This is a genomic window from Bacillus sp. FSL R5-0712 (assembly GCF_038593285.1).
Lineage (GTDB): Bacteria > Bacillota > Bacilli > Bacillales > Bacillaceae > Bacillus > Bacillus safensis.
On record NZ_CP151981.1, the window covers coordinates 1,553,282 to 1,668,624 of the forward strand.

Here is a 115,343-nt window from a genome sequence, read left to right on the forward strand (position 1 = left end):
CTAACAGATGACCATTCACTTGTAAATGAGCTTGTGAAAACAGGTGAAATTTCTAAAGAGGATGCAGAATATCATCCAAGAAAAAATGTGCTTACGAAAGCATTAGGAACAGATAAACACGTTCAAATCGATGCACATACCTTTGAAGTGGACCCAGGAGATCAAATCCTGCTTTGCTCAGATGGTTTATCAAATAAAGTAGAAGAAGAGAATTTGATTCATATTTTAAACCAAACGACCGCACCAGATGAAAAAGTAACAGCATTAATCCAAACAGCGAATGACAACGGCGGTGAAGATAACATTACAGCAGTATTGTTAGAAATCTCCTCCCAGCCAGAGGAGGGTGACAGCAAGTGTTGATCGGAAAACGGATCAGCGGCCGTTATCAGATTCTTCGCGTCATAGGCGGAGGCGGAATGGCAAACGTTTATTTGGCGGAGGATATGATTTTAGATCGCGAAGTCGCGATTAAAATTTTGCGCTTTGACTTTGCAAGCGATGATGATTTTATTAGACGTTTCCGGCGCGAGGCGCAGTCAGCCGCAAGTTTAGATCATTCAAATATTGTCAGCATCTACGATGTAGGGGAAGAAGATGACATTTATTATATTGTCATGGAATATGTCGAGGGGATGACGCTGAAAGAATACATACATGCCAATGGCCCGCTTCATCCGAAAGAAGCCGTTCGCATTATGGAGCAAGTGGTTGCGGCAATGGAAGAAGCCCATGCAAAGCAGCTCGTCCACCGGGACATTAAGCCTCACAATATATTAATAGACAACATGGGGAATATTAAAGTCACTGATTTTGGGATTGCCATTGCACTCAGCTCAGCGACCATCACCCACACAAATTCGGTTCTAGGATCGGTGCACTATTTGTCTCCAGAGCAAGCCCGCGGAGGTCTTGCGACGAAAAAGTCAGACATCTATTCACTTGGAATTGTGCTCTATGAACTCATTTCTGGACGCATGCCATTTGAAGGGGAATCAGCTGTCAGTGTTGCGCTGAAGCATTTGCAATCAGAGCCGCCATCTGTAAGAAGGTGGAATCCTTCTGTTCCACAAAGCGTGGAAAACATCATTTTAAAGGCAATGGCCAAAGATCCATTTTATCGATATGAAGATGCATCTGAAATGCAAAAAGATCTGCAAACTGCTTTCGACCCTTCAAGACTAAAAGAAAAACGCTTTGTCATTGAAGAGGATCATGAAGCAACGAAAGCGATCCCAATCATTCAAGATCATCAAGTCGATCAAGACAATGAAAAAACAGCTGTCCATCCGGTGCAAAAACCGAAGAAAAAAGAGAAACAAAAGCCGAAAAAGAAACGAAAAAAATGGCCTTGGGTTGTGGCATCCATCCTGTTTATTCTAACTGCTGCGACCATTTTAGCCATCACTGTGTTTCCCGGACTGCTCTTTCCAAAAGATGTTGAGGTCTCTGATGTATCTGGCATGACGATTGAAAAAGCAGAGGACACCTTGAAGAAAGCCGGCTTTACCGTTGCCTCTGAACCAATTGAGATCGCTGATGAAAAAATTGAAAAAGGGCTTGTCGTCAAAACAGACCCGAAAATCGGCACAAAGGTAAAAGAAGGAACCGAGATTCAGCTTTACCAAAGTACTGGCAAAGAAAAGACCGAATTACCTGATGTAACAGGTGAAAAGGTCGATAAAGCAAAAGAATTATTAGAGAAAAAAGGGTTTAAGCAAGTTGTTGTAGAGGAAGTAAATGATAATGACACCGAATCTGGGATTGTCATGGAACAGAAACCTTCAGCGAGTACTGAGCTTGTGGCAGCAGATGAAGAAGTGACGTTGACGGTCAGCATAGGTCCTGCCGATATTACTTTGCGGGATTTAACGACATATAGTAAACAGGCTGCATCGAATTATTTAGAGGATAACGGATTAAAGCTTGATGAAAAAGAAGCGTATTCTGATGATGTACCAAAAGGTGAGGTCATGAAGCAGGAGCCAGGAGCAGGTACTGCTGTGAAACCAGGGGATACGGTTAAGATCACCTTCTCACTCGGACCGAAGAAAAAACCGGCTAAAACGGTAACTGAGAAGATTGCCATCCCGTATGAGCCAGTCACTGAAGGGCAAGAGATGACCGTTCAGATTTCCATTGACGATGCTGAGCATAGCATTTCTGATTCATATGAAACCTTTAACATCACTGCACCAACTGAACGGACCATTAAATTTAAGATTGAACCAGGTCAAAAAGGGTACTATCAAGTGACGGTTGATGATAAAGTCGTAAGCTCTAAAACAATCGAATACCCTGACGATGAATAAAGGAGGGACTTTATGCCTGAGGGCAAAATTATTAAAGCATTAAGCGGATTTTATTATGTGCTCGATGAGTCTCTAGAAAGTGGAAAAGTGATTCAGTGCAGAGCGAGAGGCATTTTTCGAAAAAACAAAATCACACCTCTAGTTGGAGATTATGTCGTATATCAAGCGGATAACGATAAAGAAGGCTATTTATTAGAAGTAAAAGAGCGGACAAACGAACTTGTTCGTCCGCCTATTAGTAACGTCGATCAAGCGGTGCTCGTTTTCTCTGCGACAGAACCGACCTTTAGCACATCGCTTTTAGACAGATTTTTAGTGCTGGTGGAAGCAAATGATATTAAGCCGATAATCTGTATCACAAAAATGGACTTATTGAAAACAGATGAAGAGCGTGAAAGTATTCAAGGCTATGCAGAGGACTATCGGCAAATTGGATATGATGTTCATGTAACATCCACGATCGAGGGAGACGGAATTGAAAAGCTGACCCCGCATTTTCACAATAAAATCACTGTATTTGCCGGTCAGTCTGGTGTAGGTAAGTCCTCTCTTTTAAATGCGATGAGTCCTGATTTGGCGCTGAAAACCAATGATATTTCCTCTCATCTTGGAAGGGGGAAGCATACGACAAGACATGTCGAACTCATTCGTACAGCAGAAGGGCTCATTGCAGATACACCTGGCTTTAGCTCGCTCGAATTTACCGGCATTGAAGCGGAAGATTTAGGCCTTTACTTTTTAGAAATCAAAGAGCGGAGTGCAGATTGTAAGTTTAGAGGCTGTCTGCACGTGAAAGAGCCTGGCTGTGCGGTAAAAGGCGCGGTCGAACAAGAGCAAATCAGAGCGTATCGCTATCAGCATTATTTAGAGTTTTTAACTGAAATCAAAGACAGAAAGCCGAGGTACTAACTCATGGTTTATATTGCCCCTTCCATTTTATCAGCAGATTTCGCCAATTTGGAGAAAGATATCCGTGATGTGGAACAAGGCGGAGCAGATTACATTCATATCGACGTGATGGACGGCCATTTTGTACCGAATATTACATTTGGTCCGAATGTTGTGGAAGCAATCAGACCGCATACAAAGCTGCCGCTCGATGTTCACTTAATGATTGAGCAGCCAGACCGGTATATTCCTGCATTCGCAAAAGCAGGTGCTGATATTATTTCTGTCCATGTAGAAGCTTGTCCGCACTTGCACCGCACGATACAGCACATAAAAGAACAAGGTGTAAAAGCAGGTGTCGTCTTGAACCCGCACACTCCTGTTTCTCAGATTGAGCATGTATTAGAGGATGTAGACCTTGTCTTATTCATGACGGTGAATCCTGGTTTTGGCGGACAGGCGTTCATTCCCTCTGTCCTCACGAAGGTAAAAGAAGTGAAGACCCTTAGCGAACAAAAGGGCTTATCAGACTTACTCATAGAAATAGACGGCGGTGTCAATGTAGAGACTGCAAAGAGCTGTAAAGAGGCGGGCGCTAACTTACTTGTGGCCGGCTCAGCGGTATACGGTAAAAACAACCGTGCAGCCGCCATTCAGGCCATTCGAGAAGCGTAAAAAAAGGAACCAAAGTCACTCTGATCTTTGGTTCTTTTTACATGGAGAGGAGCGTATATCATGCACATACATATCGTAGCCGGCGGTCCTTTTGAATACATCCCGCCCCTTGAACGGGAAGCATCGCAGGACGATATTCTCTGGGTCGGTGTAGACCGGGGGACGCTTTTTTTACTAGAGCACGGCATCATGCCTGCCAAGGCTTTTGGTGATTTTGACAGTGTGACAGAAGAAGAGCTTTGTGAGCTGAAGAAGAAATTGCCTGCCTTGAATGTATTTCAGGCTGAAAAGGATGAAACCGATTTAGAGCTTGCGCTGAACTGGGCCATGCGCCAGCACCCAGCGCATATTCACATCTACGGCATTACAGGAGGAAGGGCTGATCACTTTCTAGGAAATATTCACCTTCTATATCAAGGCATTCAGCACAAGCAGAACATCACTCTTGTAGATAAGCAAAATATCATTCAAATGTTTGGACCTGGTACATACGAAATAAAAGAAGACCCTGATAAAAAATATGTGTCGTTTCTGCCCTTTGGTACATCGGTTGAAAAGCTGACATTAAAAGGTTTCAAATATCCTCTGAAAAATTGTCATATTGAGCCTGGTTCCACACTATGTATTAGTAACGAACTCATCCACTCAAATGGTACTTTTTCTTTTCATGAAGGCATATTAATAATGGTAAGAAGCAAAGATTGACCAACCTATCAATGTGGATGGCTGATTAAGCTCAATTGTGCTGCAAGCGGTACTTTTAGGAGGGGGACAAAATGAAATTTTATACAATCAAACTGCCTAGATTTCTTGGCGGCATTGTCCGTGCGATGCTTGGTTCATTTAAAAAAGATTAATGAGTAATCTCCTTTATTTCCACATAAAAACGCCTGCTACAGTTTATTGTAGCAGGCGTTTACTCTTGCTTATACACGCTCAACTTTACCAGATTTCAAAGCTCGAGCTGATACATATACTCTTTTAGGCTTACCGTCCACTAGAATACGAACTTTTTGAAGGTTCGCGCCCCATGTACGTTTTGTAGAGTTCATTGCGTGAGAACGGTTGTTCCCAGCTTTTGTTTTTCTGCCTGTAATAACGCATTTACGTGCCATTTGTTTCCCTCCTAACTGCGAAAACATCATCATATTCTTCATATACGTACTTAGAGATGCCTCAAGATACTTTAATAATTTACCACAGCTTCAAGGGGTTTGCAAGGATTGTTTACTCCTCTTTCAAGAAAAATACCTTGACATCTTGATAAAAAATCAAGGCTATAGTATAAGTAGGATTGGGTCGGATTGAATGATTTCTTTTAAAAAGAAGGGTCTTATAGTAAAATAGTGATAACTCAGGGCAATTTCTCAAAAAGGGGGAACCAATGTGTCCATTGAACTTAGAACGAAATACGGACAAATTGATATATCAAATGAAGTCATTGCAATGGTGGCAGGAGGCGCTGCGATCGATTGCTATGGTATTGTTGGCATGGCGTCCAAAAATCAAATCAAGGACGGCTTGACGGATATTCTCCGCAAAGAGAACTTCAGCCGGGGTGTTCTTGTGCGTCAAAAAGAAGACCGCATTCATATTGATATGTACATCATCGTCAGCTACGGTACAAAAATATCAGAAGTCGCACATAATGTTCAAACGAAAGTCAAATACACGATTCATCACACAATTGGACTTTCTGTTGACTCGGTCAACATTTATGTACAAGGAGTAAAAGTTACGAACCCGTAGTAAGGAGGAAATATATTGTCTATTAGAAATCTTGATGGCCGCTCATTTGCAAAAATGATTCTTGCAGGTGCTCACCATCTTTCTCAAAACGCACAAATTGTTGATGCGTTAAATGTTTTTCCAGTGCCAGATGGAGACACGGGGACAAATATGAATTTGTCGATGACTTCAGGGGCAAAAGCAGTTGAAGAAACAAATACCGATCATATTGGGAAGGTCGGCGTGGCCCTCTCGAAAGGGTTATTGATGGGCGCAAGAGGAAACTCAGGCGTGATCCTGTCACAGCTCTTCAGAGGTTTCAGTAAACATATTGAACAAAAAGAAACGATTGATGCAAAAGAATTTGCTCTTGCCTTACAGGCGGGTGTTGATACAGCATATAAAGCCGTGATGAAACCGATTGAAGGAACGATCTTAACAGTTGCAAAGGATGCAGCAAAGAAAGCGGTTGCTGTTTCAGCAGCAGAGGATCAAATTGACCGCGTTTTAGAGTTAACGATTGAGGAAGCAAGAGCATCACTTGATCGAACGCCAGATCTGCTTCCTGTCTTAAAAGAAGTGGGTGTTGTCGATAGTGGAGGTAAAGGACTTCTATGCGTATATGAAGGTTTCCTTGCTTCATTAAGAGGAGAAGAGCTTCCTCCTAAAGCGGCTTCTTTACCTACGCTAAAAGAACTCGTTAGTGCTGAGCATCATAAAAGTGCGCAAAGCCATATGAACACAGAAGATATCGAATTTGGCTACTGTACTGAATTTATGGTGAAATTTGAAGAAGACAAACAGTCCTTTGATGAGAATGCCTTCAGAGAAGACTTAAGTGAATTCGGAGATTCACTTCTTGTGGTGTCTGACGATACACTGGCGAAAGTTCATATTCATGCAGAGCAGCCAGGAGATGTCTTATCCTATGCACAGCGCTACGGCAGCTTAATTAATATGAAAATAGAAAACATGAGAGAGCAGCATAGCTCAATCGTGAACGAAGAAAGAGAACATGTGCCTGCTGCACCAAAAGCACCTGCTGCTGAAAAACAGCGCTTTGGCGTCGTCAGTGTCGCAATGGGGGAAGGAATTGCTGACTTGTTCAAAAGCATCGGAGCTTCCGTCGTCATTGAAGGCGGACAGACGATGAATCCGAGCACAGAAGACATTGTCACAGCAATAGAAAGCGTACATGCCGAAACCGTCTTTATCTTACCTAATAATTCTAATATTGTCATGGCAGCTAAACAGGCGGCAACTGTCTCAAACCGTGAGGTCGTTGTCATTCCGACGAAGACCGTTCCTCAAGGAATGTCGGCACTTCTTTCTCTCAATGAAGCAGCTTCAAATGAAGACAACGAAAGAGCGATGCTAGAAGCGATTGACCATGTGAAAAGCGGGCAAATTACCTTTGCAGTGAGAGATACTCAAATTGATGGCATCGACATTGCCAAAGGTGACTATATGGGTCTGTTCAACGGAAAAATCACGTTAACAGCGAAAAATCAATTAGATGCAGCAAAAGAACTTCTCACCAAAATGGTGTCAGAAGATGATGAGATCGTCACAATCATTAAAGGGGAAGATGCACCATCTGATGAGCTGGATGCACTGCAAGCCTTTATTGAAGAAACATTTGAAGATGTAGAAGTTGAAGTCCACGATGGAAAACAGCCGCTTTATTCATATATTTTGGCGGTTGAATAACGAAAGAAGGGCAAATAAAGCCCTTCTTCTTCTTTTGCAATTTTTTACTAGCCATTCCACGGTGAAATGAGTTGCGGGAAACGAATGAATCCATTAGTCTAAAGAAAGAACCAAACCATACGCGAGTGGTGATGAGAGGGGAAGACCTATGAAATTTAGAAGTGTGTTTGATATTATTGGACCTGTCATGATTGGGCCATCAAGTTCGCACACAGCGGGTGCGGCTCGTATAGGGAGAGTAGCTCGCAGCTTATTTGGAAGAGAACCGAAGCGAATTGTCGTTTCATTTTATGGTTCTTTTAAAGATACGTATAAAGGACACGGTACAGATGTCGCCATTATTGGCGGTGTTCTTGACTTTGATACATTTGATGAACGAATCAAAACAGCGATCGATATTGCAAAAAGCAAAGAGATCGACATTGAATTTAAAGAAGAAGAGGCGGTGCCGGCGCATCCGAATACAGCAAAAGTAGAGATTTCAGATGCGAACGGAAGCCTTGAATTAATCGGGATTTCCATCGGCGGAGGGAAAATAGAAATAACAGAATTAAATGGCTTTGAGCTCAGGCTTTCAGGGAATCATCCTGCCATTCTTGTGGTTCATAACGATCGCTACGGGACGATTGCGGCAGTTGCTAATGTCCTAGCGAAATTCGCCATCAACATCGGTCATATGGAAGTGGCGCGTAAAGATGTCGGGCAAGAGGCACTGATGACGATTGAAGTTGATCAAAATATTGACCCAGCTGTCCTATCAGAGCTTGAAACGCTGCCAAACATTATTCAAGTCACACAAATTGCAGAGTAACAACAAGGAGGTTATGAATGATGTTTAAAAACGTCAAAGAACTCGTGCAGCTAACAGAAGAACGGAATACCTCCATTTCAGAGATTATGATTGTGCAAGAAATGGAAGTGACAGGGAAGTCACGTGAAGAAATTTTCTCGCAGATGTACCGCAACCTAGAAGTGATGGAGCAGGCCGTTGAAAACGGGCTGAAGGGTGTGAAATCATTATCAGGCTTAACAGGCGGAGATGCAGTCAAACTTCAAGCCTATATCGCCTCAGGCAAAACGCTGTCTGGTCATACGATATTAGATGCTGTCAGTAAGGCTGTTGCAACAAATGAAGTCAATGCCGCAATGGGAACCATTTGTGCCACGCCTACAGCAGGCTCAGCAGGTGTTGTACCAGGTACGTTATTTGCAGTAAAAGAAACATTAAAGCCAACAAAGGAACAAATGGTCAGATTCCTATTTACTTCTGGCGCATTTGGTTTTGTTGTGGCCAATAACGCTAGCATTTCCGGTGCAGCAGGCGGTTGTCAGGCAGAGGTAGGTTCTGCATCAGGTATGGCGGCAGCAGCGATTGTCGAAATGGCAGGCGGGACACCGCAGCAATCTGCAGAAGCGATGGCGATTACACTGAAAAATATGCTTGGACTTGTTTGTGATCCAGTAGCGGGACTTGTCGAGGTACCGTGCGTGAAACGAAATGCAATGGGTGCATCTAACGCTATGATCGCAGCAGACATGGCTCTTGCTGGCATCACAAGCCGAATCCCTTGTGATGAAGTCATTGATGCGATGTACAAAATCGGTCAAACGATGCCAACAGCTCTTCGCGAAACTGCACAAGGCGGTCTCGCTGCGACACCGACAGCAAGAGAGCTTGAAAAGAAGATTTTCGGAGGTGTGACCTCATCTCGTGATACAGAAACTGCAAGATAATGTCTCTGTCCTGAAGGGGATTGGAGAGGAAACCGAAAAAACACTCAATGAACTTGGAATCTACACAGTAGCCGATTTACTCGGCTACTTTCCTTATCGATATGACGACTATGAGCTTCGTAACTTAGAAGAAGTCAAACATGACGAACGTGTCACAGTTGAAGGAAAAGTACATAGTGAGCCCGTTCTCACCTATTATGGAAAAAAACGAAGCAGGCTGACATTCAGGCTGCTTGTCGGGCGTTTTCTCATTACAGTGATTTGTTTCAATCGCCCGTATTTAAAACGAAGCCTTGTGTTAGGTGATACAGTTTCCGTTACAGGAAAATGGGATAAAAACCGTCAATCTATCATGGTGCAGGAATTTAAAAAAGGGACGCACGAGCAAGATGGCAGTATAGAGCCCGTTTATTCAGTAAAAGAAAATGTGACCGTGAAAATGATGAGGCGCTTTGTAAAGCAGGCCTTGTCACTTTATGCAGACAAAGCGGAAGATCCATTGCCAAAGCAGCTTGTCTCTGCCTATAAACTCATGTCCTATCAGGAAGCATTAAAAGCCATTCATCTTCCAGAAACAAGGGACTCGCTCAAGCAAGCAAGACGCCGTTTTGTGTACGAGGAATTTCTCATTTTTCAGCTGAAGATGCAGGCGATTAGAAAGAAAGAACGAGAGAGAACATCAGGCATCCAGCATCCGTTTTCCAAAGAGGCTGTTTTTGAGTTTGTTAACAGCCTGCCATTTCCGCTGACGAAGGCACAATCAAGAGTACTTGATGAAATCATGTCGGACATGGCGTCTCCATATCGAATGAACCGGCTGCTTCAAGGAGATGTAGGTTCAGGGAAAACAGCTGTTGCAGCCATTGCGCTTTATGCCGCTCATTTATCAGGTTTTCAAGGTGCATTAATGGTCCCAACAGAAATTTTGGCAGAGCAGCATGCCGATTCACTTTACCAGCTGTTTGAAAAATGGGGGCTGAATATCGCCCTTTTGACAAGCTCTGTGAAAGGAAAAAGACGCAGAGAATTGCTTGAACGTTTAAAAGAAGGCGAGATTGACATATTAGTCGGCACGCACGCCCTCATTCAAGACGAAGTCGAATTTCAGCAGCTCGGTCTTGTCATCACAGATGAACAGCACCGGTTTGGCGTAGAGCAGCGGAAAAAACTGCGAAGTAAAGGGCAGGACCCAGATGTCTTGTTTATGACGGCCACACCTATTCCGCGAACACTTGCGATCACTGTCTTTGGAGAAATGGACGTATCCGTCATTGATGAATTGCCAGCTGGCAGAAAACAAATCGAAACGTATTGGGTGAAGCATGACATGCTTGAGAGAATTCTTGCATTTGTGGATAAAGAGCTGAGAAAAGGCAGACAGGCATATATCATTTGTCCGCTCATTGAAGAATCAGACAAGCTTGATGTGCAAAATGCGCTTGATGTCCATAGCATGCTCACTGAGGCATACCGCGGCAAGTGGTCAATCGGCTTAATGCACGGGAAGCTGGCGAGTGATGAAAAAGATCAGGTCATGAGAGCCTTTACCGCAAATGAAGTGCAAATTCTCGTTTCAACCACAGTTGTTGAAGTCGGGGTCAACGTGCCGAATGCAACCATCATGGTCATTTATGATGCAGACCGTTTCGGACTGTCTCAGCTTCATCAGTTAAGAGGCCGGGTCGGACGAGGAGAGCATCAATCATTTTGTATTTTAATGGCTGATCCGAAGTCAGAAACGGGGAAAGAGCGGATGCGGATCATGTCCGAAACAACCGATGGCTTTGAGCTGTCTGAAAAGGACTTAGAACTAAGAGGACCCGGCGATTTCTTCGGTAAAAAACAAAGCGGGATGCCAGAATTTAAGGTAGCAGATATGGTTCACGACTATAGAGCGCTGGAAACGGCTAGAAAAGATGCAGCAGATCTTGTCCAATCGGACGCCTTTTGGACTGATCCCGAATACAAAGAACTCCGGCAAACGCTGATAGACAGCGGTGTGCTGGGAGGAGATAAATTAAGCTGATCAAATGCTGGAGGAATTTTCTTGTCTTTTTGAAACAAGGATTGATTTATCATCTATGAGATTATATACTACTATTAGTACCTAGTCATAAATGTACGGATGGTGTCTGCATATGAAACTAAATAAAAAAGAACGTCAAAAGCTTCTCCAGCAAACGATCAGCTCGACTCCATTCATTACTGATGAAGAATTGGCAAGTAAATTCGGTGTCAGCATACAAACGGTTCGTCTTGATCGTTTAGAGCTGTCGATCCCTGAATTACGCGAAAGAATTAAGCATGTGGCCGAAAAGACATTAGAGGATGAAGTAAAGTCACTTCCACTGGATGAAGTAATTGGAGAAATGATTGATGTAGAGCTTGATGATCAAGCCATTTCCATTTTAGAAGTGAGAAAAGAGCATGTATTCAGCCGAAACCAAATTGCCAGGGGACATCATCTCTTCGCCCAGGCAAATTCGCTGGCAGTTGCCGTCATTGACGATGAACTGGCTTTGACAGCAAAAGCGAATATCAGGTTTACAAGGCAGGTGAAACAAGGCGAAAGAGTCGTCTCTAAAGCCAAAGTAGCCTCACATGATAAAGAAAAAGGAAGAACCGTAGTTGAAGTAAACAGCTATGTTGGTGAGGAAGTTGTCTTCTCAGGTGACTTCGTCATGTATCGCTCAAAACAAAAGTAAAAGGTGGCACGTAATATGAGAATTGCAGTCGATGCAATGGGGGGAGATCATGCCCCTAAAGCCATTATTGACGGTGTGCAAAAAAGCTTAACAGCATTTTCAGATATCGAGATTATACTTGTCGGCGATGAAAACAAAATCAAACCATACATAACAAACAACGACCGCATCACGATTTTAGATGCAAAAGAAGTCATTGAACCGACAGATGAACCAGTGCGTGCAGTCAGACGTAAAAAGGATTCATCTATGGTGAAAATGGCGCAGGAAGTGTCTGAAGGACGAGCAGATGCCTGCATCTCAGCAGGAAATACTGGCGCCCTCATGACAGCGGGACTGTTTATCGTAGGCAGAATTGCCGGTATTGACAGACCAGCCCTTGCCCCAACTTTGCCAACACTGGATGGCAGCGGCTTCTTATTACTAGATGTTGGTGCCAACGTTGATGCTAAACCAGAACATCTCGTGCAATATGCCATGATGGGATCCATCTACGCAGAGCGTGTTTTCCCAAAGAGCAATCCGCGTGTTGGACTGTTAAATGTAGGAACAGAAGATAAAAAAGGCAACGATTTAACGAAAAAAACCTTTGAATTATTAAAAGCTTCCGACTTGAATTTCGTAGGAAATGTAGAGTCCCGTGACTTATTAGAAGGTGTTGCTGACGTTGTTGTCACAGATGGTTTCACAGGAAATATTGCGCTTAAAACAATTGAAGGCACAGCCCTTTCTGTTTTTAAAATGCTGAAAGAAACTTTAACATCCAGCTTCACAGCAAAAATAGCAGCAGGCATGATGAAGCCGAAATTGATGCAGATGAAATCTAAAATGGATTACTCCGAATATGGCGGTGCCGCTTTATTTGGTTTAAAGGCACCTGTTATTAAAGCGCACGGCTCTTCTGATGAAAATGCCATTTTCCATGCAATTCGTCAGGCGCGTGATATTGTAGAAAAAGATGTTTCAGCTATCATTCATCAAGAAGTCCAAAAAGAAACGACGAAAGAGTCTTAATTGGAGGTAAAGCAGCATGACTAAAATTGCATTTTTATTCCCTGGCCAAGGCTCTCAAAAAATTGGCATGGGAAAAGATTTATTTGACCAAGAAGCAGTATCTAAAGCTGTTTTTGAAGAAGCAGACAATACCCTCGGGTTTGACTTATCTTCTATGATTTTTGAAGGGGATGCAGAAGAACTGACGCTCACCTTTAACGCGCAGCCAGCTCTTTTAACGACAAGTATCGCCATCTTAAAGAAATTTGAAGAGAGCGGAATCAAAGCAGATTATGCAGCAGGACACAGTCTTGGTGAATACACTGCCCTCGTTGCAGCAGGCGCACTTTCGTTTAAAGATGCTGTTTATGCAGTCAGAAAGCGCGGAGAATTAATGAATGAAGCTGTTCCAGCAGGAGAAGGCGCCATGGCAGCAATTCTTGGCTTAGACAAAGCGGCACTTGAAGAAGTGACAAAAGAAGTGACAGAGAGCGGTCACCTTGTAGAGCTCGCTAACTTAAACTGTCCTGGTCAAATCGTGATCTCTGGTACAGCAAAAGGAGTAGAACTTGCTTCAGAGAAAGCGAAAGAAAAAGGCGCAAAACGTGCAATTGCCCTTGAAGTAAGCGGACCTTTCCATTCTGCATTAATGAAACCAGCCGCTGAAAAATTTACAGATGTTTTGTCAAAGCTGGATATTGCGGATGCCAAAACTCCGGTCATCTCAAACGTAACAGCAGACATCGTGACTTCTCGTGATGAAATTGAAACAAAGCTCATTGAACAACTGTATTCTCCAGTTCGTTTTGAAGAAAGTGTGGAACGCCTTATTGATTTAGGCGTCACAACATTTATTGAAATTGGTCCTGGCAAAGTGCTTTCAGGTCTTGTGAAAAAAGTGAATCGCCGCCTGACGACGATTTCCGTTTCAGATCAAGAAACAATTGAAGCAGCCATTCAAACACTCAAGGGGGATTCTTGATGCTTACAAATAAAACAGCCGTTGTAACAGGAGCATCACGCGGGATTGGCCGTTCCATCGCGATCGATCTAGCGAAAAGTGGTGCAAATGTTGTCGTGAACTATTCTGGAAACGAAGCAAAAGCAAATGAAGTCGTAGATGAAATCAAAGCACTCGGCCAGCAGGCATTTGCTGTGAAAGCTGATGTCTCAAATGCTGAAGAAGTACAATCCATGATGAAACAAGCAATTGATACCTTTGGTTCAATTGACATTCTTGTGAATAATGCAGGGATCACAAAGGACAATCTGCTCATGAGAATGAAAGAGAATGAATGGGATGATGTCATTAACATAAACTTAAAAGGTGTCTTTAACTGTACAAAAGCCGTGACACGTCAAATGATGAAGCAAAGAAGCGGAAGAATCATCAATTTGGCTTCAGTCGTTGGTGTGTGTGGAAACCCTGGACAAGCAAACTATGTTGCAGCAAAAGCTGGCGTCATCGGATTAACGAAAACAACAGCAAAAGAGCTGGCAACCCGTCATATTACTGTTAATGCAGTAGCACCAGGCTTTATTTCAACAGATATGACAGACAAGCTTGATGAAAATGTACAGACGGAAATGCTCAAGCAAATTCCGCTCGCACGCTTTGGTGCACCTGAAGATATTAGCAACGTCGTTGTCTTTTTAGCTTCAGAAGGAGCAGGTTATATTACAGGCCAAACCATCCAAGTAGATGGCGGAATGGTCATGTCCTAAGAAATATCAAAATTTCATTAGGTTTTCTCTAGTTTTTTAAAAACAATTCAACTATAATACTTTGAGGGGAGGTGAAAGGCAATGGCAGACGTATTAGAGCGTGTATCAAAAATTATTGTAGACCGCCTTGGCGTTGATGAGGCTGACGTGAAAATGGAAGCTTCATTTAAAGAAGATTTAGGCGCTGATTCCCTTGATGTAGTTGAGCTAGTTATGGAACTTGAAGATGAGTTCGATATGGAAATTTCTGACGAAGATGCTGAAAAAATTGCAACAGTCGGTGACGCTGTGAACTACATAAATAGCCAGCAATAAGCGTAACAAAGTCCCGTCTACTTTCGACGGGACTTTGAAAATTTATGTTAGTTTCAACACATTCAGCTGATCAATTGTCAGCCTTTTTCAGATGCTGGGAGCAATGTTTCCCTGCATGTAGAAAGAGAGACTCCATATAATCAGTATCCTTAAAGGCGATTACGCCTACCTGGAGGTTGCTATGCCAAAACAATATAAAGACAAACAGAAACAGAGCAAAAAACTAGAGCAATTTAGAGAATTCCAGCAGCGCATTTCTGTACACTTTAAAAATGAAAAGCTTCTATATCAAGCATTTACCCATTCCTCTTATGTGAATGAACACCGGAAAAAGCCATACGAGGATAATGAAAGACTTGAATTTTTAGGAGATGCTGTTTTAGAATTGACCATCTCTCAATTCTTATTTGCAAAATATCCAGCGATGAGCGAGGGAGATTTAACGAAACTAAGAGCGGCGATCGTATGTGAACCGTCACTTGTATCACTGGCACATGAGCTGTCCTTTGGAGACCTTGTTCTTTTAGGAAAAGGTGAAGAAATGACAGGCGGCAGAAAACGCCCAGCACTCTTAGCGGACGTATTCGAGGCGTTTATCGGCGCACTTTATTTAGATCAGGGGCTGGAGCCAGTTGAACGCTTCCTAGAAGCGTACGTCTATCCGAAAATTAACGATGGAGCATTCTCGCACGTCATGGACTTTAAAAGCCAGCTGCAAGAATTTGTACAGCGCGATGGAAAAGGTGTGCTTGAATATCGCATCCTGCATGAAAAAGGACCTGCACATAACCGGGAATTTGAAGCAAATGTTTCCCTTCGAGGTGAAGTGCTTGGAATTGGAAACGGACGCTCTAAAAAAGAAGCAGAACAGCACGCTGCACAGGAAGCACTTGCTAAATTGCAGAAACATCATATGAACCAATAAAATCCCCCTCGTTATTCAGGGGGATTTCACTCTGTTTTCCATCATCTTTTTTCACTTCATATGGTAAGATGATAGTACTTTAAATACATAAGGAGGATCACTCTCATGTTCCTCAAACGTTTAGACGTGATAGGATTCAAATCATTTGCACAGCGAGTGACCGTGGACTTTGTTAAAGGGGTCACAGCTGTTGTTGGACCAAACGGAAGCGGCAAAAGTAATATTACCGATGCCATCCGCTGGGTACTTGGAGAACAATCAGCGAAAAGCCTCCGCGGAGGAAAAATGGAAGATATCATTTTTGCAGGAAGTGACTCAAGAAAAAGAGTCAATCTAGCAGAGGTGACTTTAACGTTAGATAACGAAGATCACTTTTTACCGATCGATTTTCATGAAGTCAGTGTGACAAGAAGGGTTTATCGTTCAGGCGAAAGTGAATTTCTCATAAACAATCAATCTGTCCGCTTAAAGGATATTATTGATCTTTTCATGGATTCAGGTCTTGGAAAGGAAGCTTTTTCAATCATCAGTCAAGGAAAGGTAGAGGAAATTCTATCAAGCAAGGCAGAAGAGAGAAGAAGTATCTTTGAAGAAGCGGCTGGCGTTTTAAAATATAAAACAAGAAAGAAAAAAGCCGAGAATAAACTGTTTGAAACGCAGGACAACTTAAACCGAGTAGAAGATATTCTGCATGAACTAGAAGATCAAGTAGAACCATTAAGAATGCAAGCATCCATTGCAAAGGACTATTTGCAAAAAAAAGAAGAGCTTGAAAATGTCGAAATTGCCCTAACTGTCCATGACATCGAAGCACTTCATGAAAAATGGACAACACTTGGTGAAGCAGTCGAGCGCTTCAAACAAGATGAAATGAAGCAGTCTACAGATATCCAAGCAAAAGAAGCCAAAATTGAAGAGTCGAGAGACCGCATTCAAGCGCTTGACGAATCAATTAATGACCTGCAAGAAGTTCTTCTTTTCACAAGTGAAGAATTAGAAAAGCTTGAAGGAAAAAAAGAAGTGCTAAAAGAACGGAAAAAAAATGCGGCCGCAAACCAAGGACAGCTTGAAGAAACGCTCGTTCGCTTAACTGAAAAGCAGTCGCTGTTAACCGAAAAGATTGAGCAGCAGAAAATCACGCGGGACAGCCTGCAAAAAGAAGTGCACCAGCTAAAAGATGAAGTGAAAACAAAGCAGCATCAACTGTCGCTTCATAGTGAAGATGTGGAAGGTCAAATTGAACAGCTGAAAAGCGATTATTTTGATCTGCTCAATGAACAGGCTTCCATCCGAAATGAACGTAAATTACTAGAAGAACAGCAGCGCCAGGCAGCGATGCAGCTAGAGCGGCTGACGCAAAATAACCAAAAACATATCGAAGAACGAGTGTCTGTCAAAGAAAAGAAAACAGAAGCTGAGCAGCAGCTTTCAGCACTGGAAGAAGACATTCTGGCTCAAGTCAAACGCTTTAGAGAAGCAGAACAAAAGCTTGAGCAAATGAGACGTCAATACGAGAAAAAAGAAACGGCTCTTTACCAAGCCTATCAATACGTACAGCAGGCAAAATCAAAAAAAGAAATGCTTGAATCCATGCAAGAAGACTTCTCAGGCTTTTTCCAAGGAGTGAAAGAGGTCTTAAAGGCAAAAGAACGGTTAGGCGGTATTCATGGTGCTATTGCAGAGCTGATTCAAACGGATCAGCAGTATGAGACAGCGATTGAAATTGCGCTGGGTGCAGCCACGCAGCACGTCGTTACAGAAAATGAAGCAGCTGCGAGACAAGCGATTGGATACTTAAAGCAGCACTCCTTTGGACGTGCAACCTTCCTGCCAATGAACGTGATCAAAGAAAGAACCATTCAGCTCAGAGATGTTCAAACAGCAGAGCAGCATGCTGCATTTATCGGCGTAGCGAGTCACCTCGTTTCCTTTGACGAAAAGTATCAAAAGGTGATTCAGAACTTGCTTGGAACTGTGCTGATCGTTAGAGACTTAAAAGGCGCCAATGAACTGGCGAAAATGCTTGGACATCGTTACCGCATCGTGACCCTTGATGGAGATGTCGTAAACCCCGGCGGTTCAATGACTGGTGGCGGCGTAAAGAAAAAGAACAACTCTCTTCTATCAAGAAACCGGGAGATCGAAACGTTAACAAAGCAGCTCGTTGAAATGGAAGAGAAAACAACGATCCTTGAAAAAGAAACAAAAGAAACGAAGCAACTAATCGGAGTAAACGAAAGCCAATTAAACGAACTGCGTCAGCGCGGCGAAACGCTTCGTGAAAAGCAGCAAGATCTCAAAGGGAAGCTATACGAACTGCAAGTTGCAGAAAAAAATATCAATGCTCATCTTGAGCTCTATGATCAAGAAAAAGAAGAGTTGCAGCAGCGTTCTACTGAACTCGCGGATAAGGACAAAAAGCAGGTCGCTCTTGAAACCTCTATAGGTGAAAAATTGACGGCTCTTGATCAAGAGATCAATACATTAACAAAGCGTAAGCAGACGCAAAGCTCAACGAAGGAAGCCATTTCAGCTGAATTAACAGAGCTGAAAATCTCGCTTGCCAAAAAAGAGCAGTCCTTAGCGAATGAACAAGAAAAGCTTTCGAGCTTAATGGCTGAATTAGAAGAAGCGGAACAGACGCTGATGGAAACAAAAGAAGATCTGTCACTCTTAACAAGTGAAATGTCATCTAGTTCAAGCGGAGCCGAACAGCTGGAAGAAGCGGCGAAAGAGAAGCTGGAAAACAAAAACAAAACAACCGCCCTCATTTCAGAGCGTCGTAAGCAGCGTCTCGCTCTTTCTGAAACATTAGAATTTGCTGAACGTGAGCTTAAAGAACAAAAACGTTTGTATAAGCAGCTCACCACAAGCTTAAAAGATGAAGAGATTAAGCTTGGCCGTATGGAAGTCGAGCTCGATAACCTGATCGCTTATTTGAACGATGAATATGCTCTTTCATTTGAAGGAGCAAAAGAGATGTATCAGTTGACGTTATCGCCAGATGAAGCAAGAAAACGAGTGAAGCTGATCAAACTAGCCATTGAAGAGCTTGGAACCGTAAACTTAGGCAGCATTGACGAGTATGAACGTGTGAATGAACGCTATCTCTTCTTAACAGAACAGCGAAATGATCTGACAGAAGCGAAAAATACATTATTCCAAGTCATCGAAGAAATGGATCAAGAGATGACAAAGCGTTTCTCTGAGACATTCTCTCAAATCCGCGGGCACTTTGAATCTGTTTTCCAAGCATTATTTGGCGGTGGAAGAGCAGATCTTAAGCTGACAGATCCAAATGATTTACTCAACTCTGGCGTTGATATTGTCGCGCAGCCGCCAGGGAAAAAACTGCAAAACTTAAGCCTTCTTTCAGGCGGAGAGAGAGCCTTAACAGCGATCGCTTTACTATTCTCTATTTTAAAAGTGAGACCTGTTCCATTCTGCGTGTTAGATGAGGTAGAAGCGGCACTTGATGAGGCAAATGTTTTCCGTTTTGCGCAATATTTAAAGAAATACAGCCAGGAAACACAGTTCATTGTCATTACGCACCGCAAGGGAACAATGGAAGAAGCCGATGTGCTCTACGGCGTGACCATGCAGGAATCAGGTGTTTCAAAGCTTGTATCTGTCAAACTAGAAGAAACGAAAGAGCTTGTCCAGTAATTAAAGGAGGTTTTTGAACCAATGAGCTTTTTTAAGAAATTAAAAGAAAAATTTACGCAGCAAACCGATTCAGTATCAGAAAAGTTTAAAGATGGACTCGAAAAAACGAGAAACTCCTTCCAAGGAAAAGTAAATGAACTGATTTCCCGCTACCGCAAAGTCGACGAAGACTTTTTTGAAGAGCTGGAAGAGGTTCTGATCGGCGCTGATGTCGGTTTCACAACTGTGATGGAACTGATTGATGAGCTGAAAAAAGAAGTGAAATTAAGAAACATTCAAGACCCAAGCGAAGTACAAGCGGTCATTTCTGAAAAACTGGTTGATATCTACAATAGCGGAGAGGAACAAATCTCTGCGCTGAACATTGAAGACGGGCGTTTGAATATCATTTTATTTGTAGGCGTCAACGGTGTTGGAAAAACAACGACGATCGGCAAGCTTGCAAACAAGCTGAAAAATGAAGGGAAATCCGTCATTTTAGCAGCAGGTGATACGTTCCGTGCCGGTGCCATCGAGCAGCTTGAAGTGTGGGGAGAACGTTCAGGTGTTCCTGTCGTCAAACAAACAGCAGGCTCTGATCCAGCAGCGGTGATCTATGATGCCGTTCAATCAGCAAAAGCGAAAAATGCGGATGTCCTCATCTGCGATACAGCAGGAAGACTTCAAAACAAAGTCAACTTGATGAAAGAGCTGGAGAAGGTCAAGAGAGTCATTGAGCGCGAGGTTCCAGATGCACCTCATGAAGTATTGCTCGCTCTTGATGCGACAACGGGTCAAAACGCGATGGCACAAGCCAAGGAATTCTCTAAAGCGACAAATGTCACAGGAATTGCTTTAACAAAGCTTGACGGTACTGCAAAAGGCGGAATTGTTCTTGCGATTCGAAATGAGCTGAACATTCCCGTGAAGCTTGTTGGTTTAGGTGAAAAGGTGGACGATCTGCAAGAGTTTGATGCAGAATCATATGTGTATGGATTATTCTCAGACGTAATTGATCAACAAGACTAACAAAAAAATGCCGGCGAAACTGCTGGCATTTTTATTTATACGCCGCTTCATGAAGTGACAAGATAAAAACTTGACACACAGAAGAGAACCGTGTAAACTTAGTTGATGTAAAGGGAATGAACTTAACAAAGGGGAGAGAGCCCATGACGCTTGAAAAAACAACGAGAATGAACTACTTGTTTGACTTCTATCAATCGTTGTTGACCGCAAAGCAAAAGAGCTACATGTCGCTTTACTACCTAGACGATTTTTCCCTCGGTGAAATTGCGGATGAATATGAAGTATCAAGGCAGGCTGTTTATGATAATATTAAACGGACTGAAGCGATGCTTGAACAATATGAAGAAAAGCTGCTCTTGTTTAAGAAATTTAAAGAGCGTAAAGAACTTCTCAAAAAAATGAGAGAGCTTGTAGCTGATTCTGCGCAAACAGAAGAAGCAGAAGCTTTAATTGAATCGCTTGAGAAATTAGATTAGGAGGCGGCACAGTATGGCATTTGAAGGATTAGCCGACCGACTGCAGCAGACGATTTCAAAAATCCGCGGCAAAGGAAAAGTGTCAGAGCAAGATGTAAAAGAAATGATGCGCGAGGTACGCCTTGCCCTTCTTGAAGCTGACGTCAATTTTAAAGTAGTCAAAGACTTTGTGAAAAAAGTAAGTGAGCGGGCAGTTGGACAAGAGGTCATGAAAAGCCTTACCCCTGGACAGCAGGTCATTAAAGTTGTAAAAGAAGAACTCACTGAATTAATGGGCGGAGAAGAGAGTAAGATCGCTGTAGCGAAAAAATCTCCGACCGTCATTATGATGGTTGGTCTTCAAGGGGCAGGTAAAACAACCACAACTGGGAAGCTAGCCAATTTACTTCGCAAAAAACATAATCGCAAGCCGATGATGGTGGCTGCTGATATTTACAGACCAGCAGCGATCCAGCAGCTTCAAACGCTTGGGAAACAGCTTGATATGCCGGTGTTTTCATTAGGTGATCAAGTCAGCCCTGTCGAAATTGCCAAACAGGCAATTGAAAAAGCGAAAGAAGAACACCATGATTATGTCATTTTAGATACAGCAGGACGTCTTCATATCGATGAAGAATTAATGGATGAACTTCAGAAAGTAAAAGAAGTAGCGAATCCAGAAGAAATTTTCCTAGTTGTTGACTCTATGACAGGTCAAGATGCGGTCAATGTCGCAAAAAGCTTTAATGAACAGCTTGGTTTAACGGGTGTCGTTCTCACAAAACTAGATGGTGATACAAGAGGCGGTGCAGCACTTTCTATTCGAGCTGTCACTAACACGCCTATTAAATTCGCTGCACTAGGAGAAAAGCTTGATGCGATTGAACCATTCCATCCAGAGCGGATGGCATCAAGAATTCTTGGCATGGGAGATGTGCTCACGCTGATTGAAAAAGCACAGGCAAACGTCGACCAAGATAAAGCGAAAGAGCTTGAGCAAAAAATGCGGACAATGAGCTTCACGCTCGATGATTTCCTCGAGCAGCTTGGCCAAGTTCGGAATATGGGTCCTCTTGATGAACTGATCCAAATGATGCCGGGAGCCGGTAAAATGAAAGGGCTCAAAAACGTCCAAGTAGACGAAAAGCAGCTCAATCATATTGAAGCGATCATTAAATCAATGACGACCAAGGAAAAAGAACAGCCAGAGGTCATCAATGCAAGCCGCAGAAAACGGATTGCAAAAGGAAGCGGAACATCTGTACAGGAAGTCAATCGCCTTTTAAAGCAATTTGATGAAATGAAAAAGATGATGAAGCAAATGACCAACATGTCCAAAGGAAAGAAAAAGGGCTTTAAATTACCATTTATGTAATTGGTTATACATGATAAAACCGTTGTTAAGAAAAAACACTTTACAAACCCTTTTATCATTGTTAATATACTATCTTGTTGAAATATTTTCGGAGGTGCTAGTAAAATGGCAGTAAAAATTCGTTTAAAACGTATGGGAGCAAAAAAATCTCCTTTCTATCGTATTGTTGTAGCAGATTCTCGTTCACCACGTGACGGTCGTTTCATCGAAACAGTTGGAACTTACAACCCAGTGGTATCACCAGCTGAGGTGAAAATCAACGAAGAATTAGCGCTTAAATGGCTTCAAAATGGTGCGAAACCATCTGATACAGTTCGCAACCTTTTCTCAAGCCAAGGAATTCTTGAAAAATTTCATAATGCGAAAAACAGCAAATAATGAATGAGCTGTCCTTGGAAGAATTGATTGTGTCCATCGTCGAGCCACTTGTTGATTTCCCAGAAGATATTCACGTATCTTCATTAGAAAAAGATGAACAGGTGATTTACACACTGTCTGTCAATGCTGAAGATACCGGAAAAGTGATCGGAAAGCAGGGACGTACAGCAAAAGCGATACGAACAGTCATTTTTGCAGCAAGTGCAGAGTCTTCTAAGAAAGTTCAACTTGAGATTGCTGACTAAAAAGGGAGAGGGCTTAGGACCTCCCCTTTTTTTACACGTTTAAATCTATTTATCGTTATACTGTAGAGGACAAATGCCTTCGGATAGGGGGACAAAAAGGAAGATGCAGATCATTCAACATGTCACCGTGATGCAAGTATTAACTGAAAGCAGTAAGGACAAACTGTTAACGACTTTTTTGGAGAAAAAAGAAAGACTAGAACGTGAATGCAATCAACTATATTTTCAACTAAAAAAACATGAAAAAGAACCACATCAGCAAGAAGCCATCCCTCAATTTCAAAAAGCGATCGATAAAAGGCAAGAGAAGATCCGGCAAATTGATTTTCAAGTAGAGCAGCTGCATATTTTGCCGCTTGGAAGTGAAATGAAAGAAACAGAAGTGGATGCATTGGTTGAAGTAAAAATAGGTGATAAATGGGATGACAAGATGCAAGATAATGTCATCGTCGTGAAAGACGGCACCATTGTGGAAATACGTCAGGGGTGATTGAGAACATGGAGCTAGAATGGTTGAATGTTGGAAAGATCGTCAATACACACGGAGTGCGCGGAGAAGTACGCGTCGTGTCAAAGACGGATTTCCCAGAAGAGCGCTACAAAAAGGGAAGCGTCCTCTATATTTTTAAGCAAGGTCAAAGCGAGCCGCTGAAAGTGACTGTCGCATCACATCGCCAGCACAAACAGTTTGATTTGCTCACATTTGAAGAAATCAACTCATTAAATGAAGCAGAGCATTTGAAAGAATCAATCTTAAAGGTAGAAAAAGAACATCTTGGGTCATTAGACGAAGGAGAATTTTATTTCCACCAAATCATTGGCTGTGAAGTATACGATGAAGAGGACAAGCTGATCGGCCAAATCAAAGAAATCCTTACGCCAGGGGCAAATGATGTGTGGGTGGTTGGAAGAAAAGGCAAAAAAGATGCCCTCATTCCATATATACCATCTGTCGTCAAAAAGATCGATATCTCATCCAAAACCGTACACATTGAAGTGATGGAAGGACTTATTGACGAATGAAAATCGATTTCTTAACCCTTTTTCCTGAAATGTTCGAAGGTGTACTTCACTCATCGATCTTAAAAAAAGCACAGGAGAAAGAAGCTGTCTCATTTCAAGTCGTCAATTTTAGAGAGTATTCGGATCATAAGCATAAAACAGTGGATGACTATCCGTATGGCGGCGGTGCTGGTATGGTACTGAAAGCGCAGCCCGTATTTGATGCGGTAGAAGATTTAACGAAAAAAGCAAGCACGAAACCCCGAATCATTCTTGTCTGTCCTCAAGGAGAAAGATATACACAAAAGAAAGCAGAAGAACTTGCAAAAGAAGAGCATCTTATGTTCATTTGCGGCCACTATGAAGGCTACGATGAGCGCATCAGGGAGCATCTTGTCACAGATGAGATCTCAATCGGAGATTTCGTCCTCACAGGCGGAGAGCTGCCAGCGATGATGATTGCAGACAGTGTGGTCAGGCTTTTGCCTCATGTGCTTGGAAAAGAAGCGTCTCACATCGAAGATTCATTCAGTACAGGTCTGCTTGAGCACCCGCACTATACAAGGCCAGCTGATTATAAAGGACTAAAAGTGCCGGACGTGCTTCTCTCTGGAAATCATGCCAAAATTGAAGAGTGGCGGCGCAAAGAATCCTTGAAGCGAACCTATACAAGAAGACCAGATTTGATCGATTCTTGCAAAACATTAACGGATGAAGAAAAAAGATGGCTTTGGCAGCTTCATAATGACTAGATTGTATTGCACACGGCATAGAGGTATGGTATGATACTACTTGTGACTTGGACGGCTTGCTGATCCAAGTTTGAAAACGATGTTCCGCTGCAATGAAGAAAGAGGACATGAGCATCTGTTGGAAGGAGTTGAAAACGATGCAACATTTGATTGAAGAAATCACAAAAGAACAATTACGCACTGATCTTCCTGCGTTCCGTCCTGGTGACACTTTACGTGTACACGTTAAAGTTGTCGAGGGTACTCGTGAGCGTATCCAGATCTTTGAAGGTGTTGTAATTAAGCGTCGTGGTGGTGGAATCAGCGAAACTTTCACAGTTCGTAAGATCTCTTACGGTGTAGGCGTTGAGCGTACATTCCCTGTACACACACCAAAAATCGCTAAGATCGAAGTTGTACGTCACGGTAAGGTACGTCGTGCGAAACTTTACTACCTACGTGAACTTCGCGGTAAAGCGGCTCGTATCAAAGAAATCAGACGATAATGATATCAAAGGAAAGAGCTTGTTACCTGTAACAGGCTCTTTTTTTGTACAATGTATAAAGATAATGGTAGAAGAAAGAAGGTGCACATATGACGATTCAATGGTTTCCAGGCCATATGGCAAAAGCAAGACGTGAAGTCACAGAAAAATTAAAGCTCATCGACATCGTATTTGAATTAACCGATGCAAGAATTCCGATGTCCTCTAGAAACCCAATGATCGAAGAAATCCTTCAAAACAAACCCAAAATCATGCTCTTAAACAAAGCAGATAAAGCAGATCCTCGTATGACAAAGGAGTGGCAGGCGCATTTTGAGCAGCAAGGCGTTCGGTCACTTGCCATTAACTCTGTCGATGGACAAGGGTTAAATCAGATCATCACGACTTCAAAAGAAATTTTAAAAGAAAAGTTCGACCGCATGAAAGCAAAAGGCGTCAAACCACGTGCCATTCGAGCACTGATTATCGGAATTCCCAACGTCGGCAAATCGACCTTAATCAATCGTTTAGCAAAAAAGAACATTGCCAAAACAGGAGACCGGCCTGGTATTACGACATCACAGCAATGGGTAAAGGTAGGGAAAGAACTAGAACTGCTCGATACCCCTGGAATCCTCTGGCCGAAGTTTGAAGATGAGCAAGTAGGACTCAGACTTGCGGTGACTGGAGCGATCAAAGATTCGATCATCAATTTACAGGATGTCGCTGTGTATGCACTTCGTTTTCTAGAAGAGAACTACCCAGAGCGATTAAAAAAACGCTATGACCTAGCGGAGATACCTGAAGATACGGTTGAGCTGTTTGATGCAATTGGCACTAAGCGCGGCTGTCTAATGAGCGGGGGATTCATAAACTATGACAAAACCACCGAAATCATTATTCGGGATATTCGAACAGAAAAATTTGGTCCCCTCACTTTTGAGAAGCCTGAAAGCTAAAAGACACGCAGCTCATGCGGGTCTTTATTTTTTGCGAAAAACTGCCGATATAAAGAAGGAGGCTGCGAAAAAGCCTATGTACACGGTGAAACAAATAAAAGAACTTATAGAAAAGCATGCAGGAGACGAGTCCTACATTCGCGAGCTTGTGAAAGATGATACGAGAAAAAGTGTCCACAAACTCGTAGAAAAGTGGCACAAAGAGAGAGAAAAGCAGCAAGCACTTCGCGCAGCATGGCATGACATGCTGCAATTTGAAAACAAAGCAAAGGCGCAGGGATACACATGTATTGCTGGAATAGATGAAGCAGGAAGAGGACCGCTTGCCGGCCCAGTTGTGGCAGCAGCCGTTATATTAAAGGAAGATACAGTCCTGCTCGGTTTAAACGACTCAAAGCAATTATCTGAGAAAAAAAGATTGGCTTATTATGATTTAATTCAAAAAGAAGCACTTGATATCGGAATCGGCATTGTTGATGCGGCTACGATTGATGAAATCAATATTTATGAAGCATCAAGACTGGCGATGGTAAGAGCTGTAGAGCAGTTAACTCATACACCTGATTATCTACTCATAGATGCCATGACACTCCCGCTTTCTACTCACCAAGAGAAGATCATCAAAGGAGATGCAAAAAGTGCATCCATTGCAGCAGGTGCATGTATTGCGAAGGTGACAAGGGATCAGATGATGGAAGAGTACGGGCGTAAGTATCCTGAGTATCAATTTGAAAAACATAAAGGGTACGGAACGAAAGAGCACCTGGCTGCGATTCAAACACATGGTGCTACCCCCATCCACCGGTTATCGTTTGCGCCAGTGAAATCTGTTATATCATAAATTTTAATCTAAGGAGGCTGCCTGTGATGACAAGAGTTGAGGACATACATACAGCACTGAATAGCCGGCTGAATACGGCCGAATCGGTTCCATTAAACACCGAAGGGAAGGATAATGTTCATCGGCTGATTCTCGGTAAAGTACTAAAAATGCTTGGAGATGATACAGCCCTTGTTCAAATAGGTTCAACGAAAATAAAAGCACAGCTGGCGGCTCAGCTTAAAGCAGACGCATTTTATTGGTTCCAATTTGAACAAGAGGGTGGAGGCAGCCTCAATAAACTAAGACCCGTTCAGCAATTTGATCAAGATCCTAAGACATTAAAGGATGCAGCAGCCAAACTATTAGAAGGTCTCTCACTGAAAAATGGGCTTGAAAACATGCTGACAGCTACAGCTTTTTTAAAGGAAAAGTCCGTCATCAACGAAGGAGAGTTAAAAACGGCAGTGAAGTGGATCGAACAGCTTCAAGGAGCTGATGTGAAGAAAGGGCTCCAGGCCCTCCTCTTTGCTTTAAAGAAAGATTTACCGATCCAGCAAGGGGTGCTTCAATCTATTTTAGCCGTAAAATCACCCTCTGCCCTTCATCAGGATATAACAGCGCTATTAAATCAATTAACACAGCTTCCGAAGCACACAGATGCCACACAGACACTTATACAAGCCGTTCGGTCAGTTGTAGATGCAGAGACAGCCGTCCATTCAGAAAAGCTCTTATCGGTCCTTCTAGCAGCGAGAGAAGGAGAGGCGAAGCAAGGTGGCAGTTTACCAGTAACGACTCAGCTCAATCCGTCTCAGCAAAAAGAAAATAGCCATGCCGCAATCGTTCAAGAGCGTCAGTCGTCCCAAGTTCTTCAGACAAACGTGCAGCAGTCAACAAGTCCAAAAGGGCTGCAAATCCCGCCTCAGCAAATTGAGCGGATACTGGCAAGTTTGATGAAACAAGGTGCAGACGGGCAGCAAGAACCTAACTTAAAACAGCTCACAGCATTGCTGCACGGGCTCCAGCAGGCAGGATCTCAGCCTGACGCAAAAGCAGCTGTGCTTCAAAAAGAGTTTCCTTTCCTGTCAAAAGCAGAGGCAAAAGCTTTGGCCCAGGTAGTGCAGCAGACAGAACCAACATTAAGTAATAAAACCGATGTGCTCGATTTACTTATGACGATGAAAAAGGCAATAGGTGTACGTGATGAAATTGGTATGCTGAAACTGCTTGAAAAAGGCAGCCAGGATGTCAAAAGTCAGGAGCTGCACCAATTAAAGCTCACCTTAAATGATGTGAGGCAGGCGGATTTACCAGAGCCCGTTAAAAAAGAAGTGGATCAATTGTTTCATAGATTGAATGGACAGTTATTTGTGCAGCAGGAGAACCAAACCGTCAGTCAAATGATGATTTCCTATCCGCTTTTCTCAAAACATAGTGTTCAAGATTTAACCTTTATTCTAAAAGGACATAAGAAAAAGGATGGCTCTATTGATATTTCTCAGTGCCGCCTTATGTTTTATTTAAACATGGAAAACCTTGAAGAAACCTTGATAGACTGTACGATTCAGCAAAAGGTCATGTCCATTACAGTCGAGACAGCCCATGAACTGCAAGGCACCATTAATCCAATGATTCCGGCTGTTCGAGAGAATTTAAATGCGCTAGGATACAGTTTAACGGGAATTACAGCAAAAAAGAGACAAGAGCCAGTAGAACCGTCTCAATTTCTAGATGAACACTTTCATAAAATCAGCGAGAAAGGGCTGGACTTACGAGTATGAAGGATTCAAAACCGCTTAGAAGAGCGGTCGCTCTGCATTACGATGAAGAAAAACAAAAGGCGCCAAAAGTCGTTGCAACAGGCAGCGGCTATGTGGCAGATCATATTATTGAAGAAGCCAAAAAGTCGGGAGTCCCAATCCAGGAAGACCGTAATCTAGTCGAACTCATGCGCCACTTAACATTAGATGAGGAGATCCCTGAAGCGTTATACGATACTGTAGCAGAAATTTTTTCGTTTATCTACAGGTTAGATCAAAAAATGAAAAAATAAGGTAAAATAAGTGATTTGGCTGAAAAATTTATATTTTTAATAAAATAAAAGTTTGAATGTTTAGAAGGATTTTACGATTTTACATAGAACCCTAGACATTCTCTTTTTTATTCTTTAAAATGAAAGCGCAGTCTATTTTATAATTTTTGTTTCTACATATGTTGGGAGGATGGGAAATGAATATCCATGAGTACCAAGGAAAAGAAATCCTAAGAAAATATGGGGTTTCAGTTCCAAATGGTAAAGTAGCATTTACACCTGATGAAGCAGTGAAAGCATCAGAAGAGCTAGGGAGCTCTGTATATGTCGTAAAAGCACAGATTCATGCAGGCGGCCGTGGTAAAGCAGGCGGGGTAAAAATTGCAAAAACGAAAGATGAAGTGAAAGGGTTTGCAGAGGAATTGCTCGGCAAGACACTTGTCACACATCAAACAGGGCCTGAAGGGCGCGAAATAAAACGCTTACTTATTGAAGAAGGCTGCGATATTCAAAAGGAATACTATGTTGGACTAGTTTTGGACAGAGCGACATCAAGAATTGTATTGATGGCATCTGAAGAAGGCGGTACTGAAATTGAAGAAGTAGCAGAAAAAACGCCAGAAAAAATCGTCAAAGTGGTCATCGATCCAGCGATTGGTCTGCAAGGCTATCAGGCGAGAGAAGTGGCATTTAAAATTAATATTCCAACAAAATTAGTTGGCCAAGCTGTTAAGTTTATGACAAGCCTTTACAATGCGTTTATTGAAAAAGATTGTTCAATTGCTGAGATTAATCCACTTGTTGTAACAGGCGATGGAAAAGTCATGGCACTTGATGCAAAATTAAACTTTGATAGCAATGCCTTATATAGACAAAAAGATATATTAGAATACCGTGACCTTGATGAAGAGGATCCAAAAGAAATTGAAGCATCTAAATATGACTTAAGCTACATTTCTTTAGATGGAAATATTGGCTGTATGGTCAATGGAGCAGGTCTTGCGATGTCTACAATGGATATCATCAAGCATTACGGCGGGGACCCTGCAAACTTCCTAGATGTTGGCGGCGGTGCAACAGCTGAAAAAGTAACGGAAGCATTTAAAATCATTTTATCTGATCAAAATGTCAAAGGGATTTTCGTGAACATTTTTGGCGGCATCATGAAATGTGATGTCATTGCAGAAGGTGTTGTTGAAGCGACGAAACAAGTCGGCTTAACATTACCACTTGTTGTACGTCTTGAAGGAACAAACGTTGAATTAGGGAAGAAAATCCTGAGTGATTCAGGCTTAAATATCACTTCTGCTGAGTCTATGGCTGACGGGGCAGAAAAGATTGTATCTTTAGTCAAGTAGAGCAGAAAGGCAGGGAACCTAAATGAGTGTATTTATTAATAAAAATACGAGAGTAATTGTTCAGGGGATTACCGGTTCAACCGCATTGTTCCATACAAAACAAATGATTGAGTACGGAACAAATATTGTTGGCGGTGTCACACCTGGAAAAGGTGGAACTGAAGTAGAAGGAGTTCCTGTATTTAATACTGTATCTGAAGCAGTTCAGACTACTGGAGCGAACGCTTCTGTTATCTATGTACCAGCACCATTTGCGGCAGATGCCATTTTAGAGGCTGTTGACGCAGAAGTCGATCTCGTCATTTGTATCACAGAACATATTCCAGTGCTTGACATGGTCAAAGTGAAACGGTATATGGAAGGGAAAAAGACAAGACTAGTTGGACCAAACTGCCCAGGTGTCATCACACCTGAAGAATGTAAAATTGGTATCATGCCTGGCTACATTCATAAAAAAGGTCATGTGGGTGTTGTTTCTCGTTCTGGAACGCTTACATATGAAGCGGTACATCAGCTTTCAGAAGCTGGCGTTGGTCAATCGACAGCTGTAGGAATCGGGGGGGACCCGGTAAATGGGACAAACTTTATTGATGTTTTAAAAGCATTCAATGAAGACCCTGAAACACATGCTGTAATAATGATCGGTGAAATCGGCGGTACGGCTGAAGAAGAAGCAGCTGAATGGGTAAAAGCAAATATGACTAAACCAGTCGTTGGCTTTATTGGCGGTAAAACGGCGCCTCCAGGAAAACGTATGGGACATGCTGGTGCTATTATTTCTGGTGGTAAAGGAACAGCTGATGAAAAAGTAAAAACAATGCGTGAATGTGGAATTGAAGTGGCAGAAACACCATCTGTCATGGGAGAAACGTTGATTAAAGTATTAAAAGAGAAGAATCTCTTCGAAGCTTGTAAAACGCATTAATGACACAAGAAGACTTGTTCTTTGACAAGTCTTCTTCTTTCTATCTTAAACTGGAGGAATGGTATGTACAACGTGTCCGAAAGAATGATTTTTCACCGCTTAAAAGGCCTCATCTCACCCTCATTATTAACAAAATGGTGGAAAGTCGATCCTGAACTATATATAAATGAAGAAACACATCATTTTAAACAGGATCGAGCATTACAAACGATCGACTTTACCCGCTTAAAACAAGCTGAAGAAAATGAATTCCCCATTTTTCAACACATCGTTCAAGCCTATTTAAAGCAAAACATTCACATGATTCCCATCACATCACCCTTATATCCCAGCACACTAAAAAATATTTATGATCCTCCCCCTGTGTTATTCCTAAAAGGAAACGTATTATATTTAAATGAAGAAAAAAGTTTAGGTGTAGTCGGCACGCGAGTTCCATCGTCTTATGGAGAAGCATGTGTGAAGAAAATTGTTGGTGAGCTTGTCAAGGAAGAGTGGATGATTGTCAGTGGTTTAGCTAAAGGAATCGATGGACTGGCACATAAAGAGTGCATCAGGAAAAAAGGGAAAACAATCGGCATTATAGCAGGCGGCTTTCAGCATGTATACCCAAAAGAACATGCACAAATGGCTCAATACATGGGCGAACATCATTTGCTTTTGTCAGAGCACCCGCCTTATGTCAAACCAGAAAAGTGGCATTTTCCAATGAGAAATCGTTTAATTAGTGCATTGACGAAAGGGACCATCGTGATTCAGTGCAAAGAAAAGAGCGGTTCTCTTATTACAGCCTATCAAGCGCTTGAGCAAGGCAAAGAAGTATTTGCGGTTGCTGGATCCATCTTTGATTCTAATTCCACAGGTCCGGCAAGACTCATTCAGCAGGGGGCAAAGCTTGTTCATTCCACAAAGGATATTTTAGAGGAATTCTCCTTCCACAGCGTTCAATATACTGAACTCTCATAAAAATATCGTTTGACAAAAGACATCGGAATATTTAATAATAGTGAGGATTTAAGTTTACACTTTGTTTTTCGTGTTTATAATGATGTTCATCATAAAGAATTTTTAATGATTGCCTGTTAGATAGGTGCAATTAACATAAATATGAATTGTGAAATGTATAAAGAGAGAACACCTCTTAAGGGGGATTTTGAGTATGGCTGATTATTTAGTCATCGTTGAGTCGCCAGCAAAGGCGAAAACGATTGAGCGTTATTTAGGAAAAAAGTATAAAGTAAAAGCTTCAATGGGGCACGTAAGGGATTTACCGAAAAGTCAGCTCGGTGTTGACACTGAGCATGACTTTGAACCGAGATATATTACGATTCGCGGGAAAGGCCCAGTTTTAAAAGAATTAAAAACAGCAGCGAAAAAAGCAAAGAAAGTCTATCTCGCAGCTGACCCCGATAGAGAGGGAGAAGCGATTGCTTGGCATTTAGCACACAGCCTTGACCTTGACCTCTCTTCTGACTGCCGCGTTGTTTTTAACGAGATTACAAAGGATGCGATTAAAGATTCCTTTAAGCATCCACGTATGATCAATATGGACTTAGTTGATGCGCAGCAGGCAAGACGGATATTAGATCGTCTCGTTGGGTATAAAATCAGTCCGATTTTATGGAAGAAAGTGAAAAAGGGCTTAAGTGCCGGACGTGTTCAATCAGTTGCACTCCGCCTGATTATTGATCGCGAGAATGAAATTAATGAATTTAAACCAGAAGAATACTGGACAATTGACGGTACATTCCTAAAAGGAAAAGAAAGCTTCGAAGCGAGTTTCTTTGGCCTCAATGGCAAAAAACATCCATTGAAAACAAAAGAAGATGTAAAAGAAATCCTTTCGAAATTAAAGGGAAGCAAATTCTCTGTAGAGAAAGTAACGAAAAAAGAGCGTAAACGTAATCCAGCTGTTCCGTTTACGACTTCTACTTTACAGCAGGAGGCTGCAAGAAAATTAAACTTCCGTGCGAAAAAGACAATGATGATTGCACAGCAATTATATGAAGGAATTGATCTTGGTAAAGAAGGTACAGTCGGTCTCATTACATATATGAGAACGGACTCAACACGTATTTCCAATACAGCGATTGAAGAAGTATCTGCCTTCATTGATCAGACGTACGGCAAGAATTTCTTAAACACAACAAAACGAACAGCTAAAAAGAATGAAAATGCACAAGATGCTCACGAAGCCATCCGCCCGACTTCGACGTTAAGAAAACCGGCAGATGTCAAGCACGTGCTAAGCCGCGATCAGCTTCGTCTGTACAAATTGATTTGGGAACGATTCGTGGCAAGCCAAATGGCGCCGGCTGTTCTTGATACAATGAGTGTGGACCTTGATCATAACGGTCTTACTTTCCGTGCGAATGGCAGTAAAGTAAAATTCCCTGGGTTTATGAAGGTTTATGTGGAAGGAAAGGACGACCAGCTAGAGGAAAAGGACAAAATGCTTCCTGATCTGAAAGAAGGGGACACAGTTCTTTCAAAAGATATCGAACCGGAACAGCACTTCACACAGCCGCCTCCGCGTTACACTGAGGCAAGATTGGTCAAAACACTTGAAGAGCTCGGTATAGGCCGTCCATCTACGTATGCACCAACATTAGATACAATTCAAAAGCGCGGCTATGTCGCACTTGATAATAAACGATTTACTCCGACAGAGCTTGGAGAGATTGTACTCAACTTAATCATTGAATTCTTCCCTGAAATCATTAACGTTGAATTTACAGCGAAAATGGAAAAGGAACTTGATAGTGTTGAAGAAGGTACGATCGAATGGGTTCGTATTATCGACAGCTTCTATCAAGACTTTGCAAAACGGGTAGAAAAAGCTGAAGCAGAGATGCAAGAAGTTGAGATTGAGCCGGAATACGCAGGTGTTGATTGTGAAGAGTGCGGACATCCGATGGTGTACAAAATGGGTAGATACGGCAAGTTCATGGCGTGCTCTAACTTTCCTGACTGCCGCAACACAAAACCAATTGTCAAAGATATCGGGGTCAAATGCCCGTCATGTCATGAAGGAAACATTGTTGAACGAAAATCGAAAAAACGCCGCATTTTTTACGGCTGTGATCGTTTTCCAGAGTGTGAATTCGTCTCTTGGGACAAACCAATTGAAAGAAAGTGTCCAAAATGCGAAAATATGCTTGTAGAGAAAAAGCTGAAAAAAGGCGTTCAAGTTCAATGTGTCAACTGTGATTATAAAGAGGAACAACAAAAATAGCGGTGAGCAGCCTTGTTCACCTGCTTTTTTATGTCATCAAACAGACCTTACGAAATAGGAGAGTTGTACAATGAGTCAATTTGTAAATGTGATCGGAGCCGGTTTAGCTGGAAGTGAAGCTGCATGGCAAATCGCTAAACGAGGGATTAAAGTCAATTTATATGAAATGAGACCTGTGAAACAAACGCCGGCTCACCACACAGATAAATTTGCGGAGCTTGTATGCAGCAACTCACTGCGTGCGAATGCTTTAACGAATGCAGTAGGTGTATTAAAGGAAGAAATGCGTCATTTAGATTCAGCTATTATCGCAGCAGCAGATGAAAGCTCAGTTCCTGCTGGCGGCGCGCTTGCAGTAGACCGTCATGAATTTGCAGCAAACGTGACAGACCGCGTGAAAAATCATCCGAATGTTACTGTCTTTCAAGAAGAAGTGCAAAGCATACCAGAAGGTCCGACAATTATCGCGACTGGCCCGCTGACATCAGAAGCACTTTCAAAAGAATTAAAATCGTTAACAGGAGAAGAATATCTCTATTTCTACGATGCAGCGGCACCTATTCTAGAGAAAGACAGCATTGATATGGATAAGGTGTACTTGAAATCACGCTATGACAAAGGAGAAGCCGCTTATTTAAACTGTCCAATGACAGAAGAAGAATTCGATCGTTTTTATGAGGCACTCATTTCTGCTGAAACTGTGCCATTAAAAGAATTTGAAAAAGAAATCTTCTTTGAAGGCTGTATGCCAATTGAAGTCATGGCGAAAAGAGGAAAGAAAACGATGCTGTTTGGTCCGATGAAGCCAGTAGGACTGGAAGATCCGAAAACAGGAAAAAGACCTTACGCTGTTGTTCAATTAAGACAGGATGATGCAGCAGGTACTTTATATAACATCGTTGGCTTCCAGACACATCTGAAGTGGGGCGATCAAAAGGAAGTATTCCGTTTGATTCCAGGCCTTGAAGAAGCAGAAATTGTTCGTTACGGCGTGATGCACCGTAATACATTTATTAACTCGCCAAGCCTTTTAAGACCGACTTATCAGTTTAAAAATAGAGATGACCTATTCTTTGCCGGACAAATGACAGGCGTTGAAGGGTATGTCGAGTCCGCAGCGTCCGGACTTGTGGCTGGCATTAACGCCGCTCGTTTTGTCAAAGGAGAAGAGCTTGTGACACTTCCTGAGGAGACGGCGATTGGCAGTATGGCTCACTACATCACATCGACAAACAAGAAAAGCTTCCAGCCGATGAATGCGAATTTTGGTTTGCTGAAAGATCTAGGTGTTCGAATTAAGAACAAACAAGAACGTTATGCAGAGTACGCTAAGCGCGCAATCGAAACTATTCAAACTATTTCGAAATCTCTGTAGTAAAACATTGCACGGAAAGCAAGATATGTGATACCATTTAAAAGCCTTAAAGAGGTGTAAAAATGACGAATAAACAGCGTCTTGTCCACTTATTCATTGAATATCTGCAAATTGAAAAAAACTATTCAGCTTTAACGATCTCAGGATATACAGAAGCCATTGAAGAGTTTGTCAGATTTATGAACATTCAAGGAATAGACGGTTTTGAAGAGGTATCCTATCAAGATACGAGAATTTATTTAACAGAAGCTTATGAAAAAGGCCTGACAAGAAGAACGATTAGTAAGAAAGTCTCTGCGCTTCGCAGCTTTTATAAATTTTTATTAAGAGAACAGCTTGTGAAAGAAAATCCTTTTTTACTCGTTAGCTTACCAAAGCAGGATAAGCGGATTCCTTCATTTTTGTATGAAGAGGAACTAAAAGAGCTTTTTACAGTTTCTGATGTCAGCACACCGCTTGGGCAAAGAAATCAAGCCATTTTAGAACTTCTTTATGCAACAGGTATGAGGGTCAGTGAGTTATGTTCATTAAAAGAATCTGATCTTGATTTATCGATGGATACAGTGCTTGTTCATGGGAAAGGCAGCAAGCAGCGGTATGTTCCTTTCGGGTCATATGCTCATGAAGCGCTCATTACTTATTTAGAGGATGGAAGGCAGAAGCTGAAATCTAAAGGGAAAGACCGCGCTGATACTCATGTGTTTTTGAATCAGCGCGGGACGCCTCTTACAGACCGAGGTGTACGATTCATTCTCACTGAATTAATGAAAAAGGCGTCAGGTACATTACATATCCATCCTCACATGTTAAGGCACACCTTTGCCACGCATCTCTTAAACGAGGGGGCGGATTTGAGAAGTGTTCAAGAACTTCTCGGTCATTCAAATTTATCATCTACACAGGTGTACACGCATGTATCAAAAGATTCTTTAAGAAACACGTACATGTCTCATCACCCAAGGGCTTTTAAACGATCCTAAAAGGAGGTTTTTTCATGTCATCATTTCATGCAACAACCATCTTTGCCGTTCAGCATAAAGGAAAAAGTGCAATGGCTGGCGACGGTCAAGTCACTTTCGGGCAGGCTGTCGTGATGAAACACACAGCAAAAAAAGTGCGCCGTCTTTTTGGAGGCAAGGTGCTTGCAGGTTTTGCAGGTTCAGTAGCCGATGCTTTTACACTCTTTGAAAAGTTTGAAACAAAGCTTGAAGAATATGGTGGTAATTTAAAGCGGGCAGCCGTAGAACTAGCGAAGGAATGGCGAAGTGACAAGATGCTAAGGCAGCTTGAGGCCATGCTCATCGTCATGAACAAAGAAAGCATCCTGCTTGTCTCTGGAACAGGAGAGGTCATCGAACCAGATGATGGGATTTTGGCCATTGGCTCAGGCGGCAACTATGCGCTTAGCGCCGGGAGAGCACTCAAAACCCATGCAGGTGATCATCTCTCAGCGAGAGAAATTGCAAAGGCCGCTCTTGAAACGGCCGGAGAAATCTGTGTCTACACGAACGATCAAATCACTTTAGAAGAGCTTGAATAGAAAGGACATGAGACGTATGGAGAAAAAGCCGTTCACCCCAAGAGAGATAGTTGAAAAGCTTGATCAATACATCATTGGTCAGCTTGATGCGAAAAAAGCAGTGGCGGTGGCTTTAAGAAACCGTTACAGAAGAAGTCTTTTGCATGATAAGCTAAAGGATGAAGTCGTTCCTAAAAACATTTTAATGATCGGTCCAACAGGTGTGGGGAAAACAGAAATTGCCCGCAGAATTGCTCGAATTTCTGGTGCGCCTTTTATTAAAGTGGAAGCGACGAAATTTACTGAAGTGGGTTATGTCGGCCGTGACGTAGAGTCCATGGTGAGAGATTTAGTTGAAACAGCGATTAGACTCGTCAAAGAAGAAAAGATGAAAGATGTTCAAGAGGAAGCAGAAAAACAAGCAAATAAACGTCTTGTTCATTTACTTGTTCCTGGCAAGAAAAAAAGCCAGTCTGTGAAAAATCCGTTTGAGATGCTGTTTGGCGGTTCTGATGAAGATGACCGTGATCGAGATCATTCAAATGAAGAAGTGGAACTCGAATCGACAAGAAAGCGAATCGCTCATCAGCTGGCGATGGGAGAACTTGAAGATCATTACGTTACGATTGAAGTAGAAGAACAGCAGCCTTCCATGTTTGATATGCTTCAAGGCTCGGGTATGGAGCAAATGGGTATGAACATGCAGGATGCGCTCGGCAATCTCATGCCTAAAAAGAAAAAACGCAGAAAGCTGACTGTCAGAGAAGCAAGAAAGGCGTTAACGGCTGAGGAAGCTTCAAAACTGATTGATATGGATGAAGTCAGTCAGGAAGCGGTCTACAAAGCAGAGCAGCAAGGAATTATTTTTATCGATGAAATCGACAAAATCGCCAAAAGCGGTGGTGCATCATCTGCAGATGTTTCTCGTGAAGGGGTTCAGCGTGATATTTTACCGATTGTAGAAGGTTCAACTGTGATGACAAAATATGGTGCCGTTAAAACTGATCATGTGCTGTTTGTTGCAGCAGGTGCATTTCATATGGCAAAACCATCAGATTTGATTCCAGAACTTCAGGGACGCTTCCCAATCCGTGTAGAATTAGATAAATTAAGTATAGAAGACTTTGTGAAAATCTTAACGGAACCAGATAATGCATTATTAAAGCAATATAAAGCTTTACTTGAAACAGAAGGTATATCTCTTGAATTTTCTGACGATGCTATTCATAAGATTGCCGAAGTGGCTTATCATGTCAATCAGGAGACAGATAACATCGGTGCAAGAAGGCTTCATACCATACTTGAGAAGCTGCTTGAAGAGCTTTCATTTGAGGCGCCTGATATTACGATGGAGACAGTGACCATTACACCTCAGTATGTCGAAGAGAAGCTAGGAAAGATTGCAAATAACAAAGATTTAAGTCAATTTATACTTTAACAAATGAATAAAGTAATCTAGGAGGATCATTATTATGGCGTTACTACAAAAAACAAGGATTATTAACTCAATGCTGCAAGATGCAGCGGGGAAACCAGTTAATTTCAAAGAAATGGCAGAAACACTGAGAGATGTCATTGATTCAAACATTTTCGTATTAAGCAGAAGAGGAAAGCTTCTTGGCTACTCCATTAATCAACAGATCGAAAATGCACGTATGAAAAAAATGCTTGAAGATCGTCAGTTCCCTGAAGAATATACAAAGAGTCTATTCAATGTCCCTGAAACGTCTTCAAACCTTGATATTAACAGTGAATATACAGCTTTTCCGATTGAAAACCGGGACTTATTCCAATCAGGTTTAACAACAATTGTTCCAATTATCGGCGGAGGAGATCGTTTAGGTACGTTAATCCTGTCCCGCTTACAAGATACATTCACAGATGATGATTTAATTCTTGCTGAATACGGGGCAACAGTTGTTGGAATGGAGATTCTTCGCGAGAAAGCAGAGGAAATCGAAGAAGAAGCAAGAAGTAAAGCGGTTGTTCAAATGGCGATTAGCTCTCTTTCCTACAGTGAGCTTGAAGCGATTGAGCACATTTTTGAAGAGCTGGATGGAAACGAAGGTCTTCTCGTTGCAAGTAAAATTGCAGACCGTGTAGGGATCACGCGCTCAGTGATCGTAAACGCCTTACGTAAGTTAGAAAGTGCAGGCGTGATTGAATCTCGTTCTCTTGGAATGAAGGGAACGTACATCAAAGTGTTAAACAACAAATTTTTAATTGAACTCGAAAATTTAAAATCTCATTAATCAAAAACCCTTTTTGGCCGAAATAAATGCTGAAAAGGGTTTTTTTATGTGAAAAAATGAGGATTTGTCCGAAAAATGTCACTCTTTTTTCCAAGAAACCCCTTACAAATCTGTAGTGCTTTGAATCTAGGCCTTTATACCTATTCGTAAAATAGATATATATTACGAGTTTTTTTTACATATACATCATAGACTTTAATCCTATTATTTCTTACAATGAACATATGGTTTTACAAATCTCGACATGATTAAATGGAATGAAATACATATGATTGGAGGTATATGGTTTTGGATATATTTTCTGGAACGATAAGCAACCTTGAGAATGCCTTGGGCAGAGCGAATGTTAAGCAAAAAGTCATAAGCAATAATATCGCAAATATAGACACACCGAACTACAAGTCGAAAAACGTCGCATTCCATGACATGCTAAATGATGCGTCAATCAAATTAGATGCTAAAAAAACATACCAAGGTCACATTGATTTTTCAAAAACAGGGTCTAATTATTCAGTTGTTTCGAGCAACCGTACTTCTTATCAAGAAAACGGAAATAATGTCGATATTGATCAAGAGATGAGTGAACTCGCTAAAAACCAAATTCAGTATAATGCGCTGGTGGAAAGAATGAGCGGGAAATTCAATTCTCTTAAAACAGTTTTGACAGGAGGTAAGTGATGTCGATTTTTTCAGGAGTGAACGCTTCGGCCTCAGCATTAACGGCACAGAGGCTCAGAATGGACGTTGTATCCTCAAACCTTGCAAATATGGATACAACAAGAGCTAAACAGGTTGATGGCAACTGGGAGCCTTATAGACGTAAGCTTGTCACATTACAGCCGTCAGGTGAATCGTTTTCATCTATATTGAACTCAAGTATGAATTCGAGCGGCAAATTAGGAAACGGCGTCAAAGTAACAAAGATTACTGAAGACGAAACTCCATTCAACCTTCAATATGATCCTACAAATCCCGATGCCAATGAAAATGGATATGTTCAAACACCAAATGTCGATCCATTAAAAGAAATGGTCGACCTCATCAGCAGCTCAAGATCATATGAAGCAAACGTGACTGCTCTAAATGCGAATAAAAGCATGCTGATGAAAGCTTTAGAAATAGGAAAGTAAGGTGAAAATAATTGGTTAATGCAATATCTCCTTTCCAGCTTCAAACTGCTCAGCAAGCAAGTGAATTGACGAATGCAACGCCCGTTCAGGCGGCTGCACCTAAAAGTCAAACGAATTTCTCTGATGTGCTGAAGAATTCCATTGAGGCATTAAATCAATCACAGCTGAAATCAGACCAGTATACAAATGCGCTTGCACAAGGAAAAGATGTCAATCTCGATGAAGTCATGATTGCTTCACAAAAAGCGAGTGTTACACTCACAGCTGCAACAGAGTTTCGAAATAAAGCAGTCGAAGCGTACCAAGAGATTATGAGAATGCAGATGTAGGAGGTGCTGGTGGACAAAAAAAGACTGAATGGAATGACCGGGGGTTAAGATGAATCGTACTTTAATGCAATTAAGAACAAAAACAGTTGAGTTTTGGCGAAATCGATCAAAATTACAAAAAATACTCATGATTGGCGGCGTTGCTGCCCTAGCAATCATTATTACGGTTGTTAGCATCTTTGCTTCTTCTGAAAAAATGGTTCCGCTCTTTAGAGACTTGTCTGAGGCAGAAGCTGGACAAATCAAACAGGAACTAGATGGCAAAAACGTTAAATCGGAACTTGCAAACAATGGAACAACGATTCTCGTTCCAGAAAAGCAAGCAGATTCTTTAAAAGTAACACTCGCATCTGAAGGGCTCCCTAAGACAGGCAACATTGATTATTCCTTCTTTGCAAACAATTCAGGCTTCGGTTTAACAGATAATGAATTTGATGTTCTGAAAGTAGACGCAACTCAGACAGAACTATCCAATCTGATCAACACGATTGATGGGATTAAAGATTCAAAAGTGATGATTAACCTGCCAAAAGATTCCGTTTTTGTTGGAGAAGAGCAAAGTAATGCATCAGCATCCATTGTGCTGCAAGTTGAGCCAGGCTACACGCTCACACCGCAGCAAGTAAAAGGCCTTTATCATCTTATTTCAAAAAGTGTGCCGAATTTAAAAACAGAAAACATTGTCATTATGGACCAAGATTCCAACTACTACGACTTAAACACCAGCTCCGATTCCTATGCAAGTGGAATGGATGCACAGCAGCAGAAAAAAGAGGAAATCGAAAAGAATCTTCAAAGAAAAATTCAGCAGCTGCTCGGAACAATGATGGGTCAAGATAAAGTAGCTGTATCGGTCACAACAGACATTGATTTTACTGAAGAAAAAAGAAAAGAAGACCTTGTAGAACCTGTTGATAAAGAAAACATGCAGGGAATTGCTGTCAGCGCTGAAAAGATTGCTGAAACTTATTCAGGTAATGGCGCAGCAGCTGGAGGCACCGCTGGAACAGGTGATGATGATGTCACAAATTATCAAGGTGCCGATGGAGCGAATGGAAGCGGAGATTACGAAAAGAGCGAAGATCGTATCAATTATGAAGTCAACCGCATTCATAAAGATATCAAAGAAAGTCCTTATAAAATCAGAGATGTTGGCATTCAAGCATTGGTCGAACCACCAACTGCAAACGATGTAAACTCTTTAACTGCTGAAAGACAAGATGATATCAAAAAGATTCTTTCAACGATCATTAGCACATCGATTGATAAAGAATACACAAATGGTCAAGCGCTCACTCAAGCAGACTTAGATAACAAAATCGTTTTATCTGTATCAAAATTAGACGGTAAACAGCAAACTGCGGCAGATAACCCTTCAAACAATATTCCAATCTGGGTTTATATTGTAGGCGGTGTGCTCCTACTTGCAATTATCGCTCTTATCATTCTTCTTGTACGCAAGCGTAGAAGAGATGAAGAAGAAGAGTTTGAGTTTGATGAACGTACACCAATTGATGTTCCTGATATCGATACTGAACCAGAAACAGAAGAAATGGTGAGAAAAAATCAGCTTGAAAAAATGGCAAAAGAAAAACCAGAAGACTTTGCTAAATTGCTACGCAGCTGGCTGTCCGAGGATTAGGAGGAATAAACATGTCGAGAAAAGATCCAAATCGACTAACAGGCAGACAAAAAGCAGCAATCCTAATGATTTCCTTAGGGCTAGACGTGTCAGCATCTGTATACAAACATCTGTCTGAAGACGAAATAGAAAAATTAACATTAGAAATTTCCAATGTACGAAGTGTAGATACTGCTAAAAAAGATGAAGTCATCGAAGAGTTTCACAGCATTGCCATCGCGCAGGACTACATATCGCAGGGCGGTCTTATGTACGCAAGACAAGTGCTTGAAAAAGCGCTTGGTGAGGATAAAGCGGACAGCATCTTAAACAGGCTGACATCCTCTCTTCAAGTGAAACCATTTGATTTTGCTCGAAAGGCTGAGCCAGAACAAATTTTAAACTTTATCCAGCATGAGCATCCACAAACGATTGCACTTATCCTTTCCTACCTGGATCCAGTGCAGGCTGGGCAAATTTTATCTGAGTTAGGCGAGGAAGTACAAACCGAGGTTGCGAGACGTATTGCCTTAATGGACCGCACATCTCCAGAGATCATCAATGAGGTGGAACGTATTCTTGAACAAAAGCTTTCTTCAACCTTTACGCAGGACTATACGCAAACGGGCGGAGTCGAAGCGGTTGTAGAAGTGCTAAATGGTGTAGACCGTGCTACTGAGAAGACCATTTTAGACACACTTGAAATTCAAGATCCAGAGCTTGCGGATGAAATTAAGAAACGTATGTTTGTCTTTGAAGATATTGTCACTCTTGACAGCAGAGCGATTCAGCGCGTCATCAGAGATGTTGAAAATGATGACTTATTGCTCGCACTCAAAGTGGCAAGCGAAGAGGTCAAAGAAATTGTCTTCCGTAACATGTCACAGCGTATGGTCGAAACATTCAAAGAAGAAATGGAGTTTATGGGGCCTGTCCGGCTTAGAGATGTCGAGGAAGCACAAACCCGTATTGTCAGCATCGTAAGACGACTTGAGGAAGCTGGAGAAATCGTCATAGCTCGAGGCGGAGGAGACGATATCATTGTCTAGGATTATCAAACATGAAACATCTGTTATTCCTGAACAAGGACGGCAAACGATTCCTTTACAGCAAGTACACTTTAAAAGAGAACATCACGAAGAAGAGCTTGTCAATGAAACCGAAGCATCGCAGCTAGTACTCAGTGATGCAGAAGATCAAGCGAGCCGCATATTAGAACAAGCAAACAGTGAGCTGGAAAAAACAATGGCTGAAATCAATCAGCGCCGGACTGAGTTTGAAGAAGAAAGAATGCAGCTCATTGAAGAAGCGAAACAAGCAGGTTATCAAGAAGGCTTCCAAAAGGGCGAAGCAGATGCGAATTTGCAGTACCAAGCTATTCTTGATCAAGCAAATGACATCGTTCGTCTTGCAAGGCAGGACTACGAAGAAAAAATTGAAAGCTCTGCTGAGCAAATTGTGGAACTCGCTTTTGAACTCGCCAAACGCGTTTGGAATGCAGCTGAGGACACGAAAGATCAATTTTTGGCTCTTGTGAAGCAGGTCATTTCAGAAGTGAAAGAATATGATGATATTTCCATCTATGTTGACCCTGAACATTACGAGCATGTGATGGAATATAAAGACGAATTGATTAGAATCCTTCAAAAGGATACACACCTTGCCATTTACTCGGATGAAAAAGCGCCAAAAGGAACTTGTTACGTAGAAACAAGTTTTGGAAAAGTGGAAGCGAGTGTTGATACCCAAATGAATCAGTTGAAAGAAAAATTATTAGAAGTCATTGATTCAGGTGATCACAAATGAAAATGGATGTGCTAAAAGAAACGATTGAAACCGCTGATCCTTATAAACGATTTGGTAAAGTCAATCGAGTGGTTGGGCTGATGATTGAATCTAAGGGACCGGAGAGTTCGATCGGTGATGTATGTCTCATTCATAAAAAAGGGAGCAAGCACCATCCGATAAAAGCAGAGGTCGTAGGGTTTAGAGATGAAAACATTCTGCTCATGCCTTATGTAGAAGCATCCAATATTTCACCAGGAAGTCTTGTTGAAGCGACGGGTGAGTCGCTGAAGGTCAAAGTTGGGACTGGATTAATTGGTGAAGTCGTTGATGCCTTCGGTGATCCGCTTGATGGCAGTATGCTTCCAAAAGGACTTGCACCTGTTTCGACAGATCAGTCACCCCCAAATCCAATGGACAGACCGCCTATTCGAGAAAAGATGGGTGTCGGTGTTAGAGTCATTGACAGTCTGCTCACAGTTGGCACTGGTCAAAGGATCGGGATTTTTGCCGGAAGCGGTGTTGGAAAAAGTACCTTAATGGGGATGATTGCAAAGCAGACAGAAGCAGACCTGAATGTCATTGCTCTTGTTGGAGAGCGTGGCCGTGAAGTTCGTGAGTTTATTGAAAAGGATTTAGGTGCTGAAGGACTGAAGCGATCCATTGTTGTCGTTGCAACTTCTGACCAGCCTGCACTGACGAGACTGAAAGCTGCGTATACAGCAACAGCTATTGCGGAGTATTTCAGGGACAGAGGCAAAAATGTCATGTTCATGATGGATTCTGTTACAAGGGTCGCCATGGCGCAAAGGGAAATAGGACTCGCAACTGGCGAGCCGCCAACAACAAAAGGATATACACCTTCAGTGTTCGCTATACTGCCAAAATTGCTCGAACGAACTGGGACAAATCAGCTTGGTTCGATCACAGCGTTTTACACAGTGCTTGTTGATGGGGACGATATGAACGAGCCCATCGCTGATACAGTGAGGGGGATCCTGGATGGTCACATTGTACTTGATCGTGCTTTAGCCAACAAAGGACAATTTCCCGCTGTTAATATTTTGAAAAGTATCAGCCGTGTCATGAGCAATATCGCAAGTCATGATCACAAGGAAGCGGCTAACCGGTTCCGCCAGCTTTTATCCACTTATCAAAACGCTGAAGACCTCATTAATATTGGAGCATATAAAAAAGGCTCCTCCAAAGATATTGATGAGGCCATGCAGGCTTACCCTCACCTGATTTCTTTTTTGAAGCAGGATGTAGAAGAGGCTGTATCTATTGAAGACAGTGTGAGTTTATTGCTCAGTTTGATGAATAGAGAGGATTGACAAAAACAGTGAGATATCAATACAAATTTCAAAAGCTCTTAGAACTGAAAGAAAGTGAAAAAGACAAGTCACTCGCAGCATACCAACAATCCGTTTCGGCATTTGAGCAAGTTGCTGAAAAACTCTATGAAAATATGAGTAAAAAAGAGCTAATGGAAAAAAGCAAAGAAGAAAAGCTGAGAAGTGGAATGAGTGTTCAAGAAATGCGTCATTACCAGCAATTTGTGACCAACTTAGATAACACCATCCAGCATTATCAGCAGCTTGTGATCATGAAACGCCATCAAATGAATGAAAAACAATCTGATTTAACTGAAAAAAACATTGAGTTTAAAAAGTTTGAAAAAATGAAAGAAAAGCAATTTGAAAAGTTCTCCCTTGAACATAAGGCAATTGAAATGAAAGAAATGGATGATATCTCTATCAGCCAATTCATGTTTCAAGGACATTAGGAGTCGAGATGAATGCCTAAGAAGGAAAAAACGAAGGAATCAGGCGGCGGGAAATTTCAATGGATCTTGTTTATTGTCATCATCCCATTGATTGTGCTTGTGATTGTCACTGGCACGATCCTTTATATGGCAGGTTTTGATCTAAAAAAACCGCTCCAAAACATTCCGGTGATTAGCAGCTTAGTTGGTTCAGATGACACCTCAAAAACGTCATCTTCACCTAATGATCAAAGCGATGCAGAGTTGAAAGAACTGAAAAAGACCATTAAAGAGCAAAAAAATGAACTCGAAATTGCACAAAAAGATTTGAAAACAAGTGATGAAGAGATTAAAAGACTGAATCAAAAAATCAACTCACTTGAAAAAACATCTGAAAATGATGCAAAGAATACGTCAGCCAATGACAGTTCATCGAATAACAGCTCATCAAATAACACGTCAGATAATAACTCGGCAGGGACGTCCTCTGATGCAGCGGCATCCTCTAATCAGCAGACAAAAGGAAAGGTCGCCAGCATTTATGAAAGCATGGACTCAGGAAAATCCGCCAAAATTTTATCAGAATTAAGTGATAAAGAGGCGTTAAAAATTCTTGAAGAGCTGAGCAAAAATAAACTGACAGACATATTAGCAAAACTGACACCTCAGAAGGCAGCAACGTTTACAAAAGAGCTTGCCAAAAAAGAAGAAAGTGAAAATGGGGGTGGACAATAAGTGAAGCTATTGGATATTGGAGCCTTACAGCAATCTTCTCAAGGTCTTTCAGGGCTAAAAGGAGACGGCGCCGCATCTGCACGAGGTTTGTTTAAACAATTGCTTAGCGGAGCAGGCGCTCAAAGCGGTCCTGTTCATGCTGAGACAGCCGATGCAGCCTCTCTTTCTATCAATGATGCGATGCAAATTGTTGAAAAATGGATGCAATCACCTGAAGAAGGAATGAGCGCAGACCTACTAAGTGCGCTTCAAACACTACAAGGTCAAACGCTTGAATCATCCGATCTCAAATCACTTGAAGAATTATTTCAAAAAATGGAATCTTCCATTTACGGTGATCAAGCGGAAAAGCCAGGTTCTGAACATAGTGAACAGCTCATACAAGTCCACTTCTTCATCTATCAATTGCTCAATCAACAGCCGCTCAGCTTTGATGCGAAACTTGTGCAGGATATTGAAGGAAAAGGTCAAGACTTTATCCACTTTCTTTCGAAAAACGGGGTAGATGAAAAACTCATTCAGCAAGTAAAAGAGCAGTTCTTCTCGCAGGGATCAACGCCAAAGCTGAATTCGATGACTCAAAGTGAGCTAAAGCACTTTAATCAGTTAATCGACCATATGATGGCGAATGCGAAAGGGTCTGACAAAGAGTGGAAAATTTCACTTGGAGAGTTGAAAGAGCTAATCTCTCCAAAACAAGAATCTACACTCGCTTCTCCGGCAAAAGGGAATGCATCTCTTGAGTGGCTCATCAAAAAAGAAGTCGTGAAAGGACAAAGCGCTGCTGCACCAGCTTCTGAAAAAATAATGACCCATACACTTTTGCCAGGTCATAAGCAGTTTTTCCAACTGCAGTCAGCGGCTCCTGTTCAGCAGACACAAACGACTGATGAGAAGCCGGGAACAGTTGATCAGCAAATTCTAAACACGTGGAAGCAAATGAAATTCACGCCGTTTGGCAATTCAAGCGGACGCTTCACCGTTCGATTAAATCCAGAAAATCTTGGATTCATTACCATTCAGCTAACGAAGCAAAACGGTATGTATGCGAGTAAAATTACAGCCTCGACGCAAGCAGCGAAAGAGCTGTTAGAGCATCATCTGCCGCAGCTCAAGCAGGCACTTCCGAATATGTCGGTTCAAGTGGACCGTTTCCATATACCGCTTCAATCAAATGAGCAGCCGTTATTTGGACAACAATTTAACGAAGAAAACAAGCAGCAGCAGTCAAAAGGGCAGAATTCCCAGCAGACTGATGAACAGGAAGCAGAATTCCAAGATGTACTGGATGCTCTTGTTGGGTCAGATGAAGAAGAGGAGGAGATCTAATGGCAACAGTTGATGCTACGAATAGAACAGCCGCACAAGCAGACACTTCTTCAAAAACAGAAAAGAAAACAGATACGCTTGGCAAAGATCAATTCTTGAAAATTTTGCTCACGCAGCTTCAAAACCAAGATCCGACAAACCCACTTGATGACCGTGAGTTTGTCACTCAGCTTGCGACATTTTCATCTTTAGAACAGCAAACCAATATGAACGATTCGATCACCAAACTGAATCAGCTCATGTCTACATTTGTTGCACACCAAGATCCGTTTACGACGTATGTAGGCTGGATTGGTAAAGAAGTATCGGGCAAATTGGATGATAAAGAGATATCGGGCACTGTGAAATCTGTTAAAAACATAGACAATGAATACTTACTTGTTTTAGAAGATGGTACGAAAATCAGCCCTTGGGATGTTACAGCAGTTGGAGAAAAAACGAAGTAATTCGAGGAGGAAAATAAATGTTACGCTCACTTTACTCAGGAATTAGCGGAATGAAAAACTTCCAAACAAAATTAGATGTGGTAGCCAATAACGTAGCCAACGTCAATACACACGGATACAAAAAAAGCCGTATCACGTTTAAAGATATGGTCAGTCAAACCATTTCAAGCTCAGGTGGACCAACGAACAACTCTGGTTCAATTAACTCAAAACAAGTTGGTTTAGGATCATCTTTAGCTTCTATTGATAAAGTCATGTCACCGGGATCTTCTCAAAATACAGATGAACCTTACGACTTCTATATCAATGGAGATGGATTTTTCCGTATTGAAAGTCAAGGAGAAGTTCTTTATACAAGAACCGGGAACTTTAGACGTGATTCGGAGGGAAATTTAACGACTACTGACGGAAATTACCTTCTCGGAATGGATGGACAAAAAATAACGATCCCAGATGGCATTTCAAGTGTAAGTGTTGGTCCAGATGGAACAATTTCGGTTGTTGAAAACAACGTATCTAGAAATGTTGGACAGATTTCACTCGTATCTTTCAGTAACGCAGGAGGATTAGACAAAGTTGGTGACAACCTTTACCGCCAAACGTTAAGTTCAGGTGCACCAAGTAACCCTATCGTACCTGGTCAAGAAGGAACTGGCGTGATCCAAACAGGTAAACTAGAAATGTCAAACGTTGATTTAACAGATGAGTTTACCGAAATGATTATCGCGCAGCGCGGATTCCAATCGAATGCAAAGACGATCACAACATCTGATGAAATTCTGCAAGAGCTTGTGAATCTGAAACGATAGGAGGTAGGGGGAGCGGATGCTCGCTTCTCTGCTTAATATGATTGAAGTGACAAGATTAAATGGCAAAGGATTTATGCTGAACGCTCTCCATATCGAGCAAATCGAAAGTTTTCCAGACACGACCATTACTTTGGCCAATGGAAAGAAATTCGTTGTGAAAGAAGATGAAGAGCAGCTTCAAGAGAAAATCATTTCTTTCTACAGAAAAATCCAAGTCATTTCATTGAATCAAGGAATAGAGGAGTTTGAATGAAGAAGAAATTAGTCGTAGTAATGCTAATCATGATTATTGCCATCGTCGGAATTGGAGCAGGCATCTTTTTTCTGCTGAATGGGTCAGACGAAGCAAAAGCCGAAAAAGAGCCAACAGCAGATGAAGTTGTAAAAGCTTCTGTTGAAATTCCTGAGATTATCACCAATTTAAAATCTGAAGGAAATGCTGTCAAACTTGTCCTGAATATTGAAACGGACTCTGAAAAAGCAAAATCAGAGCTTGAGAAAAGAAGTTTCCAAGTAAAAGATGCTGTCATCGACATTTTATCAGACACGAATGCAGATGAACTTGATGGCAAAAAAGGCAGAGAACATTTTAAAACACAAGTCAAAAACAAAGTGAATAACTATTTGCAAGATGGCAAGGTGAAAGAAGTATATATAACCTCCTTTAATCTGCAATAGAGGCGATTAATTAACGCGATGGAGGTGAAGAAATGTCAGGAGAAGTGCTTTCCCAGAATGAGATCGACGCATTATTATCCGCCATCTCAACAGGCGAAATGGATGCAGAAGAGCTGAAAAAAGAGGAAACGACGAAAAAAGTGAAGGTGTATGACTTTAAACGTGCACTGCGCTTTTCAAAAGACCAGATTCGAAGTTTAACTAGGATTCATGATAACTTCGCTAGACTGCTCACCACGCATTTTTCAGCGCAGCTAAGATCATATATTCAAATTACTGTCAGCTCGGTTGACCAAGTACCATACGAAGAATTTATTCGTTCGATTCCTAATATGACATTATTAAACTTATTTTATGTCAGCCCGCTTGAAGGAAGAATCATGCTTGAAGTAAACCCAACAATCGGCTATGCGATGATGGACAGGCTGATGGGCGGGATTGGCATTAGTCATAATAAGACAGAATCACTTACAGAAATTGAAACAAAGATTATCTCAAACATGTTTGAGGGAGCTTTGGAAAATTACAGAGAAGCGTGGCAGTCCATAACCGACATCGAGCCTGAAATGGCAGATTTCGAGGTAAATCCCCAGTTTGTTCAAATGGTGTCACCAAACGAAACAGTTGTCGTCATTTCTCTTAATACACAGATTGGCGAGGTAAGCGGGGTTATTAACCTATGTATTCCTCACGTTGTATTAGAGCCTATTATTCCGAAGCTGTCTGTACACTACTGGATGCAGTCTGAACGAAATGAACCAAAACAGCAAGAAACAAAGGCCATTGAAAAACGGATTATGAAGGCAAAAATACCGGTAGTCGCAGAGCTGGGACAATCGGAAATGACGGTGGAAGAGTTTTTGAATTTGGAAATTGGTGATTGTATTGCCTTGGACAAACCAGTAAATGCGCCTCTTACTGTTATGGTCGGAAATAAACCGAAATTCTTGGGACAGGCCGGCCGCGTGAATCGGAAACAGGCGATTCAAATTCTAGATCACGACATAAGAGGTGAAGAAGATGGAGAATAACGGAAGTAAATTATCACAAGACGAAATCGATGCGCTCCTTAAAGGAGGCAGCAATGACGATATAGAGCCTGATACAATCCTTTCTGCAATGGAGCAAGATGCCATTGGAGAAATCGGAAATATTTCATTTGGCAGCTCTGCAACAGCACTTTCAACCCTATTAAATCAAAAAGTGGAGATTACAACTCCAACTGTTACAGTGATTCAAAAAAGTATGCTGAATGAGGAATTTCCTCATCCGTATGTCGCTATTGAAGTGAATTATACGGAAGGTTTCAGCGCAAGTAACCTGCTTGTCGTCCAGCAAACAGATGCAGCAGTTATTGCGGACTTAATGATGGGCGGAGACGGGACAAATGCTGACCCTTCTTTAAGTGAGATTCACTTAAGTGCAGTACAAGAAGCAATGAACCAAATGATGGGTTCTGCTGCGACATCCATGTCGACTGTCTTTAATAAAAAGATTGATATTTCTCCGCCGCGCGTCGAATTACTTGATGTGAAAGAAGGAGAAGGGACAGACCGCATTCCAGCTGAAGAAATGCTTGTCAAAGTATCCTTCAGATTAAAAATAGGTGAACTCATCGATTCAAATATTATGCAGCTTTATCCTATTACATTTGCGAAGGATTTAATTGCAGAATTAACAGATCCTGCCCAAGAAGAAGAGCCGGTTCAAGAAGAAGTGAGTGCACCTGAACCTCAGCCGGCAGCTCCGCAAACGCAGTCTGCCCCAGCGCAGCAAGCAGCACCGCCGAAAAGACAGGCAAAGCCAAAGCCGGCAGCACCTGTAAATGTGGCGCCAGTTGAATTTGAATCGTTCAGTGAGCCTCAGCATACAACAAGCCAGCTTGGAAACCTTGATATGCTGATGGACATTCCGCTTTCCATTACGGTGGAACTTGGAAGAACTCAGCGCAGTGTGAAAGAAGTTCTTGAGCTTTCAGCTGGAAGTATCATTGAACTGGACAAACTTGCTGGTGAGCCAGTAGACATTCTAGTGAACAAACGAATCGTCGCCAAAGGGGAAGTCGTTGTCATTGATGAGAACTTTGGTGTTCGTGTGACTGATATTTTAAGTCAGTCAGAAAGACTTTCTAATTTAAAATAAACAAACATATAGGGAGAGAATAAGTAAATGGCTACTAAGGTATTAATCGTAGATGATGCAGCATTCATGAGAATGATGATCAAGGATATTCTTGTAAAAAACGGATTTGATGTAGTAGGAGAAGCAGAAAACGGCGCACAAGCAGTTGAAAAATACAAAGAAACATCTCCTGATCTTGTCACAATGGATATCACCATGCCAGAAATGGACGGAATCACTGCACTAAAAGAAATTAAACAAATCGATGCTTCAGCAAAAATCATCATGTGTTCTGCTATGGGACAGCAGTCAATGGTTATTGACGCAATCCAAGCAGGTGCAAAAGACTTTATCGTGAAGCCATTCCAGGCAGACCGCGTACTTGAAGCAATTAATAAAACGTTAGGCTAAAAAAGGGTGTAAGATTTGTTGAAAAAACGTTTGATATGTATAGCAATGATCAGTTTTATGCTTTTCTTGACGATGCAGCCTGCCTCACTGTTTGCCGAAACGAAAGATCCTGAGAATGGCACAGTGAATGACTGGCTCAAAGGTGAGAAAGAAAGCAAAAAGGATACAGAGAAGAAAACCACTGACAATCAAACGAATCCGGCAGAAGAAGTTCCCTCTTCTTCTGTCTCCATTATGGATTTTGTCAAAATGATTGGTGCCTTACTTTTTGTCATCCTGCTTATTTATGGATTGGTGAGATTTGTTGGTAAGCAAAACCGCTTACTCAAACCATTTCGATATGTTGAAAATATTGGCGGAACGACAGTCGGACAAAACCGTTCAGTCCAGCTGATCAAAGTGGGCAAAAGAGTATTAGTTGTCGGCGTAGCAGACTCAATCCAGCTGCTAAAAGAGATTGATGATGAACAAGAATGTGAAGCAATCGTGAAACAATATGAAGAAGCGATGGAAAGCAAAACCGATTTACCAAAAATGGTTCAAAAATTCACATCGCAGATAAAGAAACATGATCAGACGACCACTTCTTCTTTTTCAGCCAATTTAAAGGCGCAGCTAGCCGAATTGAAAAAGACCCAATCAGAAGTCAGAAAGAAAGGCCCGAAACAAAATGAATGAGTTTATCGATTTATTTAATTCCAGCGGTGCAGGAAATATCAGCACATCTGTCCGTCTTCTTTTACTTTTAACTGTATTTTCGGTTGCACCGGGCATTCTCATTTTGATGACGTGTTTTACACGGATTGTGATTGTTCTTTCATTCGTCAGAACATCGCTTGCAACCAACTCAATGCCGCCAAACCAAGTGCTTGTTGGACTTGCTTTGTTTCTCACATTTTTTATCATGGCACCCACGTTCTCACAGATTAATAAAGAGGCGCTGACGCCGCTTTTAAATGATGACATCACGTTAAATCAGGCGTATGAAAAAGCCGAAGTGCCTATTAAAGAGTTTATGAGTAAACATACGAGACAGAAAGATTTGGCTTTATTTCTTAATTACGCAAAAATGGATAAACCTGAATCGATTAAAGATATTCCGTTAACGACGATGGTTCCCGCTTTTGCCATTTCAGAATTAAAGACGGCATTCCAAATTGGTTTCATGATTTTTATTCCATTTTTAATTATTGACATGGTGGTCGCAAGTGTTCTGATGTCAATGGGGATGATGATGCTTCCGCCGGTTATGATATCGCTCCCTTTCAAAATATTGTTATTTGTTTTAGTCGATGGATGGTATTTGATAGTGAAATCTTTGCTGCAAAGCTTTTAGAGTAGGTGCTTAAAACATGAGTTCAGAATTTGTCATTACGATGGCTGAAAGATCAGTGTATGTAGTATTGCTTGTGAGTGGGCCGCTTCTAGCGCTCGCACTTATTGTGGGACTGATTGTCAGTGTGTTTCAGGCGACAACCCAAATTCAAGAACAGACGCTTGCGTTTATTCCTAAGATTGTTGCTGTACTCATTGGGCTTGTTGTGTTTGGTCCATGGATGCTTTCAACAATCGTGTCCTTTACGACAGAGCTGTTCTCCAATTTAGATCGATTTGCAGGTTAACAAGCGATGTCAATCATAGAATTATTCCCTGCTTTTCTTTTAGTTTTTATTCGGATCACCGCTTTTTTTGTGACAGTACCGCTTTTAGCGCATAGAACGATCCCAGCTGTACACAGAGTTGGATTCTCACTGTTTTTAGCTGTCATTAGTTTTAGCACCATAAAAGAACCGCCAGCACTCGACATAGACGGTCTTTATATGATGCTAGCGGTGAAAGAAGCAATGGTCGGTCTGCTGCTTGGGCTGATTGCATACATCATGGTGTCCGCTGTTCAAATTGCCGGCTCATTCATTGATTTTCAAATGGGTTTTGCGATTGCCAATATTATTGATCCGCAAACAGGGGCTCAGACACCGCTGATGGGACAGTTTTTTTATACGGTCACATTGCTGTTGATGCTGGCAACTAACGCACATCACTTGCTGCTTGATGGAATCTATTACAGCTTTCAATACATTGCAGTTGATCAATACGCGCTGAATTTCGGCAGTGAATCCTTTGCTTACTTTATCGCAAAGAGCTTCAACCAAATGTTTATCATCGCCTTTCAAATCTCGGCACCTGTCGTGGCAAGTCTGTTTTTAGTCGATTTGGCGCTGGGGATTGTGGCACGTACAGTTCCGCAAATGAACGTATTTGTGGTTGGACTTCCTATTAAAATGGGTGTGAGTTTTATTATGATCATCATCTGTATGGGCGTCATCTTCGGTGTTGTCCAAAATACATTTGAAACGATTGTACTCACCATGAGGAATTTCTTAGCATTGGTCGGTGGTTCGTCATGATGACAAGGCTTAGACTAGACTTGCAATTTTTCGCAGGTGAAAAAACAGAAAAAGCAACGCCGAAAAAAAGGCGGGATTCACGTAAAAAAGGACAGGTTGCCAAAAGTACCGACGTCAATACAGCCATCTCATTTCTATTAATCTTTTTATCATTCTTTTTTATTGGGCCTTTTATGAAAGAGCGGATTATCGCGCTCATAGAACGTTTTTATTCAACAACCATGCTAATGAAAGTTAGCACATCTAATATTCATCAATTATTCTTGGAATTGCTTCAGGAAACAGGGCTCCTCCTCATGCCAATCCTTGGTGTTGGCATGCTGGCGGGGATTATCAGTAACTATTTACAAGTCGGCTTTCTCTTTTCAGCAGAAGTGATCAAACCGAAATTAGAAAAGCTTGACCCAATCAAAGGATTTAAACGGATATACAGTATTCGAGCCCTCGTAGAGCTATTAAAATCGATTTTAAAAATTGGCTTTGTTGGCTTTGCGACATTTATTGCTCTTTGGATGCACTTTGACGAAATTCTACGGCTTCCTTTATTAACAGCAGAGGAAACCCTTCATTTCGTTGCAAATATGACCTTAATTATGGGGCTGTATGCTGCTGGTGCTCTTTTGATTTTGGCAGGGCTTGATTATATGTATCAGAAATTTGATTATGAAAAAAACTTGAGGATGTCCAAACAAGACATCAAAGATGAGTATAAAAAATCAGAGGGTGACCCGCTCATCAAATCAAAGATTAAACAGCGTCAGCGGGAAATGGCCATGAGACGGATGATGCAGGAAGTCCCAAAAGCGGACGTCATCATTACAAACCCAACCCACTATGCCATTGCTTTAAAGTATGATGAAGAAAAAATGGACGCGCCCTATGTTGTGGCGAAGGGAACGGATATTTTGGCTTTGAAAATTAGAACGATTGCGAAAGAACATGATGTCATGACTGTAGAGAACCGCCCGCTTGCCCGCGCGCTCTATGATCAGGTCGACATCGACCAAGCGGTGCCGGAAGAATACTTTAAGGCCATCGCAGAAATTTTAGCTTACGTCTATAAAACGAAACAAAAGATTTTATGAATTTTTGGTTTTAAAAGGAGAGAACAGGCATGTCAGCAAGAGATTTATCTGTTTTATTCAGTGTTATTTTAATTGTGGCGATGCTGGTCATACCGTTTCCGCCCATTTTGTTAAGTATTTTAATCATTATTAATATTTCTCTTGCGCTTATCGTGCTTCTCACCACAATGAACATGCAAGAACCACTGCAATTTTCAATTTTTCCATCGTTGCTTTTGCTCTTAACGCTGTTTCGTTTAGGGCTAAACATCTCTACAACACGTTCTATTCTTTCAACAGGAGATGCTGGAAAGGTTGTCGAAACGTTCGGTTCATTTGTTGTTGGAGGAAATGTCCTCGTTGGTCTTGTTGTTTTCCTTATTCTGATCATCATTCAGTTTATTGTTATCACAAAAGGGGCAGAGCGTGTATCAGAGGTTGCGGCAAGATTTACACTCGATGCGATGCCAGGTAAACAAATGAGTATTGACGCAGATTTAAATGCAGGAATGCTGACCGAAAGTGAAGCAAGAAACCGCCGTGAAAAAGTAGCGAGAGAAGCAGACTTTTATGGAGCGATGGATGGTGCCAGTAAGTTCGTTAAAGGGGACGCCATCGCAGGTATTATCATCGTCATCATCAATATTATATTTGGAATCATTATCGGGATGCTTCAGCAAGGAATGTCGATTCAAGAATCAGCTTCTCACTTTACCCTATTAACGGTAGGGGACGGAATCGTTTCGCAAATTCCGGCACTCCTCATCTCAACGGCAACAGGGATTGTCGTGACGAGAGCTGCTTCTAACGGAAACCTTGGATCAGACATTACAGGGCAGCTCTTTGCATTCCCAGCCATGCTTTATGTGACAGCAGGCACGATCTTCCTTCTTGGGCTGTTTACACCAATCGGCATCCTTTTGACAGGGCCGATCGCAGGTTTACTTGCCCTTGGCGCATACCTGATGTCGAAAAACAAACAAGACCAAGAAGAAATCGAAGAGGTACTGGAGGAACAAGCAGAGGTAGAAGAGATGAAAAGTCCAGAAAGTGTTATTCATCTTCTGCAAATGGATGCCATTGAATTTGAATTTGGCTACGGCCTCATCCCGCTCGCTGATGCAAATCAGGGCGGTGACCTGTTAGACCGAATTGTGATGATCCGAAGGCAGCTTGCCCTCGAACTTGGTCTTGTCATTCCAGTCGTCCGGATCAGGGACAATATTGCACTGAACCCAAATGAATACCGGTTAAAAATTAAAGGGAACGAAGTAGCAAAAGGTGAGCTGCTGCTTGATCACTACTTAGCGATGTCCCCAACGCCTGATGATGATCCGATTGAAGGAATTGAAACAATCGAACCATCCTTTGGCCTGCCGGCTAAATGGATATCAGAAGCAGAAAAAGATCAGGCTGAGATGCTAGGCTATACGGTTGTGGACCCAGCGTCTGTTGTGTCTACTCACATCACAGAGAAGATTAGACAAAACACACACGAGCTGCTCGGACGCCAAGAAACGAAGCAATTAATCGATCATCTGAAAGAAAGTTATCCTGTCTTAGTGGATGAGGTAACACCAAATCCGCTGGCAGTCGGTGATATTCAAAAAGTACTGGCGAAGCTGCTGAAAGAAAAGGTCTCTATCCGAAACCTTGTCACCATTTTTGAGACGCTTGCAGACTACGGAAAATTAACGACTGATACAGATTTATTAACAGAGTATGTTAGACAGGCGCTGGCAAGACAGATTACCGCACAGTATGCAAGAGAAAATGAATCACTCAAAGTCGTGACTTGCTCAGGCCGAGTAGAAAAGGTGATTGCAGACAGCGTTCAGCAGACAGAGCACGGAAACTACTTATCGTTAGATCCAGAATCCTCTGAAAGTGTGATTCAATCAGTGGCGAGAGAAATTGAACAGCTTTCGCTTCGTCAGGAAACGCCGGTTCTATTATGCTCACCTCCTATAAGAATGTACGTTAAGCAGTTGTTAGAAAGATATTTCCCAGATTTACCGGTACTATCTTATAACGAACTAGAAGCGAATGTGGAAGTACAGAGCATCGGAGTGGTGGATATCTAATGAAAATGAAAAAAATCACAGCAAATTCTATGCAGGAGGCAACGATTCAAATCAGGCAGCAGCTTGGGAAAGATGCCGTTATTTTAAATTCTAAAACCGTTGTCAAACGCAAACTGTTCGGTTTGAAGAAACAGCAAATGGTCGAAGTGATTGCAGTGCTGGATCAAGATTTCGAGGAAAGAGCTGGTAAAGGGTTAAACCCTGCGCCGCCTCTTCCAGTATTACCAAAAAAGGAACAAGTTCAAAAGCTGCCCGAAGAGCCTTCATTTGCTCCCAAGGCGGCGAAACCAGCGCCTTCTCATACCCAGCCTTTAGAATATGTGAGGAATGAACGGCATGCGGGTATTCTGCCTGATCCTCTCATAGCAATCGATCAAAAGCTAAAGGATCAAGGACTTGATGATGCCATTCGAGACGAATGCCTGAAGGGTCTTTTAACAAAGGGTGCGGTTAAAGAAAATCACATAAAAAAAGAACTTGAACAACTGCTGACAGATATGCTGCCAGCTAAAACCTCTGATGAGCCGATGATTTCTTCAAAATACATTGTTTTGTTCGGTTCAACTGGAGCTGGTAAAACGACAACGATTGCAAAGCTGGCTGCTAAAACGGCCATTCAGCAGCAAAAGAAAATTGCTTTTATTACAACCGATACGTACCGGATTGCAGCGATCGAACAGCTGAAAACATATGCTGAACTGCTGAATGCACCGCTTGAGGTTTGTTATTCAAGAGAGGATTTTGTAAAAGCCCAAGAGACCTTTAAAGAGTATGATCATATCTTCATCGATACAGCAGGTCGTAACTTTAAAGAAGAAGCGTATATTAAAGAGCTGACCGACATTATTCCATTTGATGAGAGCATTCAAAGTTTTCTCGTGATGAGTGCTACATCGAAGTATCAAGACATGAAAGCCATGGTCAAACGCTTTGAACAAGTTCCAATCAATCAATTCATTTTTACAAAAGTAGATGAAACGGACACGATGGGAACCATTTTTCAAATCATTGCTGACTCTCAAATCAAACTTGGTTTTTTAACAAATGGTCAAAATGTGCCTGAGGATATTCTTGAAGGCTCGCCTCTTGAACTAACAAGGATGGTTTTACAATCATGAAGCCCGACCAAGCAGAAGGGTTAAGAAAACTAGTTCAGCAGAGTCAAATGATCACACCGGCTCCTCTTAACGCCAGCGGACAGGCAAAAACCATTGCCGTCATGAGCGGTAAAGGCGGGGTAGGTAAATCGAATTTGACCCTGAATATGGCACTGTCTATCGCAAGTACAGAGAGAAGAGTGTTAGTGATTGATCTTGATTTTGGGATGGGGAATATTGATATTTTACTAGGGAAAACATCGACTAGTTCTATATTAGATGTTCTCGTTAGAAAAAAATCCTTCCAAGCAGCCATGACAAAAGGAACGGATAACCTATATTACATTTCTGGCGGAAGCGGGCTTGAACAGCTGTTTTCTTTAGATAAAGATCAATGGTCGTTCTTTTTGGAAGAGATGGAAAGAATGATGCAGGACTTCGATTGTATTTTCTTTGATATGGGTGCTGGCTTGTCAAAAGATCAGCTGCCTTTTGTCTTATCGGCAGGAGAAGTGGTCGTTGTGACTACGCCAGAGCCAACATCCATCATGGATGCCTACAGCGCGATTAAACATTTAGCCATTCATCAGTTTGAACGGTCTGTGCAAATCATTGTTAACCGGTGCAAAACCCCGTCAGAAGGGTCTGAAACCTACCGGAAATTAGCAGGAGTGGTCACATCTTTTCTTCACAGAAAACTTGTATTTGCTGGCGCTGTGCCTGATGATCCTGCGGTTCCTAAAGCAGTATCAGAACAAATTCCATTTTATATGAAGCAGCCTCATTCAAGGCTGAGTAAAACCATTAAGATGCTGGCAGAAACACTATATCATCAGCAGATAAGAGAGGCACGGAGAGAACAGCATACGTTTATAGATAAGTTGTCCTCTTTTTTTAAAAGGAGGAAGGTGGACTCATGATTAGAGTGCTAGTAGTAGATGACTCGGCCTTTATGAGAAAGCTCATTAGTGATTTTCTAAGTGCCGAGCAAGAAATAGAAGTCGTCGGAACGGCGCGAAATGGGGAAGATGCCTTAAAACGGATCAAGGAACTGAATCCAGATGTTGTCACATTAGATGTGGAAATGCCTGTTTTAAACGGAACAGAAGCATTAAAACAAATTCTGGCTGAACACGACCTTGCCGTGATTATGGTGTCAAGCCAGACAAAGCAAGGAAAAGATTTAACCATCCATTGCTTAGAACTCGGTGCTTTTGACTTTGTGACAAAGCCTTCGGGAAGTATTTCGCTCGATTTGCACAAAGTGAGGGGGCAAATTGTAGAGCGGGTACTTGCGGCAGGACTGTCAAGGAAACGCACTGAAGAGAAGATGTCTCCTAAGCCGGTGATAAAGCCGCCAAGTCCAGTGGCTGCACCCCGGCTGCCATCTGTAAAAGGCAGCTCACTCCGAAAGATTATTACTATCGGAACATCTACAGGAGGGCCAAGGGCACTTCAACGAGTCGTCACGAAGCTGCCTAAGGACATCGAGGCACCTATATTGATTGTGCAGCATATGCCAGCAGGATTCACGGCATCACTTGCTACTAGGTTAGATCATTTATCACAAATTACGATTAAAGAAGCGCAAGATGGAGACATCGCGAAAAATGGAGTGGCTTACATAGCTCCTGGTGGAATGAATATGTCACTTCATGACCAAGGGGGCTCACTTGTTATCAGGCTGTCCCCTGAAGACACGGAAAGCCGGCACAAGCCATCTGTTAACTATTTATTTGAATCCATCAGCAGCATAAAGGGTTACGAGAAAATCGCTGTCATTATGACAGGTATGGGCAGTGACGGTACTGAAGGTGTCAAAAAAATGGTCGCAAGCGGTCATACGAAAGTCATTGCAGAAAAAGAAGAATCATGTGTTGTTTTCGGAATGCCTAAATCAGTCATTAAAGCAGGCCTTGCACATGAAACAAGGCATGTGGATGACATCGCACATGCAATTATAAGCTCCATGAAAAAAGAGAGGGCGTGAACACGTTGGATGTAAACCAATACTTAGATATCTTTTTAGATGAAAGCAGAGAACACTTACAAACTTGTAATGAAAAACTTCTTGATTTAGAAAAGAACCCAACCGACTTGCAGCTAGTGAATGATATATTCAGAGCGGCTCATACATTGAAAGGCATGAGTGCAACGATGGGCTTTGATGATATGGCTCACTTAACGCATCATTTAGAAAACATGTTTGATGCTATCCGTAATGAACAAATGATTGTCACTCCTGAGTCAATGGATACGATGTTCGAAGCACTCGATCATCTTGAAGCAATGGTTCAATCGATTGCAGAAGGAGGAGACGGGAAACGTGATGTCACAGAGATTAGTAAAAAGCTAGATGTGACAGGAAGCCATGCTGAGGCAGCTTCTAGCGTTGAAACAGCAGATGCATCAGCTGCTTCTAATGACTTAGATTATAACGAATTTGAACGAACAGTTCTTGATGAAGCGAGAGAGCAAGGCTTCAAATGCTATGAACTCAACGTGACATTAAGTGAAGCGTGCTTACTAAAAGCCGTTCGTGTCTATATGATTTTTGAAAGATTAAATGAAGCAGGCGAGGTTGTCAAAACCGTTCCAAATGCAGAGCTGTTAGAATCAGAAGATTTTGAATCTGAATTCAGCATTTCTTATCTTTCTAAACAGCCGATGGACGAAGTGCAGAAAATCGTCACGGCGATCTCAGAGGTTGAGAAGGTTGAGATCTCTGAAGTCTCCGCATTTGAAGAAGCAGCTCCAGCTGAAAAGCAAGAGACGCAGCCTGAACAGAAAAAAGAAGAAGTATCCATTCCTGCTGCGAAAGCGCCAGCAAATGATGCGCCAAAAGCAAATGGCAATAACGGTGCAGCTGCCGGCGGAACGAAAACAATTCGTGTCAACATCGACCGTCTTGATTCTCTTATGAATCTATTTGAAGAACTTGTGATTGATAGAGGCCGATTAGAGCAGATTGCGAAAGAACTAGAAAATAACGAACTCACAGACACAGTCGAAAGAATGACTCGTATTTCTGGAGACCTGCAATCAATCATCCTGAACATGAGAATGGTACCTGTGGAAACTGTCTTTAACAGATTCCCGCGTATGATTCGTCAATTGACGAAAGAGCTTAATAAGAAAATTGAGCTTATTATTGAGGGTGCTGAGACAGAGCTTGATCGAACAGTGATCGACGAGATTGGTGATCCGCTCTTGCACTTACTCAGAAACAGTCTAGATCACGGGATTGAATCACCAGAAGAACGTGTGAAAAAAGGCAAGCCGGAAAAAGGTACGGTTCTATTAAAAGCGTACCATAGCGGAAACCATGTCTTCATTGAAGTAGAAGATGATGGCGGCGGAATTAACCGTAAAAAGGTGCTTGAAAAAGCATTAGAGCGCGGGGTTATCACAGAAAGAGAAGCAGAAACACTTGAAGATCATCAAATTGATTCATTGATCTTTGCAGCAGGATTCTCTACAGCTGATACGATTTCTGACATCTCAGGCCGCGGTGTAGGTCTTGACGTTGTGAAAAACAAGCTGGAATCACTTGGCGGATCTGTAAGCATTAACTCAACAGAAGGACAGGGCTCACTATTCTCAATCCAGCTTCCGCTTACATTATCGATTATTTCCGTTCTTCTTGTAAAACTAGAAGAGGAAACATTTGCGATTCCGATTTCTTCTATTATTGAAACGGCTGTCATTAAGAAAAGTGACATCCTGCAAACGCATGATCGTGAAGTGATTGATTTCCGCGGATTTATCGTACCGGTCGTGTACTTGAAGAAACAATTCCACGTACCAAATGCGAATGAATTAGAGGAAGAACTGCACATCATTGTTGTTCGTAAAGGAGACAAGCTGACAGCATTTGTGGTCGATTCATTTATTGGTCAGCAAGAGGTTGTATTGAAATCACTAGGAGATTATCTGCCAAACGTATTTGCGATATCCGGCGCAACGATCCTAGGTGACGGTCAAGTTGCACTCATCGTTGACTGTAATGCACTGATCAAGTAAAAAACAATAGAGGAGCGGTCTGAAATGAGTACAGATATCAAAACTGGCGAAAAGATGATTGTGTTTATCGTAAACAAAAAAGAATACGCCATTTCAGTATCAGAAGTAAAGTCCATTGAAAAATGGCAGCAGCCGACAAGAGTTCCTGGCGTTGCCCCTTATATATGCGGTGTTATTAATTTACGCGGTGTCGTGACACCTGTCATTGACCTGAGAGTCAGACTTGGTTCTACTGACAACGAAATTACAGATGAAACAAGAATGATCATTGTACAAGTTGGTGACATTGAAGTCGGCTGGATTGTTGATGAAGCAAATGATGTCATAACCGTCCATCAGGAAGAAGTAGAATCTTCTCCTGAATCAGCTGAAAAAGAAGGACAGTCATGGGTGACAGGTATCATTAAGCATGATCAGCGTCTTTTCAATATCATTCATGCCGGTGCTGTCCTCGACAAGAGCGTTCAAGGTGCACCTGTTCATTAAGGGGGATGTGAAATGAGCATTTTCAACGAAATTAAAGATGAACAGCTAGATATTTTAGGAGAGGTTGGGAATATCGGGGCAGGCCACGCAGCGTCTGCTCTTGCCAACCTATTGGATCGAAAAATCGATATGGCTGTTCCTTTTGTCAAGGTTCTCTCGTTTGAAGATTTAATGGATTTCTTTGGCGGTGCAGACCTTCCTGTTGCAAGCATTTTCCTGCGAATGGAAGGGGATTTAACCGGCTCAATCTTTTTCATTATGCCGTTTGAGCAAGCAGAGCAATTTGTAAGAGAGCTTGTCCAGGATCCGGCATTTGATATTGATACGATTCATGAACATGAGATGGGGACGTCAGCACTTCATGAACTTGGAAATATTTTAGCGGGCTCTTATTTATCAGCCCTTGCCGATTTAACCAAATTGCAGCTTTACCCAAGTGTTCCAGATGTCACGCTCGATATGTTCGGGGCTGTCATTAGTGAAGGGTTGATGCAATTCAGTCCTCTTGGGGATCAGGCGATTGTGATTGATACATCTATTTTTGATGATCAAAATAAGCAAGAGCTGAAAGGAAATATGTTTCTATTACCAGACTTTGAATCGTTCGAAAAACTATTCAAAGCATTAGGTAACCTATAATGAACGTGCAAATTCCGGCAGTTGTAAAGGTTGGTATTGCGGATGTTCAGCTTGTTAAATCACCGGACCGCATTCGGACATCCGGTCTTGGTTCCTGCGTAGGGCTTGTCTTGTTTGATCAAGACAAAAAGCTGGCAGGCCTTGTCCATGTTATGCTTCCAGATTCCTCTCTTTCAAAAGGGGCGGTGGAGAACTTGGCTAAATATGCAGATACAGGTGTCAAACATACAATTGATCTGCTCTTAAAAGCAGGCGCACGCAAACATGCGCTAAAGGCAAAACTTGCTGGCGGCGCGGAAATGTTTAAGTTTAAGTCAACCAATGATCTAATGAGAATTGGACCTAGAAACGTTTCAGCTGTAAAAGAACATCTGTCTCTTCATCATATCCCGATTATTAGTGAGGATACAGGCGGAAACAGTGGCCGTACGATTGAATTCGATCCGCTTACGGCAGAGCTTGAGATCCGTACTGTGAAGCAAGGCATTATGAAGATATAACTAAGGAAGTATAGGGGGATAAAGATGCAATCCTTAAATTACGAAGATCAGGCGCTATGGGCTAGATGGAAAGAGTGGAAAGACCCAGCTGCTGGAGATGATCTTATGCGCCGCTATATGCCGCTCGTCACATATCATGTTGGAAGAATTTCCATCGGTCTCCCGAAGTCAGTGCATAAAGAAGACTTGATCAGTCTAGGGATGCTCGGTTTATATGATGCCCTTGAAAAATTTGATCCCGGAAGAGATCTGAAGTTTGATACATATGCATCCTTCAGAATCCGTGGGGCCATTATCGACGGTCTTCGTAAAGAGGACTGGCTGCCCCGTACATCAAGAGAAAAAACAAAAAAAGTAGAAGCGGCTATTGAAAAGCTTGAACAGCGTTATTTGCGTAATGTGACGCCGACAGAGGTGGCTGAGGAACTCGGCATGAGTGAACAGGATGTCGTCACAACGATGAATGAAGGATTCTTTGCAAATCTGCTCTCAATCGATGAGAAGCTGCATGATCAAGAAGACGGAGAGAACGTCCAAGTCATGATTCGCGACGAGAAGTCTGTGACTCCAGAAGAGAAAATGCTGAAGGATGAATTAATTGAACAGCTTTCTGAAAAAATCACAGAGCTTTCAGAAAAAGAAAAGCTTGTGATCAGTCTTTTCTATAAAGAAGAACTGACATTAACGGAAATCGGTCAAGTGCTCAATTTATCTACCTCGCGCATTTCGCAAATTCATTCAAAGGCCTTGTTCAAGCTTAAGCATCTGCTTGATAAAGCCATTCAATCTTAAAGAGTTAGTGAGTGAAAAAATATGTTATGGCTGATTAGCTTCATGCTTCATGCTGCACTTATTTATTTTGTGATTATTTTATATACGAGAATGAATTCGCTGAAGGCAACAGAACAAAAGCAGCGAGAACTTCTAGAAGAAACGGAAAATACCCTGGCTGCATTTTTGATGGAGGTCAAAGAAGAGAATGACAAACTATCAAAAGCGGCAGCCGCTTCCCCTGATTTTTCTGCTGAAGAGCTGAAATCGGATCTTCAGACACCAAAGCAGCCACAACCACCAATTGAATCCCAGCAATCGGTCGAAAGTGAAGATCCCGTACCAGAGCACCTGTCGGCTCTCCTTAGCGAAGTTGAGGTGCAGGAAGAGAAGGTAAACGAACCCGTTCCACAACTTGAAACAGAGGCTTCTCTGCCTTCTAAAAGTGAAATAGAAGAAACATTCGAGGACCAAGTGAAGACCCTATATGATGAAGGGCGGTCACTAGAAGAAATAGCGAAAGAAATGAAAACTGGCAAGACAGAAATCGAGCTTTTATTAAAATTTAGCGGAAAGCTGTAAAGGATTCTTGATTGTCAGTCCATCATGTGTTATATTATTTCTTGGTGTTAAATACACACGCTTAATGATTCGTATAAAGGTGCTGCCGTGGCGCAGTTTTATGTGAACATGACTTAAGCGGAGGAAAAAAAACCATTATATTAGGAGGCAACAAAATGTCAGTTATTTCTATGAAACAATTGCTAGAAGCTGGTGTTCACTTCGGTCACCAAACTCGCCGTTGGAACCCAAAAATGAAGCGTTACATCTTTACAGAGCGTAACGGTATCTACATCATCGACCTTCAAAAAACGGTGAAAAAAGTAGAGGAAGCTTACAACTTCACGAAAAACCTTGCTGCTGACGGAGGAAAAATCCTTTTCGTTGGTACGAAAAAGCAAGCACAAGATTCAGTGAAAGAAGAAGCAATCCGTTCTGGTATGTTCTATGTGAACCAACGCTGGCTTGGTGGAACTTTAACAAACTTTGAAACAATCCAAAAACGTATTAAACGTTTAAAAGATATTGAAAAAATGCAAGAAAACGGTACATTCGAAGTTCTTCCTAAGAAAGAAGTCGTTCAACTGAAAAAAGAATTAGAGCGTCTTGAAAAATTCCTAGGCGGAATCAAAGACATGAAGAGTCTTCCGGATGCACTTTTCATTATCGACCCTCGTAAAGAGCGTATTGCAGTTGCAGAAGCTCGTAAATTGAATATCCCAATCATCGGTATCGTTGACACAAACTGTGATCCAGACGAAATTGATGTTGTGATCCCTGCAAACGATGATGCAATCCGTGCTGTAAAACTTCTAACTGCTAAAATGGCAGATGCGATTCTTGAGTCTAAACAAGGCGAAGAAGAAGCTGTTGTAGAAGAAACGACAGAAACTGAAACAACAACTGCGTAACCTATTCAAAAGGTGATAAGAGGGAAATGCCTTTTATCACCTTTTTTTCACCTAGTAATCCGTGTTTTAACATAGAAGGAGGAAATGTAAAATGGCAATTACTGCTCAATTAGTTAAAGAACTGCGTCAAAAAACTGGTGCAGGTATGATGGACTGTAAAAAAGCGTTAACAGAAACTGATGGTGACATCGAGAAAGCAATCGACCTTCTAAGAGAAAAAGGAATCGCAAAAGCTGCGAAAAAAGCAGACCGTATTGCGGCAGAAGGATTAACTCTTATCAAAACTGACGGCAACACAGGCGTGATCCTAGAAGTGAACTCTGAGACTGATTTCGTTGCGAAAAACGAAGGATTCCAAGCACTTCTTAACGAACTTGCTGATCATTTGCTTGCTGCTAAACCTGCAACACTTGAAGAAGCTCATGCTTCTAAAATGGAAAACGGTTCAACAGTTGAAGAGCATATCACATCTGCAATTGCGAAAATCGGAGAGAAAATCACTCTACGCCGTTTCTCTGTCATCACAAAAGAAGATAATGCTGCATTCGGTTCTTACCTGCACATGGGCGGACGTATCGGTGTGTTAGCTGTTCTTAACGGAACAACTGACGAAGAGCTTGCAAGAGACATCGCAATGCACGTTGCAGCTGTAAACCCTAAATACATTTCTCGTGACCAAGTGTCAGAAGAAGAAGCAAACCGTGAGCGTGAAGTATTAACACAGCAAGCGCTTCAAGAAGGAAAGCCTGAAAACATCGTAGCTAAAATGGTTGAAGGCCGTCTAAACAAATTCTTCGAAGAAATTTGCTTACTTGACCAAGCGTTCGTTAAAAACCCAGATGAAAAAGTGAAACAAGTTGTAGCTGCGAAAAACGCAACTGTTCAAACTTATGTTCGCTATGAAGTGGGCGAAGGTATCGAAAAACGTCAAGACAACTTTGCTGAAGAAGTTATGAGCCAAGTGAAAAAATAATGTTTGAAAAGCTCTCTGGGGCTTTTTTAGGGAGCACAAGCACTGTGTTCCCTATTTTTTAGAGGATATTGATTTACAAAAGGCAGTTTCTTACGCATAATAAGAGACGGTATAGTATACACTTGGAGGTTATCATGAGCAAACCGAAATATAATCGCATTGTACTGAAGCTAAGTGGCGAAGCACTAGCGGGTGATGCTGGAAATGGAATTAACCCAACTGTCATTCAGTCAATTGCAAAGCAAGTAAAAGAAATTGCAGAGCTTGATGTTGAAGTTGCAGTCGTTGTAGGCGGAGGAAACCTTTGGCGCGGGAAGACAGGCAGTGATCTAGGAATGGACCGTGCAACAGCAGACTACATGGGGATGCTGGCAACAGTGATGAACTCACTGGCGTTACAGGACAGCCTAGAAACGCTTGGCATTCAGTCTAGAGTGCAAACCTCTATTGAAATGAGACAGGTTGCAGAACCATACATAAGAAGAAAAGCGATCCGTCATCTTGAGAAGAAACGTGTCGTCATTTTTGCTGCTGGAACAGGGAATCCTTATTTCTCTACAGATACTACAGCAGCACTTCGAGCAGCAGAAATTGAAGCAGATGTCATTTTAATGGCGAAAAATAATGTAGATGGTGTCTACAGTGCTGATCCTCGTACAGATGCGGATGCAGTAAAATATGATAAGCTTTCATATCTTGATGTACTTAAAGAAGGGCTTGCTGTAATGGATTCTACTGCGTCCTCATTATGTATGGACAATGACATTCCATTAATCGTCTTCTCCATTATGGAAGAAGGAAATATTAAACGTGCCGTAAACGGCGAATCAATCGGAACGATCGTGAGGGGGAAATAACGTGTCAAAAGAAGTGTTGAACCAAACGAAAGAAAAAATGGAAAAAGCCGTACAAGCGTACGGGCGTGAGCTTGCAACTGTTCGTGCAGGCCGTGCGAATGCTTCACTGCTTGATAAAGTGACAGTGGATTATTACGGTGCACAAACACCGCTTAACCAAATTGCGTCGATCACAGTGCCAGAAGCACGTATGCTGATTATCACACCTTACGATAAAACAGCAATCGGTGATATCGAAAAAGCGATTCAAAAGTCTGATCTTGGCATCACGCCAACAAGTGACGGAAATGTGATCCGCATTGCGATTCCTGCGCTGACAGAAGAAAGACGTAAAGAGCTTGTGAAAGTCGTAAAAAAATACTCAGAAGAAGCAAAAGTAGCTGTTCGTAACGTGCGTCGTGATGCAAACGATGATTTGAAAAAGCTTGAGAAAAATGGGGAGATCACTGAAGATGAATTAAGATCATCAACAGAAGATGTCCAAAAATTGACAGATGAATATGTCGCTAAAATTGATGACGTGACGAAAGATAAAGAAAAAGAAATCATGGAAGTTTAAGAAAAAACTATGTACAATAGATAATAGTGAAAAGACCCTCTTCATGTTTACAGGGGGTTTTTTTGTTAATACTGTTGATGACTATATTATTTAGCGGGAACGCAACCTTTTTGGGTGATGGAGGAATCTCATGCTCAATATACTCAAAAATTGGAAGAATCAGCAAACAGCAGCTTCCAACTTAGAAAGCCTGACAAAAGAAGACATATTAAATGGAGAAATTCCTGAACATATCGCCATTATCATGGATGGGAACGGAAGATGGGCGAAAAAACGTGCTCTTCCACGGGTAGCAGGTCATCATGAAGGAATGAAAGTCGTCAAGCGCATGACAAAGCTTGCAAATGAGCTGAATGTCAAAGTGCTGACTTTGTATGCTTTCTCTACGGAAAATTGGAAACGTCCAAAACTAGAAGTAGACTTTTTAATGAAACTTCCTGAAGAATTTTTAAACATCTACCTGCCTGAACTCATCGAGGAGAATGTCCGTGTGCGTTTAACAGGTGATCCAGACGGCCTCCCGCAGCATACGAAAAAAGCGGTAGAGAACGCAGTAAAGAGTACGGCGAATAACGACGGGCTCGTTTTAAACTTTGCGCTCAACTATGGAGGGCGCACAGAAATCGTCTCCGCATGCAGACAAATTTCTGAAAAGGTCAAAGAAGGTAAGCTTCGAGCAGAAGACATCACGGAAGAGATGTTTTCAGCTTATTTAATGACAGAATCTCTTCAAGATCCGGATTTGCTCATTCGCACGAGTGGAGAAATTAGATTAAGCAACTTTATGCTTTGGCAAATTGCATACAGCGAGTTTGTCTTTACGGATGTGCTTTGGCCTGACTTTTCTGATGAGCACCTTATAGGCGCTATCGGAGAATACCAGCGCCGCGGCCGGAGGTTCGGTGGAATTTAGAGGGTGGTGCAGATGAAACAAAGAATTTTGACGGGTGTTTTGGCAGCTGCAGTCTTTTTGCTTGCAGTTATATATGGACAGATGCCATTTACCCTGCTGATTTATTTAATGGGAAGTGTCGCTCTCTTTGAGCTTTTAAGAATGAAAAAGATCTCGATTTTCAGCTTTCCTGGTATTGTCAGCTTAATATTGCTTTGGCTTTTAATGGGCGGAGACAACAGCTTCTTCCCAAACGTGGACGCATCAAAAATGCAGATTGCTTTATTTGCAGTCTTAATACTTTTAACTTATACAGTTTTGAGCAAAAACTCTTTCACTTTCGATGAGGTTGCTTTTGTTGTATTAGCCACATTATATATTGGCGTTAGTTTCTATTATTTTATCCAAATTAGAGGCTTATATGGCATGAGTGCGATCTTCTTCGCAGCAGTGATTATTTGGTCTACTGACTCAGGAGCCTATTTTATTGGAAAATCTATGGGGAAACGAAAGCTTTGGCCAGAAATCAGCCCAAACAAAACAGTAGAAGGATTTATCGGCGGAATCGTCACAGCGGTCGTGTTGTCACTTGTGTTTCAGGCGGTTACAGGATTTTTGCCATCATATCTGCTTGTGATGTTTATTACTCTTTTACTCAGTATCTTTGGACAGCTTGGCGACCTTGTGGAATCTGCTTTAAAGCGTCATTATCACGTGAAGGATTCAGGGACAATTCTCCCTGGCCATGGCGGGATTTTGGACAGGTTTGACAGCTTTTTATTCGTTCTGCCGTTTTTATACTTACTGCTCGCAACGTTTGCCAGCTAACCTCATAGAAACTTATTGAACGAGAGAAGGAGTGGCAATTTGAAATATATTTCGCTATTAGGCGCAACAGGATCAATTGGAGAACAAACGTTAGATGTGATCAGTCAGCACCCGGACAAGTTTAAGCTGAAAGCCATGACATTTGGCAGAAATATAGCAAAGGCGATTCCGATCATTGAGCGCTTTCAGCCTGAATTCGTCGGCTGTGTAGACGAAGAAACCTATCACATGCTAAAAAATCATTCATTTGCATACGATGTGAAGCTGGCTGCTGGTGATGAAGCCAACATCGAGGCAGCGACCTATGATGCAGTGGACGTAGTGGTCAATGCACTTGTAGGAAGTGTTGGACTTGTTCCAACATTAAAGGCCATTGAACAAAAAAAGACGATTGCTCTCGCAAATAAGGAAACACTTGTGACAGCTGGTCATATAGTAAAAGAGTACGCTAAAACATATGATGTACCTTTACTTCCTGTCGATAGTGAGCATTCCGCTATTTTTCAATGCCTGCAAGGTGAACAAGCTAAAAATATTGAACGTTTAATCGTGACAGCTTCAGGTGGTAGTTTCCGAGATAAAAAACGAACTGAACTTGAAGGTGTTACGGTTGAAGAAGCGCTGAACCACCCGAACTGGTCGATGGGAGCGAAAATCACCATTGATTCAGCGACGATGATGAATAAAGGGCTCGAGGTGATCGAGGCACATTGGTTGTTTGATATCCCTTATGAACAAATTGATGTGCTGCTACATAAAGAGAGCATTATCCATTCGATGGTGGAATTTCACGACAAAAGCGTCATGGCTCAGTTAGGGACACCTGACATGAGAGTGCCTATTCAATATGCACTCACATACCCTGACAGGGCGCCGTTACAAGAAGCGAAATCATTGAACCTTTGGGAGATTGGACAATTGAATTTCCAAAAAGCGGATTTTGACAGGTATCGCTGCTTACATTTTGCTTATGAATCAGGTAAAATAGGAGGGACAATGCCTGCTGTACTTAATGCAGCAAATGAAATGGCAGTCGATGCATTTCTGAAAGGCAAAGTAACGTTCCTGCAAATTGAAGAATTGATTGAAAAGGCACTAATCAGACATCATGTGATTTCAACGCCTAGTTTGCAAGATATCCATGAAGTGGACAAAGATACACGAGACTTTGTTCAATCAATCCTCACATAAGGTGGTATGTTCGTGAATACAGTGATTGCGTTTATTATTATTTTTGGAACGCTCGTTTTTTTCCACGAGCTTGGCCATTTAATTATGGCGCAGCGCGCGGGGATTTTATGCCGCGAGTTCGCAATTGGTTTTGGGCCGAAGATTTTCTCCTTTAAACGAAAAGAAACCGTTTATACCATTAGACTTCTCCCTATTGGCGGATTTGTTAAAATGGCTGGAGAGGACCCTGAAGTTATCGAAATTAAACCAGGTCATACAGTGGGGCTCTTATTCAATGAGCAAAATGAAGTAGAAAAGATCATTTTAAATGATAAAGAAAAATATCCTGATGCACTTGTCATCGAAGTTGAGCAGATTGATTTAGATCATGCTATGAGAATCTCGGGATATGAAGCTGGAAATGAAGATATTCTGACTGGCTACAATGTCAGTCAAACAAGCTTCTATATTGCAGATGGTGAAGAAATTCAAATTGCACCATACAATCGTCAATTTGGTTCAAAAACAGTTTGGCAGCGAATTAAAGCCATCGCAGCTGGACCGATTATGAACTTTATCCTGGCGTATGTGATTTTGGTTGCTTTAGGTTTTATTCAAGGGGTAACCGTTGATGATCCTGTACTCGGTAAGCTGACGAAAGACGGCCGGGCGGCTGAGGCTGGACTCATGCAGGGAGATCACATCGTGTCCATTAACGGCGAGAAAATGAATTCTTGGACAGACGTCGTTCAAACAGTTCAAAAGAACCCTGAGAAAAAAATGAATGTCGTCATTGACCGAGACGGCAAAGAAAGCACTGTGCAGGTTGTACCAGAAGCTGTAAAAGCAGATGGGAAAAGCATTGGCCGTTTCGGATCATATCCGCCAACGGAAAATGGATTTTTGAAAGTTATTTCATCTTCTGGAACAACTGTCATTTCAACGGCAGGTCTGATCTTAACGAACTTGCAAAAAATTGTCACAGGACAATTTTCACTAGACATGTTAGCAGGTCCTGTTGGAATTTATGACATGACAGGAGAAGTAGCCAAACAAGGTGTGTTAACATTAATGCAGTTTGCGGCGTTCCTCAGTATCAACCTAGGCATCGTGAATTTGTTACCGATTCCTGCATTAGACGGAGGGCGTTTACTATTCTTATTTGTTGAAGCCATTCGCGGTAAACCAATTAATCGTGAGAAGGAAGCACTTGTTGTCTTTATCGGTGTTGCTTTCCTCATGCTGTTAATGTTAGTGGTAACGTGGAATGACATTCAGCGGTTATTTTTATAAAAACCATTCTCTCTTGTTTCTCATTCCGGGAAACAAGAGTTTTTGTGAGAAGTCCTATTTCATAAATGAGGTGTAACGACATGAGACAATCCCTGACTTTCATTCCAACTCTTCGAGAGGTGCCGGCAGATGCTGAGGCAAAAAGTCATCAACTCTTAGTAAGAGCTGGGTTTATTAGACAAAATACAAGTGGAATCTATCATTATCTGCCGCTTGCGCATAAAGTCATTCAGCATATTCAATCGATCGTCCGCAAGGAAATGGAAAAGGCAGGCGCAGCTGAGCTGTTAATGCCAGTGCTGCAGCAGGCAGAAATGTGGCAAGAGTCAGGAAGATGGTATACATACGGTCCAGAACTGATGCGTATGAAGGATCGCCATGGCCGCGAATTTGCGCTTGGCCCAACCCACGAAGAAGTGATCACATCACTAGTACGCAGCGAAGTGAAATCGTATAAGAAGCTTCCTTTAACTTTATATCAAATTCAATCAAAATTCCGTGATGAACAGAGACCACGCTTTGGACTGCTGCGCGGACGTGAATTTATCATGAAGGATGCATACTCATTCCATTCTTCACCAGAAAGCCTTGATGAGACATACAACAAAATGTTTACGGCTTACTCTAATGTGTTCTCAAAAGTGGGTCTCAATTTTAGACCAGTCATTGCAGATTCTGGGGCAATGGGAGGAAAAGATACGCATGAGTTCATGGCGCTTTCAGAAGTCGGAGAGGATACCATCGCTTATTCTGATACTTCCTCATATGCTGCAAACATTGAAATGGCTGAGGCTGTATATCACGGAGAAGAAGCAAATCCTGCGGACTTCAAAGAACTTGAAAAAGTCCACACACCGCAAGTGAAAACCATTCAAGATGTGGCTGAATTTTTAGAAGTTGACCCTGCTGCTTGCATTAAATCTGTTTTGTTTAAAGCAGATGATGCGTATGTTCTCATTCTTACTAGAGGTGATCATGAAGTAAATGATGTGAAAGTGAAAAACTTGGTAGGAGCACAGCTTGTCGAGCTTGCTTCACGCGAAGAAGTGCTGGAAGTCATTGGAACTGAGCCTGGATTTGTTGGACCTGTTAAATTGGAAGCAGAAGTCGATATTTATGCGGACCTTGCTGTGAAAGGAATGACAAATGCAGTCGCTGGTGCAAACGAAGCGGATTATCATTATGTCAATGTCAATCCTGCACGTGACGTGTCAGTAAAAGAATTCACAGATCTTCGCTTGATTCAAGAAGGAGATGTTTCTCCAGATGGGGAAGGCACAATCCAGTTTGCAAAAGGGATTGAAGTAGGACAAGTCTTTAAACTGGGCACTCGTTATTCTGAGTCGATGGATGCAACGTACCTCGATGAGAATGGTCGTGCGCAGCCAATGATTATGGGCTGCTATGGCATCGGCATCTCTAGAACGCTGTCAGCGATTGTTGAACAGCATCACGATGAGAAAGGAATCATTTGGCCGGAAACAGTGGCACCATATGACCTTCACCTCCTTGCATTAAATATGAAAAACGATGCGCAGAAAGAACTGGCTGAAACGTTGTACGAGCGATTAGGAGATGAAGGTTTCGACGTACTTTTCGATGACCGCCAGGAGCGTGCAGGAGTAAAATTTGCAGACAGTGATTTAATTGGACTGCCAATTCGTATTAGCTGCGGAAAACGTTCAGAAGAAGGTATAGTAGAAGTGAAGTTTAGAAAATCAGGTGAATCACATGAAGTATCTGTTGATGATCTGATTTCATTTATACGCCAAGCATAAAACGAACAAAAAAATGAAGGTACCTCCTGTAGAAAAGAGGTACCTTTCTGATTGACAAAAGGAGGGTCCTGTCTTGGATGAACAATTACCGATCACACGGCGGCAATTTCATATATTACTCAATCAGATTCAAATGACAGATGATGACCTCAGTCGTTACTTTGAAGAAGGAGAAATCGTCAAATTGACGGTGCATAAGGCGACGAAAACTTGGCATTTCCTTTTTAAATTTAAGGCGCTTTTGCCTTACAAAGTATACGCCATGTTTCTCAGCAGGCTGACAAATGCATTTTCACATATTGCACAAATCACTTGTACGATTGAAGTGAGTGATCCGCACATATCTGAAGAACTCGTGCAATCGTACTGGTCACATTGTGTGGAAGAACTTCAAGGAATTTCTCCCCCAATCATCAGCTTGCTTCAGCAGCAAAAACCATCGCTGTCTGGACATAAAATCATCATTAAAACGAAAAGCGAAACAGAGGCACTCGCTATTAAGAAGAAGTACAGCCCGATGCTCCAGGCCGCATTTAAACAAGTGGGCTTTCCAGAGCTGCAATTCGATACAGAAATTTTTGTATCAGATCAAGAGATTCAGAAGTTCAGAGAACAAAAGCTTGCTGAAGATCAAGAAAGAGCCATGCAAGCCCTCACTGAGATGGAGAAGAAAGAAAGTGAGGAGCAGAATGAAGCTCCGTCAGGCCCTCTGATGATTGGCTATCAAATCAAAGACAATGAAGAAATTCGTACGCTTGACAGTATCATGGACGAGGAAAGAAGAATTACCGTTCAAGGCTACGTATTCGATGCAGAAACGCGTGAGCTGAAAAGCGGGAGAACGCTTTGTATCTTTAAGATCACAGATTATACAAACAGTATTCTGATCAAAATGTTTGCAAGAGAAAAAGAAGATGCTCAGCTGATGAAATCATTGAAAAAAGGCATGTGGGTGAAAGCAAGAGGAAGCATTCAAAATGATACGTTTGTCAGAGATCTTGTCATGATCGCTAATGATGTCAATGAAATGAAACCGCAGTTGAAAGAAGATACAGCACCTGAGGGTGAAAAACGTGTGGAGCTTCATTTACATTCCCCTATGAGCCAAATGGATGCTGTCACTGGCATTGGCAGACTTGTTGAACAAGCAAAGAAATGGGGACATGAAGCAATTGCTCTGACAGATCATGCCGTTGTACAATCCTTCCCAGATGCGTATGCAGCAAGTAAAAAGCATGGCATCAAAATGATGTACGGTGTGGAAATCAACTTAGTAGACGACGGGGTACCGATTGCATATAACCCAGAGCACCGCTTGTTAGAGGATGCGACGTATGTCGTATTCGACGTCGAGACAACTGGACTTTCAGCTGTTTATGACACGATCATTGAGCTTGCAGCAGTGAAAATAAAAGGCGGGGAAATTATTGACCGCTTTGAGGCATTTGCAAATCCCCATCACCCGTTATCAGCGACCACCATCGAATTAACAGGTATCACCGATGATATGGTGAGAGATGCACCAGATGTCGTCGACGTCGTACGGGATTTCAAAGAATGGATTGGACAAGATATCCTTGTTGCGCACAATGCGAGCTTTGATATGGGCTTTTTAAATGCAGCGTATAAACGCCTGTTAAAAACAGATAAAGCGTCAAACCCTGTCATTGATACACTTGAACTTGGCCGGTTCCTTTACCCAGAATTTAAAAATCACCGGCTGAACACCCTTTGTAAAAAGTTCGATATTGAACTGACGCAGCATCACCGGGCGATTTATGATGCAGAGGCGACAGGCTATCTCATGCTGAAGATGCTAAAAGATGCGGCTGAAAAAGAAATTGCCTATCACGATCAATTGAATGAAAACATGGGGCAGTCGAATGCTTTCCAGCGCTCACGTCCTTACCATGCGACTTTGATTGCTCAAAATGAGGCAGGTCTTAAGAATTTATTTAAGCTTGTTTCACTTTCTCATATTCATTATTTCTACCGGGTCCCGCGTATTCCGCGCTCTCAGCTTGAGAAATATCGAGAAGGTTTAATTGTTGGGTCTGCTTGTGATAAGGGTGAGGTATTTGAAGGAATGATGCAAAAGTCCCCTGATGAGATGGAAGACATTGCAGCATTTTATGACTATTTAGAAGTACATCCGCCAGAAGTGTATCAGCACCTGCTGCAGCTTGAGCTTGTTCGAGATGAACGTGCGTTAAAAGAAATCATCACAAACATTGTCAAGCTTGGCGAAAAGCTGAATAAACCAGTTGTGGCGACTGGAAATGTACATTACCTGCATCCAGAGGACAAAATTTATCGTAAAATCTTAATTTCATCACAGGGTGGAGCGAATCCGCTGAACCGCCATGAACTGCCAAAAGTTCATTTTAGAACGACAGATGAAATGCTCGAAGCCTTCTCCTTCCTAGGAGACGAAAAAGCGAAAGAGATCGTCGTAACAAATACGCAAAAAGTATCTGAGATGGTCGAAAGCATTAAACCTATTAAAGATGATCTTTACACACCAAAAATTGAAGGTGCAGATGAAGAAATACGGGAAATGAGCTATCAAATGGCGCGCAGCATCTACGGAGATGATTTGCCGAAAATCGTAGAAGACCGCATTGAGAAAGAATTAAAAAGTATTATCGGTCATGGCTTCGCCGTTATTTACTTAATCTCTCATAAGCTCGTAAAAAAATCACTTGATGATGGATATCTCGTTGGTTCAAGGGGATCTGTCGGCTCATCTCTTGTTGCGACATTAACAGAGATTACTGAAGTGAATCCACTTGCACCTCATTATGTATGCCCAAGCTGTAAGCACTCTGAGTTCTTTAATGACGGATCTGTTGGTTCAGGCTTTGACCTTCCTGATAAGGACTGTCCAGAATGTGGAGCGCCGTATAAAAAAGATGGCCATGATATTCCGTTTGAAACGTTCTTAGGTTTTAAAGGAGACAAAGTCCCTGATATTGACTTGAACTTCTCAGGCGAATATCAGCCGATCGCACATAACTATACGAAAGAGTTGTTCGGTGAAGATTATGTATACCGAGCAGGTACGATTGGTACCGTTGCAGAAAAAACAGCATATGGTTACGTAAAAGGCTATGCAGGGGATCATAACCTTCATATGAGAGGCGCTGAAATCGACCGGCTTGTACAAGGCTGTACAGGAGTAAAACGGACAACAGGCCAGCATCCAGGCGGGATTATCGTAGTGCCTGATTATATGGACATTTACGATTTCTCACCTATTCAATACCCAGCAGATGCGACAGGTTCCGATTGGAAGACGACACATTTTGATTTCCATTCGATCCATGATAACTTGTTGAAGCTGGATATTCTTGGGCACGATGATCCAACGGTCATTCGTATGCTTCAAGATTTAAGCGGAATTGATCCAAAAACGATTCCAACAGATGACCCTGAAGTCATGAAGATTTTCCAAGGGACAGAGCCACTAGGTGTCACAGAAGAGCAAATTGGCTGTAAAACAGGCACACTCGGTATCCCGGAATTTGGGACAAGATTTGTTCGGCAAATGCTAGAGGATACAAAACCAACGACTTTCTCAGAGCTTGTTCAGATTTCTGGACTATCACACGGTACGGATGTTTGGCTCGGAAATGCGCAAGAGCTCATTCACAATAAAACGTGTGAACTAAGTGAAGTAATTGGGTGCCGTGATGATATTATGGTCTATCTCATCTATCAAGGCTTAGAGCCGTCACTTGCCTTTAAAATCATGGAATCTGTTCGTAAAGGAAAAGGACTTCCTCCTGAATGGGAAGAAGAAATGAAGAATAATAATGTACCAAACTGGTATATTGATTCTTGTAAAAAAATCAAATACATGTTCCCTAAAGCCCACGCGGCTGCTTATGTGTTAATGGCTGTTCGTATTGCTTATTTCAAGGTGCATCATGCACTCCTGTACTATGCGGCTTACTTTACCGTTCGTGCGGATGACTTTGATATTGAAACGATGACAAAAGGATCGAATGCGATTCGAGCTGTTATGGACGATATTAATTCAAAAGGTTTAGATGCATCACCGAAAGAAAAGAACCTATTAACTGTACTAGAGCTTGCCCTTGAAATGTGTGAAAGAGGCTATCACTTCAAAAAAGTTGACCTTTACCGCTCAAGTGCAACAGAGTTTATCATTGATGGAGACGGATTAATACCGCCATTCAACTCCATCCCTGGCCTCGGTACAAACGTTGCGTTAAATATTGTCCGCGCGCGGCAAGATGGGGAATTCCTCTCAAAAGAAGATTTACAAAAACGCGGAAAAGTGTCGAAGACCATCCTTGAATATTTAGATCGTCAAGGCTGTTTAGAAGCACTTCCTGATCAAAACCAGCTTTCTTTATTTTAATGTGATAAATAAGAACGCCCTAAAAGGGCGTTCTTTTCTCTATATACAATAATTATATTATGTTAACTAATAAAGATTTCTTATCAATTGGAATTATTTTCTTATTCCTTCATATATCTTGATTTAGCGTGATGTTTTAAGAGAAGAGATTGTATGTCATTCTTTCTACCCAAATAGAGCTCAAAAGAGAATTTCGCCGTCTGAAATGTTCTTAAGCGACATATGATCATTCTGGGTACAGTCAGAAGGAGAATCAAGAGAAAACCTTCGATGAGCGTAAAGCTGATTGCTGTTTACTATGCTTATTTTTGAAACCTATTTGATTCTTTTCAAAACTGTACAGATCACGAAACGAAATATAAAAAGGAGGCGGTTCGTCTATTGATCAAATGTTTCACTAAAAAGAAGGGGTGAGCAATAGAATAATGGCATCTTACAACTATGTAGAGGTATTACAAAAATCCATGCTGTTTTATGAAGCGCAGCGGTCAGGCCGGCTTCCGGAAAGTAATCGCCTTAACTGGCGGGGAGATTCTGGACTAGAGGACGGGAAGGATGTTGGGCATGACTTAACTGGCGGCTGGTATGATGCAGGAGATCATGTGAAATTTGGACTTCCGATGGCTTACTCAGCAGCCGTGCTTGCATGGACAGTATATGAATACCGGGAAGCTTATGAAGAAGCAGAATTGCTTGATGAGATCTTAGATCAAATCAAGTGGGCAACAGATTATTTTTTGAAAGCACATACAGGACCGAATGAATTTTGGGCGCAAGTAGGTGATGGAAACGCCGATCATGCTTGGTGGGGACCAGCAGAAGTGATGCCGATGAACCGGCCGGCTTTTAAAATTGATGAACATTGTCCTGGCACAGAAGTAGCTGCACAAACTGCGGCGGCTTTAGCAGCAGGTTCTATCATTTTTAAAGAAACAGATGCGTCCTATGCAGCAAAGCTTTTAACACACGCCAAACAGCTATATGCATTTGCTGACAGGTATCGCGGCAAATATACAGATTGTGTCACCAATGCGCAGCCATTTTACAACTCCTGGAGCGGCTATGTTGACGAACTTATTTGGGGTGGAATCTGGCTGTACTTGGCGACAAATGAAGAAACCTATTTAAACAAAGCATTAAAAGCGGTAGAAGAATGGCCGAAGGATTGGGATTATACGTTTACCATGTCATGGGACAATACTTTTTTTGCTTCACAAATCTTACTAGCAAGAATCACGAAAGAAAACAGATTTATAGAATCGACAGAGCGCAATCTTGATTACTGGACCACAGGTCTTGTTCAAAATGGAAAAGTAGAAAGAATCACCTATACGCCTGGCGGCTTGGCATGGCTGGATCAATGGGGTTCACTTCGTTATGCCGCCAATGCAGCATTTTTAGCCTTTGTCTATGCTGATTGGGTATCTGATCAAGAAAAGAAAAATCGATACCAATCGTTTGCGATTAAGCAAACCCACTATATGTTAGGTGATAATCCACTGAATAGAAGCTACGTCGTTGGGTTTGGCCAAAATCCGCCGAAGCACCCGCACCACCGTACTGCACATGGCTCATGGTCTAACCAGCTGACAAATCCTCCATCTCACCGGCACACTCTTTATGGAGCGCTTGTAGGGGGTCCTAATGCACAGGATCAATATGATGATGACATCTCTGATTATATATCTAACGAGGTGGCGACCGATTATAATGCCGCCTTTACTGGAAATATCGCCAAAATGGTGCAGCTGTTTGGTGAAGGGCAATCAAAGCTGCCAAATTTCCCGCCTAAAGAACAAGTGGAGGATGAGTTTTTTGTAGAGGCAGCTGTGATGCATAATGATACAACATCTACTCAAGTGAAAGCAGTGTTGTACAACAGGTCCGGCTGGCCGGCAAGAAGCAGTCAAACACTATCTTTTAGATATTACGTCAATCTGAGCGAGGTTTTTGCAAAGGGATTCACTGAAAAGGATATTCAAGTGACAGCAGCCTACAATGAAGGCGCTTCCTTATCGCCTTTAAAAGTATATGACGCATCAAGCCGCGTCTATTTTGCAGAAATCGATTTTACAGGCGTAGCCATTTCTCCTAGAGGAGAATCTGAGCATAAGAAGGAAATACAATTTCGATTATCTGCTCCAAATGGATCGAATATATGGGATGCCTCAAATGATTATTCCTATCAAGGATTAACATCCAATATGCAAAAAACAACAAAGATTCCTGTCTTTGAAGATGGTGTTTTAGTATTTGGCACACTTCCAGATAAATAAAAATCAACGATTTTATTGAAAGGGTGAAGGACTTGTCAAACAAAGAACGGTTTTTAACGCTTTATCATCAAATTAAAAGCGATGCGAATGGATATTTTTCACCAGAAGGAATTCCGTATCATTCAATCGAGACACTCATTTGCGAAGCACCTGATTACGGGCATATGACAACTTCAGAAGCATATAGCTATTGGCTGTGGCTTGAGGTGCTGTACGGACATTACACAGGGGACTGGAGCAAATTAGAGGCAGCTTGGGACAATATGGAGAAGTACATCATCCCAGTCAATGAAGATGGAAATGATGAGCAGCCGCATATGAACGCTTACAATCCGTCCAGCCCAGCCACATACGCAGCAGAGAAACCATTTCCGGATCAATACCCAAGCCAGCTGACCGGTGCTCGTCCTGCTGGTCAAGATCCAATTGATAGTGAATTGAAATCAACCTATGGGACGAATGAAACGTATTTAATGCACTGGCTCCTTGACGTAGATAACTGGTATGGCTATGGCAACTTGCTCAACCCATCACATAAAGCCGCCTATGTGAACACATTCCAGCGTGGTCCGCAAGAATCTGTATGGGAGTCCATCCCTCATCCATCACAGGACGATAAATCTTTTGGTAAGCCGAATGAAGGCTTTATGAGTTTGTTCACAAAAGAAAATCAAGCTCCAGCTGCCCAGTGGCGCTATACGAATGCAACGGATGCTGATGCGCGCGCGATACAAGCGATGTATTGGGCAAAGGAGCTCGGCTATAATCGGTCAGCTTATCTTGATAAAGCGAAAAAAATGGGGGATTTCCTCCGTTACGGCATGTACGATAAATATTTTCAAACGATTGGAAGCGGGAAGCAGGGGAATCCGTATCCTGGAAACGGAAAGGGCGCCTGTCATTACTTAATGGCATGGTATACCTCTTGGGGCGGAGGACTTGGAGAGTATGCAAACTGGTCATGGCGTATCGGAGCGAGCCATTGTCATCAAGGATATCAAAATCCTGTCGCTGCTTATGCTTTATCCTCAGATAAAGGAGGCTTAAAGCCATCTTCTGCTACCGGGGCAAGCGATTGGGAAAAAACTTTAAAGAGACAGCTTGAATTTTACGTATGGCTTCAATCGAAAGAAGGAGCCATAGCAGGAGGCGCAACCAATAGCTGGAATGGAGACTATAGCGCTTATCCAGCAGGAAGAAGTACTTTTTATGATATGGCATATGAAGATGCACCTGTTTACCTTGACCCGCCTTCAAATAACTGGTTTGGAATGCAGGCGTGGCCAATGGAGCGCGTAGCAGAGCTTTATTATATTTTTGTAAAAGATGGCGATAAAACATCTGAAAATGTCCAAATGGCCAAATCTGTCATAACAAAATGGGTCAGCTATGCCTTAGATTACATTTTTATCGGCAGCCGTCCTGTGTCAGATGAAGAGGGTTATTTCTTAGATGAGCAAGGACAGAGAATTCTAGGAGGAACGAATGTTTCGGTTGCTACAACAAGTGCGCCTGGAGAGTTTTGGCTTCCTGGAAATATTGCTTGGAGCGGACAGCCTGATACTTGGAATGGGTTCCAGTCTGCAACAGGAAATCCAAATTTAACAGCTGTAACTAAAGATCCGACTCAGGATACAGGCGTATTAGGAAGTCTAGCCAAAGCTTTGATATTCTTTGCTGCAGCCACAAAGCAGGAAACAGGTGATTATACAGCGCTTGGTGCAAGAGCGAAAGATGCAGCCGCGCAGCTCCTAGAGGTTGCATGGAATTACAATGATGGCGTCGGCATAGTGACAGAGGAAGATAGAGAAGACTATGACCGTTTCTTTAGAAAAGAAGTGTATTTCCCAAATGGATGGAACGGGACATTTGGTCAAGGAAATCAAATTCCTGGAGCCAGCACCATTCCTTCTGACCCGCAGCGAGGAGGGAATGGGGTCTATACGAGTTTTGCTGATCTTCGTCCGAAGATTAAACAAGATCCAGCATGGTCTTCACTCGAAAGTAAATATCAGTCTTCATTTAATGAAGCTACAGGCAAATGGGAGAATGGCGCACCAGTTTTCACTTATCACCGCTTCTGGTCTCAAGTGGATATGGCCACTGCCTATGCTGAATACCATCGTCTGTTCAACTAAGAGGTTAAAAGCAAGCTGCCGGCTTCTGGCCGGCAGTTTGAATAGGTAATATTAATCCAATGAAGATAAGGGTGATTTCACATGGTCAAAGAAAGAAGCTTTCTTCATCATTCCTTCAATAGAGGCGAAAATGGGCAGGAAAATCTGATGTGGAAAAAAGAGGCGGATGATCGAATCTCAGAGCATAGACAAAGAGATCTTGTGATCAACGTGACAAACGGCGAAAAAAAGCCAATAGCAGGAATAGAGGTTGAAATAAAGCAAATCAGACATGAATTCGCCTTTGGTTCAGCGATGAATGATCAAGTGTTATTTAATCAACAATATGCTGATTTTTTCGTGAAGCATTTTAATTGGGCTGTTTTTGAAAATGAAGCAAAATGGTATGCGAATGAGCCAGAAAGAGGGAAAATCACCTACGAAAAAGCAGATGCGATGCTGAATTTTGCAGATCGACATCAGCTTCCAGTGAGGGGGCACGCTTTATTTTGGGAGGTAGAGGATGCGAATCCAAGCTGGCTGAGGTCACTGCCGAATCACGAAGTATATGAAGCCATGAAAAAACGGCTTGAGCATGCGGGCAATCACTTTAAGGGAAGGTTCCGGCATTGGGATGTAAACAATGAAATGATGCATGGTTCATTTTTTAAAGATCGCTTTGGGAAAAATATTTGGAAGTGGATGTATGAAGAAACGAAAAAAATTGACCCTCAAGCACTATTGTTTGTGAATGATTATAATGTGATCTCTTATGGTGAACACCATGCCTATAAAGCCCATATCAATGAACTGCGTCAGTTAGGCGCACCTATTGAGGCGATTGGGGTTCAAGGCCATTTTGAAGAACGGGTCGATCCAGTCATTGTCAAAGAGAGGCTCGATGTGCTGGCTGAGCTTGGTCTTCCAATATGGGTCACAGAGTACGATTCTGTTCACCCTGACCCTAATAGAAGAGCGGATAACCTGGAAGCTTTATATCGCGTCGCATTTAGTCATCCAGCCGTAAAAGGAGTGCTGATGTGGGGATTTTGGGCAGGTGCCCATTGGAGAGGTGAACATGCAGCCATCGTGAATTATGATTGGTCTTTAAATGAAGCAGGACGACGTTATGAAAAGCTTCTAAACGAGTGGACGACGCAAAGAGTTGAAAAAACAGATGCTAATGGCCATGTGAAATGTCCAGCATTTCACGGAACATATGAGATTCGAATCGGTAAAGAAAATAAAATGCTCAAACAGCAGACGATTGAACTTGATTCAAATGAACAAACACCGTATCAACTAAACGTGATCCTGCCTCAAGAAGGATAGAGATAGATTGTGAGGAGAATGTAAATGAAAAATTGGGCTCAAAGAGTGTCTTGCTTCATACTTATAGCCGCTATATGGTCTGGCTGGTTTTCGCTTACGATGAAGGCTGCCGCTTATGTGCAGACGTCTGGTACACAATTTACGCTGAACAATCAACCATTTTACTTCGCCGGCACAAATAATTACTATTTCCATTACAAATCTAAAAAAATGGTAGATGCTGTGTTCGATGATATGAAAGCAATGAATTTAAAGGTCATACGGATTTGGGGCTTTCACGACGGGGCTCCTCAAGAAAACTCAGTCTTACAATCTAGTCCAGGCGTCTATGAAGAATCTGGTTTTCAAAAACTAGATTATGCGATTTATAAAGCAGGACAGGAAGGAATAAAGCTTGTGATCCCACTAGTGAACAATTGGGATGACTTTGGCGGTATGAATCAATATGTGAAGTGGTTCGGGGCAGGATCGCATGATGCCTTCTATACAGATCCTCGTATTCAAAAAGCTTACAAAAATTATGTGCGCTATGTATTAGAAAGAACCAATACGTACACAGGTGTTCAATATAAAGACGATCCAGCTATTATGACTTGGGAATTAGCCAACGAGCCGCGGATGCAGTCAGATCCAACGGGAAATGTACTAGTCAAATGGGCAGATGAAATGAGTACATGGATCAAATCGCTGGATCGTCACCATCTTGTTGCAGTAGGAGATGAAGGATTCTTTCGCATACCAGGACATGAAGATTGGTTTTACGGAGGAGGAGAAGGCGTCGATTGGGACCGTTTAACATCTCTTCCTAATATCGATTATGGAACCTATCATCTGTACCCAGATCACTGGAGCAAGTCTGCTGCCTGGGGAGTGAAATGGATCGAAGACCATATCACCCGCGGGAAGTCAATCGGAAAGCCAGTTGTGCTAGAAGAGTTTGGCTGTCAAAATCAATCAGCTCGTCCTGACGTATATCAGAGCTGGCTGTCAGCGGTAGAGCGGCTCGGAGGCGCTGGCAGTCAATTTTGGATTTTAACAAGCATTCAGGACGATGACTCGCTCTATCCGGATTATGACGGTTTCCGCATTATAAAAGGAAGCAGGGAGGCAGCACTTATTAGTGAACATGCGAAAAGAATGAATGAAAAGAATCGATGACGAATGCCTGCTGAATAAGGAACTTCATTTGCATAAAAAAATTGGATATGGTATAGTTTTTATGGAAATGCTAACGATTACCGAGACAAGAGTGGGGAAACCCGCTCTTTTGTATTGAACAGGCAATTTTTGTCTCGACATTATTCATCCGTTTTCTGCTCCCCCTGCTCACATAAAGCAGGGTTTTTATGCAGAATGATTGATAAGAGCGTTTATCGAAAGCACAAGGAGGAAGAGAATGAGCAAAAAAGTAGTGGATGTCGTAAGCGAAATGGTGCAGCCAATTTTAGATGGCTTACAGCTTGAACTCGTTGATGTTGAATTTGTCAAAGAGGGTCAAAACTGGTTCCTTCGCGTGTTTATTGACTCTGATAAAGGTGTCGATATCGAAGAGTGTGCCAAAGTGAGCGAAGCCTTGAGCGAAAAGCTTGATGAGGCAGATCCGATTAGCCAAAACTACTTTCTTGAAGTGTCCTCTCCTGGAGCGGAGCGCCCATTAAAGAAAAAAGCTGATTTTGAAAAAGCACTTGGAAAAAATGTTTTCATGAAAACATATGAACCAATTGATGGTGAAAAAGCATTTGAAGGTGAGCTTACAAGCTTTGATGGTGAGATTGCAACAGTGACAGTGAAGATCAAGACAAGAAAGAAAGAGATCAATATTCCATACGAAAAAATAGCTAACGCAAGATTAGCAGTTTCGTTCAATTAACCTTTTCATTGATATAAGGGGGAACCATAAAAATGAGTAGTGAGTTGTTAGATGCCCTGACTGTTCTTGAGAAAGAGAAGGGTATTAGTAAAGAAATTATAATTGAAGCGATAGAAGCTGCACTCATTTCTGCATATAAGCGTAATTTTAATCAAGCACAAAATGTTCGTGTTGATTTAAACCGCGAAACGGGAACGATTCGTGTGTTCGCAAGAAAAGATGTTGTAGATGAAGTGTATGATTCTCGCCTTGAAATCTCTGTAGATGATGCAGCCAATATTAACCCGAATTACATGGTTGGTGACGTCGTTGAGATTGAAGTCACACCAAAAGACTTCGGACGCATTGCAGCTCAGACAGCGAAACAAGTTGTGACGCAGCGAGTGAGAGAAGCAGAGCGTGGTGTGATCTACACTGAGTTCATCGACCGCGAGGAAGACATTATGACGGGAATCGTTCAGCGGATTGACAGTAAATTTATTTACGTGTCACTTGGCAAAATCGAAGCCCTTCTTCCTGTCAATGAACAAATGCCAAATGAAGAATACAAACCACATGACCGCATTAAAGTGTTCATTACAAAAGTAGAAAAAACAACAAAAGGACCACAAATTTATGTGTCTAGAACACATCCAGGTCTTTTAAAGCGTTTATTTGAAATTGAAGTACCAGAAATTTATGATGGTACTGTAGAACTTAAATCGGTTGCTAGAGAAGCTGGGGACCGTTCTAAAATATCTGTTCGTACAGATGATCCTGATGTTGATCCAGTTGGCTCCTGTGTTGGACCAAAAGGCCAGCGTGTACAAGCAATTGTCAATGAGCTAAAAGGCGAAAAAATTGACATTGTCCATTGGTCTAATGACCCGGTTGAATTTGTTGCCAATGCGCTCAGTCCATCAAAAGTACTTGATGTCATTGTGAATGAAGAAGACAAGGCGACAACAGTCATTGTCCCTGATTATCAGCTGTCATTAGCGATTGGTAAAAGAGGTCAAAATGCCCGCCTTGCAGCGAAGCTGACTAGCTGGAAAATCGACATTAAAAGCGAAACAGATGCAAGGGAACTCGGTATTTTCCCAAGAACTGAAGACTCTGAATCTCTTTTCTTAGAGGCTGAACCAGTAGCTGAGGAATCTGACGAATAAGAGGTGATATTAAAGGTGAAAAGCCGAAAAAAAATCCCGCTTAGAAAATGCGTCGTGACGGGAGAAATGAAACCAAAGAAAGAACTGATCCGTGTTGTTCGTTCTAAAGAAGGAGAAGTGTCTGTTGACGCTACCGGAAAAATGAACGGACGCGGAGCTTACCTTTCTCTCGATAAAGAAACCATTCTTGCGGCAAAGAACAAACGCAGTTTACAGCAGCAATTTCAGACACAGATTGACGAACACATATTTGAAGAATTACTAGAACTAGCTGAAAAGGTGAAAAAACCTAATGAATGAATCTGAATGGTATCCTTTGCTTGGTCTAGCAAATCGAGCTCGTAAAGTCGTGTCAGGAGAAGATCTGGTGATCAAAGAAATTAGACATGCGCGTGCTAAGCTGGTTCTTCTTGCAGCAGATGCCTCATCTAACACAGAGAAAAAGGTATCTGACAAATGCAAATTTTATAATGTTCCGGTTAGAAAAGTTGAAGACCGTTCCGTTCTCGGACGTTCTATTGGGAAAGAAGCTCGCGTAGTTGTCGCTGTCACTGACCAAGGCTTCGCTAAGAAGCTCATAAGCTTGCTCGATTAATTTATTTGGGGGTGAACGAATGGCTAAAGTGAGAGTATATGAATACGCAAAAGCCATAGATGTTTCAAGTAAAGATATTATAGCAGCGCTTAAGGATATGAACGTGGAAGTGAACAACCACATGGCGACGCTTGAAGACGACACTGTGAAAAAGCTAGACGCTATCTATAAAAAAGCCAAAGCAAAAGAGACAGCTAACGAGAAACCCGCAGAACAAAAAAAACAATCATCTAACAAAAACAATGATAGAAAGAAGAATGACGTGCAGAATAATCAATTTAATAAAAACAAAAAAAACAACAACCAAAATAAAAACAAAAATAAACGCGGTGGAAATAACAAACCGCAGCATCAGCAAGCTAGACCTGTGAAGCCTAAAAAAGAGCTTCCTGAAAAAATTGAATTTACAAATTCAATGACTGTCGGCCAGCTGGCTGATGAGCTTGGAAAAGAAACAGCTGAAATCATCAAAAAGCTGATGATGCTTGGTGTCATGGCAACGATCAACCAAGAACTTGATAAAGATACAGTTGAATTAATCGCTTCTGAATATGGTGTTCCAGTAGAGGAAGTCATTATTTTAGAAGAAACTGAACTTGAAAAGTATGAAGTTGAAGATAAAGAAGAAGATATGCAAGTACGCCCTCCAGTTGTAACGATCATGGGCCACGTTGACCACGGGAAAACAACTCTTCTTGACAGCATTCGTAAGACAAAAGTCGTCGAAGGCGAAGCAGGTGGAATCACGCAGCATATCGGTGCATACCAAATTGAAGAAAACGGCAAAAAAATTACGTTCCTTGATACACCTGGACACGCAGCATTTACAACGATGCGTGCACGTGGTGCCGAAGTAACGGATACGACAATTCTAGTCGTTGCAGCAGATGATGGTGTCATGCCTCAAACAATTGAAGCGATTAACCATGCGAAAGCGGCAGAAGTGCCAATCATTGTCGCTGTTAACAAAATTGACAAACCAACAGCGAACCCTGACCGCGTGATGCAGGAATTAACTGAGCATGGTCTTGTACCAGAAGCTTGGGGCGGCGAAACCATTTTCGTTCCACTATCTGCGAAAACAGGTGAAGGCATTGACGAATTGATCGAAATGATCCTTCTTGTCAGCGAAGTAGCAGAACTGAAAGCCAACCCTAATCGTGCGGCAAAAGGGACTGTCATCGAGGCTGAGCTTGATAAAGGAAGAGGTTCTGTTGCAACCCTCCTTGTTCAAACAGGTACACTTCATGTAGGTGACCCAATCGTTGTCGGAAATACATTTGGCCGTGTACGTGCAATGGTCAATGACATTGGCCGCCGCGTGAAAACAGCAGGACCATCTACACCTGTTGAAATCACTGGTTTAAACGATGTACCGAATGCAGGGGATCAGTTCCTCGTATTCAAAGATGAAAAAACAGCTCGTCAAGTCGGTGAGGCGCGTGCTTCTAAACAGCTGGATGAACAGCGTTCAGATAAAGCAAAATTATCTCTAGACGACCTATTTGAGCAAATCAAACAAGGTGACGTAAAAGATATCAACTTGATCGTCAAAGCAGACGTACAAGGCTCTGCTGAAGCATTAACAGCAGCTCTTCAAAAAATTGAAGTCGAAGGCGTAAAAGTGAAAATCATCCATACGGGTGTTGGAGCGATTACAGAATCAGACATCATTTTAGCAAGTGCTTCTAATGCCATCGTGATTGGCTTTAACGTACGTCCTGATGGAAATGCGAAGAGCACAGCTGAAACAGAGAACGTAGATATCCGCTTGCACCGCATTATCTATAAAGTCATCGATGAAATTGAAGCTGCGATGAAAGGGATGCTTGACCCTGAATATGAAGAAAAAGTCATCGGTCAAGTTGAAGTTCGTCAAACGTTCAAAGTATCTAAAATCGGTACAATTGCTGGCGGTTATGTAACTGAAGGAACGATTACAAGAGATAGCGGAATCCGCTTAATCCGTGACGGCGTCGTTATTTTTGAAGGCGAAGTTGACGTGTTAAAACGATTTAAAGATGATGTGAAAGAAGTTTCACAAGGCTATGAATGTGGTATTACCATTAAGAAATACAATGATATCCGTGAAGGTGATGTCATGGAATCATTCGTTATGCAAGAAATCGAAAGAAAATGATCGGTTATACCGAATGTGAGTGCATGATCTATGATGCATCCTCACTGAAGGAAAAACGTGCGGTTCTTCAGCGAATATTGACAAGAACGCGTCATAAATTCAATGTAACCATTGCTGAAATGGATTACCAGGATACATGGCAGCGTACATCAATCGGAATCGCCGTGATTTCCTCATCTCGGGTTCAAGTGGAAAAGGAGCTTCAGCGTGTATTAAGCTTTATCGATTCTTTTCCTGAAATTGAACGTACGATCACGAAAACTGAGTGGTTTTAATTAGAGGTGATAAGATCATGAGTATGAGAGCAACCCGTGTGGGTGAGCAAATGAAAAAAGAATTGGGCGACATCTTAGGCAGAAAGCTAAAAGATCCAAGAATCGGCTTTTTGACTGTAACTGATGTCGAAGTATCCGGTGATTTGCAAATTGCCAAAGTCTACATTTCAGTTCTTGGCGACGAGAAGAAAAGAGAGGAAACCTTAAAAGGTCTTGCAAAGGCAAAAGGGTACATCCGCTCTGAAATTGGCAATCGAATCAGACTTCGCAAAACACCAGAACTGCACTTTGAATTCGACGAATCTGTAGATTACGGAAATCGAATTGAAAGCCTGATTGCTGAATTAAACACAAAAGATCACGAATAAGATGTTGAAATAAGGATAGGCGATGATCGTCTGTCCTTTTTCATCGTTTATGAAAGGAGAGAACGCAGATGATAAATGGTGTTCTTTTATTACATAAAGAAAGAGGCATGACCTCACACGACTGTGTGTTTAAAGTAAGAAAAATTTTGCACACAAAAAAAGTCGGCCATACAGGCACCCTCGACCCAGAGGTTTCAGGTGTTCTCCCTATTTGTATCGGAAGAGCAACGAAGATTGTAGAATACTTAACAGATAAATCGAAAACGTATGATGCGGAGATCACGATTGGCTTTTCTACAACAACAGAAGACCAAACAGGTGAGATCGTAGAAGAAAAAAAGGTGGAAAAACCGATCTCAGAAAAAGAAATTGATGAGGCGCTGAAGCAGTTTGAAGGAACCATTGAACAAATTCCTCCCATGTTTTCTGCTGTGAAAATTGGCGGGAAAAAGCTCTATGAATATGCAAGAGAAGGCATTGAAATTGAGCGGCCGAGCCGAGAAATTACTATTCACCGTATCGAGCGGACTACACCTGTCACATATGAGGATGGTAGCGTGTCATTTAGGTTTACCGTTCTATGTTCAAAGGGAACATATGTGAGGACCTTAGCGGTTGATATCGGGAAGAAACTAGGGTTTCCAGCCCACATGTCACATCTCATTCGTACAGGGTCTGGTGATTTTACACTTGATGAATGTATCACGCTGGATGAGCTGCGAGATATAAGCGAGGAAGGAACTGTAGATGAGCACCTTGTCCCGATCGAGCGTGCGCTCAATCATTTGCCGAAATGGGAGATAAATGATACATTAGCAAGTAAAGTGGAAAACGGTGCAGTCCTGCCAATGCCTGATGAATTTGCTCATTTCGCAGAGTCGGATCGTGTCGCTGTATTTGCTCCTTCAGGCCGTTGTCTGGCGATTTATATGAAGCACCCGACCAAACAGAACCTGATGAAGCCGGCGAAGATCTTATCTCAGGACAAGCAATCTTAAAGAAAAGGTGACATCTCGTGAAGACTATACATATTTCACACCCACATACATTGAATCAAAAGGATCAAGTCCCGTCTGTCATGGCTTTAGGGTACTTTGACGGTGTTCACCTTGGGCATCAAAAAGTCATTGACAAAGCAAAAAGCATTGCGAAAAAAGAAGGATTGGCCTTAGCAGTCATGACCTTTCATCCGCATCCATCACATGTTTTGCAAAAGGCACGGGAACCAAAAGACTTAATTACACCGCTTGAGGATAAAATTGATTTTATCGAACAGCTGGGCGCTGACTATTTATACATCGTACAATTCAGCGAGAGTTTTGCAGCTCTATCTCCTCAAGAGTTTGTGGATCAATATTTGGATGAATTGAATGTGAAGCACGCAGTAGCGGGGTTTGATTTTACGTTTGGCCGTTTTGGTGCAGGCACAATGGAAACGTTCGACGAATACGGAAAGGGCCGTATCAATGCAACCATCGTACCTAAGCTGTCCAATCAAGACAGAAAAGTCAGCTCCACTCTCATCCGTTCCGCATTAAAAAATGGGGATGTTGAATATGTGAGCGAGCTTTTAGGCAAACCTTATCAGCTTCGCGGTATTGTCATCCATGGAGACAAACGCGGACGGACGATCGGGTTTCCGACAGCTAATGTCGGCTTATCTGCTGAATACATTATTCCGCCAACAGGGGTATATGCAGTAAGAGCAGAAGTAAAAGGTAAAGTATATGACGGTGTTTGTAATGTCGGCTATAAACCAACATTTTATGAAAAACGTCCTGATCAGCCTGCCATTGAAGTAAACCTCTTTGATTTTAACGAAGAAATATATGGCCAGCCGATTAAATTACAATGGTTCAAACGCATTCGCAGTGAACGAAAATTTAACGGAATCCAGGAGCTGACGGCTCAAATCAGTCAAGATAAAGAAGAAGCGATTCAGTTTTTTCAAGATCAGCATAAGCAAACAAAAAAATCATAGAAAAACTGCTCTACCATTTGCAAATTCAGCATATTTTTAGTATGATTATTCCTGTAGCTTTAAAACCACTTACTTGGCAGGCCGACTTCACCGACGGCTGCGAGGTAGATGGGGCTAACATGATTTGGAGGTGAAACAGGATGGCAATTACTCAAGAGCGTAAAACGCAATTAATTAATGAGTTCAAAACACACGAATCTGATACTGGATCTCCAGAAGTTCAGATCGCTGTCCTAACAGAATCAATTAACAACTTGAACGAGCATTTACGTACTCATAAGAAAGATCACCACTCACGTCGCGGTCTTTTGAAAATGGTAGGTAGACGTCGTAATCTTCTTACGTATCTACGTAATAAAGACGTAACTCGTTACCGTGAGTTAATTAACAAACTAGGCTTACGTCGATAATCGTAAAAAGCGGGAGGATTCCCGCTTTTTTATCGTATAATCACTAATATTTTATGGTTAAAATGTTGAAAGAATGGCAAAAACCCTTCTACATACAGCTTTCACATTGATATGTGAAAATCATTTTGTTCATAATAAGAACTAACTAAAATTTTTCGATAAGAGAGGAGTTTTTCTCAGAATGGGACAAGAGAAACATGTCTTCACCATAGACTGGGCTGGACGTCAACTGACAGTTGAAACTGGCCAGCTTGCAAAGCAAGCAAACGGAGCGGTCCTCGTACGCTACGGAGATACGGCTGTGCTTAGCTCAGCAACAGCTTCTAAAGAACCAAAACCACTTGATTTCTTCCCGCTCACTGTGAACTACGAAGAAAGACTATACGCAGTAGGTAAAATTCCTGGCGGCTTCATTAAAAGAGAAGGCCGTCCAAGTGAAAAGGCTATCCTTGCGAGCCGCTTAATTGACAGACCAATTCGTCCGCTGTTTGCAGATGGATTTAGAAACGAAGTACAAGTCATTAGTATCGTCATGAGTGTGGATCAAGATTGTTCATCTGAAATGGCTGCAATGTTTGGCTCATCTTTAGCTTTATGTGTGTCTGACATTCCATTTGAGGGACCAATCGCCGGCGTTACAGTAGGACGAGTGGATGGAAAGCTGATCATTAACCCAAATGTGGAGCAGCTTGAACAAAGTGACATCAATCTTGTGGTTGCCGGAACAAAAGATGCGATCAACATGGTAGAAGCTGGTGCTGATGAAGTACCGGAAGAGACAATGCTTGAAGCGATCATGTACGGTCACCAAGAGATTAAACGCTTAATCGAATTCCAAGAAGAAATTGTGAAGGCAGTCGGTAAAGAAAAAATCGATATTCCTTTATATGAAGTAGATCAAACGTTAGCAGACGAAGTAAAAGCACTTGCTGAAGCTGACCTGCTGAAAGCGATTCAAGTACATGAGAAGCATGCGCGTGAGGATGCGATCAGTGCTGTGAAAAAAGCTGTAGTTGAGAAGTTTGAAGCAGAAGAACGTGACGAAGCAACGATTAAACAAGCGAAAGATGTATTAAACAAGCTTGTCAAAAACGAAGTTCGCCGTCTGATCACTGAAGAGAAAGTACGTCCAGATGGACGCGGCGTAGATCAAATCCGTCCACTTTCTTCAGAAGTAGGACTTCTGCCAAGAACGCACGGTTCAGGCCTATTTACAAGAGGACAAACACAGGCGCTCAGTATTTGTACATTAGGTGCACTTGGCGATGTGCAAATTCTTGATGGTCTAGGTGTTGAAGAATCAAAACGCTTCATGCACCATTACAACTTCCCGCAATTCAGTGTTGGTGAGACAGGTCCAATGCGCGGTCCAGGCCGTCGTGAGATCGGACATGGTGCACTAGGTGAACGTGCACTAGAACCAGTCATTCCATCCGAAAAAGATTTCCCTTATACGGTTCGCCTCGTTTCAGAGGTATTAGAATCTAACGGATCTACTTCACAAGCAAGTATTTGCGCAAGCACACTTGCGATGATGGATGCGGGTGTTCCAATTAAAGCACCAGTTGCAGGGATTGCAATGGGACTTGTGAAATCTGGGGAATACTACACAGTGCTGACAGACATTCAAGGAATGGAAGATGCACTTGGAGATATGGACTTTAAAGTGGCAGGTACATCAAAAGGTGTCACAGCCCTTCAAATGGACATCAAAATCGATGGCTTGTCAAAAGACATCTTAGAAGAGGCTCTTCAACAAGCGAAAAAAGGAAGAATGGAAATCTTAGACAGCATGCTGTCAACGATTCCTGCTTCTAGAGGAGAATTGTCTCGTTATGCACCTAAAATCTTAACGATGACAATCAATCCGGATAAAATTCGCGATGTCATTGGACCAAGCGGTAAACAAATCAATAAAATTATTGAAGATACCGGTGTGAAAATCGATATTGAACAAGATGGTACAATCTTCATATCTTCTACAGAAGAAGATATGAACCAAAAAGCGAAGAAAATCATTGAAGATCTTGTGAGAGAAGTTGAAGTAGGACAGCTTTACTTAGGTAAAGTCAAACGCATTGAAAAATTCGGTGCCTTCCTTGAAATCTTCAGCGGAAAAGATGGACTTGTTCATATTTCTGAGCTTGCGCTTGAGCGTGTGGGCAAAGTAGAAGATGTCGTGAAACTTGGCGATGAATTACTTGTCAAAGTCACTGAAATCGATAAACAAGGCCGTGTGAACCTTTCTCGGAAAGCTGTTTTACGTGAAGAAAAGGAAAAAGAAGAAAAGCAGTCTTAATGAGATCAAATAAAATGTGTTAGAAGCCAGGTATCCGTGCCAGGCTTCTTTCTTTTCTTGCGCTAACAATAGTTCTAGCTTGTTTCTCCCCGTCATAATTTGTGGTAAAGGGGAGGGACAACCATTGAAAAAAACGTTACCATTCATTGTGTTTGTATTTTTACTGCTCGTGTCATATCAAACGATGAAGCAGCCGGCTGCTGTTACATATATTGAATCAATGAAAGAGCATGCCGAGGTTGCATCTGTTTCAAAAGATATTTTATTTCAGGAAATTGAATCGAAGTCTTCTGACTATGAAGTAAAGGCGCAAAATGCTAAGATTGATAAAGTGTGGAAAAAGATGCCTGGCTTAAATGGACAGACAGTTGATATCGATGCCTCTTATGAAAAAATGAAGAAACAGGGGTCATTCGATGAAAAGCTGCTTGTTTTTAATGAAACAAAACCATCTATTCATTTACATGAGCTTGGTCCAGAGCCCATTTATAAGGGACATCCAGATAAAAAAATGAATGCATTCCTCATCAACGTAGCTTGGGGTGACGAGCATTTAATCAACATGTTAAAGACGCTGGAAAAGCATCAAGTCAAGGCGACCTTTTTCTTAGAAGGCAAATGGGTGAAAAAAAGCACAGAGCTTGCTAAAAAAATCGTGGCAGATGGTCATGAAATTGGAAATCATTCATACAATCACCCAGATATGCGCACACTGACAAGAGAACGAGCATTAGAGCAGATAACGAAAACAAATCGCCAAATTGAAGAATCCCTTGGGAAGAAACCAAAATGGTTTGCGCCTCCAAGCGGCAGCTTTAAAGAAGAAACAGTCAAGCTTGCCAAACAAGAAGGCATGGAAACCATTATGTGGACAGTAGACACCATCGACTGGCAAAAGCCATCCCCGGCTATTTTACAAAAGCGGGTGCTTGGGAAAATTCACAATGGGGCGATGATATTAATGCATCCAACAGATGCAACAGCGAAAAGTCTTGACGCACTTATCACTCAAATCAAGGAAAGAGGATATGAATTAGGGACGGTTTCTGACCTCCTAAGTGAAAAAAGACATCCGTGATGCGATCTGTTTGTTGAATAGGAGGAGCAAAACTTGGTCAAAACGTATACATGCCAAAACGGAGTAAGAATTGTACTCGAAAACAATCCCACTGTAAGGTCTGTCGCAATTGGCGTCTGGATTGGAACAGGCTCTAGACATGAGACACCTGAAATTAATGGGATCTCACACTTTTTAGAGCATATGTTTTTTAAAGGGACAAAGACAAGATCTGCACGTGATATCGCAGAATCCTTTGACCGCATTGGTGGTCAAGTGAATGCCTTTACATCAAAAGAATACACTTGCTACTATGCGAAGGTGCTTGATTCACATGCTGGCTACGCCCTCGATGTATTAAGCGACATGTTCTTTCACTCAGCTTTTGATGAAGAAGAGCTGAAAAAAGAAAAAAATGTGGTGTACGAAGAAATTAAAATGTATGAGGATACTCCTGATGACATCGTTCATGATTTATTAAGCAAAGCCATTTATGGTGATCATTCATTAGGATATCCGATTTTAGGAACAGAGGAAACACTCTCTACCTTTAACGGAGACTCACTTAGAAAATATATGGATGAATTCTATACGCCGGACCGCGTCGTGATCTCTGTTGCAGGGAACGTAGATGAGACCTTTATTCGTGAGGTTGAAAAGCTGTTCGGTTCTTATGAAGGAAAAGGGAAGAAGCAGCCTGTAGAAGCTCCAACATTTCATTATGACAAGCTCACACGCAAAAAGGAAACGGAACAAGCGCACCTATGCCTGGGCTTTAATGGCCTTCCAGCTGGAGATAAGGGCATCTATGACTTAATCGTCTTAAATAATGTTCTTGGCGGAAGCATGAGCAGCCGATTATTCCAAGATGTAAGAGAGGACAAAGGACTTGCTTATTCCGTCTTCAGCTATCACAGTTCATTTGCAGATAATGGAATGCTGACGATTTACGGCGGGACTGGAGCGAAGCAGCTAAACCTGCTCTCTGAGACCATCTTACAAACATTAGACGTCTTAAAGCGTGAGGGAATCACGCAGAAAGAACTAGAGAACTCTAAGGAGCAAATGAAAGGCAACCTTATGCTCAGCCTTGAAAGCACAAACAGCAAAATGAGCCGAAACGGTAAAAATGAACTGCTCCTTGGCAAACATCGGACACTCGATGAAATTATTGATGAAATCAACAGCGTCACATTAGATGGCGTGAATAACTTATCTAAACGCATCTTTACAGAAGATTATGCGCTTTCGCTTATTAGTCCGACGGGTGATCAGCCATCATAATGTAAACAACACGGCAGACTCAAAAAAGTCTGCCGTTTTATTGTAGGTAAAGAAGAAAGGGGTTCTGCTTTCATGGAACATGAAAAGCTGAAACAGCTCTCTCCACTTCTGACACAAGCTATTTCCTTCCAAGCCATGACATCTGGTTTTTCGGGAGATCGCACCTTTTTGGTTACAATATCATCTAGTGAAAAGCTGGTGCTTAAGTTATCAGACATTCAAACGTATTCGCGCTATAAAAGAAAAGCATCATTTCAGCGGAAGTTAAAAGATCGAGGGATTCTTTGTTCTGAAGTGATTGAGATTGGAATGAGCGCTGAACTAAACTGTACCTATCGTATTTTCTCCTTTATCGAAGGCGAGAATGCTAGAGACTCCATCCATCTACTTACAAATGAAGAGCAGTATGAAATCGGGAGGCGGGCAGCCAGAGAGCTAAGTTTGATGCATACATGCCGTGCACCTTCTCATGTTCGTCCGTGGGATGAGAAAGTCATGGCAAAACATGAACGGTATGTACATGCCTATCAATCAAGTGGCGTGACGTTTTCCAATGATCAGTTTGTATTAGATTTTATCAAGTCGAATGTTGATGCGGTAAAAGAGAGGCCTAACCAGTTCCAGCATGATGATTTTCATTTAGGGAATATTATCATACAAGGTAATCAATATGCCGGTGTGATTGATTTCGATCAATCCGACTGGGGCGACCCGGTTCATGACTTTTATAAATTGTCCTTATTTAGTCGAGAAAGCAGCATTCCGTTCTCAGCTGGACAACTGGATCAATACGTGAGTACGCAGTCCACAAACGATTTTTGGCTTCTTTTTTCCATCTATACAGCAATGAGCTGCTTTTCATCTATCATCTGGTCGCTTTCCTATGATCCGGGACATGTAAAAGACATGGTGAAACGAGTGGAGAGAATGCTAAAAGATCATAATTGCTTTCATCAACTTAAGCCTGTTTGGTATACCAACTCACATCATACATAACTTGAAAAGAGCAGGACGGTCTATTTCTTCCTTTTGCTGCATATATGATACGGAAGGGAAGTGATGCGATTTTGAGGCTGAGTGAACTGTCAGGAAAAGAGATCGTCGATATTAAAAGAGCGGAGCGGCTTGGCGTGCTTGGACAAACCGACCTTGAAATCAATGAACAGGACGGTCAAATTACAGCACTCATTATACCTTCCGTGAAGTGGTTTGGCTTTCGAAAACAAGGAAATGACATCCGCGTCCCGTGGAATCACATTCAAAAAATAGGATCAGATATGATCATTCTCGATGTGCCTGAAGAACTTCAGCCGCACGGAGAAAAAGAGCACCCATAATAATGGGTGCTCTTTTTCTTTTCTCTCTCTGTTTCGTTCACAGGCTGAATCCTCTCCTCATATGCTGAAAGGGAGATTCAGAAAATATTACAGACTTTTTTAAATAAAGAAGGTGAACGGTCAGTATGTTGAGCGGTTTAACGGTTGCGGTGATCGGGGGAGATGCAAGGCAGCTTGAAATTATTCGCAAGTTGTCACAGCAGCATGCCAAAGTATTTTTGGTTGGATTTGACCAGCTGGATCATGGATTTATCGGTGCTGAAAAGCTGAAAATGTCTGAACTTCCATTCGAACAAGTAGACAGTATGATCCTGCCAGTATCTGGGACAACGGATGAAGGCGCTGTTGCTACCGTTTTTTCAAACGAGCAGGTCTTGCTGGAAGCTAAATATTTAGAAAGAACCCCAGCCCATTGTATCTTGTACTCAGGTATTTCAAATACGTACTTAGACAATCTGGCAAAGCAGGTGAACCGGAAGCTTGTGAAGCTGTTTGAGCGAGATGATATTGCCATATATAACTCTATTCCAACAGTTGAAGGAATTATCATGATGGCCATTCAGCAAACGGACTATACGATTCACGGGTCTCATGTCGCTGTTCTCGGACTTGGAAGAACAGGACTCACCATTGCCCGCACATTTCGGGCACTAGGGGCAGACGTAAAAGTAGGGGCGGCAGACACAGCGCATTTAGCGCGGGCATTTGAGATGGGGCTTAATCCATTTTCAATGGACCAGTTAAAAGAGGAAGTAACGGATGTTGATATTATCATCAATACCATTCCAAGTCTTGTATTAGATTCATCTGTCATCGTCAGCATGACACCAAAGACACTCATTTTGGATATCGCCTCACGCCCAGGCGGAACAGACTTTGACTTTGCACAAAAGCACGGAGTGAAGGCACTTCTTGCACCAGGACTCCCGGGGATTGTTGCACCAAAAACAGCAGGACAAATCATTGCAAAAGTGCTTTCCGGGCTTTTATGTGAACTTGCGGAGGAAAAAAGGGGGATGGAATCATGACAACATTAAAAGGGAAAAGAATCGGCTTTGGTTTAACAGGTTCCCACTGTACGTATGAAGCTGTTTTTCCGCAAATCGAAGCGCTTGTAAAAGAAGGCGCAGAGGTGCGTCCAGTGGTGTCGTACACGGTGCAGAGCACGAATACGAGATTTGGAGATGGAGCCGAGTGGATCGAGCGGATTGAGAAGCTGACTGGATTTCAAGCGATTGACTCAATCGTGAAAGCAGAGCCGCTCGGACCTAAGCTGCCGCTTGATTGTATGGTCATTGCTCCTTTAACTGGTAACTCGATGGCGAAATTTGCAAATGCCATGACAGACAGTCCTGTTTTAATGGCTGCTAAAGCAACCATACGGAATCATCGACCAGTCGTTTTAGGTATCTCAACAAATGATGCGTTAGGTTTAAATGGTACAAATCTGATGAGGCTGATGTCGACAAAGAATATTTTCTTTATTCCGTTTGGTCAGGATGATCCATTCAAAAAACCGACCTCTATGGTCGCGAACATGGATCTGCTATCTCAAACAGTAGAAGAGGCACTCCAGCATAGACAAATTCAGCCAATTTTAATTGGACCAAACGAATAATAGATTCACTAGAAAATCATGAAAGATTCAAAAAAGATGCTTCAAGCCTTGCTTTTCTATGGTAAAATAAAATGTAAAAAGTCATAGGATGGCCATCCGAAAGAAAAGAATCATGGATGGGTCGGAAGGAGTTTTACTGATGGGAAGAGGATTGCATGTAGCTGTAGTTGGAGCGACTGGAGCTGTCGGTCAACAAATGTTAAAAACACTAGCTGACAGAGATTTTGAAATGGATACACTTACTCTACTATCCTCAAAACGTTCTGCTGGAACAAAAGTGACATTCAGAGGTCAAGAGTACACTGTTCAGGAAGCAACACCTGAAAGCTTTGAAGGAGTGAACATCGCATTATTCAGTGCTGGAGGAAATGTTTCTAAAGCGCTGGCTCCTGAAGCAGTCAAACGAGGTGCGATTGTTGTTGACAACACAAGTGCTTTTCGTATGGACGAAAACATCCCTCTTGTCGTACCAGAGGTAAACGAAAAAGATTTGCATGATCATCAAGGGATCATTGCAAACCCTAACTGTTCAACGATTCAAATGGTAGCGGCATTAGAACCGCTTCGTCAGGCATATGGAATGAAAAAAGTCATTGTCTCTACGTATCAAGCAGTATCAGGTGCGGGACATGAAGCCATTGACGAACTATACAGCCAATCACAAGCCATTTTAAATAAAGAGGATGTAACACCAGAAGTCATGCCTTATCAAATTGCATTTAATGCGATCCCGCAAATTGATAAATTCCAAGACAACGGTTATACATTCGAAGAAATGAAAATGATCAACGAAACGAAAAAAATCATGCATATGCCTGAGCTGGAAGTAGCGGCAACATGCGTAAGGCTTCCAATTGAAACAGGCCATTCAGAATCTGTCTACGTCGAACTAGAATCAAATGATGCAACAGTGGAAGACCTCAAATCAATTCTAAAAGATGCACCAGGAATTACGCTGCAAGATGATCCGTCTCAGCAAATTTATCCAATGCCTGCAGATGCTGTTGGGAAAAACGACGTATTTGTCGGCCGCATTCGGAAAGATTTGGACCGTCCAAACGGGTTCCATATGTGGATTGTATCTGATAACCTGCTTAAAGGCGCTGCATGGAACTCAGTTCAAATTGCAGAAAGCTTAAAAGCATTAAAATTAGTTTAACATTCAATGGATGATGAGGACGAACAGAAGAGAGTTAGGCATCTTTCGCCTGCTCTCTTCTGTTACGTCAGAATGAACTTGGAGTGAAAACAGTGAAAATAATTGTCCAAAAATTTGGCGGTACATCTGTCAAAGATGATCAAGGTAGAAAAAGGGCACTTGCACATATCTTATCTGCAAAAGAGAAAGGCTATAAGTCGGTTGTTGTCGTTTCTGCAATGGGACGAAAAGGCGATCCCTATGCGACAGATACGCTGCTTGGTCTGCTTTACGGCAGCGCGCAGAACATGACAAATCGAGAAAAAGACTTGCTTGTTTCCTGCGGAGAGAATATCTCAGCTGTTGTGTTTTCAAGTATGCTGAATGAAAACGGTCTAAAGGCTGTAGCGATGACTGGAGCTCAGGCGGGCTTTGTGACAGATAAGGAGCATACAAGTGCGAAAATTATTGACATGAAGTGCGAACGTCTGGAGGCAGCACTCTCTGAACATGATGTGGTCGTTGTCGCTGGGTTCCAGGGAGCCGCGAAAAATGGAGACGTGACAACAATCGGACGAGGTGGCAGTGATACGTCCGCTGCTGCTTTAGGCGCTGCATTGCAGGCAGACTTTATTGATATTTTTACAGATGTAGAAGGCGTTATGACAGCAGATCCCCGCATTGTTGAAAATGCAAAACCGCTGAGAGTCGTGACATATACGGAAATTTGCAACCTTGCATATCAAGGGGCAAAAGTCATTCACCCGCGAGCTGTCGAAATTGCGATGCAGGCAAAAGTACCAATGAGGGTCCGATCAACATACTCTGATGATGAGGGCACACTCGTTACATCACACTACTCAGATAAAATGAGCCATGATGCGTATGACCGCCTCATTACGGGTATTGCACATGTCAATGATGTGACACAAATCAAAGTCCCTGCAAAAGAAGGTCAGTACAGCGTACAAACAGAGGTCTTCAAAGCAATGGCAAACGCACAAATCAGTGTCGACTTCTTCAACATCACACCGAGTGAAATTGTGTATACAGTGACAGGTGCAATGACTGAAAAGGCAACGTCGATCCTAAAAGATCTTGGCTATACACCAATTGTGACAACAAATTGTGCGAAAGTATCAGCTGTTGGCGCAGGCATTATGGGTGTACCAGGTGTCACATCTAAAATTGTAACAGCTCTATCCGAGCAAAACATTCCGATTTTACAATCGGCTGACAGTCATACGACCATTTGGGTGTTAGTGAACGAAGAAAACATGAGAGCGGCTGTCAATGCCCTGCATGAAGTGTTTGAACTTTCAAGATAAATGTGATTGAATCATGATGAGGTGAAAAAAATGAATTTCGGAAATATCGCAACAGCTATGATTACACCTTTTGATAAAAAGGGCAACATCGATTTCCAAAAGCTATCAATTCTCATTGATTACTTGTTAAAAAACGGCAGTGACTCCTTAGTCGTTGCAGGGACAACAGGCGAATCGCCAACTTTATCGAATGAAGAAAAAGTCGCTCTTTTTCAGCAATCGGTCAAATTAGCAAATGGTCGTTGTAAAATCATTGCAGGAACAGGCAGTAATAATACAAATGCGTCTATTAAACTAACAAAAAAAGCAGAAGAAGCGGGCGTTGATGCAGTGATGCTTGTCGTACCTTATTACAACAAGCCATCACAGGAAGGCATGTATGCACACTTTAAAGCCATTGCCGAGTCTACATCTCTTCCTGTCATGCTTTACAATGTACCAGGAAGAACGGCAGCTTCATTAGCACCAGAAACAACGATTAAGCTTGCGCAAATACCTAACATTGTTGCCATTAAAGAAGCAAGCGGCGATCTTGATGCTATGACAAAAATCATTGCAGAGACGCCAGAAGATTTCGACGTATATTCAGGGGACGACAGCTTAACACTTCCGGCTGTATCTGTTGGTGCAAAAGGAGTTGTCTCTGTTGCGTCTCATATCGTAGGACTGGATATGCAGCAAATGCTGAAAAGCTATGCTTCAGGCCAAACAGCGAATGCAGCATTGATCCATCAAAAGCTGCTTCCAATCATGAAACAGCTTTTCTCAGCACCAAATCCAACGCCTGTCAAAACAGCCCTTCAGCTGAAAGGACTAGACGTCGGATCTGTTCGTCTTCCGCTTTTGCCTTTGTCAGAAGAAGAGAGACTGGATTTAAGCAGCGTTTTAAACAGCTGATCAAAACAAAAGATTTCGTAAGCGGTCATTCTCAGATGTCCCTGAGTATGACCGTTTTTTATACATAAACACTTTCTTAAAATGTGACTTCATCTTGTTTTCTAAAATTAGATTCAGTTATAATAGCATTAAGCGATGATGGACGGGCTTGAGACTAGGAGGATAAGAATTTTGAAAAAGAAAAATACAGAGAACGTAAGAATTATTGCACTCGGAGGCGTTGGAGAAATCGGAAAAAACCTATATGTCATTGAGATTGATTCGGACATATATGTAGTAGATGCAGGTTTAATGCATCCAGAAAATGAAATGCTGGGCATTGACGTCGTCATTCCTGATATCTCTTATTTAACAGAGCGTGCTGATCGGGTGAAAGCAATTTTTCTTACCCACGGACATGATGAAGCAATCGGAGGCGTATTCCATTGCTTGAGCAAATTGTCTGTACCAGTCTACGGAACGAAGCTGACCCTTGCGTTACTTCGAGAAAAATTAAAGCAGTATGGCTTCAATCAAAAAGCTGATTTGCGTGAGGTACATGCAAAATCAGTTATTACTTTTGAAACAACAAAAGTATCGTTCTTTAGAACGAATCACAGCATTCCTGATTCAGTTGGGATCAGCTTCAAAACCTCTCTTGGTTCAATCGTATGCACAGGTGATTTTAAATTTGATCAAACCCCAGCGCTTAACCAAGCCTGTGACATCGGAGAGATTGCGAAAATTGGAAACAACGGCGTTTTAGCACTACTTTCAGACAGTGCAAATGCTGAAAAACCAGGCTATACACCTTCTGAGGCGCTCGTCCAAGACGAAATCTCAAATGCGATGTACAATGCTGAAAATCGTGTGATTGTTGCTGTGTCTTCATCTAATATTAACCGCGTGCAGCAAATCATAAATGCAACAAATCAAAATGGCCGTAAGCTTGCCGTTGCAGGGAAAAATATGATGACAACCCTTCAGCTGGCGATCAAGCTTGGTTATGTTACAGCAGACGAAGAATTATTTGTACCCGTTCAAGAAGTGAAGAAAATGGCGAAAAACGACGTGGTTATCCTGACCGCTGGAAGCCACGGAGAGCCGCTTGCTGCTTTAACAAAAATGGCGAAGCAAAATCACAAACAGCTTCATATTGAAAAAGATGATACAGTTGTGATTGCATCTACACCTCTTCCTGGACAAGAACTCACATACTCTAAAACAGTGGATTTCCTTACAAGAAGCGGAGCACAAGTCATTTTTGCGCAAAAACGTGTACATGTATCTGGACATGGCTGCCAAGAAGAGTTAAAGCTAATGCTGAACTTACTAAAACCGAAGTATTTAATTCCGGTGAATGGCGAATATCGTATGCAAAAAGCACATTCTCGTATTGCTGAAGAAGTAGGCATGAAACGCAGTGACATTTTCTTGATTGATAAAGGAGATGTTGTTGAGTTTAGAGGACAGAACGTCAAAATCGGTGAAAAAGTTCACCAAGGAAACATTTTGATCGATGGTCTTGGCGTTGGTGATATTGGAAACATCGTGTTACGCGATAGACGTCTATTGTCTCAAGACGGCATCTTGATTGTTGTCATTACGCTCGATAAACAAAAGAAACAATTAATTTCTGGACCTGAAATCATCACAAGAGGATTTGTTTATGTAAGAGAATCCGAAGAGCTGATTGTGAAAGCAACAGAAATGGTCAAAGGGATTGTCAAAGAGCAAACGGAAAACTCAATTGTTGAATGGTCAACATTGAAACAATCCATGCGCGATGTGCTAAATCAATTCCTTTATGAAAAAACAAAACGTAAGCCGATGATCATTCCAATTATTATGGAAGTGTGATGAGAAAAGCCCAAAGAGTATAAGCTCTTTGGGCTTTTTTGATGTGGGATGAGGAATGCGGATGGAATATGCCCTATTTGTTCATAATAGGAGAAGAGTTTGAGGAAAGGATGGAGACAAATGGACGAAAAGAATGAACAGCAGCCTGAGCGAAAGCCAGAAGAAAAAGACAGCATTATGAGCAAAATACAGCAGCTTGGTGAAACAGCCGTTCCACAGCTGCCGCAAGATACAAATATCCATTGCCTCACCATTATTGGACAAATTGAAGGCCATATGCAGCTTCCACCGCAAAATAAAACAACCAAATACGAACATGTCATTCCACAAATCGTAGCCGTTGAACAAAACCCTAAAATAGAAGGTCTTCTGATCATCTTAAATACAGTAGGGGGAGATGTTGAAGCGGGACTTGCGATTGCAGAAATGCTTGCTTCTTTATCAAAGCCAACTGTCTCGATTGTGCTTGGCGGCGGCCACTCCATAGGTGTCCCGATTGCTGTATCGTGTGACTATTCGTATATTGCAGAAACAGCTACGATGACCATTCATCCTGTGCGTTTAACAGGTCTTGTGATTGGCGTTCCGCAAACCTTCGAATACTTAGATAAAATGCAGGAAAGAGTCATTAATTTTGTCACAAGCCACTCCAACATTACAGAAGAGAAGTTTAAAGAGCTCATGTTCTCAAAAGGCAATTTGACGAGAGACATCGGAACAAATGTCGTTGGTCATGAGGCAGCAGAATACGGACTCATGAATGAAGTGGGCGGTGTAGGACAAGCGATTAAAAAGTTGAACGAACTTATCGGAGACAGGGCATCTCAAAACGAGGGGCTGATCCAATGATTTTATATACGCCTATGCCATATGAAGCCATTTACGCTGAGGAACAGGGAGAACGCAAGCTCCAGCAGGTAAACATTCAAGGTGTGCCAGTGATGGTTGAAATGAAAGAAGATGAAGCAGAAATCGTTCAAGTCATGAGCACCAATCCAATGGATTTTCTCAATCAAGAGCTTGCACCAGGCAAGCGATTGAAGTTACATTTAGGCACCAATCAAACCGACTCATATGAATGATTCTATGCTATAATAAAGGGAAAACTTACAACAAGATGCAGCCAAAACCAGGCTGCTTTCTTTCTGATCTTTCGGTAGGTTATATTTTCTTTCGTAGTAAGGTGATGAGTATGGCTAAAAAGAGAAAACGGAAAACGAGAAAAAAACAAAATAAACAGCTAAAACTGAAATATGAATTAAATGGGTTAGTCTGTATTGCCATAGCGATCATTGCCATTTTACAGCTGGGCGTTGTTGGACAAACCTTTGTACATCTATTCCGATTCTTTGCAGGTGAATGGTTCATTCTCTGCCTTATCGGATTATTTCTTTTTGGTGTGACGATTTTCTGGAAAAAACAAATCCCAGATATTTTAACAAGAAGAAAAGCAGGTCTCTACTGCATCATTGCGAGCATCTTGCTTTTGTCACATGTGAAGCTCTTTCAGCATCTTTCATCTGCTGGCGTCATTGGCTCTCAAAGTGTGATTAGAAATACATTTGAGCTTTTCTTGATGGATATGAAAGGTGAAACAGGATCGCCTGATTTAGGGGGCGGCATGATCGGAGCCGTCTTGTTCGCTGCTTCTTATTTCTTATTTGCACAAGCAGGCTCGCAAATCATGGCGATTGTTCTGATGCTGATTGGAATTGTCCTGATTACAAACCGATCCCTTCAGGAAATGGTGAAAAAAGTGACGATTCCTGTATCACAATTTATGGTGAGGCAGTGGAAAGCGTTTGTTGAAGATATGAAAGGAATCAGGCAGGCCAAAAAGAGCGCGTCCTCTCAGAAAACAGGTGAAAAGAAAAAACGTTCACGCATTCAAGAAGAAGACGAGGATGATCTGATCTTGATCGAAGAGGAAACGCCGTCTTCTGATAATAGCCAGCCGATTATTTCAAGCTTTGCAGACAGAGATGACATTCTCACCCCGACGGTTCAAAAAAAGCAGGCGGAAAAAGAGACAGCGCCTCTTCAGGACTCTGTGCAAAGTGCACCAGTTCAATCAGATACAGCCGATGAACCAAAAGAGGCGCCTCCGATGACATTTACAGAACTTGAAAACAAAGATTATGAATTGCCGTCACTTGATATTTTGGCAGAGCCTCAGCATTCAGGTCAGCAAACAGATAAGAAAAATATTTATGAAAATGCCAGAAAACTTGAAAAAACATTCCAAAGCTTTGGTGTGAAAGCAAAAGTCACACAGGTTCATTTAGGTCCAGCTGTGACCAAATATGAAGTATATCCAGATGTCGGCGTGAAGGTCAGTAAGATCGTCAATCTAAGTGATGATTTAGCCCTTGCCCTTGCAGCAAAGGACATTCGTATTGAGGCGCCGATTCCTGGTAAATCAGCCATCGGCATCGAAGTTCCGAATGCAGAAATTGCTATGGTTTCATTAAAAGAGGTATTAGAATCGAAGCAAAATGACCGTCCAAATGCCAAGCTCCTCATTGGACTCGGCCGCAATATTTCGGGTGAAGCCGTGCTTGCTGAAATGAACAAAATGCCGCATTTGCTTGTAGCAGGTTCGACTGGAAGCGGAAAAAGTGTGTGTATCAATGGTATTATTACAAGCATTCTCATGAGAGCGAAGCCTCATGAAGTGAAAATGATGATGATTGATCCGAAAATGGTTGAATTAAATGTGTATAACGGCATTCCGCATCTTTTGGCTCCTGTCGTAACAGACCCTAAGAAAGCCTCGCAGGCCCTTAAAAAAGTAGTCAGCGAAATGGAACGCCGCTATGAATTGTTTTCGCATACGGGGACAAGAAATATTGAAGGATACAATGATTACATTAAACGGATGAATCAAACAGAAGATGCTAAACAGCCAGAGCTTCCTTATATTGTTGTCATTGTAGACGAGCTTGCAGATTTAATGATGGTCGCTTCCTCTGATGTGGAAGATTCCATTACACGACTTTCTCAAATGGCTCGTGCTGCGGGAATTCATTTGATTATCGCCACACAAAGACCTTCTGTCGATGTCATTACAGGTGTCATTAAAGCCAACATCCCATCCCGCATTGCCTTTAGCGTATCCTCTCAAACAGATTCAAGGACGATCCTTGATATGGGAGGCGCAGAAAAGCTACTGGGCAGAGGGGACATGCTGTTTTTACCTGTTGGTGCAAACAAGCCGGTTCGTGTGCAAGGCGCCTTTTTATCAGATGAAGAAGTGGAACATGTTGTGGATCATGTGATCACACAGCAAAAAGCACAATACCAAGAGGAAATGATTCCGAGCGAAGAAACGCATGATCAGCTTGCGGCTGTTGAAGATGATCTATATGATGAAGCAGTAGAATTGATTATCGGCATGCAGACGGCTTCTGTTTCTATGCTGCAAAGAAGATTTCGCATCGGTTATACCCGGGCGGCACGTCTCATTGACGCAATGGAAGAGCGGGGCGTGGTAGGCCCATATGAAGGAAGTAAACCGAGAGAAGTTCTTCTCTCAAAAGAACAATATGACGAGCTCTCTTCATAAATTGAAGAGAGCTTTCCTGAAAAACAGTGAACAATAGTATGATTATGTTAACTGGATGTCAGACTATTTATTTATTTGCAAAAACATGATATAGTTATGTTCAACTTATCTCGGAATAGAGATTTCTCATCTTATCATTTGCATTGATTAGACGGAGGGAAAACATGTCGACCAAAACAGACAATCGCCATTTATATTTGAAAGTGATTGACCGTATTAAAGAAGATATTCAAACAGGTGTATATGCTGAAAAAGAAAAACTGCCTTCTGAGTTTGAGCTCTCAAAACTTTTAGGTGTGAGCAGAGCGACACTGCGTGAGGCCCTTCGTATATTAGAAGAAGAGAAGTATTTAATTAGAAGGCATGGGGTAGGGACTTTCGTCAATTCAAGACCGCTTTTTTCGACAGGCATAGAACAGCTGACAAGTGTTACGAAAATGATTGAGCAGGTCAATATGACGCCTGGCACCATCTTTTTATCCTCGCAAGAAGGGGAGCCAACAGAGAATGATGTCATTCGTTTTCAGTGTGATAAATCTGATGGGATTTTTTCAATGGAACGCGTTCGAACGGCAGATGGGCAGCCAGTTGTTTATTGTTTAGATAAAATTCCGGTCAAACATCTTCCCGCTTCTTTTACACATGAAGAAGAGTCTCTTTTTGAGCTGTTTGGAAGAGAACCGCACAGCGGGATTAAATATGCAGTTGCTGATATTGAACCAATTGGCTACCACGATCAGGTCTCACCGATTCTAGATTGTGACCCTGAAACGGCGTTATTATTACTGAAACAAATGCACTATGATCAGGATGATCAGCCGGTCTTATACTCCCTCAATTATTTTCGAGCGGATAAATTCAGCTTTCATGTCATACGCAAACGATTTTAATAAGCAGTCGCTTCCATAGGCGGCTGCTTTTTGTTCGCCCATACATAATACTCGTCAAACTTGCCACACTAATACGTAACAGTATATAGAATTGGGTGAATGATGTTGGGCGAGAAAACAGTCAGTAAAAAGAATATCATTGCATTATCATCAGTGCCTCTAATCATGACACTAGGGAACTCGATGTTAATACCAGTATTGCCAGAGATAGAAAAGAAACTCTCGATTACTTCCTTTCAAGTCTCTCTCATTATTACGGTATATTCGGTTGTAGCCATCTTATGTATTCCAATCGCCGGTTACTTATCAGACCGGATTGGGCGGAAAAAGGTACTGCTGCCGTGTCTTTTAATCGCTGGACTTGGAGGAGCTGTGGCAGCAGTCGCCTCAACGATCATGAAAGAACCTTATATGTGGATTCTATTTGGCAGGGTCCTTCAAGGGATTGGTTCAGCTGGAGCCGCACCTGTCGTTATGCCGTTTATTGGAGATTTGTTTCATGATGATGAAGAGGTCAGTGCCGGACTTGGCGCCATTGAAACCTCTAATACAGCAGGTAAGGTACTAAGTCCTATTATTGGGGCACTTCTTGCTTCATGGTTTTGGTTTGTGCCGTTTTGGTTCATTCCGTTCTTTTCGATCATCAGCTTTCTCATGGTACTGTTCATGGTAGAGTCGGCGAAAAAAGAGGAGGACCCGCCTACATTTAAAGAATTTTTAAAATCAACAAAGACCATTTTTAAGCATGAGGGACGCTGGCTTTATGCCATTTTTGCTATTGGCGGTTTTATTATGTTTCTTCTTTTTGGTGTGCTTTTTTACTTATCCGATAACCTCGAGGCAGCTTATCAAATAAAAGGCGTTAAAAAAGGGCTCCTGCTGAGTATTCCGCTCCTTTTTCTATCAATCAGTTCCTACATTGCTGGAAAAACGATTGGAAAAGAAAAAGGAAAAATGAGAATCTTTATAATCGTAGGGATGGCTTTGTTATCACTTTCTTATATTTTTTTATGGTGGAATCACAGCTTTTTCGTATTGTTTATCTGTTTAAGCATTGGCGGAGTGGGCATCGGTATTGTGCTGCCTGCACTTGATGCGCTGATTACAGAAGGAATTGAAAAAGAGCAGTGCGGTACCATTACGTCATTTTATAGCAGTATGCGTTTTATCGGTGTTGCTTTAGGACCTCCGATTTTTGCCTATCTAATGGATAAAGGGGACTCCATTGTTTTTATTCTCTCGACCATTTGCAGTCTCATTTCACTATTTTTGGTCCTCTTTTTCATCCAGCCAGATGAAGAGGATGAGAGTGAACAATTGAAAACGGTTTAAATATAGAAAAAAGATGGTATTTTGCCATCTTTTTTCTTTTTTATAAATTGACATGTAAAATTTTGATAGTTAAACTAATGTATAGTAATATCTTTTAAATTATCCCAAATTGGAGGTGTTCAAAAACATTCATTTTCTGTCTTTCTTTAGGCAGAAATTGAGCTCGCGTGCTGATGATGGAGATATGCTTCTTCAACACGAAAGGACAATTGAATAGGTCATCCTGCCATTTGAAGGAGACGCAGTCAGCACTTCAGACACGCTCAAATACAGCAAATTGATTGAAGAAGTAGAAGGAGCTTGAAGCAGCTATGTTGCAAATAATTAAAGCAAGATGGATTGTATTAGTGGTGTGGATGATAACAGCTGTGATTCTGTTTATTACTGCGCCCGATTTAGAGGAATTAACAAGAGAAAAAGGGCAATTAAAGGTTCCGGAGGGGACACCAACAGCTGAGGCACTTCACCTATTGGATAAGCTGTCAGATAAGAACGGGAAGAAAGATACAGGTGTGCTTGTATTCTCCGAACAACATCTGTTCCCTGCGAAAGAGCAGGAATTAAAAAAGGCTTTAGCTGCACTCATGTCAAATGCCCCAGAACTCCACATTGACGGAATTACTTCGTATTTTCATGTAGATCCGGACATTCAAAAACAACTTTTATCAAAGGATAAAAGTACACTTCTTGTTCCATTCAAATTCGACCACTACGAAACAAAAGCTGTGAAGATTAAAGAACAAATTGAGGAAGTTTTAAAGCCCTATCATGTCTCATATGAAATAACGGGTCAAAAGTTTGTGGATTCAGATGTCATTCAAAGCTCTCAACAAGGTCTGAAGAAAACTGAACTTATCACGATGATTTTTATTTTCTTTATTTTAATCATTGTTTTCAGATCGATATTGGCACCTGTTGTTCCGCTCATTACGATAGGCATTTCTTACGCTGTCAGCCGGTGTATTGTGGCTTTTCTCGTAGAATATACACAATTTCCTCTATCTAATTTTACTCAGATTTTTATGGTAGCCATTATGTTCGGTATCGGAACGGATTATTGCATCCTGCTGTTAAGCCGTTTTAAAGAGGAGATCGGGCAAGGCCGTGATGTCAAAGAGTCGATTATCGTCACATATCAATGTGCAGGGAAAACGGTATTTTTCAGCGGCTTAGCCGTGTTAGTCGGCTTCTCAAGTATTGGATTTGCTAAATTCCAATTGTATCAATCAGCCGTTAGTGTTGCCGTTGGAGTAGGCATTCTGCTGATTGCCCTTGTCACCATCGTTCCCTTTTTTATGTCTGTTTTCGGAAAATCTCTATTCTGGCCATCTAAAAGAGAAAACATTCGGCATCCGCAAAGTAAAATGTGGGAATGGGCTGGGCGTTTTTCATTTAAAAGGCCGCTGATCAGCTTAGGGTTAGTCGCTCTTATTACGGTGCCTCCTATTCTGATGTACGACGGCACCCTATCTTATAACAGTTTAAATGAAATTGGGAATAAGTATGAGTCGGTGTCAGCATTTAATACGATATCAGAGCAATTTGGCTTTGGTGAAGCGCTGCCGCTGAATGTGCTTGTCGAAAATGATCATAAGCTGGATAATCAGGAAAAGATTGTCATGATTGAAAAGCTGACTCGTAAATTAAATGACATTGACGAAGTCAAAACAGTCCGCAGTGTCACGCGGCCTGTTGGGGACGGGCTGAGCCAGCTTTATGTCACCTCTCAAGCGAAAGAGCTTGGAGGAGAACTCGGCAAAGGCCATGAAGGAATCGGGAAAATTTCAGATGGCTTGACCGAAACAAATCTCGCTCTTCTCAAACAAAAACCAAAAATTGAAGAATCCGCTCAAGGCATTGACCAGCTGATTGATGGAACAAAAGCAATCAAAAGCGGTATCGGAGAAGTTAGGGAATCCTTAATCTCTTTAGAAGATGGAGTGAGACGCAGTAAGGAAGGCGTCGGCACCATTCGAAGTAAAATCAAAAAAGCGAAAAAAGAATTAGAGCAAGAATATCGCAGCAGCGAAACGATGCTTCAAGAGCTAGAGCGAGTGGTGAATACACTTGAACGCCATGCGAAATCGAATCAGCAGCTGATGACAACCATTAAGAAAGTAAGGGCATCCTATGAAAATCTTTCATTTGAAGCACTAGAAAATCGTCTTCCAGAAGTAAAAGACATGGATGAATATAAAGAAATCAAGAAGGTATTCAAAGAAACAAAAGGAATGCTTGATCAAGCAGGGGATCAAATGAGTGTATATGAAGAGG

114 protein-coding genes (2 of these 114 running past the window's edge) are annotated in these 115,343 nt (G+C 41.9%); 113 read left to right on the forward strand and 1 reads right to left on the reverse strand.

Annotated features, from left to right (window positions below):
• From NSU11_RS07740 to spoVM, 6 genes are all read left to right on the forward strand, one after another.
• Positions 1–363 carry the 3' end of a Stp1/IreP family PP2C-type Ser/Thr phosphatase gene (locus NSU11_RS07740; RefSeq protein ID WP_029706534.1) on the forward strand. The gene continues 408 nt to the left of window position 1, outside the view, so the window shows 363 of its 771 coding nt (coding positions 409–771); its start codon lies beyond the left edge, outside the window; it ends in the stop codon at positions 361–363.
• On the forward strand, positions 357–2,312 hold the full coding sequence (pknB, locus tag NSU11_RS07745; RefSeq protein WP_024426959.1) for a Stk1 family PASTA domain-containing Ser/Thr kinase: 1,956 nt from the start codon (positions 357–359) through the stop codon (positions 2,310–2,312). Before NSU11_RS07740 ends, pknB begins: the two co-directional genes overlap by 7 nt.
• Before the next feature lie 12 nt (positions 2,313–2,324).
• On the forward strand, positions 2,325–3,221 hold the full coding sequence (gene rsgA, locus NSU11_RS07750; protein WP_024424205.1) for a ribosome small subunit-dependent GTPase A: 897 nt from the start codon (positions 2,325–2,327) through the stop codon (positions 3,219–3,221).
• A gap of 3 nt (positions 3,222–3,224) precedes the next feature.
• Positions 3,225–3,875: a ribulose-phosphate 3-epimerase gene (rpe, locus tag NSU11_RS07755; RefSeq protein WP_216100355.1), complete on the forward strand. Its 651-nt coding sequence runs from the start codon at positions 3,225–3,227 to the stop codon at positions 3,873–3,875.
• Between the two features lie 60 nt (positions 3,876–3,935).
• Complete coding sequence (locus NSU11_RS07760) at positions 3,936–4,580, forward strand: thiamine diphosphokinase (protein ID WP_103132554.1); 645 nt, start codon at positions 3,936–3,938, stop codon at positions 4,578–4,580.
• Between the two features lie 71 nt (positions 4,581–4,651).
• On the forward strand, positions 4,652–4,732 hold the full coding sequence (gene spoVM, locus NSU11_RS07765; RefSeq protein ID WP_008354550.1) for a stage V sporulation protein SpoVM: 81 nt from the start codon (positions 4,652–4,654) through the stop codon (positions 4,730–4,732).
• A gap of 69 nt (positions 4,733–4,801) precedes the next feature.
• Here spoVM and rpmB read toward each other — a convergent pair whose 3' ends face one another.
• Positions 4,802–4,990 carry a 50S ribosomal protein L28 gene (gene rpmB / locus NSU11_RS07770; protein ID WP_003212514.1) on the reverse strand — a complete coding sequence of 63 codons (189 nt, stop codon included), beginning with the start codon at positions 4,988–4,990 and terminating at the stop codon, positions 4,802–4,804.
• A 271-nt stretch (positions 4,991–5,261) separates the two neighbouring features.
• On the opposite strand from rpmB, the gene NSU11_RS07775 reads away from it, so the two are divergent.
• From NSU11_RS07775 to NSU11_RS08305, 107 genes are all read left to right on the forward strand, one after another.
• Positions 5,262–5,624, forward strand: a complete 363-nt coding sequence (locus tag NSU11_RS07775; protein ID WP_008344871.1) for an Asp23/Gls24 family envelope stress response protein — start codon at positions 5,262–5,264, stop codon at positions 5,622–5,624.
• A gap of 15 nt (positions 5,625–5,639) precedes the next feature.
• Positions 5,640–7,313: a DAK2 domain-containing protein gene (locus NSU11_RS07780; protein ID WP_342493870.1), complete on the forward strand. Its 1,674-nt coding sequence runs from the start codon at positions 5,640–5,642 to the stop codon at positions 7,311–7,313.
• A 148-nt stretch (positions 7,314–7,461) separates the two neighbouring features.
• Entirely contained in the window at positions 7,462–8,124 is a 663-nt protein-coding gene (gene sdaAB / locus NSU11_RS07785; protein ID WP_024424201.1) for an L-serine ammonia-lyase, iron-sulfur-dependent subunit beta, read from the forward strand.
• A gap of 20 nt (positions 8,125–8,144) precedes the next feature.
• Positions 8,145–9,047: an L-serine ammonia-lyase, iron-sulfur-dependent, subunit alpha gene (gene sdaAA / locus NSU11_RS07790; RefSeq protein ID WP_024424200.1), complete on the forward strand. Its 903-nt coding sequence runs from the start codon at positions 8,145–8,147 to the stop codon at positions 9,045–9,047.
• Positions 9,025–11,073 (forward strand): ATP-dependent DNA helicase RecG, encoded by a 2,049-nt coding sequence (gene recG / locus NSU11_RS07795; RefSeq protein WP_342493871.1) that lies wholly within the window; start codon positions 9,025–9,027, stop codon positions 11,071–11,073. The genes sdaAA and recG overlap by 23 nt, the downstream gene beginning before the upstream one ends.
• 112 nt (positions 11,074–11,185) lie before the next feature.
• Positions 11,186–11,752: a transcription factor FapR gene (gene fapR / locus NSU11_RS07800; RefSeq protein ID WP_024424199.1), complete on the forward strand. Its 567-nt coding sequence runs from the start codon at positions 11,186–11,188 to the stop codon at positions 11,750–11,752.
• Between the two features lie 15 nt (positions 11,753–11,767).
• Complete coding sequence (gene plsX / locus NSU11_RS07805; RefSeq protein WP_342493872.1) at positions 11,768–12,766, forward strand: phosphate acyltransferase PlsX; 999 nt, start codon at positions 11,768–11,770, stop codon at positions 12,764–12,766.
• Between the two features lie 16 nt (positions 12,767–12,782).
• Entirely contained in the window at positions 12,783–13,727 is a 945-nt protein-coding gene (gene fabD / locus NSU11_RS07810; RefSeq protein WP_024424197.1) for an ACP S-malonyltransferase, read from the forward strand.
• On the forward strand, positions 13,727–14,470 hold the full coding sequence (fabG, locus tag NSU11_RS07815; protein ID WP_025092570.1) for a 3-oxoacyl-[acyl-carrier-protein] reductase: 744 nt from the start codon (positions 13,727–13,729) through the stop codon (positions 14,468–14,470). Before fabD ends, fabG begins: the two co-directional genes overlap by 1 nt.
• 81 nt (positions 14,471–14,551) lie before the next feature.
• Complete coding sequence (gene acpP / locus NSU11_RS07820) at positions 14,552–14,785, forward strand: acyl carrier protein (protein WP_003212028.1); 234 nt, start codon at positions 14,552–14,554, stop codon at positions 14,783–14,785.
• A 181-nt stretch (positions 14,786–14,966) separates the two neighbouring features.
• Positions 14,967–15,710, forward strand: coding sequence for a ribonuclease III (gene rnc / locus NSU11_RS07825; RefSeq protein ID WP_008344850.1), 744 nt, complete (start codon positions 14,967–14,969; stop codon positions 15,708–15,710).
• A gap of 105 nt (positions 15,711–15,815) precedes the next feature.
• Positions 15,816–19,376, forward strand: coding sequence for a chromosome segregation protein SMC (smc, locus tag NSU11_RS07830; RefSeq protein WP_024424195.1), 3,561 nt, complete (start codon positions 15,816–15,818; stop codon positions 19,374–19,376).
• A gap of 21 nt (positions 19,377–19,397) precedes the next feature.
• Positions 19,398–20,384, forward strand: a complete 987-nt coding sequence (gene ftsY / locus NSU11_RS07835) for a signal recognition particle-docking protein FtsY (protein ID WP_024424194.1) — start codon at positions 19,398–19,400, stop codon at positions 20,382–20,384.
• Positions 20,385–20,527: 143 nt separating this feature from the next.
• The gene (locus NSU11_RS07840) at positions 20,528–20,860 is read left to right on the forward strand and encodes a putative DNA-binding protein (protein ID WP_012009935.1); all 333 of its coding nucleotides are present in this window, start codon (positions 20,528–20,530) and stop codon (positions 20,858–20,860) included.
• 13 nt (positions 20,861–20,873) lie between these two features.
• Positions 20,874–22,214: a signal recognition particle protein gene (ffh, locus tag NSU11_RS07845; protein WP_024424193.1), complete on the forward strand. Its 1,341-nt coding sequence runs from the start codon at positions 20,874–20,876 to the stop codon at positions 22,212–22,214.
• A 105-nt stretch (positions 22,215–22,319) separates the two neighbouring features.
• Entirely contained in the window at positions 22,320–22,592 is a 273-nt protein-coding gene (rpsP, locus tag NSU11_RS07850) for a 30S ribosomal protein S16 (RefSeq protein WP_008344841.1), read from the forward strand.
• Positions 22,592–22,837, forward strand: coding sequence for a KH domain-containing protein (locus NSU11_RS07855; RefSeq protein ID WP_024424192.1), 246 nt, complete (start codon positions 22,592–22,594; stop codon positions 22,835–22,837). The genes rpsP and NSU11_RS07855 overlap by 1 nt, the downstream gene beginning before the upstream one ends.
• 103 nt (positions 22,838–22,940) lie before the next feature.
• Complete coding sequence (locus NSU11_RS07860; RefSeq protein ID WP_024424191.1) at positions 22,941–23,327, forward strand: YlqD family protein; 387 nt, start codon at positions 22,941–22,943, stop codon at positions 23,325–23,327.
• 8 nt (positions 23,328–23,335) lie between these two features.
• Positions 23,336–23,860 carry a ribosome maturation factor RimM gene (gene rimM / locus NSU11_RS07865; protein ID WP_024424190.1) on the forward strand — a complete coding sequence of 175 codons (525 nt, stop codon included), beginning with the start codon at positions 23,336–23,338 and terminating at the stop codon, positions 23,858–23,860.
• Positions 23,857–24,591, forward strand: coding sequence for a tRNA (guanosine(37)-N1)-methyltransferase TrmD (gene trmD / locus NSU11_RS07870; RefSeq protein WP_024424189.1), 735 nt, complete (start codon positions 23,857–23,859; stop codon positions 24,589–24,591). Before rimM ends, trmD begins: the two co-directional genes overlap by 4 nt.
• Positions 24,592–24,728: 137 nt before the next feature.
• The gene (rplS, locus tag NSU11_RS07875) at positions 24,729–25,076 is read left to right on the forward strand and encodes a 50S ribosomal protein L19 (protein ID WP_008354510.1); all 348 of its coding nucleotides are present in this window, start codon (positions 24,729–24,731) and stop codon (positions 25,074–25,076) included.
• Positions 25,077–25,165: 89 nt separating this feature from the next.
• Positions 25,166–26,014 (forward strand): ribosome biogenesis GTPase YlqF, encoded by an 849-nt coding sequence (gene ylqF, locus NSU11_RS07880; protein ID WP_024424188.1) that lies wholly within the window; start codon positions 25,166–25,168, stop codon positions 26,012–26,014.
• A 76-nt stretch (positions 26,015–26,090) separates the two neighbouring features.
• Positions 26,091–26,855, forward strand: a complete 765-nt coding sequence (locus NSU11_RS07885; protein WP_024424187.1) for a ribonuclease HII — start codon at positions 26,091–26,093, stop codon at positions 26,853–26,855.
• A 26-nt stretch (positions 26,856–26,881) separates the two neighbouring features.
• Positions 26,882–28,618 (forward strand): hypothetical protein, encoded by a 1,737-nt coding sequence (locus NSU11_RS07890; protein ID WP_024424186.1) that lies wholly within the window; start codon positions 26,882–26,884, stop codon positions 28,616–28,618.
• Positions 28,615–28,890 carry a FlhB-like flagellar biosynthesis protein gene (locus NSU11_RS07895; protein ID WP_003211418.1) on the forward strand — a complete coding sequence of 92 codons (276 nt, stop codon included), beginning with the start codon at positions 28,615–28,617 and terminating at the stop codon, positions 28,888–28,890. Before NSU11_RS07890 ends, NSU11_RS07895 begins: the two co-directional genes overlap by 4 nt.
• Before the next feature lie 176 nt (positions 28,891–29,066).
• On the forward strand, positions 29,067–30,227 hold the full coding sequence (gene sucC, locus NSU11_RS07900; RefSeq protein ID WP_024426972.1) for an ADP-forming succinate--CoA ligase subunit beta: 1,161 nt from the start codon (positions 29,067–29,069) through the stop codon (positions 30,225–30,227).
• Positions 30,228–30,249: 22 nt separating this feature from the next.
• Positions 30,250–31,152 carry a succinate--CoA ligase subunit alpha gene (gene sucD, locus NSU11_RS07905; protein WP_007499624.1) on the forward strand — a complete coding sequence of 301 codons (903 nt, stop codon included), beginning with the start codon at positions 30,250–30,252 and terminating at the stop codon, positions 31,150–31,152.
• A gap of 63 nt (positions 31,153–31,215) precedes the next feature.
• Positions 31,216–32,118: a DNA-processing protein DprA gene (gene dprA / locus NSU11_RS07910; RefSeq protein WP_024424185.1), complete on the forward strand. Its 903-nt coding sequence runs from the start codon at positions 31,216–31,218 to the stop codon at positions 32,116–32,118.
• Positions 32,119–32,311: 193 nt separating this feature from the next.
• On the forward strand, positions 32,312–34,387 hold the full coding sequence (topA, locus tag NSU11_RS07915) for a type I DNA topoisomerase (protein ID WP_024424184.1): 2,076 nt from the start codon (positions 32,312–32,314) through the stop codon (positions 34,385–34,387).
• Between the two features lie 70 nt (positions 34,388–34,457).
• The gene (trmFO, locus tag NSU11_RS07920; protein ID WP_024424183.1) at positions 34,458–35,762 is read left to right on the forward strand and encodes an FADH(2)-oxidizing methylenetetrahydrofolate--tRNA-(uracil(54)-C(5))-methyltransferase TrmFO; all 1,305 of its coding nucleotides are present in this window, start codon (positions 34,458–34,460) and stop codon (positions 35,760–35,762) included.
• A gap of 62 nt (positions 35,763–35,824) precedes the next feature.
• A complete protein-coding gene (gene xerC / locus NSU11_RS07925) occupies positions 35,825–36,742 on the forward strand; it encodes a tyrosine recombinase XerC (RefSeq protein WP_024424182.1) in 918 nt (305 codons plus the stop codon).
• Between the two features lie 14 nt (positions 36,743–36,756).
• Positions 36,757–37,302: an ATP-dependent protease subunit HslV gene (hslV, locus tag NSU11_RS07930; protein ID WP_024424181.1), complete on the forward strand. Its 546-nt coding sequence runs from the start codon at positions 36,757–36,759 to the stop codon at positions 37,300–37,302.
• 16 nt (positions 37,303–37,318) lie between these two features.
• Entirely contained in the window at positions 37,319–38,719 is a 1,401-nt protein-coding gene (gene hslU, locus NSU11_RS07935; RefSeq protein ID WP_024424180.1) for an HslU--HslV peptidase ATPase subunit, read from the forward strand.
• A 34-nt stretch (positions 38,720–38,753) separates the two neighbouring features.
• Positions 38,754–39,533 (forward strand): GTP-sensing pleiotropic transcriptional regulator CodY, encoded by a 780-nt coding sequence (gene codY / locus NSU11_RS07940; RefSeq protein WP_007499612.1) that lies wholly within the window; start codon positions 38,754–38,756, stop codon positions 39,531–39,533.
• 288 nt (positions 39,534–39,821) lie between these two features.
• Positions 39,822–40,211 carry a flagellar basal body rod protein FlgB gene (gene flgB / locus NSU11_RS07945; protein WP_012009952.1) on the forward strand — a complete coding sequence of 130 codons (390 nt, stop codon included), beginning with the start codon at positions 39,822–39,824 and terminating at the stop codon, positions 40,209–40,211.
• Complete coding sequence (flgC, locus tag NSU11_RS07950; protein ID WP_024424179.1) at positions 40,211–40,663, forward strand: flagellar basal body rod protein FlgC; 453 nt, start codon at positions 40,211–40,213, stop codon at positions 40,661–40,663. Before flgB ends, flgC begins: the two co-directional genes overlap by 1 nt.
• A gap of 11 nt (positions 40,664–40,674) precedes the next feature.
• A complete protein-coding gene (fliE, locus tag NSU11_RS07955) occupies positions 40,675–40,992 on the forward strand; it encodes a flagellar hook-basal body complex protein FliE (protein WP_024424178.1) in 318 nt (105 codons plus the stop codon).
• Between the two features lie 49 nt (positions 40,993–41,041).
• Positions 41,042–42,634, forward strand: a complete 1,593-nt coding sequence (gene fliF, locus NSU11_RS07960; RefSeq protein WP_024424177.1) for a flagellar basal-body MS-ring/collar protein FliF — start codon at positions 41,042–41,044, stop codon at positions 42,632–42,634.
• Between the two features lie 11 nt (positions 42,635–42,645).
• Positions 42,646–43,662 (forward strand): flagellar motor switch protein FliG, encoded by a 1,017-nt coding sequence (gene fliG / locus NSU11_RS07965; RefSeq protein WP_024424176.1) that lies wholly within the window; start codon positions 42,646–42,648, stop codon positions 43,660–43,662.
• Complete coding sequence (gene fliH / locus NSU11_RS07970; protein WP_024424175.1) at positions 43,655–44,419, forward strand: flagellar assembly protein FliH; 765 nt, start codon at positions 43,655–43,657, stop codon at positions 44,417–44,419. The genes fliG and fliH overlap by 8 nt, the downstream gene beginning before the upstream one ends.
• Positions 44,416–45,732: a flagellar protein export ATPase FliI gene (gene fliI / locus NSU11_RS07975; RefSeq protein WP_024424174.1), complete on the forward strand. Its 1,317-nt coding sequence runs from the start codon at positions 44,416–44,418 to the stop codon at positions 45,730–45,732. The genes fliH and fliI overlap by 4 nt, the downstream gene beginning before the upstream one ends.
• A gap of 8 nt (positions 45,733–45,740) precedes the next feature.
• Positions 45,741–46,184, forward strand: a complete 444-nt coding sequence (gene fliJ, locus NSU11_RS07980) for a flagellar export protein FliJ (RefSeq protein ID WP_024424173.1) — start codon at positions 45,741–45,743, stop codon at positions 46,182–46,184.
• Positions 46,185–46,196: 12 nt separating this feature from the next.
• A complete protein-coding gene (locus NSU11_RS07985; RefSeq protein ID WP_024424172.1) occupies positions 46,197–46,898 on the forward strand; it encodes a MotE family protein in 702 nt (233 codons plus the stop codon).
• Complete coding sequence (locus NSU11_RS07990; RefSeq protein WP_024424171.1) at positions 46,899–48,227, forward strand: flagellar hook-length control protein FliK; 1,329 nt, start codon at positions 46,899–46,901, stop codon at positions 48,225–48,227. It abuts the gene before it with no gap.
• Positions 48,227–48,673 (forward strand): flagellar hook assembly protein FlgD, encoded by a 447-nt coding sequence (gene flgD, locus NSU11_RS07995; protein ID WP_024424170.1) that lies wholly within the window; start codon positions 48,227–48,229, stop codon positions 48,671–48,673. Before NSU11_RS07990 ends, flgD begins: the two co-directional genes overlap by 1 nt.
• Positions 48,674–48,690: 17 nt before the next feature.
• Positions 48,691–49,482 (forward strand): flagellar basal body rod protein FlgG, encoded by a 792-nt coding sequence (gene flgG, locus NSU11_RS08000; RefSeq protein WP_024424169.1) that lies wholly within the window; start codon positions 48,691–48,693, stop codon positions 49,480–49,482.
• A gap of 37 nt (positions 49,483–49,519) precedes the next feature.
• Positions 49,520–49,735 carry a flagellar FlbD family protein gene (locus NSU11_RS08005; protein WP_008344794.1) on the forward strand — a complete coding sequence of 72 codons (216 nt, stop codon included), beginning with the start codon at positions 49,520–49,522 and terminating at the stop codon, positions 49,733–49,735.
• Positions 49,732–50,160 (forward strand): flagellar basal body-associated protein FliL, encoded by a 429-nt coding sequence (gene fliL / locus NSU11_RS08010; RefSeq protein WP_024424168.1) that lies wholly within the window; start codon positions 49,732–49,734, stop codon positions 50,158–50,160. The genes NSU11_RS08005 and fliL overlap by 4 nt, the downstream gene beginning before the upstream one ends.
• Positions 50,161–50,192: 32 nt before the next feature.
• A complete protein-coding gene (fliM, locus tag NSU11_RS08015; protein WP_024424167.1) occupies positions 50,193–51,191 on the forward strand; it encodes a flagellar motor switch protein FliM in 999 nt (332 codons plus the stop codon).
• Positions 51,181–52,302, forward strand: a complete 1,122-nt coding sequence (gene fliY, locus NSU11_RS08020) for a flagellar motor switch phosphatase FliY (RefSeq protein ID WP_024424166.1) — start codon at positions 51,181–51,183, stop codon at positions 52,300–52,302. The genes fliM and fliY overlap by 11 nt, the downstream gene beginning before the upstream one ends.
• A gap of 27 nt (positions 52,303–52,329) precedes the next feature.
• Positions 52,330–52,692: a response regulator gene (locus tag NSU11_RS08025; RefSeq protein ID WP_007499584.1), complete on the forward strand. Its 363-nt coding sequence runs from the start codon at positions 52,330–52,332 to the stop codon at positions 52,690–52,692.
• A 57-nt stretch (positions 52,693–52,749) separates the two neighbouring features.
• The gene (gene fliZ, locus NSU11_RS08030) at positions 52,750–53,370 is read left to right on the forward strand and encodes a flagella biosynthesis regulatory protein FliZ (protein ID WP_234107918.1); all 621 of its coding nucleotides are present in this window, start codon (positions 52,750–52,752) and stop codon (positions 53,368–53,370) included.
• A complete protein-coding gene (fliP, locus tag NSU11_RS08035; protein WP_024424164.1) occupies positions 53,363–54,028 on the forward strand; it encodes a flagellar type III secretion system pore protein FliP in 666 nt (221 codons plus the stop codon). Before fliZ ends, fliP begins: the two co-directional genes overlap by 8 nt.
• Before the next feature lie 16 nt (positions 54,029–54,044).
• Positions 54,045–54,314: a flagellar biosynthesis protein FliQ gene (gene fliQ / locus NSU11_RS08040; protein WP_003211206.1), complete on the forward strand. Its 270-nt coding sequence runs from the start codon at positions 54,045–54,047 to the stop codon at positions 54,312–54,314.
• A gap of 6 nt (positions 54,315–54,320) precedes the next feature.
• Positions 54,321–55,100: a flagellar biosynthetic protein FliR gene (gene fliR / locus NSU11_RS08045; protein ID WP_024426982.1), complete on the forward strand. Its 780-nt coding sequence runs from the start codon at positions 54,321–54,323 to the stop codon at positions 55,098–55,100.
• On the forward strand, positions 55,097–56,185 hold the full coding sequence (gene flhB, locus NSU11_RS08050; protein ID WP_034623630.1) for a flagellar biosynthesis protein FlhB: 1,089 nt from the start codon (positions 55,097–55,099) through the stop codon (positions 56,183–56,185). The genes fliR and flhB overlap by 4 nt, the downstream gene beginning before the upstream one ends.
• 29 nt (positions 56,186–56,214) lie before the next feature.
• Positions 56,215–58,248, forward strand: a complete 2,034-nt coding sequence (flhA, locus tag NSU11_RS08055) for a flagellar biosynthesis protein FlhA (RefSeq protein WP_044330616.1) — start codon at positions 56,215–56,217, stop codon at positions 58,246–58,248.
• The gene (gene flhF, locus NSU11_RS08060; protein ID WP_151863076.1) at positions 58,248–59,366 is read left to right on the forward strand and encodes a flagellar biosynthesis protein FlhF; all 1,119 of its coding nucleotides are present in this window, start codon (positions 58,248–58,250) and stop codon (positions 59,364–59,366) included. The genes flhA and flhF overlap by 1 nt, the downstream gene beginning before the upstream one ends.
• Entirely contained in the window at positions 59,360–60,265 is a 906-nt protein-coding gene (locus NSU11_RS08065; RefSeq protein ID WP_024424160.1) for a MinD/ParA family protein, read from the forward strand. Before flhF ends, NSU11_RS08065 begins: the two co-directional genes overlap by 7 nt.
• Complete coding sequence (locus NSU11_RS08070) at positions 60,262–61,335, forward strand: chemotaxis response regulator protein-glutamate methylesterase (protein ID WP_024424159.1); 1,074 nt, start codon at positions 60,262–60,264, stop codon at positions 61,333–61,335. Before NSU11_RS08065 ends, NSU11_RS08070 begins: the two co-directional genes overlap by 4 nt.
• A gap of 5 nt (positions 61,336–61,340) precedes the next feature.
• Positions 61,341–63,368: a chemotaxis protein CheA gene (locus tag NSU11_RS08075; RefSeq protein ID WP_342493873.1), complete on the forward strand. Its 2,028-nt coding sequence runs from the start codon at positions 61,341–61,343 to the stop codon at positions 63,366–63,368.
• 24 nt (positions 63,369–63,392) lie between these two features.
• Positions 63,393–63,854, forward strand: coding sequence for a chemotaxis protein CheW (locus tag NSU11_RS08080; RefSeq protein ID WP_024424157.1), 462 nt, complete (start codon positions 63,393–63,395; stop codon positions 63,852–63,854).
• A gap of 12 nt (positions 63,855–63,866) precedes the next feature.
• A complete protein-coding gene (locus NSU11_RS08085; RefSeq protein ID WP_024424156.1) occupies positions 63,867–64,493 on the forward strand; it encodes a chemotaxis protein CheC in 627 nt (208 codons plus the stop codon).
• On the forward strand, positions 64,493–64,993 hold the full coding sequence (locus tag NSU11_RS08090; protein ID WP_024424155.1) for a chemotaxis protein CheD: 501 nt from the start codon (positions 64,493–64,495) through the stop codon (positions 64,991–64,993). The genes NSU11_RS08085 and NSU11_RS08090 overlap by 1 nt, the downstream gene beginning before the upstream one ends.
• 24 nt (positions 64,994–65,017) lie before the next feature.
• Entirely contained in the window at positions 65,018–65,785 is a 768-nt protein-coding gene (locus NSU11_RS08095) for a FliA/WhiG family RNA polymerase sigma factor (protein WP_024424154.1), read from the forward strand.
• Positions 65,786–65,806: 21 nt separating this feature from the next.
• The gene (locus tag NSU11_RS08100; RefSeq protein ID WP_073205190.1) at positions 65,807–66,346 is read left to right on the forward strand and encodes a Swarming motility protein SwrB; all 540 of its coding nucleotides are present in this window, start codon (positions 65,807–65,809) and stop codon (positions 66,344–66,346) included.
• A gap of 155 nt (positions 66,347–66,501) precedes the next feature.
• On the forward strand, positions 66,502–67,236 hold the full coding sequence (rpsB, locus tag NSU11_RS08105) for a 30S ribosomal protein S2 (protein WP_024426991.1): 735 nt from the start codon (positions 66,502–66,504) through the stop codon (positions 67,234–67,236).
• Positions 67,237–67,327: 91 nt separating this feature from the next.
• Positions 67,328–68,209, forward strand: coding sequence for a translation elongation factor Ts (gene tsf, locus NSU11_RS08110; RefSeq protein WP_024424151.1), 882 nt, complete (start codon positions 67,328–67,330; stop codon positions 68,207–68,209).
• Positions 68,210–68,343: 134 nt separating this feature from the next.
• Positions 68,344–69,066 carry a UMP kinase gene (gene pyrH / locus NSU11_RS08115; RefSeq protein ID WP_008344767.1) on the forward strand — a complete coding sequence of 241 codons (723 nt, stop codon included), beginning with the start codon at positions 68,344–68,346 and terminating at the stop codon, positions 69,064–69,066.
• A 1-nt stretch (position 69,067) separates the two neighbouring features.
• Positions 69,068–69,625, forward strand: a complete 558-nt coding sequence (gene frr / locus NSU11_RS08120) for a ribosome recycling factor (RefSeq protein ID WP_024424150.1) — start codon at positions 69,068–69,070, stop codon at positions 69,623–69,625.
• A gap of 130 nt (positions 69,626–69,755) precedes the next feature.
• Positions 69,756–70,538, forward strand: a complete 783-nt coding sequence (locus NSU11_RS08125) for an isoprenyl transferase (RefSeq protein ID WP_024424149.1) — start codon at positions 69,756–69,758, stop codon at positions 70,536–70,538.
• A 12-nt stretch (positions 70,539–70,550) separates the two neighbouring features.
• Positions 70,551–71,345, forward strand: a complete 795-nt coding sequence (locus tag NSU11_RS08130; protein ID WP_024424148.1) for a phosphatidate cytidylyltransferase — start codon at positions 70,551–70,553, stop codon at positions 71,343–71,345.
• Between the two features lie 39 nt (positions 71,346–71,384).
• Complete coding sequence (gene dxr, locus NSU11_RS08135) at positions 71,385–72,536, forward strand: 1-deoxy-D-xylulose-5-phosphate reductoisomerase (RefSeq protein WP_024424147.1); 1,152 nt, start codon at positions 71,385–71,387, stop codon at positions 72,534–72,536.
• Positions 72,537–72,542: 6 nt separating this feature from the next.
• Entirely contained in the window at positions 72,543–73,808 is a 1,266-nt protein-coding gene (gene rseP / locus NSU11_RS08140; RefSeq protein ID WP_087975441.1) for an RIP metalloprotease RseP, read from the forward strand.
• Between the two features lie 80 nt (positions 73,809–73,888).
• The gene (locus NSU11_RS08145; protein ID WP_024424145.1) at positions 73,889–75,586 is read left to right on the forward strand and encodes a proline--tRNA ligase; all 1,698 of its coding nucleotides are present in this window, start codon (positions 73,889–73,891) and stop codon (positions 75,584–75,586) included.
• A gap of 133 nt (positions 75,587–75,719) precedes the next feature.
• Positions 75,720–79,973 carry a PolC-type DNA polymerase III gene (locus tag NSU11_RS08150; protein WP_342493904.1) on the forward strand — a complete coding sequence of 1,418 codons (4,254 nt, stop codon included), beginning with the start codon at positions 75,720–75,722 and terminating at the stop codon, positions 79,971–79,973.
• A gap of 425 nt (positions 79,974–80,398) precedes the next feature.
• The gene (locus tag NSU11_RS08155) at positions 80,399–82,249 is read left to right on the forward strand and encodes a glycoside hydrolase family 9 protein (RefSeq protein ID WP_342493874.1); all 1,851 of its coding nucleotides are present in this window, start codon (positions 80,399–80,401) and stop codon (positions 82,247–82,249) included.
• Between the two features lie 32 nt (positions 82,250–82,281).
• Complete coding sequence (locus NSU11_RS08160; protein WP_024424143.1) at positions 82,282–84,387, forward strand: glycoside hydrolase family 48 protein; 2,106 nt, start codon at positions 82,282–82,284, stop codon at positions 84,385–84,387.
• A gap of 81 nt (positions 84,388–84,468) precedes the next feature.
• A complete protein-coding gene (locus NSU11_RS08165) occupies positions 84,469–85,698 on the forward strand; it encodes an endo-1,4-beta-xylanase (RefSeq protein ID WP_024424142.1) in 1,230 nt (409 codons plus the stop codon).
• A gap of 24 nt (positions 85,699–85,722) precedes the next feature.
• Positions 85,723–86,856, forward strand: a complete 1,134-nt coding sequence (locus tag NSU11_RS08170; RefSeq protein WP_342493875.1) for a cellulase family glycosylhydrolase — start codon at positions 85,723–85,725, stop codon at positions 86,854–86,856.
• Positions 86,857–87,094: 238 nt separating this feature from the next.
• Positions 87,095–87,568 (forward strand): ribosome maturation factor RimP, encoded by a 474-nt coding sequence (rimP, locus tag NSU11_RS08175; RefSeq protein WP_003211398.1) that lies wholly within the window; start codon positions 87,095–87,097, stop codon positions 87,566–87,568.
• Positions 87,569–87,600: 32 nt separating this feature from the next.
• Positions 87,601–88,716, forward strand: a complete 1,116-nt coding sequence (nusA, locus tag NSU11_RS08180) for a transcription termination factor NusA (protein WP_024424140.1) — start codon at positions 87,601–87,603, stop codon at positions 88,714–88,716.
• Between the two features lie 15 nt (positions 88,717–88,731).
• Entirely contained in the window at positions 88,732–89,016 is a 285-nt protein-coding gene (locus tag NSU11_RS08185) for a YlxR family protein (RefSeq protein WP_024424139.1), read from the forward strand.
• Positions 89,009–89,311, forward strand: coding sequence for a YlxQ family RNA-binding protein (locus tag NSU11_RS08190; RefSeq protein WP_024424138.1), 303 nt, complete (start codon positions 89,009–89,011; stop codon positions 89,309–89,311). The genes NSU11_RS08185 and NSU11_RS08190 overlap by 8 nt, the downstream gene beginning before the upstream one ends.
• Positions 89,312–89,330: 19 nt before the next feature.
• Positions 89,331–91,451: a translation initiation factor IF-2 gene (gene infB, locus NSU11_RS08195; protein ID WP_025092597.1), complete on the forward strand. Its 2,121-nt coding sequence runs from the start codon at positions 89,331–89,333 to the stop codon at positions 91,449–91,451.
• Complete coding sequence (locus NSU11_RS08200) at positions 91,448–91,726, forward strand: DUF503 domain-containing protein (protein WP_024424137.1); 279 nt, start codon at positions 91,448–91,450, stop codon at positions 91,724–91,726. Before infB ends, NSU11_RS08200 begins: the two co-directional genes overlap by 4 nt.
• Positions 91,727–91,743: 17 nt before the next feature.
• Positions 91,744–92,094: a 30S ribosome-binding factor RbfA gene (gene rbfA, locus NSU11_RS08205; RefSeq protein ID WP_007499525.1), complete on the forward strand. Its 351-nt coding sequence runs from the start codon at positions 91,744–91,746 to the stop codon at positions 92,092–92,094.
• A gap of 68 nt (positions 92,095–92,162) precedes the next feature.
• Complete coding sequence (truB, locus tag NSU11_RS08210) at positions 92,163–93,092, forward strand: tRNA pseudouridine(55) synthase TruB (protein WP_024424136.1); 930 nt, start codon at positions 92,163–92,165, stop codon at positions 93,090–93,092.
• Between the two features lie 17 nt (positions 93,093–93,109).
• Entirely contained in the window at positions 93,110–94,075 is a 966-nt protein-coding gene (gene ribF, locus NSU11_RS08215; protein WP_024424135.1) for a bifunctional riboflavin kinase/FAD synthetase, read from the forward strand.
• A gap of 140 nt (positions 94,076–94,215) precedes the next feature.
• The gene (gene rpsO / locus NSU11_RS08220) at positions 94,216–94,485 is read left to right on the forward strand and encodes a 30S ribosomal protein S15 (protein WP_008354438.1); all 270 of its coding nucleotides are present in this window, start codon (positions 94,216–94,218) and stop codon (positions 94,483–94,485) included.
• 181 nt (positions 94,486–94,666) lie between these two features.
• Complete coding sequence (gene pnp / locus NSU11_RS08225) at positions 94,667–96,784, forward strand: polyribonucleotide nucleotidyltransferase (RefSeq protein WP_024424134.1); 2,118 nt, start codon at positions 94,667–94,669, stop codon at positions 96,782–96,784.
• Positions 96,785–96,908: 124 nt separating this feature from the next.
• Entirely contained in the window at positions 96,909–97,862 is a 954-nt protein-coding gene (locus NSU11_RS08230) for a polysaccharide deacetylase family protein (RefSeq protein ID WP_024424133.1), read from the forward strand.
• 33 nt (positions 97,863–97,895) lie between these two features.
• The gene (locus NSU11_RS08235) at positions 97,896–99,125 is read left to right on the forward strand and encodes a pitrilysin family protein (protein WP_024424132.1); all 1,230 of its coding nucleotides are present in this window, start codon (positions 97,896–97,898) and stop codon (positions 99,123–99,125) included.
• A 72-nt stretch (positions 99,126–99,197) separates the two neighbouring features.
• Positions 99,198–100,121, forward strand: coding sequence for an aminoglycoside phosphotransferase family protein (locus NSU11_RS08240; protein ID WP_122631381.1), 924 nt, complete (start codon positions 99,198–99,200; stop codon positions 100,119–100,121).
• A gap of 71 nt (positions 100,122–100,192) precedes the next feature.
• Complete coding sequence (locus tag NSU11_RS08245) at positions 100,193–100,462, forward strand: YlmC/YmxH family sporulation protein (protein WP_073205208.1); 270 nt, start codon at positions 100,193–100,195, stop codon at positions 100,460–100,462.
• A 125-nt stretch (positions 100,463–100,587) separates the two neighbouring features.
• Positions 100,588–101,490 (forward strand): dipicolinic acid synthetase subunit A, encoded by a 903-nt coding sequence (gene dpaA, locus NSU11_RS08250; protein WP_024424129.1) that lies wholly within the window; start codon positions 100,588–100,590, stop codon positions 101,488–101,490.
• Entirely contained in the window at positions 101,487–102,080 is a 594-nt protein-coding gene (gene dpaB, locus NSU11_RS08255; protein WP_024427009.1) for a dipicolinate synthase subunit B, read from the forward strand. The genes dpaA and dpaB overlap by 4 nt, the downstream gene beginning before the upstream one ends.
• 139 nt (positions 102,081–102,219) lie before the next feature.
• Positions 102,220–103,239: an aspartate-semialdehyde dehydrogenase gene (asd, locus tag NSU11_RS08260; protein WP_024427010.1), complete on the forward strand. Its 1,020-nt coding sequence runs from the start codon at positions 102,220–102,222 to the stop codon at positions 103,237–103,239.
• Between the two features lie 92 nt (positions 103,240–103,331).
• Positions 103,332–104,546, forward strand: a complete 1,215-nt coding sequence (gene dapG, locus NSU11_RS08265; RefSeq protein ID WP_103132410.1) for an aspartate kinase — start codon at positions 103,332–103,334, stop codon at positions 104,544–104,546.
• 30 nt (positions 104,547–104,576) lie between these two features.
• On the forward strand, positions 104,577–105,443 hold the full coding sequence (gene dapA / locus NSU11_RS08270) for a 4-hydroxy-tetrahydrodipicolinate synthase (RefSeq protein ID WP_024427012.1): 867 nt from the start codon (positions 104,577–104,579) through the stop codon (positions 105,441–105,443).
• 171 nt (positions 105,444–105,614) lie between these two features.
• Positions 105,615–107,282, forward strand: coding sequence for a ribonuclease J2 (gene rnjB, locus NSU11_RS08275; RefSeq protein WP_012010007.1), 1,668 nt, complete (start codon positions 105,615–105,617; stop codon positions 107,280–107,282).
• A gap of 120 nt (positions 107,283–107,402) precedes the next feature.
• Positions 107,403–108,131 (forward strand): ClpP family protease, encoded by a 729-nt coding sequence (locus NSU11_RS08280; protein ID WP_024424124.1) that lies wholly within the window; start codon positions 107,403–107,405, stop codon positions 108,129–108,131.
• Entirely contained in the window at positions 108,128–108,364 is a 237-nt protein-coding gene (locus NSU11_RS08285; protein ID WP_008344712.1) for a YlzJ-like family protein, read from the forward strand. Before NSU11_RS08280 ends, NSU11_RS08285 begins: the two co-directional genes overlap by 4 nt.
• A 110-nt stretch (positions 108,365–108,474) precedes the next feature.
• Complete coding sequence (locus NSU11_RS08290; RefSeq protein WP_122631378.1) at positions 108,475–110,847, forward strand: DNA translocase FtsK; 2,373 nt, start codon at positions 108,475–108,477, stop codon at positions 110,845–110,847.
• A gap of 164 nt (positions 110,848–111,011) precedes the next feature.
• Positions 111,012–111,737, forward strand: a complete 726-nt coding sequence (locus NSU11_RS08295) for a GntR family transcriptional regulator (protein WP_024424122.1) — start codon at positions 111,012–111,014, stop codon at positions 111,735–111,737.
• A gap of 99 nt (positions 111,738–111,836) precedes the next feature.
• Positions 111,837–113,069: an MFS transporter gene (locus tag NSU11_RS08300; RefSeq protein WP_181950609.1), complete on the forward strand. Its 1,233-nt coding sequence runs from the start codon at positions 111,837–111,839 to the stop codon at positions 113,067–113,069.
• 311 nt (positions 113,070–113,380) lie between these two features.
• Positions 113,381–115,343, forward strand: the 5' portion of a protein-coding gene (locus tag NSU11_RS08305) for an MMPL family transporter (RefSeq protein WP_342493876.1). It continues 1,154 nt past the right edge of the window; 1,963 of the gene's 3,117 nt are visible here — the first part of the coding sequence; it begins with the start codon at positions 113,381–113,383; its stop codon lies off the right edge, out of view.

Coding starts and splice junctions, on each gene's coding strand:
- dpaA (WP_024424129.1), top strand. CDS start 100,588: ATGTTGAGCGGTTTAACGGTTGCGGTGATCGGGGGAGATGCAAGGCAG.
- trmFO (WP_024424183.1), top strand. CDS start 34,458: ATGAGTCAATTTGTAAATGTGATCGGAGCCGGTTTAGCTGGAAGTGAA.
- NSU11_RS08150 (WP_342493904.1), top strand. CDS start 75,720: ATGACAGATGATGACCTCAGTCGTTACTTTGAAGAAGGAGAAATCGTC.
- tsf (WP_024424151.1), top strand. CDS start 67,328: ATGGCAATTACTGCTCAATTAGTTAAAGAACTGCGTCAAAAAACTGGT.
- NSU11_RS08280 (WP_024424124.1), top strand. CDS start 107,403: ATGGACGAAAAGAATGAACAGCAGCCTGAGCGAAAGCCAGAAGAAAAA.
- fliM (WP_024424167.1), top strand. CDS start 50,193: ATGTCAGGAGAAGTGCTTTCCCAGAATGAGATCGACGCATTATTATCC.
- sdaAB (WP_024424201.1), top strand. CDS start 7,462: ATGAAATTTAGAAGTGTGTTTGATATTATTGGACCTGTCATGATTGGG.
- NSU11_RS08095 (WP_024424154.1), top strand. CDS start 65,018: ATGCAATCCTTAAATTACGAAGATCAGGCGCTATGGGCTAGATGGAAA.
- rpmB (WP_003212514.1), bottom strand. CDS start 4,990: ATGGCACGTAAATGCGTTATTACAGGCAGAAAAACAAAAGCTGGGAAC.
- fabD (WP_024424197.1), top strand. CDS start 12,783: ATGACTAAAATTGCATTTTTATTCCCTGGCCAAGGCTCTCAAAAAATT.
- flhF (WP_151863076.1), top strand. CDS start 58,248: ATGAAAATGAAAAAAATCACAGCAAATTCTATGCAGGAGGCAACGATT.
- NSU11_RS08170 (WP_342493875.1), top strand. CDS start 85,723: ATGAAAAATTGGGCTCAAAGAGTGTCTTGCTTCATACTTATAGCCGCT.
- trmD (WP_024424189.1), top strand. CDS start 23,857: ATGAAAATCGATTTCTTAACCCTTTTTCCTGAAATGTTCGAAGGTGTA.
- rimP (WP_003211398.1), top strand. CDS start 87,095: ATGAGCAAAAAAGTAGTGGATGTCGTAAGCGAAATGGTGCAGCCAATT.
- flhA (WP_044330616.1), top strand. CDS start 56,215: ATGTCAGCAAGAGATTTATCTGTTTTATTCAGTGTTATTTTAATTGTG.
- NSU11_RS08155 (WP_342493874.1), top strand. CDS start 80,399: ATGGCATCTTACAACTATGTAGAGGTATTACAAAAATCCATGCTGTTT.
- xerC (WP_024424182.1), top strand. CDS start 35,825: ATGACGAATAAACAGCGTCTTGTCCACTTATTCATTGAATATCTGCAA.
- dpaB (WP_024427009.1), top strand. CDS start 101,487: ATGACAACATTAAAAGGGAAAAGAATCGGCTTTGGTTTAACAGGTTCC.
- hslV (WP_024424181.1), top strand. CDS start 36,757: ATGTCATCATTTCATGCAACAACCATCTTTGCCGTTCAGCATAAAGGA.
- rbfA (WP_007499525.1), top strand. CDS start 91,744: ATGAGTATGAGAGCAACCCGTGTGGGTGAGCAAATGAAAAAAGAATTG.
- fabG (WP_025092570.1), top strand. CDS start 13,727: ATGCTTACAAATAAAACAGCCGTTGTAACAGGAGCATCACGCGGGATT.
- rseP (WP_087975441.1), top strand. CDS start 72,543: ATGTTCGTGAATACAGTGATTGCGTTTATTATTATTTTTGGAACGCTC.
- flgD (WP_024424170.1), top strand. CDS start 48,227: ATGGCAACAGTTGATGCTACGAATAGAACAGCCGCACAAGCAGACACT.
- NSU11_RS07855 (WP_024424192.1), top strand. CDS start 22,592: ATGAATGAGCTGTCCTTGGAAGAATTGATTGTGTCCATCGTCGAGCCA.
- dapA (WP_024427012.1), top strand. CDS start 104,577: ATGAATTTCGGAAATATCGCAACAGCTATGATTACACCTTTTGATAAA.
- NSU11_RS08130 (WP_024424148.1), top strand. CDS start 70,551: ATGAAACAAAGAATTTTGACGGGTGTTTTGGCAGCTGCAGTCTTTTTG.
- spoVM (WP_008354550.1), top strand. CDS start 4,652: ATGAAATTTTATACAATCAAACTGCCTAGATTTCTTGGCGGCATTGTC.
- codY (WP_007499612.1), top strand. CDS start 38,754: ATGGCGTTACTACAAAAAACAAGGATTATTAACTCAATGCTGCAAGAT.
- flhB (WP_034623630.1), top strand. CDS start 55,097: ATGATGACAAGGCTTAGACTAGACTTGCAATTTTTCGCAGGTGAAAAA.
- ffh (WP_024424193.1), top strand. CDS start 20,874: ATGGCATTTGAAGGATTAGCCGACCGACTGCAGCAGACGATTTCAAAA.
- NSU11_RS08080 (WP_024424157.1), top strand. CDS start 63,393: ATGAGTACAGATATCAAAACTGGCGAAAAGATGATTGTGTTTATCGTA.
- nusA (WP_024424140.1), top strand. CDS start 87,601: ATGAGTAGTGAGTTGTTAGATGCCCTGACTGTTCTTGAGAAAGAGAAG.
- rplS (WP_008354510.1), top strand. CDS start 24,729: ATGCAACATTTGATTGAAGAAATCACAAAAGAACAATTACGCACTGAT.
- rpsB (WP_024426991.1), top strand. CDS start 66,502: ATGTCAGTTATTTCTATGAAACAATTGCTAGAAGCTGGTGTTCACTTC.
- NSU11_RS08285 (WP_008344712.1), top strand. CDS start 108,128: ATGATTTTATATACGCCTATGCCATATGAAGCCATTTACGCTGAGGAA.
- NSU11_RS08240 (WP_122631381.1), top strand. CDS start 99,198: ATGGAACATGAAAAGCTGAAACAGCTCTCTCCACTTCTGACACAAGCT.
- asd (WP_024427010.1), top strand. CDS start 102,220: ATGGGAAGAGGATTGCATGTAGCTGTAGTTGGAGCGACTGGAGCTGTC.
- NSU11_RS08025 (WP_007499584.1), top strand. CDS start 52,330: ATGGCTACTAAGGTATTAATCGTAGATGATGCAGCATTCATGAGAATG.
- NSU11_RS07885 (WP_024424187.1), top strand. CDS start 26,091: ATGTACACGGTGAAACAAATAAAAGAACTTATAGAAAAGCATGCAGGA.
- NSU11_RS08165 (WP_024424142.1), top strand. CDS start 84,469: ATGGTCAAAGAAAGAAGCTTTCTTCATCATTCCTTCAATAGAGGCGAA.
- fliZ (WP_234107918.1), top strand. CDS start 52,750: ATGCTTTTCTTGACGATGCAGCCTGCCTCACTGTTTGCCGAAACGAAA.
- NSU11_RS07840 (WP_012009935.1), top strand. CDS start 20,528: ATGACGCTTGAAAAAACAACGAGAATGAACTACTTGTTTGACTTCTAT.
- NSU11_RS08290 (WP_122631378.1), top strand. CDS start 108,475: ATGGCTAAAAAGAGAAAACGGAAAACGAGAAAAAAACAAAATAAACAG.
- rsgA (WP_024424205.1), top strand. CDS start 2,325: ATGCCTGAGGGCAAAATTATTAAAGCATTAAGCGGATTTTATTATGTG.
- pnp (WP_024424134.1), top strand. CDS start 94,667: ATGGGACAAGAGAAACATGTCTTCACCATAGACTGGGCTGGACGTCAA.
- fliI (WP_024424174.1), top strand. CDS start 44,416: ATGAAAATGGATGTGCTAAAAGAAACGATTGAAACCGCTGATCCTTAT.
- rpe (WP_216100355.1), top strand. CDS start 3,225: ATGGTTTATATTGCCCCTTCCATTTTATCAGCAGATTTCGCCAATTTG.
- infB (WP_025092597.1), top strand. CDS start 89,331: ATGGCTAAAGTGAGAGTATATGAATACGCAAAAGCCATAGATGTTTCA.
- flgC (WP_024424179.1), top strand. CDS start 40,211: ATGTCGATTTTTTCAGGAGTGAACGCTTCGGCCTCAGCATTAACGGCA.
- ylqF (WP_024424188.1), top strand. CDS start 25,166: ATGACGATTCAATGGTTTCCAGGCCATATGGCAAAAGCAAGACGTGAA.
- hslU (WP_024424180.1), top strand. CDS start 37,319: ATGGAGAAAAAGCCGTTCACCCCAAGAGAGATAGTTGAAAAGCTTGAT.
- NSU11_RS07985 (WP_024424172.1), top strand. CDS start 46,197: ATGCCTAAGAAGGAAAAAACGAAGGAATCAGGCGGCGGGAAATTTCAA.
- NSU11_RS08005 (WP_008344794.1), top strand. CDS start 49,520: ATGATTGAAGTGACAAGATTAAATGGCAAAGGATTTATGCTGAACGCT.
- NSU11_RS08085 (WP_024424156.1), top strand. CDS start 63,867: ATGAGCATTTTCAACGAAATTAAAGATGAACAGCTAGATATTTTAGGA.
- NSU11_RS07860 (WP_024424191.1), top strand. CDS start 22,941: ATGCAGATCATTCAACATGTCACCGTGATGCAAGTATTAACTGAAAGC.
- fliQ (WP_003211206.1), top strand. CDS start 54,045: ATGAGTTCAGAATTTGTCATTACGATGGCTGAAAGATCAGTGTATGTA.
- flgG (WP_024424169.1), top strand. CDS start 48,691: ATGTTACGCTCACTTTACTCAGGAATTAGCGGAATGAAAAACTTCCAA.
- dprA (WP_024424185.1), top strand. CDS start 31,216: ATGTACAACGTGTCCGAAAGAATGATTTTTCACCGCTTAAAAGGCCTC.
- plsX (WP_342493872.1), top strand. CDS start 11,768: ATGAGAATTGCAGTCGATGCAATGGGGGGAGATCATGCCCCTAAAGCC.
- NSU11_RS07890 (WP_024424186.1), top strand. CDS start 26,882: ATGACAAGAGTTGAGGACATACATACAGCACTGAATAGCCGGCTGAAT.
- NSU11_RS08090 (WP_024424155.1), top strand. CDS start 64,493: ATGAACGTGCAAATTCCGGCAGTTGTAAAGGTTGGTATTGCGGATGTT.
- NSU11_RS07895 (WP_003211418.1), top strand. CDS start 28,615: ATGAAGGATTCAAAACCGCTTAGAAGAGCGGTCGCTCTGCATTACGAT.
- rnc (WP_008344850.1), top strand. CDS start 14,967: ATGCCAAAACAATATAAAGACAAACAGAAACAGAGCAAAAAACTAGAG.
- NSU11_RS08125 (WP_024424149.1), top strand. CDS start 69,756: ATGCTCAATATACTCAAAAATTGGAAGAATCAGCAAACAGCAGCTTCC.
- smc (WP_024424195.1), top strand. CDS start 15,816: ATGTTCCTCAAACGTTTAGACGTGATAGGATTCAAATCATTTGCACAG.
- sdaAA (WP_024424200.1), top strand. CDS start 8,145: ATGTTTAAAAACGTCAAAGAACTCGTGCAGCTAACAGAAGAACGGAAT.
- rimM (WP_024424190.1), top strand. CDS start 23,336: ATGGAGCTAGAATGGTTGAATGTTGGAAAGATCGTCAATACACACGGA.
- NSU11_RS08145 (WP_024424145.1), top strand. CDS start 73,889: ATGAGACAATCCCTGACTTTCATTCCAACTCTTCGAGAGGTGCCGGCA.
- pyrH (WP_008344767.1), top strand. CDS start 68,344: ATGAGCAAACCGAAATATAATCGCATTGTACTGAAGCTAAGTGGCGAA.
- NSU11_RS08190 (WP_024424138.1), top strand. CDS start 89,009: ATGAATGAATCTGAATGGTATCCTTTGCTTGGTCTAGCAAATCGAGCT.
- fliR (WP_024426982.1), top strand. CDS start 54,321: ATGTCAATCATAGAATTATTCCCTGCTTTTCTTTTAGTTTTTATTCGG.
- ftsY (WP_024424194.1), top strand. CDS start 19,398: ATGAGCTTTTTTAAGAAATTAAAAGAAAAATTTACGCAGCAAACCGAT.
- fliY (WP_024424166.1), top strand. CDS start 51,181: ATGGAGAATAACGGAAGTAAATTATCACAAGACGAAATCGATGCGCTC.
- NSU11_RS08200 (WP_024424137.1), top strand. CDS start 91,448: ATGATCGGTTATACCGAATGTGAGTGCATGATCTATGATGCATCCTCA.
- fliG (WP_024424176.1), top strand. CDS start 42,646: ATGTCGAGAAAAGATCCAAATCGACTAACAGGCAGACAAAAAGCAGCA.
- fliF (WP_024424177.1), top strand. CDS start 41,042: ATGAATCGTACTTTAATGCAATTAAGAACAAAAACAGTTGAGTTTTGG.
- NSU11_RS07760 (WP_103132554.1), top strand. CDS start 3,936: ATGCACATACATATCGTAGCCGGCGGTCCTTTTGAATACATCCCGCCC.
- truB (WP_024424136.1), top strand. CDS start 92,163: ATGATAAATGGTGTTCTTTTATTACATAAAGAAAGAGGCATGACCTCA.
- NSU11_RS08070 (WP_024424159.1), top strand. CDS start 60,262: ATGATTAGAGTGCTAGTAGTAGATGACTCGGCCTTTATGAGAAAGCTC.
- rpsP (WP_008344841.1), top strand. CDS start 22,320: ATGGCAGTAAAAATTCGTTTAAAACGTATGGGAGCAAAAAAATCTCCT.
- topA (WP_024424184.1), top strand. CDS start 32,312: ATGGCTGATTATTTAGTCATCGTTGAGTCGCCAGCAAAGGCGAAAACG.
- sucC (WP_024426972.1), top strand. CDS start 29,067: ATGAATATCCATGAGTACCAAGGAAAAGAAATCCTAAGAAAATATGGG.
- NSU11_RS08300 (WP_181950609.1), top strand. CDS start 111,837: ATGATGTTGGGCGAGAAAACAGTCAGTAAAAAGAATATCATTGCATTA.
- fliL (WP_024424168.1), top strand. CDS start 49,732: ATGAAGAAGAAATTAGTCGTAGTAATGCTAATCATGATTATTGCCATC.
- NSU11_RS08295 (WP_024424122.1), top strand. CDS start 111,012: ATGTCGACCAAAACAGACAATCGCCATTTATATTTGAAAGTGATTGAC.
- NSU11_RS08100 (WP_073205190.1), top strand. CDS start 65,807: ATGTTATGGCTGATTAGCTTCATGCTTCATGCTGCACTTATTTATTTT.
- rpsO (WP_008354438.1), top strand. CDS start 94,216: ATGGCAATTACTCAAGAGCGTAAAACGCAATTAATTAATGAGTTCAAA.
- acpP (WP_003212028.1), top strand. CDS start 14,552: ATGGCAGACGTATTAGAGCGTGTATCAAAAATTATTGTAGACCGCCTT.
- sucD (WP_007499624.1), top strand. CDS start 30,250: ATGAGTGTATTTATTAATAAAAATACGAGAGTAATTGTTCAGGGGATT.
- fapR (WP_024424199.1), top strand. CDS start 11,186: ATGAAACTAAATAAAAAAGAACGTCAAAAGCTTCTCCAGCAAACGATC.
- fliP (WP_024424164.1), top strand. CDS start 53,363: ATGAATGAGTTTATCGATTTATTTAATTCCAGCGGTGCAGGAAATATC.